Below are 115,343 nucleotides of genomic sequence, written 5' to 3'. Positions count from 1 at the left end.
GGGCATCCGGACCGCCAGCTCGTCGCCCAGGCGCCACATCTGGTTGCCCCAGCCGCCGATGACTTCCCGCAACTCCAGATCGGCCAAGTCGGGGTACTGGTCGCGGAGCAGGTTTCGGACGAGGGCTTCGGTGATGTCCATGTGGCGTCAGACGCGTCACACCCGGAATGGGTTCGGACGCGCACCGGTTGTGCTAAACATGCGTATTGATGTCTGGTCCGATGTCGTCTGTCCGTGGTGCTACATCGGGAAGCGCCGCCTCGAAGAAGCACTGGCCGCCGAGGGTGGCGAACCCGCCGAGATCGTCTGGCACAGCTTCCAGCTGGACCCGTCGTCCACGAACGACGACCCGCGGGACCTGCCGACGCGGCTCGGCGAGAAGTACGGCCGCGACCGAGCCTGGGGTGTGCAGGCGAACCAGCACGTGACCGAGGTGGCCGCGGAGCTCGGCCTGGAGTACCACCTGGACCAGGCCAAGGCGGTCAACACGGTGGACGCCCACCGGTTGCTGCACCTGGCGCTGGAGTCCGGCACGGAGACGCAGGGCCGGCTCAAGGAACGGTTGCTGAAGGCATACTTCACCGACGGTCTCCCGGTCGGCGACCACGCCACACTGGCCGCGCTGGCCGCTGAGGTAGGTCTCCCGGCGGACCGAGTGGCCGCGGTGCTGGCTGGAACCGAGTACGCCGACGAGGTGGCCGCCGACCAGGCACAGGCCCTCGCGTACGGCGCGAACGGCGTACCGTTCTTTGTCATCGACGAGAAGTACGGCGTGAGTGGCGCCCAGCCGGCGGAGGTGTTCAGCGAGGCGCTGCGCCGCGCGAACGCCGACCGCAAGCCGGTGACGCTGATCAGCTCGCCGAGCGCGACCGACGCCACCTGCGGTCCGGACGGGTGCCCCATCTGACGGTTGGGCCTGGGTACCGGGAACGCCTCAACACGTGGTGTATGAAGGAGGCATGACTGTCGTGCGTGCACTGGCCAGGCCGTTGCTGTCCGTCATTTTCGTCGCCCAGGGCGTGAGCTCCCTTCGCAACCCCGAGCCGTTGGTGCCGAAGGCGCAGCCCGTGACCGACCGGTTGGTCCCGCTGGTGAAGAAGGCTGTCCCGGCACAGGTCGGTGACCGCATTCCTGAATCGACAGCCAACCTGATCCGGCTGAACGGTGCGGCCCAGGTGCTCGGCGGGCTCGCACTCGCCAGCGGCAAGGGCCGTCGGCTCGGTGCGACCGTGCTGGCGGCTTCGCTGGTGCCGACCACGCTGGCCGCGCACGCGTTCTGGCAGGAGGACGACAAAGAGGCCAAGGCTCTGCAGCGGTACCAGTTCATGAAGAACCTGGGTCTGCTGGGCGGTCTGCTGCTCGCGGCCGTCGACACCGAGGGCAAGCCCGGTGTGGTCTGGCGGGCGAGCCATGGCGCGAAGGCGGCCAAGCGGGAGACGAAGCGCGGCGCCAAGGCAGCCAAGCGCGAGGCTCGGCAGCTGGCTCACGAGGCGAAGGCCGCGGCCCGACTCGCGAAGGCCGAGTTGCACCTCGGCTGACCTGGCGCTGCCCTAATCTGTAGGTCGTGCCTACTTACAGTGACGACGGGCAGTGGTGGTGGGACGGCCGCGCATGGCAACCCGTCCCCCAGCAACAGCAGCAGCCGTACGGCGGTCAGCAGCAGCCGGCGCAGCAGCAGTACGCCGCTCCCCCGCAGCAGTACCCGGGTCAGCAGCAGCCGTACCCGCCCCAGCAGCCGCAGCAACCGCAGTACGGCGGCGGACAACCGCCGTACCCGCAGCAGGGGTTCTACCAACCGCAGCAGCCGCCGCCGAAGAAGAGCCGCACACTCCCGCTGATCGTTGCCGGGGCCGTCGCACTGGTCCTGGTGCTCAGCGTCGGCGGTGTCGTGCTGTGGAAGAAGACGTCGTCCGACGGCGGTGGTGGCACCTCGGCCGGTGCGCCGCCCAAGGACGCCAAGATCATCGAGCCCGGCCAGCCGGTCACCGAGCAGGCTCTGAGCGAGGTGAACCCGCAGGCGTTCCACGAGAGCGTCATGAAGCGTCAGATGGCCACTCCGATCGCCCGGCTGAAGACCACGGTCCTGGACCCGCAGAAGTTCGCCACCGGGCAGCCGATCTGGTCGATCACGGACATGGCTGTCGACCGCCAGTCCAACAAGTACTACTACGCCCAGAGCATCCTGCAGGGCCGTGTGGACAAGGACCCGACGAACCAGGTCTGCACCGACGGCGATCCGAAGCCGATGCTCTGGTCGGACTACAGCAAGCGTTGGGAGCGCAGCAGGTTCGACGACATGGCCTGCCAGAAGATGCCGTACCAGGGCGGCAGCGACTCCATCGTCTCCACCGGGCTGAACGCTGAGCAGGCGGACAAGGTGATCGCCTACTTCCGCACCAACAAGGGCTTCGTGAACCCGGCCCAGCCGACGCTGCTGACTGCCGGTGGGAAGACGTACGTCAAGCAGGTGGTCGACTTCAAGCCGATCACGCTGTCCGACAACAACTACTGGGGCTCCGCGATCCTGATGTGGGGACTGCGCGAGATCGGTATCGACCCGTCCGAGTGGAAGTGGTCGAACCCGTTCAACCTCACCGAGGGCATCCACATGGTCTACTACCTCGACACGAAGACCCTGCTGCCGGTGGCCGCGTTCCAGAGCGGTATCGACACCCCCGCCCAGAACGGCGAGCCGGCGGTCAAGCGGGACACCATCCAGGTGGTCAACTACACCTACCCCGCAGCGCTCCCGGTGCCGAAGTTCGGCAACTCCCCGAACACGCTGACCATCACGCTGCCGGAAGGCTGGAAGGTCCCGTAGCGGCATGCCCTAGGCTCAAGGCAAGGCAGGAACCAGCTGAGGGAGTGGGATGAGTCAGGAGCAGGGCTGGGCGGCACCGCGGGCCGAGGGGCCGGTCAGCGGCCGGATCACGGTGCCCGGGTCGAAGTCGATCAGCAACCGTGCACTCATCCTCGCGGCGATCGCAGACGGCCCGTCACACCTGACGGGTCTGCTCGCCGCTCGTGACACCACGCTGATGCGACAGGCGCTGACCTCACTCGGCGTCGGCATCACCGACAACGGCTCCACCGTCACAGTCACCCCGGGCTCACTCAAGGGCCCGGCGAGTGTGGACTGCGGCCTGGCCGGCACGGTGATGCGGTTCGTACCGCCCGTGGCCGCGCTCGCTGACGGAGTGGTCGAGTTCGACGGCGACGAGTACGCCCGGGAGCGCCCGATGGGTGTGATCCTGGATGCGCTGCGGACACTCGGCGTACAGATCGAGGACGGTGGCACCGGACGGATGCCGTACTCGGTGTCCGGCACCGGAGCGGTGCGTGGCGGCACGGTCACGCTGGACGCGTCCGGGTCGAGCCAGTTCGTCTCCGCACTATTGCTGGCCGGCGCCCGGTACGACGAGGGTGTGGACATCCGCCATGACGGCAAGCCGGTGCCGTCGCAGCCGCACCTGGACATGTCGGTGGCGATGCTGCGCGAGCGCGGCGTCCAGGTCGACGACTCCGAGCCGAACCGCTGGGTGGTTGCCCCTGGCCCCATTCGGGCCCTGGACAGCGCCATCGAGCCCGATCTGTCCAATGCTGCCCCCTTCCTGGCCGCAGCGGTGCTGACGGGTGGCGAGGTGACGGTGACCGGCTGGCCGGAGCACACCACGCAGCCCGGTGGTCAGCTGCCCGAGATCTTCACCCGCCTCGGCGCCGAGGCCAGTTGGTCAGCGGACGGCCTGACTGTGCGCGGTACCGGCCGAGTCACCGGCGCAGACCTCGACCTGAGCCAGGTCGGCGAGCTCAGCCCGGTGATCGCGGCAGTGGCTGCCTTCGCGGACGGACCGTCGTACCTGCGCGGTATCGCGCACCTGCGCAACCACGAGACGGACCGGCTGGCCGCACTGGAGCGTGAGTTCAACGCACTGGGCGGTGACGTGACGCAGACGGCGGACGGGCTGGAGATTCGCCCGAAGCCCTTGCAGGGTGGACTGTTCGCGACGTACCACGACCACCGGATGGCTCACGCGGCCGCCGTAGTCGGGCTGCTCGTCGACGGGCTGCTGATCGAGAACATCGGGACCACGGCGAAGACACTGCCCGAGTTCCCCGAGCTCTGGTCGGGGCTCGCCGGCTGATGTCGCGGTACGACGAGGAGGCCAAGTACGACCGGCCCAAGCGCCGGACCCGGCCGCGGACCAAGGACCGCCCGTCGTACGACGACGCCGTCATCGGCTTCGTGACCACCCGGGACCGCGGTCGCTACACCTGCTGGGTCGGCGACCGTCAGGTGACCGCCATGAAGGCCCGGCAGCTCGGCCGCACCGGAGTGATCGTCGGCGACCAGGTGAAGCTCGACGGCAACGCCACCGGCGACGAAGGCACCCTGGCTCGCATTGTCGAGGTAGTCCCCCGTACGACGCTCCTGCGCCGCTCTGCCGACGACGACGACCCGGTGGAGCGCCCGCTGGTCGCCAATGCGGACCAGCTGGTCATCGTGGTCGCCGTAGCGAACCCGGAACCGCGCACCGGCCTCATCGACCGCTTCTTGGTCGCCGCATACGACGCAGGTATGCGGCCACTCCTGTGTCTCACCAAAACCGACCTGGCCGACCCGACACCGCTCCTGGACATCTACCGCCCCCTAGGCGTGGAGTCCGTCGCTACCCAGCAGGGCGGTGACCTGGATGCGCTCCGCGAGCAACTGGACGACCGCACCAGCGTTCTGGTCGGTCACTCCGGTGTCGGCAAGTCCACTCTGGTCAACGGGCTCATCGAGGGCGCGAACCGGGCGATCGGTGTCGTCAACGACGTCACCGGCCGCGGTCGGCACACCTCCACGAACACCGTCGTACTGCGGCTGCCCGAAGGTGGCTGGATCATCGACACCCCGGGCATCCGCTCGTTCGGTCTGGCGCATGTCGAGCCGGACAAGCTGATCAACGCCTTCCCCGACCTGGCCGATATCACCGTGGACTGCCCGCGTGGCTGCACGCACACCGAGCTGGCGCCCGACTGCGCGCTCGATGAAGCAGTAGCGGCAGGCCGGGCCGACGCCGATCGGGTGACGTCCTTCCGCCGCCTCCTCGCCAGTCGCGAGGGCCGCGAGCAGAAGGACGCCGAACCGACTACTTAGGCAGCTGCCCGTCCCACACCGCCTTCGCCCCGGCGTCACCGGTGCGAATCGTCTGGTAGATCACCAGTACGCCGATCACGACCACGGCAGCGCTGGTGAGCAGCTCGAGCGGCCGACCGCGGCCTTCCTTGGCCCCCTTACCGCTGGCCAGGGCCGACGGCCCGCCGAGCAGCAGGAACGCAGCCACGGCGAGCACAGCGAAGATGAGGCAGAACCAGAAGAGCAGGTCGCCACGCTCCTGGTGTACCTGGACCGCCTTCTGCAGCGTCGGCACCGCTGCGACAAACGCCTCGCCACTCTCTTTGGCGACGTACGCGAGCACCAGTGAGCCCACACCGAGCAGCAGCACCGGCCAGCGCAGCAGCCACCGCCAGCGCGGTACGAGCGCGAAAACGATCGCGGTCAGCGCGGACACCGGCAGTACCAGCACAGCGGCGTGGATCACCAGCACGTGCATGGGCAGATCCCCGATGCGCTCGAGCATTGACGCCTCCCAGGCAGTCTTGTGGTTCCCGTACAGTGCACACGATCTGAACCGCTATTCGGTTCAACCCGGCCGCAAGCTAGCCTTCGGCCATGCCCTCGCACACGGATGACCTGCGGCTCGCCCACATCCTGGCCGACGATGCGGACTCGACCACGATGGACCGCTTCAAGGCGCTCGACCTGCACGTGGCGACCAAGCCGGATCTGACCCCCGTGAGCGAGTCGGACAAGAAGGTCGAAGACGTGATGCGCAAAACGCTCTCCCGGGCCCGCCCGCGGGACGCGTTCGTCGGTGAGGAAGAAGGCACGACCGGCTGGGGTGCCCGGCGCTGGGTCGTCGACCCGATCGACGGCACCAAGAACTACATCCGCGGCGTCCCCGTCTGGGCCACGCTGATCAGCCTGATGATCGAGGACCAGGTCGTCGTCGGCGTGGTCTCGGCTCCCGCGATCGGCCGGCGCTGGTGGGCGTCGTACGGCGATGGCGCCTGGACCGGTCGTTCGCTGCACTCCTCGCAGCCGTGCCGGGTCAGCGATGTGAGCCGGGTCGAGGACGCCTCGCTGTCGTACTCCTCCCTCAAGGGCTGGGACAAACTCGACAAGTCCACGCAGTGGAGCAGTCTGATGGACGACTGCTGGCGGACGCGGGCGTACGGCGACTTCTGGTCCTACATGCTGGTTGCCGAGGGGGCAGTCGACATCGCCGCCGAGCCCGAGCTCAACCTCTGGGATATGGCCGCGCTGTCGATCATCGTCGAGGAGGCCGGCGGCACGTTCACCTCGGTCGACGGGACCCCCGGTCCGAACGGTCCGAACGCGCTGGCCACCAACGGCCGGCTGCACGACGAGGTTCTCAAGCGCCTAGCGTGACCACGTAGGGTGGCCGCATGCCCTTGAACTACCCCCTTGCGGAGCAGACGCTCGACAACGGCCTGCGGGTCGTCGTGAGTTCGGACCGCGCCGTACCCATCGTCGCCGTCAACCTCTGGTACGACGTGGGTTCGCGTCACGAGCCGCCCGGTCTGACCGGTTTCGCGCACCTGTTCGAGCACCTGATGTTCCAGGGGTCGCGCAACGTGCAGTCCGGTCAGCACTTCAGCCTGCTGGAGACCGTGGGCGCCAGTCTGAACGCGAGCACGTTCTTCGACCGCACCAACTACTTCGAGTCGCTGCCGAGCGGCGGTCTGGACCTGGCCCTGTGGCTGGAGGCCGACCGGATGGGCTATCTGCTCGACGCGCTCAACCAGGAGAACCTGGACAACCAGCGCGACGTGGTGAAGGAGGAGAAGCGGCAGAGCTACGACAACCGGCCGTACGGCGACTCGTACGAGCGGCTGGTCCGGCTGCTGTTCCCCGAGAACCACCCCTACGCGCACATGACGATCGGCTCGATGGCCGACCTGGACGCGGCCTCGCTGGAGGACGTGCACGCGTTCTTCCGCACTTACTACGGCCCGAACAACGCCGTCCTGACGATCGTCGGTGACGTGTCGGTCGAGGACGCCTTCGACGCGGCCAAGCGGTACTTCGGCCACCTCCCGGCGATCCCGACGCCGCCGCCCGCTCCGGACGGCACGATCGGGCCGCTCACCGAGGTGCTGCGCGACGACGTGACGGACGACGTACCGTCCGATCTGATCACCATGATGTTCCGGCTGCCGCCGGACGGGACGCCGGAGCTGGATGCGGCCGGGCTGGCGCTCGACGTACTGGCTGCCGGTCAGAGCGGCCGGCTGAACCGCCGTCTGGTCCGCGACGAGCAGATCGCCCAGTCCGTCTCCGGTGGGGCGCTCCCGCTGATCGGTGGGGTCTCCTTCGGCACCCTGACCGGGATCGCCTCGGACGGTATCGACCTGCAAAAGGTCGAAGACGCACTGCTCGAAGAGGTCGAGAAGCTGGCCGAGAGCGGTATCACGGCCGACGAACTGGCCACTGTCCAGGCACAGGCCGAGCGGGACTGGCTGGAGCAGCTGTCGACCTGTGCAGGCCGCGCTGACGAGATTTCCCACCACGCGCTCCTGTTCGGCGACCCGAACCGGATCAACACCCGGATCGACCAGGTCCGCGCCGTCACGGCCGAGCAGGTCCAGGCCGCAGCCCGGGAGTGGATCCGCGCATCCGGTCGCGCCCAGGTGACGTACCGCCGTACCGAAGACGATGGAGCGGAAGCATGAGCCAGAGCCTGACCACTCCGCCGCCGGTCAGCCCGTCGGGCCCGTGGAAGTTCCCGGAGTCGACCACCACGACCACCAGCGCCGGTACGCCGGTGCACATCTTCGACCGCCCGGGCCAGTACGTCGCCACTGTCCGGGTGACCGTGGCGATGCCGCTGTTCGCGGAGCCGCGGGAGCTCGAAGGGGTCGCGACGATCATGTCCCGCACCCTCGACGAGGGCACCGAGCTGCACTCGGCGAACGACTTCGCAGCGGCCCTCGAGCGACACGGGGCGGCGTACGGCGTCGATGTCAGCTCGGACGCGTTGCACGTGGAGATCTCGGTCCCGGTGTCGCACCTGGCCCCGGCCGTGAAGCTGCTGGCCGAGGCGGTCACCCGGCCGGCGTTCAACGTCGCCGATGTCGGGCGGCACGTGACGATCCGGCTCGGTGAGATCAACCAGGAGAAGGCGAACGCCGGCTATCGGGCCCGCGAGGCCTTCGCCGCCTACCTGTTCGACGCGTCGACCCGGCGCTCCCGGCCGACCGCAGGGACGCCGGACACGATCCGCCCGCTCACCAACGTGCAGGTGGCCGAGTTCTACCGGAACAACATCGGTCCGGCGCGCGCTCAGATCCTGTTCGCGGGTGACGCGACCGGTGTGGACGTGGCCGCGATCCTCGATGACGCATTCGGCGACTGGCGTGCCGAGGTCGGGCCGGCGCTGGAGACTCCCGAGCCGCTGTACCTGTCTGGTGACCGCGTGGTGCTGGTGGACCGGCCGGGCTCAGTGCAGAGCCAACTGGTGATCGGCTGCGCCGGTCCGGACCGTCGTAGCGCTGCCTGGGGCCCGGCCGCCGTGGCGAACCATGTGGTCGGTGGAACCATCACCTCCCGCGTGGACACCGTGCTGCGCGAGGAGAAGGGCTACACGTACGGCACGCGCAGCAGCTTCGCAGCGCCTCGCAAGGGCGGCACGTTCACGCTGGGCGGCGCAGTCCGCACTGAGGTGACCGGTGCGGCGATCGGTGACGCCCTGCGGATTCTCCGCGACGCCCGGGACGGGCTGACCGAGCAGGAGGTCCAGGAGGCCAAGGACAGCCTCACACTGACCGCACCGCTGCGCTACGAGCAGGCGGACTCGATCATCCAGCAGGTGGCCAGCAACATCGCGAACGGCGTACCGATCGACTTCGCCGACACCTACATGCAGCGGATCGCCGCCACTACCGCCGAGCAGGCCACCGCGGCGTACCGGGAGTACGTGGGAACCAACGGGCTACTCGTTGTCGTCGTAGGGGAAGCAAAGGACGTCAGGCCGCAGCTCACCGAGCTCGGACTGGGGGACCTGATCGAACTGACCTGAGGAGCACAGGATGTCGTACACCGACGCCACCGACCGGACGCACACGTTCTACCCGGTCCAGCCCGGTTCGCCGCACCAGCCGGCGTACGGCATCCTCCAGGACAACTCCCACGCGACCGTCGCGGTCGTCCTGGGAGTGATCGCCCTCTGCACCGGTCTGATCTTCCTGTCACCGGTCGCCTGGTGGCTCGGCAGCCAGTCGCTGGCCGAGATCGACGCGGCGCCTGGCGTCTACAACAACCGCGGGATGGCGCAGGCCGGCCGCATCCTCGGCATCATCGGTACGGCGCTGATGGCCGCCGGCCTGCTCTTCTTCGTCCTCATGCTGACCACCTTCGTGGCCATCTGAGTTACTTGCTCGGTACGACCAGACAGGTAGTCCCGCGGTCACCGAGCCGCCAGCCGCTCTCGATCGGGTGCAGGTAGAAGATGTCCGACGGCTTGGTCTCGTTCCGCTTCAGGGCGTCCCACCGGCTGCTGCAGCCCGTCTCGGCGGCGGTCTGCACGGCAGTCAGCCCCGGCCACTTCCCGGCCGGCAGCTGGAAGATCGCGTAGACCTCGCCGCCGTTCGGACCGCTGCACGGCACCAGCTTCAGGCCCCGGACCTCCGTGCTCTCCTGGAGGCTCTCGACGCAGTCGCCCACCTTCAGCTTGGTCGGCTGCACGTTCGTCGTCGTGGTCACCTGCCCCGAGGCATCCCGGTCCGGCTCGTTGTCGGTCGTCAGCGCGACCGCGATCCCGATGCCGAACAGCAGCACCCAGGCGCCCGAGATCGCGATACCGGCGATCGCGAGGCCGCGGCCGTTCTGGTTGCGCTCCTTGATCTGGCGCAGCGCGATGATGCCCAGGATGACGCTGAACAGCACCATGCTGACGATGCCGAGGATCAGCGACGCGATCGCCAGCCCATTGGTGCCCTGCGGCGGCCCCTGCTGATACGGGTTGCCCTGGATCGGCGGCATGCCGTACGGCGGCGGCTGCTGCCCGTACGGCGCTTGCTGCCCGTACGGCGGTTGGCCCCCGTACTGCGGTGGTCCCGGCTGCTGCGGACCGGGGTAGGGCGGCTGGCCGCCGGGAGGCCCGGCCGGGGGTGGTGTCTGACTCATGATCGGACTGTAAGCCCCACGGACCGAACCTGTCCGGAATAACGGCCTGACCGGTATTAACTGGAGATGTAGTTGGACAGCTGTTCCTTCTCGAACTCCAGCTCACCGATCCGCGACTTGACCACGTCACCGATGCTGACCAGCCCGGTCAGCGCCCCGTCCACGACGACCGGGACGTGCCGGATCCGGCGGTCGGTCATCAGGCGCATCAGGTTGTCGATCAGGTCGTCCGGCGTACAGGTGTGGACCTCGGCGGTCATGATCGCGCTGACCCGGACCTCGCCGGCCTCCGGCGTCCCGTTCAGCAGGCGGACCACATCGCGCTCGGAGACGATGCCGGCCACCGATGACCCGTCAGCACTCACCACCACCGCACCGATGTTGTGTTCGGCCAGCAGGGCAAGGAGTTCGGTGACGGTGGCTTGCGGCGGGATGGTGACAACCTTGTGCCCCTTGCCGCGCAGTACGTCGTTGATCTTCACGGAGCCTCCTGCAGATCGAGGGGGGACCAATACCCCAAGGTAGCGAAAAGACCACTGACGCGGCAGGTCTCATCTCAGAAACACGGGGTGACGACGATGTCACCCCGTGTTGTGAAGATCTTCACAAGGTGCCGACGGCAACGGATTCCTTCTGCGCGGTCTCCTGGGTCGCCCCGAGCGCGACCCAGAGCAGACCGATCAGCGCGAGGATCGCAGCGCCGACAACGAAGGGCACCAGCGGTCCGGGCGCAATCAGCATCGACCGCCACCGCCGGTGGTCCTAGCCGTCCTCAACCCCTGAAGGCGGACCGCCCCCACCCACCAACCTCGCCCGACCCACCCACCTCACGCTCAGCGCCTCCGCCCCAACCCGCCGCCTGACCAGTTGGACGGTGCTGGCGGTCCGCCCCCACTCACAACCTCGTCCGCCCCCTTCATCCTCAGCACCGCCTCCCCGCCCCACCTCCCACCACGCGATGGGTTCACCCACCAGGTTGTGGGTTCCCCACCCGCATGCGCCTCAGGAACCCACAACCTCGTGGGGTAACCCACGAGATGCGCCAGGCCCGGGACGGGGTTCGCGGCCCGGGATGCGCCAGGCCCGGGACGGGGTTAGCGGTCCGCTAAATGCGTCGGCCGATCAGCCGATCCGCCCGTAGGATCGCCGGGGTCCGGGACGAGCGAGGGAGATACATGAGCTGGCGGCAGGATCTCGCCGTACTGCGGCACCGGGATGTCCGTCTGTTCGTCACATCCCGGTTCGTGTCGATCCTCGGGTCGACGATCGCGCCGGTCGCCCTGGTGTTCGCCGTACTGGACGTGTCGCCGTCACCGAGCTCGGTCGGCCTCGTGCTCGCGGCTCGGAGCATCCCGAACATCGTGTTCCTGCTGGTCGGCGGCGTGATCTCGGACCGGCTGTCACGCCGGCTCGTCATCTTGGTGGCCAACACGGTCAGCGGGCTCACCCAGGCGCTAGCCGCCGTCCTGGTGCTGTCCGGTCATGCGACGATCTGGCAGCTGGCCGCGATCGAGGCTGTCAACGGCGCCGCGTCCGCGTTCGTGATGCCGGCGATGACCGGCATACTCCCGTCGATCGTCAGCAAGGCCGACCTTCCGCAGGCGACCGCGATCTCGGGCTTCGCCCGGTCGTCGGCGATGATCGGCGGCGGCGCGGTGGCCGGTGTCATCGTCGGACTGACCGGTCCGGGAATCGGACTGGCGGTCGATGCCGTGACCTTCCTCCTCGCCGCGGCCCTGATCTCCCGGCTGAAACTGCCACCCGTCGTACGGCGAGCCTCCTCGATGATCACCGACCTCCGCGAAGGCTGGAGCGAATTCGCCTCCCGGCAATGGGTGTGGGTCGTCGTACTCGCCTTCGGTCTGCTCAACGTCCTGTTCACCGCCTGCTACCAAACCCTCGGCCCGGTCATCGCCGACCGCACCTTCGGCCGCGCCGGTTGGGGCGCGGTGAGCGCCTGTTTCGGCGCCGGCCTGGTGATCGGCGGCCTGCTGATGCTCCGCCTCAAACCGCGCTACCCGCTCCGGGCCGGGATGGCGGGAATGTTGCTCGCGGTGCCGATCATGCTCTGCCTCGCCCTGTACCCGAACGCGATCGCGGTCGCAGTGGCCGCGTTCGTGATGGGCCTCGGGTTCGAGATCTTCGGGATCGGCTGGGAGACCGCGCTCGGTCAGCACGTCCCCCTCGACAAGCTGTCGCGGGTGTCGTCGTACGACATGCTCGGCTCGTTCATCGCGAACCCGGTCGGACAACTGACCGTCGGCTACGTCGCCGCCGCCATCTCGATCAAGGCCGTCGAGCTGTACGGCGTGACGCTGTACCTCCTGATCACCATCGCCACCCTCGTCGTACCGTCGATCTGGAACCTGCGGCGACTCGAGCAGGACACTAAGCTGACCGCGTGAGTTCAATCGTGCCGGGTCCGCAGAAGAAGCTCGAACAAGAGATCGACGCCGCCCGTTCCGGCGCCAAGCCGTTGTCGGCGGGCGATCTGAACCCGTCCGCGCCTCAGCACGTCGGCCTGAGCGGTCTCGACGAGTGGCCGGACGCGCTGCGCGCAACAGTCGAAGCCGACTACGAACGCACCACGGCGCTCACCACCAACCGCCGCAAGACGGCCGACAACTTCGTCCCCGACCTGCTCAAGGGACTCACCGAGCTCGTCGACCAGATCGACACGCACCTGCAGTCGATCAAGCCAGGCCTGTTCGGCAAGAGCACCCCGACCGAACCGCCGTCCACCGACCTGGCCGAACTGCTGGGCCTCCCCACCGACGCCGTCTCCGCGACGCCCGGCCGCTCCGAGCACAAGGAAGCCGCCCGCACCCTCAAGGCGATCCGCGACCAGCTCAAGTCCCAGGAACGCCACCCCGACCCGCTGGCCCGCGAAATCCCCATCGACCACGCGAAACTCACCCGCCTGGTCACCTTCACCGTCCGCCTGGCCGTCATCCTCACCCAGGCCCCCGAGGCGGCTCCCCTCATCCCCACCGCCCTCGAAGCCTTCGCCGAAGGCACCCCCGACCCCCAGGTCGACGAAACCTTCGCCGAAAAACTCGAGTTCTGGCAAGAAACCTACGAAGACCTCGCCTAACCGCCGTACCGCCGTTCGGTGGCGATTTTCGTGGCTTGCCACCAGGGTTGGTGGTCGCGGTACCAGGTGATGGTTTGGGCTAGGCCTGCTTCGAAGTCTTGGTACTGCGGGGTCCAGTCGAGCTCGGTGCGGAGCTTGCTGGAGTCGGTGGCGTAGCGGAGGTCGTGGCCGGGGCGGTCGGGGACGAGGTCGTACGCGTCGGCGGGTTGGCCGAGGAGTCGGAGGATCGTCTCGGTGACCTGTTTGTTGGAGCGCTCCTGGCCGGAGCCGATCAGGTAGGTGTCGCCGAGCCGGCCGTTGGCCAGGATCTTCTGTACGGCGGCATTGTGATCGTCGACGTGGGTCCATTCGCGGACATTCGCGCCGGCGCCGTAGACCTTCGGACGGATTCCCGTGAGCACGCTGGTGATGTGGCGCGGGATGAGCTTCTCGACATGCTGGTACGGGCCGTAGTTGTTGGCGCAGTTGGAGATCGTGGCGGCGATCCCGTACGAGCGGGTCCACGCCCGGACCAGGTGATCGGAGCTCGCCTTCGTGGCCGAGTACGGCGACGACGGGTCGTACCGCGTTTCCTCGGTGAACCGCGTGCCGGTGTCGAGCGGCAGCGCGCCGAACACCTCGTCGGTCGAGATGTGGTGCAGGCGGACGTCGTACCGGCGTACTGCCTCGAGGAGGTTGAACGTGCCGACCACGTTCGTCCGGACGAACGGCGCCGGATCACCGAGCGAGTTGTCGACATGCGACTCGGCCGCGAAGTGGACGACCACATCCGCCTGCCCCACCAGCCGATCCACGACCGACGCGTCGGCGATATCGCCTTCGACGAACTCGATGTGATCGGCCACCGGCGCCAGGTTGCGGACATCCCCGGCGTACGTGAGGGCGTCCAGCACAGTGATCTTGCCGTACGTCGCGATGGCGCCCTGCACGAAGTTGGCGCCGATGAACCCGGCTCCCCCGGTCACCAGCATCCGGTCCATCTATCGCACCAGGTTGTTCTGCGGCTGTTTCAGCAACGCCAGCAGGTATTCGCCGTACCCGGAATTGCGCAGTGGTTCGGCGAGCAACCGAAGGTCGTCGTCACTGATGAACCCCTGCCGCCAAGCGGCCTCCTCGACACAACCGACCTTCAGCCCGGTGCGATTCTCCAGCACCCGCACGAAGTCGGAAGCATCCGCCAAGGATTCGATCGTCCCGGTATCCAGCCACACCGACCCGCGATCCAGCTGATGCACCTGCAGTTTGCCGCGCCGCAGGTACTCCCGATTCACATCGGTGATCTCAAGCTCGCCCCGAGCACTCGGCTGCAACGACCGCGCGATCTCCACCACGTCGTTGTCGTAGAAGTACAACCCGACCACCGCAAAGTTCGACCGCGGCTCACTCGGCTTCTCCTCGATTCCGACCGCCCGCTGATCCGCATCGAACTCCACCACCCCGTACCGCCGCGGATCCGCCACCGTATAAGCGAAAACCACCCCGCCATCGGGATCCGCGCCAGCCGTTAACCGGTCGCCGTAGAACAGATTGTCGCCAAGAATCAGCGCCACCCCATCGTCCCCGATGAACTCCTCCCCCACCAGAAACGCCTCGGCAATCCCGTTAGGCCGCCCCTGCACCGCATAACTGAACGAACACCCGAACTGCGCCCCATCCCCCAGCAGACGAACAAAACTCGCCTCGTCCTCCGGGGTGGTGATGATGAGGATCTCGCTGATCCCCGCACTCATCAACGTCGAGAGCGGGTAATAGATCATCGGCTTGTCATAGATCGGCATCAGGTGCTTCGAGATCCCCCGGGCCATCGGATACAACCGCGTCCCCGACCCACCAGCAAGCACAATCCCCTTCATCAAGCCTCCTCCCCCGCACCCTAGGACGACTACTTGCCCCCCGCAATCACCCCGGCGAGTCGCCCAGCGACAGGACGTATACGCCGCTCCAGCCCCAAATCCACCCCAGCTGAGCCTGGCGACCCCACCCAGCAGACGTATACGTCCTGTCCGTCGGAGGATCGCCGGCCGCCGCGCACTGCCGGAGCCGACTGCGCCCCCCACGGGGAAGAACCCCTTGCGCCGCCACTCCCCACCACTCATCCCATGCTCGGCGCGAATCGCCTTCCATCCCACCACGCTTCGCACTCCGCCGAAGGCGGCAAAGGAAGAGCCGCCGCGCAGCGGTGTCCGTGCGCGGCGGCTGATGTGCCACTCAGCCCTTGATGGCGCCGCCGAGGGCGAAGGCGCCGCCTAGTTTCTTGCTGAGGAGGAGGTACAGCAGGAGGACGGGCATGGTGTAGATGAGGGAGTAGGCCGCCAGCTGGCCGTAGTTGGGTTCACCGTATTGGCCGAAGAAGGTGAAGATGCTGACTGAGGCGGGGAGGCGTTCGGGCGAGAGCAGCAGCATGAAGGGGACGAAGAAGTTTCCCCACATGCCGATGAAGGTGAAGATCAGGACCACGGCGATTCCGGGCCACATCAGTGGGAGCACGATGCTTTTCAGGGCTCGCATGTTGCTCGCGCCGTCAACCCACGCCGCCTCTTCCAGCGAGATCGGTACGCCGTCCATGAAGGTCTTCGTCAGCCAGATCGCGAACGGCAACGAACTCGTCGCCATGAACATGATCGTCCCACCCAGCGTGTCCACCAGGTTCAACTGAACGAACAGTCCATACACCGGCACCATCACCGCGGTGATCGGCAACCCCGTACAGAACAACACCGTCAACAAAAACGGCCGGTTGAAGCGCGACTTGAACCGCGAGAGCGGGTACGCCGCCAGCACCGCACACACCATGGTGAGCAACGCCGACCCGCCGCACAGCACAATGCCGTTGAGCACCGGCCGGTACGTCGTGTCGGTGTTCAGCACCGCTTTGAAGTTCCCGAGCGTCGGGCTCGTCGGGAACTCGACCCGCAGTCCCGCCGTCCGGTTGATCGAGGCGAACAGCACCCACAGCAAGGGGAGCACGAACAAGATGCCGATGGCCAGCAGCACCAAGTTCGAGGTCAGCTTGCTGAGCCGGTCCCGCGCGATCATGGGGCCTCCTGACCTGGACTGAGGAGCGTAGGGAGCGAAGCGACTGGAGCGACGAGGGAAGGGAGGGAGTTCCAGCCCCATGATCCGCCGCGCCGGAGGCGTGGCCATGACACTGTCACGCTGCCTCCGAGTTGAGTCCACGTAGGTAGATCAGCGAGAAGACTGCGCCGATCGCCAGCATCACCAGAGCGATCGCGGTCCCGTAGCCGATCTGGGAGAAGCTGAACGCCTGCTCGTACATGTACAGCGGCAGCGTCTGGGACTTGGTCCCAGGACCACCGCGGGTCATCGCATAGATCAGACCGAACACACTCAAGGTCTGCAGCGTGATCAGCATCAGGTTGGTGAGGATCGCCCGGCTGATCATCGGCAGCGTCACGAAGATGAGTCGCCGCCAGCCGCCGGCGCCGTCCATCTCGGCCGACTCCTCGATCTCCTTGGGGATCTCGCTGAGCGCCGCGGAATACACCAGCATCGAGAACGCCGTACCGCGCCAGATGTTGGCCAGCGAGACCGCGATGATCGGTGCCGCGTACAACCAGTCCTGGCCGGGCAGGCCGACCGCGTGCAGCATCACGTTCAGCGTACCCTCGTCGTTGAAGAACGCCGACAGCAGGTACGCCGCCACCACCTCGGGCAGCACCCACGCACCGATGACCGCCGTACCGACGAAGTTCCGGACCACCTTGTTGCCCTTGCGCATCAGCAACGACAGGCCGAGTCCGAGGGTGTTCTGCCCGATGATCGCGGAGATCAACGTGAACACCAGCGTCAGCCAGATCGCGTTGCTGAACGCACCGCTGCCGAAGGCCTTGCGGAAGTTGTCCAATCCGACGAACGTCACGTTCGCCGCACCGGTACCGGTGAGCGCCATGTTCGTGAACGCGGCGTAGATGCAGTACAGGATCGGGCCGGCCAGGAAGACCAGCATCAGTCCGATGGCCGGCGAGAGCGGCAGCATCTTGATCAGGTTCGCGGCCCGCGGTTTCCCGCTGCGCCCGGGCTTGGGCGCAGCGGGAGTCGGGGCGACAGTCGTCGTCACAGGGGAGATTCCTTCGCCGAGGGGCTACTGACCGGAGGTCGTCTTGTCCTTACCGACAATGCCTTCGACCGCTTCGTCGTAGTTCTTCGCGGCTTCGTCCACCGAGGACTGCCCGGTCATCACCGCCTCCATCGCGGTGATGATCTCGTTCGAGACCTTCGGGTACTCCGCGTACGCCGGCCGGTAGACCGTCACCGACACCAGGTCGGTGAAGAACTGCGTGCTCTTCGACGAACTCTTGTAGCCCTCGTCCGCGGCGACATCCTTCCGTACGGCGATCTGTGCGCCGTCGGTCGCGTACTTGGCCGCGTTCTTCTGCGTCTGCAGGGTCTTGATCAGGTTCCAGGCCGCGTCGGGGTTCTTCGACTTGGCCGGGATCGCCCAGGTCCAGCCACCGGAGAGGCTGACCTTGCCCTTACCGCCACCGTCCTGGGTCGGCATCGCGGTCTGGCCCATCACCTCGGTCCACTGCGGCCACGGCTTGGCGCCGGTCTTCTGCCAGTTGCCGTAGATCCAGGAGCCGTCGAGCGCGATCCCGAGCTTGCCCTCGGGGAGCAGCTCGGTACCGACCTTGCTGCCCATGTTCGGGTCCAGCGCCTGCTTCGGCGACGGGCCGATGCCCTCGGTGAAGACGGTCTTGATGAAGTTCAGCGAGTCCTTGAAGCCCTTGCTGCCAACGACCCACTTCTGCTGGTCATTGTTGTAGAGCGTGTCCTTCGTGCCGTACAGGAGCATCTCGAAGCCCTGCATGGCCGAGGCCTCACCCATCGGCTTGCCGGAGTAGACGTTCAGCGGGGTGACACCGGGCACCTTGGCCTTGATCGTCCGGGCCGCACTCAGTACGTCGTCCCACGTCTTCGGCTGCCAGTCGGCCGGCAACCCGGCCTTGGCGAAGATCTGCTTGTTGTACCAGAGCGCACGCGTGTCGGTGCCGTCCGGTACGCCGTACGTCTTGCCGTCCAGCGCCTTGGCCGCGCCCTTGGCGGTGTCCTCGAACTGGCTCCACTGGTCCCACTTCGAGATGTACTCGTCGAGCGGCCGCAGGTAGCCCGCCGTGATGTCGGAGTTGATCAGGAAGGTGTCTTCGTAGACGACATCCGGTGCGGTGTTCGGCGACCGCATCATCAGCTGCAGCTTGGTGTAGTAGTCGTTCTCACTCGCCACGATGGGGAGGATCTCGACCGTCGAACCGGGGTTGGCCGCCTCGTACTCGGTCTTCACTCCGGCCAGGAAGGTCTTCATGGTCGTGCCCGGGCCCCATTGCTGGTAGGCGATCTTGATGTTCGCCGGGCCACTGCTCTGACCACCGGATTCCGGCTGCTTCGTGGTCGACCCCTGACTACAGGCCGACACCGCCAGCAGCAGCGCGGATGCGACCAGTGCACCGGCCGCCTTGAAACGCTTTCTTGTCACCATCAGGTCCACCTTCGGGCAATCGTTGTCATCCCGGTACCACGACCCAAACAGAGGGGGCTTTTGGCGAACTTAGGAGGCTGACGGCCGTGAAGTCAATGGGTGACAGACAACGTTGTCCGAGCTGCCAAGCGGTAACGCGGTGACCTTGTCATAACAATCAGGTCACCGCGCCGAAACATCGTTCAGACGGTAACGGGCGAAGCCTCGTGACGACCATGGACGAAACGTTGCGACCGCATCGCGCCCAGACCACAGAGGGCCAGGCCGAGGGCGAGCCACGCGCCCAGTACGACGAACGCCGTACCGGACCCTGCGCCGTCGAAGAAGCTCACGGAGCGCAACGCCGTACCGGCGGCTCCCGGCGGTAGCAACTGACCGAGCGCACCCCACCCACCGGGCAGCATCTCCGGTGCGCTTGACAGTCCGGACAGCGGATTGCCGAGCAGCATCATCACCGCGGCCCCGACACCGAGCCCGGCAAATCCGAACAGCCACTCCAGCCCGAGCAGCGTCAGACTGATCGCGGCGATCGACAGCGCGATCACCCCGGAGTTCGCGAGGTAGTTGCCCTCAAAGGAGCCGAGCCAGAATTGCAGTACGGCGGTCAGTGCGAGCCCACCCGTGATGGCCAGGCCGACTGCCCCGATCATCCGGCGACTGCCGCCCGAGACCCGCATGGTCAGCACGGCCGCGGTCATGATGCCGCCGATCACCAGCGGGAGCGCACCGGCAGCCAGACCAGCGCCTCGCGGGTCATCGGTGGGGAGCGGTACGACGTCGGTCACCTTGGCCGGGTGTTCCGGCGACAACCGAGTGGCCAGCTGAGCGAGTAGCTGGGCGACCACCGGCCCACTGGCCGAGGCGGTCAGCACCTCGGGTTGCGCCGGGTCGAGGACGATCGCGCCGTACACCTCGCGGTCCTCGATCTTCTGCGTGGCGGCCGCCCGGTCGGTCACCTGGGTGATCTCGAACCCGCCTGGCATCGCCTGCTCCAGCCCGGCCTGGACCTGACCGATGGCCTGACTCGGACCGGCCACAGCGATCGGTACGTCGCGGGGCGCGGACCGGGCAGCCGGCCACGCGAACGCGATCAGCAGCACGGTGAGCACGGCGGTGAGCAGCAGAACGAGGACAACCACAGGCGGCTCGCGGTGCTCGGCCGGCGCCTCAGCAGTCATGACGGGGACTCCTTCTCGAACTAAAACCGAATGACCGTTCTTTATCAACTCCGAGCCTGCCGCAGAGTGACCGAGCTTGTCAAGAACGGACATTCGTTTTAAGTTTCGCGGTATGCCGAAGGTGACCGAGGAACATCGCATCGCCCGCCGCGCCCAGATCGTGGCGGCCGCGCGGTCCTGCGTTCTCGAGCAGGGTTTCCACAAGACGACGATGGCCGACGTGATCGCGGCCTCCGAGCTGTCCGCCGGCGCCGTCTACGGCTACTTCAAGAGCAAGGAAGAGATCGTCGCGGCGATCGCCGAGGAGGCGCTCAGCTCCGTCGAGGAGCTGTTCGACACGGTCCTGGTCACCGACGAGCCGGTGCGTCCGGCGATGGTGCTGGAGCGCGTCCTGCGCCACGTCGTCTCGATCGCCGAGCGGCCCGGCGGCGATATCACCCGGATCGGCGTCCAGGCCTGGGCCGAGGCCCTGCGCAACCCGGTCGTGATGGAGATTGCCGGCGGCAAGTACCGGATGGTGCGCGACCGCTTCACCGACGTCGCCCGGCGCGCCCAGGCCGACGGCACCATCGACGCGGACGCCGACCCCGAGCACGTCGCCCAGGCCCTGTTCGGTTTCGTGCCCGGTTTCATCCTGCAGCGCCTGCTGCTCAGCGATACGACACCCGAGTCGTACACCGCCGGACTGCACGCGATTCTGCGCTAGCTGAGTCGAGTCTGCTCAAGTCATCAGACCTCCCAAAACTGAGAGTCCGTCCCACTTGCCCCGCGCAGCGACGAATTCATGAAGGAGGTCTTGAGTCGCGCGACCTACCCGGTTAAGTTGTCCGAGCACTTCATTCAGGACTTGAAGAAAGGCTCGTGACAGCCAACCGACCGCTGGGGAGTCGACGGGTGCGCGGACGAACGATCACACGAACACGGCCGGATGCTGATCTGGCGTGGTACTGGAGCAGCCAGAGCGCGAGCTTCGTCGGTGACCGGCTGACCGGTTTCGCCGTTCCCAGCATCGCGATCCTGACGCTGAACGCGTCCAGTGCCGAGGTCGGCGTACTGTCCGCGCTGGGCTGGTTCGCCTACCCCGCCTTCGGGCTGGTGGCCGGAGCCGCGCTCCCCCACGTGCCGCGCCGCCGCGTGATGATCACCGGCGAGGTCATCCGGTTCGCCGCGTTCGCGACGATCCCGTTGGCCGCAGCGCTCGGTGGGGCTGGGATGGGCCAGCTCTTCGTGGTGGTCGCGGTCGCGGGCATTGCGATGGTGTTCGTCGACGTCGCCAGTCAGTCCTACCTGCCCGCACTCGTCTCGGCGGACCAGTTAGTCGGAGTCAACGCCAAGCTGCAGAGCTCGGACAGCGCCTCCAAGCTCGTCGGTCCCGCACTGGCCGGCCTGCTCCTCCGCACCACCGGTACGACGGTTGCTCTGTTCCTGACCGCGTTGTCGTTTCTAGCCTCGGCGTACGGCCGGACCCGGATCACTGCGGTCGAGCGGCCGGCCGAACCCGCCACGGAGCCTTTCCTGCAACGGATCCACACCGGCTTCGCGTTCGTCCGACACCACCCCGTACTGCGTCGACAAGTCGGCGCAGCCGCGGTTCGGAGCTTCGGCTCGGGCATGGTCGACGCCGTACTGCTCCTGTTCGCGTACCGCGTTCTCGGGCTCTCCAGCCTCGCCGGCGGCCTGCTGATCGCCGCTGGCTCGGTCGGCGGCCTACTCGGCGCTTTCGTGGCCAACCGCCTCGCCGGCAAGCTCGGTACCCGCAGAGTGCTGTTGCTGACGAGTGTGGAAGCCCTGTGCTGGTTGGCGATTCCACTCTGCCTCGTCACGACACCTGCGATCACCCTGGTGCTGATCCGCGTACTCGCGGGCGGCTGGCTGCCGGTGTGGAACGTCGTGACCACCAGCGTCCGTCAGCAGGTCACTCCGGCCGCACTGCAGAGCACAGTGCACGCAACCGCCCGCACGCTCACCTCATCGACCGTTCCGCTCGGGGCGCTCACTGGCGGCTTCGCCGGCGGCGTACTGAGCTCTCACCTCGGGGCCGCGACCGGTCTCGTCCTCGTCCTGGCGACGGGAGGTGTGATCGCCGGAAGCAGTGCCCTACTCGTTGCCACCGAACCACGGGAGGTCTGATGCGCCCCACCACGACCCGCACCCTGAACACCAAAGAGTTCGCCGACATCCTGCACACCGTCTCGATCCGGTCCAAGGCCCGCAAGAACCTGCTGACCGACCCCGAGTACGCCGCTCCGCTGCCGCAGGAGGTCAGTCTGCAACTGACCTACCGCTGCAACCTGCGCTGCACGCACTGCTACCAGTGGAACGAGCAGGGGTTCTTCCGCGACTTCAGCTCCGAGCGTCAGCGCACCGAGCTGGACCTGTCCGTCATCGAGGACGTGCTCCGTACGACGGCCGACGTACGGTCCAAGCTGTTCCTGTGGGGCGGCGAACCGCTAATGCACACGAAGTTCGACGAGGTGGCGAAGCTGCTGGAGCAGTACCCGCGCACCGTCAACATGTGCACCAACGGACTGCTGTTCAAGCGCAAGGTCGACGACCTGCTCCGGATCGGTGAGCACCTCAACCTCCTGGTCAGCCTGGACGGTCTGGGCGAGGACCACGAGGCACTGCGTGGCCGCGGCACGTTCAAGCGGACCATGGAGAACATCCAGATGATGCTGGACCTCAAACGCGAGGGGAAGTGGGACGGCGAGCTTTCGCTGTCCTGCATGGTCTCCCACGTCACCGTGCACAAGATGTACGAGTTCATGGAGTGGGCCGAGGAGCTGGGCGTCAACACGGTCTACTTCCAGTTCCCGTGGTACATCAGCCCGTCTGTGGCTGAGGCGATGGACCGGCTCTACGAGCAGTCGTTCGCCTGGCTGCAGCCGAACACCGGCACCAAGAAGCCCACCTGGCACTCGTACACGTACCAGCTGCCGGAAGAAGAGCTGCCCGCGCTACGCGAGTCGATGGCCCGGCTGGCGTCCCGCGCCTGGAACGTGCGGCTGCGCTACCAACCGCAGCTAGAGGACGACGAGGTGACCGACTTCATCCTCGGTACCTCGCGCCCGGCGCAGCACCGCAGCAAGTGCCTCGCGGTCTCGAACCGGATGGAGGTGCACGCCGACGGCGCGGTGAGCTCCTGCAAGTTCTTCCCGGAGTTCGTGGTCGGCAACCTGTACGACCAGTCGGTCAACGACCTCTGGCAGAGCCAGTCGTTCCGTGAGGTCCGCCGGATCATGTCCGAGAACGGAATGATGCCGGTCTGCTCGAAGTGCATCCTCCTTTACCTGAACGGAGTCTGAGGTGACGATCGAAGACCGCGTGAAGCTGGTGCTGGCCAAGGTGCTCGACAACGGCACGACCGCCGAGGAGATCGGCTCCGGCGCCGACCTGGTCGAGGAGTACGGTCTGGACTCGCTGCAGACGATCACGTTCCTGCTGGCGATCGAGGACGAGTTCGACCTCGAACTCGACTACCCCAACCTGCAGCTTGACGATCTGCGATCGGTGCGGCAGTTCAGCACCTTCGTGGAGCGGCTGGCGACTCCCGTGCAATGACAGTCCGCTTCGGGACCTTCGACGCCGAGACCTGGTGGCGGCCGCCTGACCTGGCCGAGCTGCCGTCGGTCGGCGGTGGCGATCCGGCCGTCGGCGCGATGGACGAGCTGCTGCTGGGATTCTGCGCGCCGGACGACCTGCTGATCACCCGGTATCCGATCCACCCGGACGTCCTGGCCGGTCATTCGGTGCGGCATCTGTCGGTGACCGACCCGGGTCCCGGTCCGGTCGAGCGGTTCATCGATCCGGGGCTGGTGCACGGCGCCGACGTTGCGCCGTACGCCGTCCTGCCGGACACCTCCCGGTTGGTCGGAGCGAGCCTGCCGTCGAGTGAGGTCGTTGCCCTGGTCAACTCCAAGACCTGGTCCAACGACCTGGTGATCGAGCTCGGCCTCCCCGGCGCAGGCCGCGTCGTCCGCTCGCCGGAGGAACTCGTCACCGCCGTCACCGAGCTCGACTTCCGAGCTCTCGTGAAGGACCCGTACGGCGTCTCCGGTCGCGCTCTGCTCGAGATTTCCACGCCCGGCGTGCTGCGCGCGGTCGAGCGCGTGCTGCGCAAGCAGGACCGCCGGGTCGAGCTGCTCGTCCAGGAGAAGCTGCCCAAACTGCACGATTTCTCGGGCCACTTGCAACTGCACCGCGACGGTACGGCGGAGTTCCTCGGCCTGCAGCAGATGACCAACAAGGGCTTCCGTCATCTCGGATCGCACCGACCGCCGCCGGCCCTGGTGGACGAGGGCTGGTACGCCGAATCGCTGGCCGGTGTCATCGATGCACTCGCGAAGGCCGGGTACTGGGGACCGGTCGGCGTCGACGCGATGCTGCTCGCCGACGGAACCGTCGTACCGGTCCTCGAGATCAATGCCCGGCAATCCCTCGGTCTGCTCACCCTGCACCTGGATCAGCGGACCGAACTGACTGCCCACCTGTGGCAGCTCGAACTGAATGTTGCTCCAGGCAAGGGAATTATCGACGTGCTGACCGCCTTCGACGGTTTGCTCACGACCGGCGACCGGCCCGGCGTACTGGTGCTGAACGGCAGCACCCTCGCCGCGCCCGGTGGCCGTGTCTACTTTGCGATTTTCTGCCACACCGAGGAGCTCGGTTCCTGGCAACGCCGCCTGACGGCTGCGGTCGACGCCGCCGGCCTGACACCACGAGGGATGACCGATGCCGCTTGAGATCGGGCTGATCGGAGCCACCGGGATCGCTGCCCGCACCATGCTGGCACCGGCCACCACCGCGAACGCCCACGTCCGGGCCGTCGCCGCCAGTGACGCCGTACGGGCCAAGGAGTTCGCCAACCAGCACGGGATCGAGGTCGTGCACGAGAACTATGCGGCCCTGCTCGCCGACCCGGCGGTCGAGGCCGTCTACATCTCGCTGCACAACTCGGCGCACCACCGCTGGGCAGTCCGCGCGGCCGTCGCCGGCAAACACGTGATCGTCGAGAAACCGCTGTGCCTCACCGCCGACCAAGTCGCGGAACTGGAGTTCGCCGCCAACGGCACCGTCCAGGTGACCGAGGCCGTCGCGACCGCCAACCACGAGTGGCAGCAGGTGGTTCGCTCATTCATCGACGACAGCCGGTACGGCGTACTGCGTTCCGTTCGCACGCGGATGACGTTCGCCGAACCGGTGCCCGGCGGCTACCGCGATCAGCCCGAGCTCGGCGGCGGCATCTTCTACGACTGCGCCAGCTATTGGCTCCAAGCGATCCAAGCAACAGTCGGCCTCGACTCCGAAACCGACGCCGTCGAGGTGACCGGCGAGTCCGCGTTCGACGGCCCGAACGGAGTCGACCGATCCTTCGTGGCCACGCTGCACTGGCCCGACGGCGCAACCGCAACTCTGCATTGCGAAACCGGCCCCAACCACCTCAGCGAACACCTCTTCGAGTTCGAGGAAGCCACGGTCAAACTCCGCAACTTCCTTCGCCCGGTCCTAGGCGCCGTCCCCCTCAACCTGGTCATCACCCCCACCAACGGCAACCGCGAAGTCATCAGCTTCGCCCCCGTCGCCTACTACGAACGCCAACTCACCAACTTCGTCAACGGCACCTCAGACCTGGCCGAAGCCATCCCCCGCATAGAACTGATGGACGCCATCTACCACGACGCCCGCCGAAGGGCCACCTCATGAGCCGCCGCCCCTCGCCCCGCCCTCTCGACCCCGCCTATGTCACCACCTTGCTTACCAGCGCAGGCCGCAATCCTGCGGCCCTCACCACGGTCACGGAGCTCGCCGACGGCACCTACAACAGCGTCTACCTGCTCAACCACGCCGACGGTGACCTGGTGCTGAAGATCGCACCAACCGGCCCCGGCCTCACGCACGAGCAGGACCTCATCCAGACCGAGGCGATCTTCTACCGAGCAGCACAGGGCAAAGCACCAGTCCCCGAGGTCGTGCACTCCGGAACCGACTTCCTGCTGATGACCGCCCTCCCTGGCGTCACCCTCAACAGCGTCTCCGCCGACCGAGCGCAGTACCGGCGTGAACTCGGCGGCATCGTCTCGAGCCTCCACGAAGTCACCGGCACCGCCGGATTCGGCTATCCGCAACGCGGTCTCAAAGACTCGTGGAGCAAAGCGTTCCTAGGCATGTTCGACGACCTCCTGGCCGACGCCGCCCGGTACGACGTCGCGCTCCCACCCAAGGTGTCCCGCCAACTCGTCACCGACCGCATCGCCCTACTCGACTCCGTAAGAGTCCCCCGCCTGATCCACTTCGACCTGTGGGACGGCAACATCCTGGTCGAGGACGGCCGCGTCACCGGCCTCATCGACGGCGAGCGCGCGTTCTGGGGCGACCCGGTAGCGGAGTTCGTCTCGCTGACCCTCTTCAGCGACGTGGACACCGACCTCATCACCGGGTACGGCGCCGACATCAACCGCGAACGCCTGTCGCTCTACCGCGTCTACCTCTACCTGATCATGCTCATTGAAGGCACCCCGCGCGGTTACACCGGCCCCGACCACGAAGGCCTGGTCAAACTGGTAGAGCGGCACCTCGCCAAAGAACTGGCAGCGCTGTGATCGAGATCCTCACCTCCGGCGTAGCGCTAGGCGTCCACGTCCCCGGTCTGCTGCTGGCCGACCGCATCCGCGAGCAGGGCGGCCAAGTCTCCGTCTCAGTCCTAGAACGCCTCATGCCGGCCAAGACCCTCGAAACCACCGCCCAGTCCAAGCTAGCGTTCCACCGCGACTTCCGAGTCGCCATGGCGGGCCAGAAGCTCGCCGGCAACGCCTCCCGCGCCGCAGACCCTGCAGCCGTCGAGAAACTCTTCAAAGACTGGCAGTCCCGCGGAGTGAGCCGGTTCATCGTCTTCTCCGGCTTCTGGCTCACCCTGCTCACCGAGTACCTCGAACACCACGGTCCGGTCGACGTAGACATCTGCCACGTGGACTCCGTCATCTCCCCCTCATTCCAGAAGGTGGGCACGCCGCCGTACCCAGTCCGGCACGTCAAGCTCGCCGATGCGGACGCGGGCACGATCCCCTGCAGCATCCCGGTCAGTCGCGACGCACCGCTCGCCTGGACCGACCGCGACCACCGCCTGCTGGTACACGGCGGCGGCTGGGGCATGGGCACCTACCGCGAGTACGCCGCCGAGCTAGGCACCGTGGGTTTCGCCCTGGACGTGGTCGCCTACGAGAAGCAGGACCTGACCTCAGACGGCGTTCGCTACTTCATGATCGACCCGGACTGGCATCCCTGGCTGGATGACGGCTACCCGCCGTTCGGACTCGCCGGTGAGGCGTTCGAGCAGCGCACTGGTCACCATGGCTCGTTCGACCTGTGTCGGCAGGCCCTGGCCACTGTCAGCAAGCCCGGCGGCGGCACTCTGCTGGACTCGCTATGGTCGGCAACCCCACTCGTCCTACTGGAACCATTCGGCGCCCACGAGCAGCGCAATGCCGACCTGTGGATCTCACTCGGCTACGGCATCTCCTTCGAGGACTGGGCGCGCAAGGACTTCGCAGTCGACGTACTGCAAGAACTCCACGAGACCCTGCTCAAAGCGGAGGTGCCTGACTACTCGGAGGAGCTCCGGTGAAGACCTCGCTGTGGCAGACGTTCGCACTGCATCTCGACGACAAGCGGCCGGGGTTCGCCCGAGGACCGTGGTTCACCATGAACGCCGTACTCGAGCTGGACGGCGCACTGGACCACAGCGCCCTCGCAGCAGCCTTCGACGAACTTCAGCGCCGGCACGACGTACTGCGCACCGAGATCGTCGACCACGCCCAACTGATCCACTCTGCGCCAACTGCCGAGCTGGAGCTGGTCGATGCGGTCGAGACCCACGCCGAGGTACCGCTCGCAGCACCAGTCCGGCTGCGGTTGGCCGGAAACCGGCTAGCACTCCACCTGCACCACATGGTCGCCGACCCGGTGACACTCTGGACCACACTCGACGAGCTGGCGACTCTCTACTCCGCCCAGCGGACAGGTGCCGCCGTACCGCCGCCTGCCGCGCAGTACGCCGACTACACGCTCAACGAGGCCGCACTGGTCGAACGCCAACGCGGTTCGGCGACTGACTGGTGGCAGACCCGAATCACCGACGCCAAACCCTGCCCCCAACCACCACTCCAGCCAGCCAAGCCATTCGCCTACCGCGAGCAGCTACTCACCAACACCGAGCTAGCCGCCGTCGACCAGCGCACCTTGCAACAACGCAGTACGCCGCTCGTCACCCTGCTCGCCGCACTGGCCGCCGGAATGACGCCGTACGTCGGAGCTGGTGAAACCCTGGTCTTCGCCACCCTGTTCAGCAAACGCGACCGACCGCAGTGGCAGCGCGTTCTCGGCCCCTGCATCGTGCCCTCGGTCCTCGCAATCCCCCGCGACGGCGACATCGCCGCCGTACGCGAGGCTGTCGTCGGCTGCAGCCGCTACGCCCGCTTCCCCATCCTCGAAGCCGACGTGCCGCCCCGGTCCCCCTTCTTCGAATACGTGCCCCAGAACTGGCCGTCCGGCTACGACTTCGGCCCCATCCACGCCTCGGTCGCCGCCGTGGCCGGCCCCAAGGACACCGGCCTGGCCGACATCCTCGGCATTCGCCTCCGCCCCACCACCGACAACACCCTCACCGGCCACTTCAGCGGCGACGGCACCGACTGGACCGAGTCCCTGGTGTCCCAGGTCTGCGCCGGTCTGCGCGACCACTTGCTGTCCTGAGGTGGGGTTTGCACCACCATCGACCACGGCTCAGCACCCTGGGGCGGGGCGCGGCGGATCCGTAGCGTCCTGAGCATGACGAAGAAGCGGCAGGATGCCGTGCTCCCGAGCGAGCACTCTGTGGTTCTCCAGGACGTACGACGGGTCTACGGCCGCGGTGGCAATACCGTCACCGCGCTCGACGGGGTCAGCATCGGATTCGGTCGCGGCACGTTCACCGCGGTGATGGGGCCGTCGGGATCCGGTAAGAGCACGTTCCTGCACTGTGCCGCCGGTCTGGACCGGCCGACGTCGGGTTCGGTGCTGATCGATGGACTGCCGTTGGCTGGGATGAAGGAGTACCAGCTGACCGAGCTGCGCCGCGAGCGGATCGGGTTCGTGTTCCAGTCGTTCAACCTGCTGCCGGCGCTGACGGTCTGGCAGAACGTCGTCCTCCCGCAGGAGCTGGACGGTCGTCGTCCGAACAAGGCCGCGGTGCGCGAGGTGCTCGAGCGGGTCGGCCTCAGCGACAAGCAGCGGAACCGGCCCGGCGAACTGTCCGGCGGTCAACAGCAGCGGGTCGCGATCGCCCGCGCCCTGGTCGCCCGCCCGGCGGTGATCTTCGCCGATGAGCCGACCGGCGCCCTCGACACGCAGACCGCTGCCGACGTCCTCGAACTGCTCCGCGAACCGGTCCGCACCCAGGGCCAGACCGTCGTGATGGTCACCCACGATCCAGTCGCCGCGTCGTACGCCGACCAGGTCGTCTTCCTCGCCGACGGCCGCCTGGCCGGCAGCCTGATCGCCCCGACCGCCGAGCAGGTCGCCGACCGGATGACGCACCTCGGTGCGCGCGGGAACCTGGCGGTGGCCTGATGATGCGGCTCGCCATCCGCACCCTGCATTTCCGCAAGGGCGGGTTCATCGCCACCTTCATCGCGGTCGTCTTCGGTACGGCGATCGTGATGGCCTGCGGCGGTCTGATGGAGACCGGGATCCGCTCGAACGTCGAACCCCAGCGCCTGGCCGCGGCCCCGATCGTGGTCACCGGCCAGCAGTCGCACAAACCGCCGGGCGCCGACGAAGACACCGACGCGTTCGTACTGACCGAGCTGGTCGGTGTACCGGTTGAACTGCTGACCAAGCTGCGCGCGGTCGAAGGGATCACGGGAGTGATCGGCGACCGCAGCTTCACGGCACCGCTGGTCACGCCATCCGGGCCAGTCGTTGCCGAAGGCCACAACTGGGCGAGCGCTGCGTTGGCGCCGTACAAGCTGGTCAGCGGCCACGCGCCTCGCGTCGGCGAGGTCGTCAGCACGTCCGGCCGTCTGGGTTCTCGAGTGAGCGTGCTGGTGAACGGCACGGCGGAGCGCTTCACGGTCGGTGGGATCGCCGCGGCGCCGGCCGGGCACACGTTCTTCAGCGAGACCGACGCCGCCCGGCTCAGCCGGATGCCCGACCGGTACGCCGACGTCGGCGTACTGGTTGCCCCCGGCACCGACCTGGGCGCGGTCAAGGAACGGATCGAGGCGCTCGGGAATCTGACCGCATCCTCCGGAGTCGACCGGGGTCTCGCCGAGCACCCGGGAACCACCGGCCAGCGGGAGGCGCTGATCGCGATCGCCGGTTCGTTCGGCGGGATCGCGGTGATGACGATGATGTTCGTCGTCGCGTCCACGCTGGCGCTGTCCGCCCAGCACCGCGAGCGCGAGTTCGCCCTGCTGCGCGGGATCGGTACGACGCCGGGTCAGGTACGGCGGATGATCCTCGGCGAAGGTCTGCTCGTCGCCCTCCCGGCCGTTGTCGTCGGCGTCCTGCCCGGGATGGCACTCGGCCGATTCCTGTTCGAGCAACTCGCTGAGCATGGTGTCGCCTCGTCGGTGATCTCCTTCTACCAAGGACTGATTCCGTTCGCGGCCGGTGCCGGTGGAGCGATCCTGGCGGTCATCGGTGCCGCACTGATCGCGGCCCGCAAGTCGGCCAAGATCAAGCCTGTTCAGGCGCTGATGGAGTCTTCGCTGCAGCGCAAGTGGTTCAGCTGGGTGCGATTGATCGCCGGACTGCTGTTCCTCGGCGGCGGTCTCGCCCTGCTGATCGTGACCGCGACGGTGATGGTCGGACCGCTCGCGGGTGCCACCGCTGGACCTTCCATCCTGTGCTGGTCGATCGGTGTTGCCCTGCTCGGCCCGTTCTGGACCAAGGCCGCTCTGCTGCTGTGGCGCTGGCCGGTGCAGCTGTTCAGCCGGGTCAACGGCCGGCTGGCGATCCGCAACGTGTCGGTCCGCTCGGTGGCAGTGTCGGCTGCTGTGATGCCGGTGATGCTTGCCGTCAGCATCTCGACCGCCAACCTCTACATGCAGACCACCCAGGTCGACGCCGCCTCCAAAGCCTTCACCCGCGACCTCAACGCCGACGTCGTCCTCACCTCAGCGACCGGCATGTCGCCACAACTCGTGCAGCAGGTCCGCGCCGTACCAGGTGTGTCCGGTGCATCGGCGTACGTCCGCAGTACCGGCGTCATCGACGAACCCCGCAATGCCCCCTTCGACGACGACGGCGCCCCACTCGTCGGCGTCGACGCCCAAGATGCGAACGGCCCGGCACCGGTCCGCGTCACCGCCGGATCGCTCAGCGGCCTGACCGGCTCGACCGTCGCGCTCCCCGAATACGTCGCGCAGAAGATCGGTCGCGCCGTCGGATCGACCATCACCGTGACCATGGGCGACGGCACCTCCGTGAAGCTCCGAGTGGTCGCGACCTTCGCCGCCGAACGCGGCTACGAAAGCATCGTCCTCCCCGCGGCCCTAGTCACCGCCCACACCACCGACGGCCTCGTCCGCCAGATCCTCGTCCGCGCCGACCCCGGCGCCCGCCCGGCCCTGACAAAGCTCGCGGCCGCGCATCCCGGCGTACAGGTCGCTGATCGTGAGGCCCTGGTCAGCGCCAACGCCGAGGACCAGAAAACCCAAGCCTGGGTGAACTACATGCTCGTCGGCATGCTCATCGCCTACACCGCAGTCTCGGTGGTCAACACCCTCGTCTCCACCACTCTGCGCCGCCGCCGAGAGTTCGCCCTCCAACGCCTCACCGGCTCCACCCGCTCGCAGGTCCTCCGCATGCTGACGGCCGAAGGCACCCTCATCACCCTCTCCGGCATCACGCTGGGCACCCTCGTAGCCCTGGCCTGCCTACTCCCCTTCTCAGCCAAGGTCGCCAACGACCTCCCCACCGGCCCTCTCTGGATCTACCTACTGATCATCGGCACCGCAGCCCTCCTCACCTTCACCTCCACCCTCGTCCCCGCCCTCACCTCCCTCCGCCACTCCCCCACCCAACCCACCCACGCCGACTAGTTATCCACAGCCCCTCCTGCAGCAACACGCCGCTTACCTCATGCTGAGTCGAATGGAATGGTGGTGGCACCGGCACCTAGCCGACAAGGGAATCCAGGAACTCATCCGGAGCCAGCACCTGGTCGTGTCGCGCGTCCAACTGCTCTCGGCAGGATGGACGAGCGACCGCATCCGGCAGCGGATCCGCAGCCGCCGCTGGCAAACCGTCCACCCCGGTGTCTACTCCACCCACAACGGCCCCATCGGGTACGACGAACGCCTGATCGCCGCCCTCCTGCACGCCGGCCCAGACGCCGCCTGGAGCCACTACACCGCAGCCGAACAACTCGGCCTCCTCAAACCGTCCCCTGATCGCCCCGTCCACGTGGCCATCCCCGACCACCGCACCATCGTCCGACGCCCCGGCCTCGTCATCCACCGCGACAGCCATTGGGCCGACCGACTCGCGCGCGCCACCCCACCCCGCCGGACCGCGGCCCACGCAGTCCTCGACATCGTCGGAATCGCCCAAACCCTCGACGAAGCAGCCGCGGTCATCGCCGACGCCTGCCAATCCGGCCGAGTACACCCCACCGCCATCGCCGCGGCCCTGACCACCCGAGGCCGACTCCGCCACGGCCGTTCACTCCGACCGATCCTCGCCGATGTCGCAGCCGGCTCACACTCACTCCTCGAACTCCGCTACCACCGCGACGTCGAACGCCGCCACGGCCTTCCCACCGGCCACCGCCAACGCGCCATCGACCGAGAGTTCACCGACGTCCACTACGACCCCTTCGGCCTGAACGTCGAACTCGACGGTCGCCTGCACCTCATCCCGCAGCAGCGGTGGCGAGACCTCGACCGCGACAACCGAGCCACCCTCCGCGCGGAGACCACCCTCCGCTACGGCTGGCTCGATATCACCACCCGCCCTTGCACAGCCGCCGTGCAAGTCCTCAAAATCCTCCGCCGCACCATCCCCGACCTCCCCGCCCACCCCTGCAGTTCCACCTGCCCAGTCCGCTAACCGATGGATTTTGGGGGCTGGGTGACGAAAATGCATCGGATAACGCAAACGCCAGCCTGGGCACAGGCCGAAAGGACTCGGCCGGGGACGTGCGCTGTGGCTGATCACCGCGTCCGGCCGACTTGAAAGACAGGGGGCTGGTCGCCGCGGTGGCTGAGGTGGATGGCGAGTCCGGCGACCGCGGCTCCACGTTGCCTGTGGCTGACTGGCATTGGTTCCGTTAGCCGATGGATTTTCGTCACCCAGCCCCCAAAATCCATCGGATAACGCAAGTCCCCCAGCATCACCCACCCCAGCCACAGCCCGGAAGCTCAGACGACGGGGAGTTGGGCGCGGGCTCGCCATCCGGCTCAGCCACAGACCTGCCCGCCATCTTGGTTTGTCGGCCGCTTTAGCGGTCGAGTGGCGCGGCAGGTCAGCAGCAGGGGGATGGGGTCGCCGGGGAGGCGCCAGAGGCCGTCGGGGGTGGGGACCATGGTGGGGCGGCGTTGGCGGAGGTCTACTGGGTGTTCGTCGAGGCGGTTGATGTGGAGGCCTGCATCGATGAGCGCGTTAAGCAGACCGCTGATGGTCCAGGGCCAGGTGGTTTGGGTGTGGGTGGGGAGCTCTTGGCCGGTGTAGCTGGCGCTCACCTGGACTTCTCGGGGTTGGGTGCGGAAGTACGACGACGTGATGCGGAGGTCGTCGTCGATCTGACCCTGTTGCGGGTGGAACTCACCGACGAACAGCACACCGCCTGGTCGCAGCAACCGCGCCACGACGCGCGCCCACTCGGCCAAGTCCGGCAACCACATCAGTACGCCGTACGTCGCGATCACGATGTCGTACTGCTCCTCCAGTACGTCGGCCGCGTCGTACACGTCGGCCTGCACGAACCGCGCCGCCAACCCGACCTCATCCGCCAACTGCCGAGCCGCCGCGATCGCGGCGGCCGAGAAGTCCAACCCGGTCACGGCAGCGCCGAGCCGAGCCCACGACAACGTGTCGAGGCCGAAGTGGCACATCAGGTGCAGTAGACGCTTACCGCGGACGTCGCCGAGCGCTTCCAACTCGAACGGGCGCAGCGAACTCCCGCCGGCGCGGAAACCGTCCACGTCGTACAGGCTGGCGCCACCAGCATGCGCAAGAGCCCGCAGGTCCCAGCCGGCCCGGTTCCCCTCCACGCGCTCATCCATACCGGCCACGCTAGGTCCCGCCGGCACCGCGCGCGACGGGAATTGCCCCAAGGGGTCAGCGCAGCGGGGTTGGCTCGGCGACGGGTTGGAGGGCGATGGTGGTGGCTTGGATGATGCCGGCGTTGGTGCGGAGCCAGCTGGCGAGGACGACCTGGAGGTCTTCGAGGTCGCGCTCCTCCAGGATCACGCCGGGCACCGGCACACTCGCGCCGAGCTCGGCCAATACCGGGCGCAGATGCTGATCGGCGAGCAGCTTGTGACTGGGCGCGGCTGAGACAGTCACCGGTACGACGACCGCTCCGGCGAGCGCCTGCGGTGGGAGCACGTCCAGGAAGCTCTTCAGCAGACCGGTGTAGCTGCCCTTATAAACGGGCGTCGCGATCACGAGCACCGACGCCGAGGCGGCCAGCTCGATTGCGCTGTCGAGGGCGGTTCGATCCGCCTCGCTCGCGGTCTCGCCCTGGAAGATCGCCGGGGCGATCGTGACCAGGTCGACCAGCTCGTCGATCCGGTACGGCGTTCCTAGCTCGGAGGCGAGCAGTTCGGCGACCGAGGCCGCGGCGGCCGCCGTACGGGAGCCGGCCTTGGGGTTGCCGACGACGGTGACCACCGACTGCGGCCAGACCGGTGGATCCGGGACGATCTTCGGTTCGAACGCGGTTGAGGGCATCTGACCCAGCTCCTGACCATCGGCAGTGATGGATCGAGCGTAATCAAAGTCCAGCCCGCTACTTGACTTTCTCAGATACTGAGCTTCGGGCCCGCAGCTTGACAATCACGAACCAGGTGACTGCGGCGATCGCGCCGCCCAGCACGACCCACTGGAAGACCCCGATCGACGACTCCACCACGTGCCAGCGCTCGCCGAGCTGGTACCCGGCGACGATCAGCAAGGTGTTCCAGATCCCGCTCCCGATCGTGGTCAGCAGCACGAACAGCGGCACCGACAACCGCTCCACCCCGGCCGGTACCGAGATCAGGCTTCGCACGACCGGGACCAGTCGCCCGATCAGCACCGCCTTCGCGCCATGCCGGTTGAACCACTCCTCGGCCTTGTCGACGTCATCCACCTTCACCAGCGGCAGTTTCGCGGCCAGCGTGCGGGTCCGATGACGACCGAGGCCCGCGCCCACGCCGTACAGGGCGAGGGCGCCGATCACCGAACCGAGCGTGGTGAAGATGATCGCGGCAACCAATCCGAGGTCGCCCCGGCTGGCCGCGAACCCGGCCAGCGGCAGGATCACTTCACTGGGCAGTGGTGGAAAGAGGTTCTCCGCGGCGACCGCCAAACCAGCACCGGGCGCACCCAGCTTCTCCATCAGATCGATGGCCCAGCCTGCGATGCCCGTCGGTTCCTCGGCCGCTTGGAGAGCAGTCATGCGGCCAAAGTACCCATCAGGGACAACCCTGAGTGACCTACCGTGACCGCGGTGCGGCTGTCGAGTGCCGGCGTACCACTGTGGCTTGAACACCAACGGATTCCGGCCCCGAGGCGTCTAGCAGCCGCGAGATCGCCAGCTCACCGACCTGGGCGCTCTGCCCGGTGACAGTGGTGAGCCCGGGATGCACGAGCTCGGAGAGGATGTCGTCGTGCCCGGTCACGCTGACATCCTCGGGCACGGACTTACCACGCCGCCGCAGCCCCTCGACCAAACCAGCAGCCAGTACGTCGTCGAACGCCATCACCGCGGTGATCCCCAGCTCGATCACCTGATCCGCAGCCAGTACGCCGTCCGCGTGCGTACCGTCGGTCGGATCAAGTCGCACCAGCTCGATCTCGAGCGCCCGAGCCCGGTCGGCCACCGTACGCGCACGCTGCTTGTTCGACCACGACCCAGCCGGTCCCGGCAGGTACCCGACGCGGCGATGCCCTTGCTCGACCAGCTCGTCCAGCAGCTCGCGCAGCGCCGACCGGGAGTCGGTGTAGACGCTCGGGATGCCTTCGACGATCCGGTTCACCAGAACCAGCGGAACGATCCCACTGATCTCACGGATGTGTACGGCGCTCATCCGCGGCGCGCACAGGATCACCCCGCGGCTCTGCTGGGCGAACTGCTCGCACACCTCCCGCTCGATCTCCGCGTTATCGTCGGTGTCCGCGACGAAGATGCCGGTCTGGTGGCCGCGCGACACCTTCTGCGCGGCCTTCAGCAAGGTGGTCATGTACGGGTTCGAGATGTCCGGGACGACCAGCCCGATATTGGGCGACGTACCGGTGATCAGCGAACGCGCCATCACATTCGGCGTGAACCGCAGCTCTCGCGCGACCTCACGAACCCGATCCGACGTCTCCACCGAGATCCGGCCGGGACTGGAGAACACCCGGGAGACCGTGGAGATCGAGACTCCGGCGACCTTGGCAACATCTTTGAGAGTTGCGGGCTTGGTTCTTGGTGTCATGTCGGCGGAGAGGTTACCAGTGCAAACCTTTGACACACTGGACTACATGACCCTCGGCATCGACCACGCCCCGCAGATCAGCACCCACCCGACCCGAGCCGCCCTCGGGCAGGCAGCGGCGGCCTGGGCCGCGGAGCGGATCCGGCAGGCGATCGAGCGGACGTCCAACGCACGCGTCATGCTGGCCGCCGCCCCCAGCCAGGCCGCGACCCTGACCGCCCTCGCAGGAGAGCCAGACCTCGACTGGAGCCGTGTCGAGTTCTTCCACATGGACGAGTACGTCGGCCTCGCGCCGGAAGCACCCCAGGCGTTCGGCACCTGGTTGCACCAGAACTTCCTCAACAAGGTGCCCCAGGCAACCTTCCACCGGATCGACCCCGAATCCGCCGTCGCGCACTACGAGCAGGTGATGGGTGATGAGCCGTTCGACATCGTCCTGCTCGGTCTCGGCGTCAACGGCCACCTCGCCTTCAACGACCCACCCGCCGACCTCGACGACCCGCGTTCCGCCAAGGTCGTCGCCCTCGACGAAACCAGCCGCCGCCAGCAGGTCGACGAAGGCCACTTCGCCCGACTGTCCGACGTACCGACGCACGCCGTCACCGTCACCATCCCCCGCCTCCTGAACGCCCGCGACGTGATCGCCTCCGTCCCCGGCGCTCCCAAACGCCAAGCCGTCCAAGACACCCTCACCCGCCCGATCGGCCCCGACCACCCCGGTACGGCGCTCCGCACGCACCCGCGAGTCCGTCTCTTCCTGGACGTGGAATCGGATCCCCGTTGATCGCGCTCACCGGAGCAACCCTGGTCGTCGACGACGCCCTCGTCGACGACCAAGCGCTGATCATCCGCGAGGGGCGGATCGAAGCGGTCGTCGCGGCGAACGACGTACCGGCCACTGCCGACGTACACGACCTGTCCGGGTGCACGATCATTCCCGGCCTCATCGACCTGCATGTCCACGGCGGCGGCGGACACTCCTTCGACGACCCCGACCCGGCTGCTCACCAACAGGTGCTCGACTTCCACGCCCGACATGGCGTCACCACGATGCAGGCCTCGCTCGTCTCCGCGCACCCCGCCGACCTGGCCCGCCAACTCGACGCACTCGCCGAGACGACAACCACCAACAGCATGCTGTACGGCGTCCATCTCGAGGGCCCGTATCTCGCCACCTCCCAATGCGGTGCTCACGACCCAACCGCCCTCCGCCCGCCCACCGCCGACGAGGCCGACCGCCTCCTCGCCCGCTATGGCCTCATCACGATGGTCACCGTCGCCCCGGAACTGCCCGGCGTACCGGAGTTCATCCGCCGCCTCACGGCAGCCGGCGTAGTCGTTGCCGCAGGCCACAGCGAAGCCCGCGCACCCGGGCTCGCAGCAGCAGTCGACAACGGTCTAACCCACCTGACTCACCTGTGGAGCTGCCAATCCACCCTGATCCGCCAAGGCCCCTGGCGACTCCCCGGCCTACTCGAAGAGTCCCTGGCCTCGAACCACCTGATCGGCGAAATCATTGCCGACGGCCACCATCTCCCGCCCACCCTGATCGAGATCGCCCGACGCTGCCTGAGCGACCGCCTCATCGCCGTCTCCGACGCCACCGCCGGCGCCGGCATGCCCGAGGGCTACCGCTACCGCCTCGGCATCATCGACTGCGAGGTGGCCTCCGGCGTCGGCATGGTCGTCGGCGCCGACGCCTTCGGTGGCAGCACCACCCCACTGGACGGCATGCTCGCCCACTTACACCGCACCCTGGGCTGGCCCCTCCCCGAAGCCGTAGCCGCCACCAGCACCCGCCCCGCGCGAGTCCTCGACCTCGCCCACCGCAAAGGCCGCCTGACCCCGTCGTACGACGCCGACCTGGCCGTCCTGGCCCCCGATCTGACGGTCGGCGCCACCATGCGAGCTGGCGCCTGGACCCACCGTGGCTAAGGCGCGGGTGGCGTGTCGACCAGGTGATCGAAGGCCAGGCCGCTGGATCCCTCGCCGCGGCCGCTGGTGCGTTTCGCGCTGAGCCACGTCACGGCCCGGCCATTTCGCCAGCGCGTCCGGTTGTAGGCGACGGTGAGTCTGGTACCGGACGCTGGAACCTCCTCTTCGGCGATGAAGTAGGTCTTCGGTCCGGCGCCGTCCAGGTTCTCCCGCAGCAGGTCGGTGCGGGGCTTGACCGGTGAGCCGTCGACGACACTCGGCATGCTCGCTCGTTGCAGGCGGATCCGCCGTTCGGACCCCGGCTCCCGGACCGCGATGAACGGGATCCAGTTCTCCGGGACGCTCGACATCACCTCGTAGTACTCCGGTGCCTTCCGGACTACGCCAGGCGGAGTGGTCGCAGGCAGGCTCTGCCGGAACGCGAGCTCTTCCGCGACCACCTCGGCACCACGGCGACTCTTGCCGGTGACCAGCGGGATCGTCTGCTCGATTCCCCAGACCATGTTGGCCATTTCGTCGCGGATCAGCAGGACATCCTCGAGCGGCGGGCCTTCGGCGATCTTCGGAACGCTGGCCGGTAGGAACAGACTGGTGTCGGCGGCAACGTCTGCCGTGCCGATCGTGTCCATGCCGTACATCGACCAGCGCTGCCAGTTCTCCTCGCGGCCGGTGCCGGCGGCACTGATCCACTGGCGAGTACCGAAGACATCGGTCACCACCAGCCCTTCGACGTCGGCGATGGTCCCGACCGGCAACTCGCACGGCACCTGGAACCAGTCGTTGCTGTAGACCAGCGCGTACTCCAGGAAGATCAGCCGGGCCAGATCGGTGCTGTCCGGCTTGACTGCGGCGAAGTTCGTCTTGCCGTCCTCGACCGCCCACCAGCGCGGCAGCGGCATACCGGAGAACCGCACCGGCGCCGGGAACGTGGTCCGGATCCGGCGGCCGGCCTTGTCCACCGTCCCGCCGAGTGGCGCGCGGGTGTCGACCGAGAAGGCGTGCCAGTCCAGGGTCCCGCCCGGATACTCCTGTGCCGTCAGCACCTTCTCGCCGGTCCCGCCGGCCCGGGCCGCGATCGAGAAGTTGTGCTCCAGCCGCCCCGCATCCCAAGCACTGTTGCCGTTCGGATGGGCCGCATCGACCCCGACCGGTTGCTCCAGGAGCTCGTCGAACCACGCCATCAGTGCGTTCCCAAGGGTCTCCAACGCCGGTTTGGTCAAGAAGGTGACGCCGTCGATGTTCTGCCACGCCTTACCGCCACCCTTGAGGAAGCGATACAGCTTGTAGCCGTCGACCGCGCGTCCGGCGACCGCCTGCATCTGCGCCCACACCTCGGGGTGCGCCACCCGCGCCGCATCCGCGGCCTTGCCAGGATCCGGCAACGCGATCGGGTACTTCTTGATGTACTCGTTCCGGAACCCACGCACCAGCAGGTTCGGGTGGTTGCGCAGGTACTTGAGCCACCGCCGCCCCATCGCCAGCCGCAGATCGAACGACACCGGATCACTGCCGAAGTCGAACGGCAGCACCCGCCGCTCGGCCACCGCTTCCAGCGGCGCGGTTCCCGAGATCGGCTCCACCCCGCCACCGCCCGGCCGGTACCGCGTCGGTGTCGTCGTCGCAACACTGAACTGCGCCGTCACCGGCGTCCCCGCATCACTCCCGAGGAACTCCCCTAGCTGCCACTGGCGAGTCAGCATCCACAGCGGATCCCGCACCTCGGCCCGCAGCGCCGCCCCGAACTCGGTCGTCCGCGGCCGGCCCTCGACCCGGTTCCAGACACCGATCGCCGGGACAGCGCGCGTGTCCAGGCTCGCTGCGAACTCCTCGACTGGCTCAACCATCGGTCCTCCACCGCACGTTGTTCGTCCCCAGGTCGGTGCCGATCGTCGCCGCCGGATCGGCCGCGGACAGGACGGTTGCCGGCAGCAAGTGCGCGTACGCCGTACCGTCCAGATGGACCGGCTCGACTGCCCGGGACTTCGCGAGATCGTAGGTATCGTTGATCGCGGCCACCAGATCCGCGACGCTCAGAGCTTCCTGCGCAGGCGGTACGACGAGCAGCATCGCCTGCGGTGGTTCGGAATCCGGCCGGTCGTAGTGGAACGCCAGCCCGGTCGTCTCCTCGGTGGCCGGCAGGACCTCGGTCCATTCGTCCAGCAGCAGCCCGCACTGCGAGGCCCGTCCGAGCAGCGGATCGTCGTCGTAGTGCGCGGTGAACAGCAGCCGGTCCTCGTTGATCTCGAAGGCCGGTGGGAACTCCAGCGCCAGCCACGGATCCTCCCGCCGGTAAGGGAACTGCACCGGGATCAGCGGCCGTTCCTCCGGCAGGATCAGATCGAGCAGCTTCGGCTTCCGCAGTACGTCGCTCAAGGTGATGACCTGTTCCCACAGCCGCGGCTTCTCCCGCACCCGGGCCATCCCGTGCAGCCAGTCCTCGACCGGGTAGTCCCGGGCCAGATGCGACACCAGCCGGCTGCTGTCGTTGCGGGCCTTCCGCCATTCGTCGGCGAGCGCCGACGGCGGCGTGAACTCCGGCACCACGAGCACGTCCTCGCCGAGCAACGCCTTCAGCGCGTCGATCCCGGCCTCGACCCGATCCGGCGCGAGCACCGCATCGTCGTAGGCCTTGAGGATCGGGACCACGTTCGCAAGCCGCAACTCGAGGTCAGTCTTCAACTTCTTCGTTCGCTCGAACAGGTCGGCCACGAAGGCGACCACCCGATCCCCGTACGGCGTCAGGTCCAGCCCGACCGGATCGACGTCGGCCAGCTCGATCGCCGCGATGTCGGCGTACAGGCCGCTGACCGTCGTCTCGCGGCTGGCGGCGATCCCGGCCAGCTCCTCGACCTTGTCGTTGAACTCGTCGCGCTTGATGGTGAGCTGGAGCCGGTAGAGCCGCGGTGTCCGGGGTCGCTCCTTCATCGGCACGGTGACCAGCAGGTTCTCGATCTGCTGAAGCAACCGGAACCGGTCCTCGTCCGGGGTGCCGCTCGGCAGTTGGTCGTAGTCGTGCAGCAACTGGTCTGCGACGCCGAGGGTGGCACCCAGCCGATCCGCGGCGACGTCGGCGGCCACGAGCAGATCGGTGAAGAGCCCACGCCGCCAGGCCGTCAGCTCACCCCAGCCGCTGCGAACCATCCCGAAACTGCCCGCCGTGACGATCAGGTCCGCGTGCTTGGCGAGTAACGCGTCGACCTCCTCCAGGATCTCGGCCCGCAATGGTTCGGCCGGGTCCGCGGGGAACAGCGAGCCGAGATCGCCGACCAGGTCCTTCACCTGGTCGAGAAACTCCGTCATCGCATCGCGGACGGCGAGCGGCCGGTCCTTGTCCAGGGAGACGACCAGGTCCGCCGTACGGTCGATCGTCGACGATCCCGCGCCCGGCACCAGGTCGGTGGTGCGCAACGGGCGGGCCGTGGTCAGAAGGGTCCGCAACGCGTCGACGAGTGGCGAGAGCTCGAAGAACGTCACCTTGTCCTCGACCCGGGTGGTGTACTCGATCTTCAGCTCGGAGTCGGGTCGCGGCCGGTACAGCTTGGCCACCACGCCGGCGATCCGGTCGTCGAGATCGGTCATCGCTGCCTCGTCCTCGGGACGCAGTGCCCAGAACAGGTCGATCGGTTGCAGCTCCAGGTCGTACTGCGTGATGGTGCGCTTGACCGGCTCGGGCCGACCGTGTTCCCTCCAGCTCACCACGACCACCACGTCTTGCTGGCTCGGCAGCATCTTCGCGACCCACGCGTTCACCGCTGGCTCGGCCTTGGCCCGCGGACCGTTGCCGCGGAACAGCGTCGAACCGTGATTCGGGCTGAGCCCCGAAGTCAGCCGGACCGCCAGTCGATGCGTCAACGACACTCCACTGCGCGGCGACTGGACGACGGCCGGCTCCGGCGGGAACCCCTCCTTCGAGACCGCATCGAGTGTCGCGGCAGCCCGTTCGGTGTTCCCCAGCAGGGTCTGATGCGTGCCCTCGGCAACGATCAGGTCCCCGATCGCGTCGTGGACGTCGAACAGGTCGTCGACCGCGTCAGCGATCGCCTTCGTCTCGTCCGGACCCGCGGGCGGCAGGCCGGGCAGACCGAACGGATACTGCAGCGGATCCCGCCCGGGTCGGGCCACGTGCTGGATCAGCTTGAGCCCGTCGATGACATTGCGGGCCTCGACCACCTCGACCGCGGTGCCGGGCACCGGGCTGGTCTCGTCGATCTTGCCGGACCGCAGTGGGAACCAGCTCCGCAACGGGTCGATGTACTTGTCCAGCTCCACCCGTGGCACCCCGTCGTACCGGTCGTGCAAGGCGCGCTCGAACCGATACCCCAGCAACGCCCCCGGGGACTGTCCTTGCCGCAGTCCGTCGAGCAAACTCAAGGCAACCCGGACGCGTTCGGAGCTCAGGTTCACTGCGAAAACGGTTGGTGTCTCTTCCGCGGCGTTGGCCAGGTAGCCTGCGCGCAACACGGCGGCCGTGGTGGCATGACTCGGCGACGGCGCGTGGATGTAGCCGCCGTTCCCCTTCTCCAGCAGCAACGGTGTCGAACCCGCCGGCTGGAAGATCTCCTTCAGCTTGCCGGTCAGGTCGGTCTTCTCCGTCGGCGCGTCCTTGCGTGGCCGAACCTCGTCCAACCACCCATAGGCACCAAGATGTACGCCGCGCGCGCCGGTCGCCCGCACCTCCTCCAGCCGCTCGTTCACCAGCCCGAGCCGCCAGGCGTCCAGCCGGTACGTCGCTGTGTCCAGGTGCTCGGCCAGCAGCCGCTCGAGTCTCGCGGTCGGCAGGTCGGCCAGTACGTCGAGCGCGGCCGCCTGCTCGGCCAGTCGAGCCGTCGCCGGTTTGCCGTCCGTCAGCGCAGTCGGGATGTAGTCGACCACGTACCGGTTCGGGTCCGACGTGATCGCGGAGTCCTTCGAGTAGAGCAGCCGAAAGCGGCTCGCGCTGGCCAGATTCGCGTCGACGTGGACGAACGCAGGGTCTGCCGTCGGCAACGGCTCGCGACCGGTCGCGGCGTACAGGAGTCGTGCGGCCTCCTCCCAGCCGAGCAGCACCGCGTGGCGGAGCAGCAGGTAGAGCAAGGCGGCCGGCTTCTTGACCAGTCCGTCCTCACGACGGATGCGATCCAGATCGGTTCGCACGTTGGCCGCGAGCCAGGCCAGGTAGTTCTCCGGTCCGATCGGGTCCTTCTCCGACAGCGGTCCCTCGGTCACGAGCGGCCCGAGCAACGGGAATTGCTCGCCGACGAACAGGCGTCGCAGGATGTCCGGGTTCAGCCCGGCGTGGCCAAGCCGCTCGAACAGCGCCCGGATCGGCGGCTCGAGCAGAACCGTGTCCCGCAGCCTGTCGACCACGAGCTGACCTTGGTTGCCGAGGTTCCGCCGGTTGAACAGGTCGTCCACGCTGTTCGCGTAGCGCTGGTGGAACTCGGCAGAGGCCGGGTGCAACGCCAGGATGTCCAGCAGCACCTGGTGACGGTCACCCGGCGAGTTGACGGTCTTCACGTTGGCCGTGGCGGCGGCTGTCCAGTCACCGGCCATCGTCTGCAGCATGGCGTGCAGACCGGTGCGGTGCGGGTTCGCGGCCCAGGCCAGCTTGCTGAACACGGTCGTCGGCAGGACGCCGTACGGCTGCCGCCCGACCTTGAAGGCCGGGATCGCGCCGCGCCCACTGACGTAGCGGGTGAAGAAGGTCCGGGTCTCCTCGACAACAGTCGCCGGTACGGCGTCGGCCAGCGTCGTCTGCAGGTAGGAACCCCAGGTGGCCGGCCAGAGCGCGAGGTTCGCAGCGCGCGCCTCGGCCTGGTCCCTGCCGTCGAAATTCGGTACGCCGGTCAGCCCGGCCGGATCGATCCCGAGCAGCTCGGTGAACCACTCGCCATCGGTCTTCGTCTTCCAGTCGCCCACCGCCTCCGGCAGTCCGAACGCGGTCCGCAGACTCGTCTCAGCAGCCTCGCGCTTGGCCTGGCCGGCCGGTGCCTGCTCGGTGTTGTTGGTCGGCGTGCCTTGCGGAAGCAGCACGAAGCCGTCCGTACTGCGATGTTGCCGGCTGATCAGATCCGCCAGCTCCTGCGCGGATCCCGCCGGCCCGTTCTTCGTCCGCAGCCCGATCACGATCAGCCGGCTGACGCCCTTGGTCACCTTCGGCGTCCGGTCGATCTTTACGCCCATGCCCTTGCGGACCGCAACCTCGAAATTGGTCAGCCACTGCAGGTCCTCCGGCACTCGCAGCGCGCCGGACGTCTTGTCGATCTCGAGCTGCTCCGCCCTCGGCAGCTCCGGGTCCGGGCTGACCGCGAGGTCGCCGGTGATCGGCTCACCAACCTTGTTGATGACCTCCTCGCCGTTCTCCCAGCCGAGTACCAGGAACTTGTCCGGGAGCAGCCGGGCCTGGGCCTTCTTCGTCCACGACGCCTTCGCCAGCTCGGCCGGACGCACCGGGAAGACCAGGAACGCGACCAGTACGGCGGTGTCGTCGGTGATGCTGTCGAGGCCGAGCGGCCGGCGTTTGCGGATCGCGTCCGCACGACCGCCGACGGCTGTGAACAACGCGAGGTCGGCCGCGAGGATCTTCTGCCGATCGCCCTTGGCCTGCCAGATCGCCGTCCAGTAGTTGACGGTGGGCTGCCGGTCGGCGGCCGGGAGCGCGGCCGCACTCGTCACCACCAGCACCGCCGTATCGGCCGGTGCGGTTGGCCGGTCGCCCGGATTGGCTGGCGGGTGCTCCGAGATCAGCCAGCCGGCCCGGCCGATCGCGATCCGGCTGGTCAGCTCGTGCCACGCCGTCTGCTCGGCGGCCGCGTTGCCGGCGGCCCGCCAGATCGCGGTCCAGTAGGCGTCGACCGCGGACAGCTCGGCCTCGGCCGGCTTGTCCTCGAACTTGTCGATCGACCACTCGTCCGGGAAGAACCGGACCAGCAGGTGGTCCTTGGTCCACTTCGTCTCGATCCGGATCGGACCGAGCAGCACGGGATAGATCGGCGCGTCAGTCATGGTTTCGGCAACATCTCCTGTGCGTGCACGGCCATCAGGACCGGCGCCTGGAACAACATGTACGCGATCTCGGCCGAACTCAGCTTCGGTCTCCAGTTCCCCAGCTGCTGATCCTCAGCCCGCTGGTCCAGCTTCTCCTGGTCCGGTCCGACGCCGGTCGGATCGACCTCCAGCGGATCGAGCGGGATCGTCGGTGTCAGTTCACCGGCCGGGACGAAGCCGGTGTGGTCGGGATCGACGGAGTTCCAGGTCAAGTCGTTCCACACCTCGACCTCGACCGGTACGTCCACCGGGTCGTCGTCGATCCCGAAGCGCGGATCACCAGGACGTTCCTTGATCACGAAGAACCAGCCGGCATCACCGGGGTACTTCGCACCCTTCACGTCCTCCTCGGTCAGGTCGAACCCGAGCAGGTAGACGTCCGGCGCCACCAGCGCCTCGTAGATCGGCATCTGGACCTCCGTGGGCCCGGGGTGCGCCGGGTCCACGAAGTCGACCAGATCCCTTTCCTGTTGTGGCATGTCCTGGTTCGTCTTCGGATCGCGGTACCACTTGGCCTTGTGGGCGTAGACGACCGCGTTCGGGTACTTGCGGAGCAGTTCACCCCGGATCACCAGGACGACCTCGTCCTCCTGCTTGGTGGTGCGATCGCGGTTGTCGTGCTTGCCGAGTTCACTGTCCGCCGTCCAGCGGTGCAGCGGTTCGATGTCGTAGAGCCGCTCCCGGCGCTGGGCCGCGGTCTCACCAGGCAACGGCAGCTGCGACTTCACGTCCCAGAACTGACGGAACGGCGTACCGCGCTGGTCGGTCGGGAACTCCCGCCAGAGCAACTCGCGGGCCATCTCGTGGTTGAGCCCGACCAGGTAGGACTCGATGAAGGGCTGGTTGACCTTGAGCAGGGTCACGCTGTTCGGCGGCACCTTGTTGATGCCCGGCACGAAGTGTTCGTCGCCCTGCTGGAGCAGCGCCTCGTACATCGGGGTGTCGAAGGTCGGATAGGCCATCGCCTCGACCAGCTCACCGGCCTCGGTGCGGAACCGGTCCGGCCGGTCCACCACCTTGTCGAGAGCCTTCGGGATCGTCTTCTCGGGACTCAGTTCGGCCAGCAGCGCCGTACCGGTCGAATCGGCGCCGAGCGGCTCGCGGGCCTTCACCTCGCCCGCCACGCGTGCATCGTCCCGGTTCGCCTTGAACTGGCCGATCGCGCGTTTGAAGCGATCGGCCTGGTCGCTGTCGGTCAGCTCGTCGCCGCGGTCGAAGACCTTTCCGGCGCCGGGGATCGAGATCTCGAAGAACTGGCTGAACGGCAACTCGCCGTCGAATCCGCCGTCGTCGGCGAGGCTCGGCCAGGCCGGCAGGGCGTCCTCGAGCTTCTTCGGGGTGACGACCGCGGGCGGAGTTTGCTTCGCTTCGGCCGCCACCGGACTGTCCGGCTCAGCCTTGTCCATCAACGGCACCAGCGCCGTCGGCGGAGCCTCCTCGGAGAACTTCAGACTCCGGACCAGCCGCGAGCCCGGCCGCATGATCCGGCGCATCTCGGCCGACAGCGGCGCGGTCGCGACCACGCTCTCGGCCACCCGGAACCCGACCGCGAGCCGCTCACCCACGGCATCAAGGGAGGGCGAGCTGGTCGTCACCCGAGAGTTGGCGGGTGCCGTCAACGCCAGCGTCTGCCCGGTCCGCAGTGGCGCCGATCGCAGCCCAGGCGTGACCGGCTTGGGCTCGAGATGCTTTTCCTGCAAGGCAAGTCCGACCCGTACGGCGAGCTGCGCGGCCCGGATCCGTTCGTTCGCCGCGACGACGTCGCCGACCTGTTCCCAGGCCTTCGCCATCAGCTCTTCCTGCTGCTCCTGGATCACCTGGGTGCCGAAGTTGGCCGCCACCCGGTAGCGCGGATCGAGATTCAGCTTGTGGATCCAGTTCCACGGGCGGTCGGCCGGACGCTCGGTGCTCAGACGACTGGCCAATGCCGGCCAGCGCCCATAGAGCGGCGGGGTGATGACCGGGTCCTCGTCGGCGGCCAGGCCGGTCGGCGTACCGGGTGCCGGCACGTAGTCGTCCGCCAGGTTGACGAACTTCGCGAGCGCCACCTGGAACGGATGCGGCACCGGCTCGTCCGGCCACTCGTCCCACTTCTCGTAGACATCGTCGTCGGGCTGTGCCGGCGACTTGAGCGCGCCGCCCAGTTTCAGTACGCCGTCCAGGTCGGTCGGCGTGGTGATTCCGGGTACCAGCGGGTGCTTCGGGTCCTGCACGTCCATGTCGCGCCGGCCGACATCGGCGCCGAGCCGGACCGGCTTGAGCAGCCGCACCAGCGCCTCGAAGTCGCCGGTGTTGCCGGTGCTGAAGTACCAGCGGTGGTAGTACGGCAGCCGGGTGCCCTCGGGATACGCAACTCCACCACCCCAGGCGTACGTCGTGAGCGCCTCCGCCGGATTGCCGCCGAGACCGGCCAGCCGGCCCGCCTCGAACGCCGGCACCAGAAACGCGTGGTACGACGTGTTCGGCAGCAGGTGCCGTGGGCAGATCAGCCGGGAGCTGGCGTTGTCCGCATTCGCCGCGAGCACCCGCTGCAAGGCGGCCAGCCCATTGCCGGGTTTGTCGGCCAGGACCGCCGGGTCGAGCGCGCCGTTGACGTGGACGTGCGCCCACGCACCGAGTTCCTCCGGCTTCGGGAGCACCTTGGGGTCGACCACGTCGATGAACGGCAGCGGGCGATCCGGCCGGACGCCTTCCTTGAATTCACCGGTCGCCGGGCCGTGGTCGTCGACCGACTGCGGATCCTTGCCTCCGGCAAGCACCACGAGGGCCAGCCAGGGTGCCAGCCGGCCGGACTCGGCGTCGGACGACGCCGGGCTGTACCGCCAGCAGAAGTCCTCGTCGTAGAACTCGATGTGGGCCAGGTAGTTCGGCTCGACGTTGGTGATCCACGGCCGCGGTTCGGTCCGGACGATCGCGCGCGGGTCCACCCCGACCACGTCGCCGGGTCCGTAGATCTCGACGTGTTCGGTGACCGGCTTGGTGATCCGTTCGCCGTTCAGGCCCTCGCCGACGATCTCCAGCTCGATCGGGATCTTGGCCCGGATCGGCGCCGGCTGCCCGAGCTGCGGTGGCTTCAGCTCCTCGAGCTTGGTCGCGATCCCGGTCCGCAGCCAGGGCAGGAACGTGTAGACCGAGTCCTTGACCGCGTCGTAGGTGGCGTTCGGGTCGGTGATGATCTCGTTCGTCACGGCGCCACCGCGGCGTTCAGGCTGTAGATCTCGGCGTTCTTGGTCAGCACGTTGACTCCTGGCTGCGCGGTGGCCGCACCGGACTTCAGCACGCCGCCCACGACCAGGACGCGATCGTTCGACAACGCGACGGCACCGAATCCCCAGCGGCCTTCGACTGGCGCGGGTGTGGCGGCCCAGTCGCTCGTCAGCAGGAACGAGTTCTGATAGCCGGCGTCACCACCCGTGCCGCCGATCGTCAGGACCTGATTGGCCTTGACCTCGATAGCGCGCTGCGCGGCCCGCCCGTACGGGAGAGACTTGGCCGCTGACCAGGTGCCACCGGCGTACCGCTCGACCGTGGCCTGGCTGAACGGATCGAAGGTCGCTCCGGTCGGGCTCCCCGGTGCGGCGCCGCCGATCGCGAGGACGCCGCCATCGGCAAGCTTGACGACCGAGTGCAGGCGACGGCCGGCCGCGAGACTCCCGGTCGGCTCCCACGTGGTGCCGTTGAACAACTCGCAGTACGCCAGACCGACTTCGCGATCCGGTCCGACCGAGGTGGCGCCACCGACGACCAGGACCTTGCCGCCGACCTCGACCGCACCGTGCCCGGTCCGCGCGGACAACATCGGCGGCGCGTCGGTCCACTTGCCCGTTGCCACGTCGAGGATCTCGGCGGTGGCCAGCGTTCGCACTCCCTGACCAGAGCGTCCGGTGCTGCCGCCGGTGACCAGCACCTTGTCGCCGGCCAGCAGGGTGGCGGTATGTCCCCAGCGGCCATCCTTCATGTTGTTGGCGACCGCCGTCCACTTGCCGGTCGAGACCTCGTACAGCTCGGCGGTCGCGAGACCGGGTGCATCCGGGCTGAACGCACCGGTCGCGCCGCCGATGACGAGCACCTTCTTCCCGCTGTCGACAACAGTGACGGTGTGCAGCCTTCGGGCCGTCGCCAGCTTCTCGGTGGCGGGCGTCCACACGGCTGCTGCCGGATCGACCAGGAGCACCTCGTCCACCGCGGCGCCGTTCGTGTCCGAGCCGCCAACGATCAGGACCAGTTCCTTGCCGTCCTTGGTGACCTTCACCGGGCCGTCGTACTGGCCGAGCCAACCACGCGGGGCGGGCAAGGTCGCGGTGGTTGCAGTCCACTTGCCAGTGGCCGCCAGAGTCGAGCTCGTCATGCGTCCGGACCTCCGTCGTTCGTTACTCGTCTGGTCATGGCAGGTACGTCTCCGCCGTCGTGCTCTGTACGTCGGTGCCTGGCTCAGGTGTCGCCGTACCGGCCAGGGCGGTGCCGCCGGCAACGAGGACGCGACCGTCGGCCAGCGTGATCGCCGTGTGTCCCCAGCGACCGGTGACCAGGGCTCCAGTTGTCGTCCAGGTGTCCGCAGCCGGGTCGTAGCGCAGCGCCCCGGCGAAGCCGGTGTCGAAGCTCGGACCGGAGGTTCCACCGACGACCAGTACGCCGCCCGTCCGCAGCGCGACCGCCTGGTGACGGCTGCGGCCGACCGGAAGGTCTGCTGCCGTCTTCCACGATTTGTCGTCGAGCTGGAAGACCTCCGCGCTGGTCCGGCTCCGCGGATCGAACTCGCCCTTGATGAGGAAGGCCGGAGCATCGCCACCGGTGACCAGGACCGCGGTGCCGTCCTTGATGGCTGTTGCCTGGTGGCCGACCCTCGGCACGTTCATTCCGGCGACCGGCATCCACTTCTTCGCGGCGACGTCGTACAGCTCGCAGTAGCTGATCGCCGCCCGGGCACCGGGGCCGGTCGCGGTCGCGCCGCCGGTGACGAGGACCAGATCACCGGCCAGCGCAACTGCCTGGTGGTCTTCCCTCGCCTCGTTCATCGAGTCGATCGCTGTCCACTTGTTGCTCGCGACATCGAAGATCGCGGCGGTCGCCGTGGTTCGGCCGTCGTTGCCACCGGCCACCAGAACATTGCCTCCGGCAAGAACTGTCGCGGAGTGACCGAACCTGCCGGTGGTGGTGATCTCGGTCCACTTGCCACTCAGGGGGTCGAACAATTCACTGGTCCCGACGAGTTCGTCGGTGTCCGACAGACCGCCGACAACGAGGACCTTGCCGCCGGTCAGCCCGGTGACCGTGTGCCGGCGGCGAGCCTTCGTCAACGCCGGGCCCGGCAACCAGTTGTTCGCGACCGGGTCGTAGATCGCGGTGTCCTTGACAGCCTTGCCCTCGGCATCGGTGCCGCCGGCAATCATCACCCGGCCACCCGTGAGCCGCACTGCCGTCGTACCGGACACCGCAGGCGTCGTACCGGCTGGAGCCCAGCTCTGCGGTACGGCGAGCGGTCCCGCTGCTTCGTCCTCACCGATGACGTGCAGGGTGCCGGCCAGACTCGGCTCGTCCTCGATCCAGCGGTCCAGGGCCTCGGTCGCGCCCGACTGGCTGCGGAACGTTCCGTCGGCGTCCGGGTTGGTCGGAGGGAAGGCCTGCAGATTGTTCCGGACATAGGCGACCACGAATCGCTTGCCAGTCACCCGCACGGTCTCGCTGGCGGCGTACGGCTGCTGGTTGCGCGCCGTCCGCTGCGACAAGGGCGACCGGGCAACGCTACTGCCGTTGGTGAACTGGCCGAACAGCACCGGATTGACGTTGTGGAACCGCTTCCGCGTCCCGGGCCGCGATGTCACGGTCGCGGCCCGCATCGCCGTCGTACCACCCTCCAGCGGAGTGTTGTCGGTGATGATCAGCTCGTACCGGGCACTTCGCCGTACGACGTGAGTTGTGGCCAGCGCGCCCGTCGAGGCCGCGAGCTCGATCCCGGCGTTCTGCTGCTCGTACGCCGGACGCGAGAGCTTGGCCGCATCGTCCATGGTCTGGAACTGGGCCATCGCGAACTTCTCGCCGGTCGACGTCACGCGCTGCAGGCCGCTGCGATCGGCCGGCTTGATGCTGAACCGGCGGCCGTCGCTGGGCTCCTGTGCGCCAAGCCGGTCCATCCGGATCTCCAGTGGAATGGCCCGCTGCCGGACGAACAACGTGCCGAGCGGATGCAGGACGAGCTCATCGCTGTCCGGCAGATTCCGCAACGTCACCAGCGGGACGACACCGCCGGTCGGCAGCCGGGTCTCCCAGCCTTCGAGCTTGGCGAACTCGGCGGCCAGGATCGGCAGCACCGCGACCGGCGGCAACGTGGTGTCGTTGCTCTCGCCCCAGCTGATGTCGAAGTCCGCGGAGATCTCGAAGAAGAGCAGCGAGATCGAACCCCGCCCATGCGCCCGCCACGGCGACGGACCGGACAGTTCGAAGTACAGGTCGATCCCGAACAGCCCGACCCCGAACGCCTTCAGCGACACCGAGGCCGAGATGGCGATCACGAAGGAGAACGGCGAGAACCGGAACAGCGCGTCGAAGGCCAGGTGCCCGTGGATGCCGAAGTCGTCGAAGCCCAGCACCAGCTCGGCCGCCGCGCCGAACTGCACGGTGTTACTGGTGAGCGCGAAGTAGCCCTCGACCCGGATCCGCCGGCCGGGCTGGTTGAGGATGTCGACGGCCAGCCGGGGTGGGACGTCGAACGGCAGGTTCGGCGGTTTGTACGACGGATGGAACCCGCCGACCGACAGCACCAGGTCGGCGTCGTCGCCCCAGCCGACCAGCAGCCCCATCCCGCCTTCGATGGTCATCATCAGGATCCGCGACTCGAACAGCACCGCATTGAACCAGAGCCGCTGTTTGTCGAACTCGATCGCACCGATGAAGTTGACCTGGATCACCAGCAGCGGCAGTTCCTTGGCCGGCAGGATGCAGCGCAGCACACCGACGATCGCGATGTTGCCGGGGATCTCGATGATCACGCCGATCGAGATGCTCAGCAGGGTCGGCGTCCCCCAGCCGATCTTCGCCATCGGGCCGATCAGGAACTTGCCCTTCTCGGCCGGGAAGAAGCTGCGCAGGTCGCTGATGATCCGGGGCGCGTTGGCGACCACGTCCTTGGGGAACATCACCGACTCGATCGCGTTCGAGCGCACGCCCTTGGCCAGCGCGTCGAGGTTCATCCGGCGGTTGATGCCGACCAGACCGCCGACGGCGAGCAGCGTGAAGCCGAAGCCGAGCTGCAGCCCGCCGGGGAACTCGGCGGTGATGATGATCAATAGCGAGAAGCCGTCGGTGCCGTCGGGCATCCGGGTGCTGATCAGGCCGATCGCCTTGAGCTCCAGGAAGCCGGCGAACTTCAGTTCCAGGGCACCGGCGTACTCGCCCTTGTCCGGATCGGCGTACAGGTAACCACCGCCGGTGATCACGCCGACATCGACCTTGAGTCCGACCCCCGACGGCGGCTTGAAGCCGAAGGTCAGCTCGGCGGGTCCGAGGTTGCCACCGCCGGCCGGGAAGGAGAGTTCGGCGGTCAGGCCCATCCGGTCGACGCTCGCCTGGATGGGACCGAGAGCGGCCTTGAAACCGGCGGAGAGTTCGAGCGGGATCGAGCCGCCCTGGACGCCGACGCCGACGTACAGAGTGGTGAGCTCGACCGGGCCGGCCTTGAGGTGCAGCGGGATCTGGATCTCCAGGCCGCCGTTGCCCCGGAAGCTGAGGCCGTTGCTGTCGATGGTGATGCCGAGGTCGAAGTCGGCTTCGAGTTTGGCGCCGGCGCCTTTGAGGACGGTCGAGAGGAAGCCGTCGGCCTTCGAGAAGTCGACGAGCAGTTTGCCGCCGACGAGATCCGCCTCGGCCACGACACCGGCCGCCTCGCCGCCGAACGCCGTACCCAGGGAGAACTTGATCTCCTTGACGCTCAGGCCGGAGCCTTCCGGCGTGCCGATCAGCTGGATCGGGCCCTTGCCCAGCTCCAGCGCGAGCTTGCCGTTCAGACCGGCACCGGGAGCTTCGGGGACCAGCTCGCCAGGGGGTTCGAGGCGGAGGGTCGGGCCGACGTTGAGCGAGCCGGATCCCTTGAGCTTCGTCTTCCAGCCAGGGAAGAGAGCGAGGTCCAGGTCGAAGCCGCTGAAGTCGAAGACGTCGAGCAGGATCCGCAGCGCATCGGGCGCCGAATCGGGGACCGGGCGGACCCGGAAGAGGAAGGACGCGAGCTCGACACCGTCGTCGTGCTTGATGAACACGGCCGGAAGGTCCCAGCCCAGCAGAGCTTCGGTGATCGCCTCGAGGAACTTCTCGGCGTCGAGGTCGTCGCGTCCCCAGCCGTACTGCTCCTTGAGCGAATCGGCCGGGCTGCGCAGGAACGTGCCGAGCCGATCGAACCGCAACCGCCGCCGCCTGAACGGCGGCCGATCGCCGTCGCGGGCGATGTCGTCGTTCTCGATCAACCCGAACAGCACCGCGGTCTTCGCGAACCCGGGATGTGCGGACAGCAGGTAGGTCGTCGCGGTGTAGTTGATCAGCGCGTCGGGCAGATCGACCAGGACAGCCTTGATCGGATCGCTCAACGGCCCGGACGCGTTCACCGTGAACTTCACCGTCTCGGACATCACCTTGCAGGCCCAGAAGGCCGGCGGGATCACCCTGAGCAGATCAGCCAGCGCGTCCGCACTACCGGTCTGCTGCAGGGCTTCGACCTTGGGCGGTACGGCGGTCAGCGCGCTGAGCGCCGTCTTGGCCGACGCGACGACCGCGGGATCGTTCGCGACCGCGGGCGAGACCGGCAGCCCCAGTTCGCCGTACAGGGCGGCGATCTGATTGTCCTTGAGATAGCTGGTGATCGGTTCCAGGAACCGCCCGACCTCGACCGCCAGCTTCTCGACCGACCCGGCCATCAGGACTGCACTCCGAAGGTGGCCGCGCTCTGCAGCAGCGCGATCAGAGCGGACTGGATCTCCCGGTTCTGCTTCTGGAACTGGGGATTGTGGGCGGCGTAGACGGGATGGAAGAGTCCTTCCTCGTCGTCCCCGGCCTCGAACACGCACGCGTAGGTGGGCGGCCGATCGGGCCTGATGAACTGCAGCGCGGTCGCATAGTTCTGACTGGTCGAGGTCAACGGGCCCCCGAAAGCCAGCCACGGTTTGGCGTCCTGCTGGGCCAGATGCACGGTGTGGTACTCGGCGAAGCCGCCCGAGGCCGGCAGCTCGCCGCGATTCGCCGAGCGCAGGATCGCACTGGCCATCAACCGGCTGATGAACTCGTTCCGCTCGGCGATCCGCGGTGGCAGGTACTCCTTGTAGTCCACCCGGCCGACCGGGAACTTCGGGTCGTCGGCCATCAGGCCGTCGCGGGTTCCGTCGTACACCGGGTTGCGGTAGGTCATCGCCGGGTTGGTCCCGTTCTCCTCCATCCCCCAGGACCACATGATCGCGCGGCCGGCGGTGTGGACATCGACGAAGTAGCTGATCGGATAGGTCTCCATCAGCGTCGCGACGTTCCTGGTCTCGATCTCGGACAGCGGCGCGGAACCGCGGTACAACTCCCCCACGGCACCGTCCCCGGGCGTCTTGTCGGACGGTGGGCGGCCGTAGCGCGCCCGGTACAGACCCATCTGGTAGTACCTGTCGAAATCCCAGCCGATCGGGAAGTTCCGGTTGATGTCGACGCCGTGCGCCGGGTTACCCTTCGGATCCGGTCCGACCGATCGCCTGCTCTTACGCCAGCCGTACTTGTGGATCTTCGGGTGGTCCAGGTCGAACTCCCGCCCGTCCGGATTGGCCAGCGGGAAGATCAGCAGGTCGACCTTCCGGAGGATCGGGACGATGGTCTCGGCCTTGATGACGTACTCCGGGAAGTACTGCGGCCGGTCACTCGGCAGTGGCTTGTTCTTGTCCCCGCGGAAGCTGATGGTGGTCGCCGGGAAATAGAGATCGGCGCCGTCGTGGTAGGCGGCGAGCAGGTTCTCCGCGAGCGACAGCAGGGCGTCCGGCGGCACCCACTCCCGGCCGTGCAGACCGCCGGTGAACAACACGACCGGGCGCTTCGGCCCGGACGGTCCGACACCGATCTTGAGATAACTGCACTTGTTCCCACCGCTCGTCGTTTCGAGCATGATGCGCTTGCAGTAGTCCTTGTACTTACTGGCCAGGGCGTCCAGGCCCGCCTCGATCTCGGACGCCCGCCGAGGCTTCAGCAGCGGGCCGGGAGTGACACCTCCGGAGAACGCGATGGTCTCGGTCGGCGGCGGGCTGCCGATCTCGTCGTAGTACGCGAGAAGGTCGGCATCGGACATCAGCTCGTAGACATCACAGCCGCGCTGCTCCAGAACCGGGATCACCGTCGGCGGCGCCATCGCGGCGATCCGCCACTTCACGCCGTCGGTCCACAGCCTGGCGCTGTCGGGGTCAAGGTCGAGCTCTTCGATGTCGCGGAGTCCTTCGAGCACCTCAGCAGTACCCACCACGCGCAGCAGACTCACCCTCGGCCTCCCCAGTCCCAGCTCGCCACGTTCCTCGCTGGTCAGCCTGACCGTTCAAGATGCGACCATCAACGCGAAGTCACCGACTGTGCCTGTTCAGGCACCCATCCGACCCGATCAGGTGACCGAAGCTGCAAAGGAGAACCATGAGGCACCTCTACCTCGTCACCCATGCCGAGGCGCAGCATCATGTCGACGGTCTGGTCGGCGGCTGGTACGACTCAGAGCTGACCACCCGCGGCCACTCCCAAGCCGAACGCATCGCCGAGGTCCTGGCGAACCGGATCAGCTCCGCAGCAGTCGAGGTCTGGTCCTCGGATCTCCACAGAGCCGTCCAAACCGCCGAGCCGATCGCTCAACGCTTCGCGGTCAAGGTCCAAACCGATCCCCGCCTCCGCGAACGAACCAACGGCGAAGCCGACGGCCGCCCCCAATCCTGGCTCGCCGAACGCCGCATCCCCCTCCCCGAGCACGGCGACCGCCTAACCCACCACGACGGCCCCACCGGCGCCGAAACCCGTCTGGCCCTCGTCGACCGCCTCTACCCAGCCCTGGAAGACATCCTCAGCAACCCCATCGAAACCCAGATCATCGTCTCCCACGGCTCCGCCACCAGCTACCTGATCCTCGCCTGGCTGGGCATGCCCAAATCCACCACCGACCGAGCCTTCTTCCCCCTGACCCCCGGCAGCATCACCACCCTCCGCCGAAACGACACCCACCACAGCAACCAGGTCCTAACCCTCAACGAAACCCACCACCTCCGAGAGGAAACGTGAGGGGCGGTAATTTTTGGGCGATATATGAGAAATAGTTACCGCCCAGAGCACCAGGCACCGGTTTGTGACGATGGCAAGGGTCAGCTGCTCGGCGGCCTCTTTCCCGGACGGCAACCAAAGCCCGTCAGCCCCAAGCAACGCGAGCCGCGGTAGCCGTCCTCGCCATCCCGCCCAGCCACCGCCTCGCCCAGCCACACTTCTTTTTAGTCGGCCGACGCGTCGAGCAACCACCCACAAACGTCTCCGGCCGAGCCCGGCACGGACCCCAGCCACTCACCAACTCCGTGCGGGGTGCTCGCCGCACGCTCAGCCGAGCGACCGTCAGGCCGGGTTTTGGAGGTTGGTGAGTGGGGGCGGTCCGCCTCGGTCAGTCCTTGTGTTCGGCGAGGTCGAAGACGTTGCCTTCGGGGTCGGCGAGGGTGATCCAGTGGGTGCCGTATTCGTTGTGCTCGTCGAGGCGTTGGGCGCCTAGGGCCAGGAGGCGGTCGAGTTCGGTGGACCAGTCGGCGGTGGCGAGGTCGAGGTGGAGGCGGTTCTTGGCGGTGCGGGGTTCGGGGACCTGGAGGAACATCAGGGTGGGTGCGTCGGCAGCTCGGTTGATGGTGGCGAAGAATTCGTTGGCTTCGGCATCTACTTCGACTGACAGGACGCCGGCCCAGAAGGTGGCCAGGGTGGCTGCGTTGGTGCAGTCGAAGGCAATGTTCTCGAGAGTGATGGACACGGTTCAGCCTTTCGATACAGGGGAATCAGATGGGAGCTGCTGGATCGGCCAGCAGACCTCTGTGCGGTAGGAACTCTCGTCGGGGGTGTCCCCGGGCGAGACGACGTACAGCTCGCGGATGGGCCCCGGTGCGACCTCGCAGTGCTCGGCTACGTGTGAGCCGAGGGCGCCGTACGTGCGGTCGAAGTCGGCCATGGCGCCGGCGTGTACGGCGATGGCGAAGAACCCGCCGGGCAGGTCGACCAGCTCGAAACCGTCGGCCGGCTCCTGGGTCGGCGCGACCGGCAGGAACGCGATCACCTCACCTTCGTCCTCGGTGAAGAAGTCATCGCTGTACGTCGCTCCCGCCGTCGCCCGGATGTCGTGTACGGCGGCCAACTCGTTCAGCCGGCCAAACGAGTCGACGCACCACGGCCCGATCTGCGGACGCTCGACTCGCCCACGGACGCCGTACGCGCGAAACGGCGGGATGTACCGGTAGTCGACGTGCAGCGGCTCCGGCGCGGCCGTCAGGAGACCGCGCAACGAGGTGACCACGTCTCGCGTCACCTGAAGCTCGCGCTCCATCCGGTCGAGGTGCACGCGCAGTGTCTCCTCACGCGCAGACTCATCGGTCGACGAGACGAGAGCCCGTACGTCGGGGATCGGCATCCGCAAGTCGCGAAGCCGCCGGATGAGCAGCGCGACGCCGACCTGGTCGGTGCCGTACCGCCGGTACCCGGATGACGAGTCCACGGAGACCGGCGCGAGCAGGCCGATCTCGTGGTAGTGGTGCAGGGTCTTCACACTCAAATGAGTTAGCCGCGAGAACTCGCCGACCGTCACTGTCGCCGTCATGCGCCAAGCTTGGACCCTCCGGTAGCTGGAGGGTCAAATGCCTGCAAATGCCAAGGCCCGCCCGGGGGCGGCCGGGCGGGCAACTGGCAGGAAAGACTTAGGAGACGGTCCACTTCTGGTTGGCGCCGCCACTACACGTCCAGATCTGTAGTGGTGTCGCATTGGCCGAGTTGTTCCCGGTCACGTCCAGGCACTTCCCAGCCTGTGGATTCACCAGATCGTTGTTCGAGTAGGTCCACTGTTGATTAGGACTTCCAGCAACACATGTCCACAGCTGGACGCGCGTCCCGTCGGCCGTGCCACCACCACTGACGTCGAGGCACTTACCCAGCGCCTGCAGCGTGTTGCCGGAGCGAGTCCACTGCTGCGCCGCCGACCCATTGCAGTCGTACAGCTGCACCGCCGTACCGTCCGCAGAGTTCGCACCGGCGACATCAACACACTTCCCAGCCAGCCCAGTGATCTGACCACCGCCACCGCCACTCTGCGAACCGTTCCACACAAAGGTGGCCGAGGTCTTCGTGGGCAGCGTGTAGACGAAGGACTGCGAGCCCCAGTTCACCCGCACCGACTGCGAACCGCCGGTGGTGTTGAACGCGATCAGCGCCTTCGAGCCGTCCGGGTTCTTCCATGCCACGTTCTTGACCGAGTTGTTGGCACTCGAGTCGATCCGCAGCGCACCCGGCCGGACGAACTTCGTCAGGTGACCCATCGTGTAGTACTCGACCGTCTTGTCCACCTGGCCCGCCCGACTGCCACCCCGCTGCACCGTCACCAAGCCGGTACACACGTTGCACCCCGCACCGACGTACGGGAGGTGGTCCTGGTCGAGCGCGAGACCCCACTTCACCCACGACTTGTCCCAGTTGCGGGTGTAGTCGATCAGGTTGTTCATGTCCTCGACCTGCTGGTTCGGGATCCACGTTCCACCCGAGTGCTCGGTCATGTACGCGTTGACCGCCGGATACTGGTTGTGGATCTGCGTCTGCAGGTTCACATCGCCGCCGTACCCGTGCCAGGCGATGCCGCCGAACAGCGGGTCGTTGCGCAGCCCGGCATCAGCAAGTGGGACCGAACCGAGGTCGTTGTAGTTGCCCCAGTTGTAGTCCAGCACCATCACCTTGGTGGTGATCCCGGCCGCCCGGAACGCCGGGAACAGGTGGTTCTTGGTGAAGTTCAGCAGGCCGGCACCGTTCCAGTTCATCGACGCATAGCCGGTGTTGTCGGTGCCGCAACAGGTCGGCTCGTTCTGCACTGTCACGTAGTCGATGCGGTTGCCCTGGGCAGCGTTCTGCTGCACGTACTTGACGAAGTACTGCGCGTACATCGGGTAGTACTCGGCCTTCAGCCACCCGCGGTTGGTGAACTTGTTGTTGTCCTTCATCCACGCCGGCGCCGACCACGGCGACCCCATCACCTTCAGCGACGGGTTGAGCTGACGCGCCTGCTTGGTCAGCGGTACGACGTCGGCCAGGTCATGGTTGATCGTGAAGTCGTTCAGATCGCAACAGGTGTCGTCGTACGAATAGTTGAACCGCGCGAGGTCGGACGCGCCCATCGGGTTCCGGACGAAGGACAATCCGATCCCGTTGACCGGGTCGAACAGGTCCTTCATCACCTGGTTGCGGGTCGCGGCGGTGATCGTGTTGCTGCTGTTCAGCAGCCACGCGGAGCTGTCGGCGAAGGACGCGCCGCCGCCCTCCCAGGACTGGTACGTCGTGTTCTCGTTGACCGTGACCGTCTGGTTCGCGGAACCGCCGGCCGGGCCGAAGTTGATCGGGGTCTGCTGTTGCAGACCGCGGGTCACGTTCTGGCCGGCCGAGTCGTTCGTGGTGGTCAGGTAGACGTTGACCTGTTCACCGGCGGCTTGGGCGGCCGGTGCGGTCGCCGTACCGAAACCGAGGCCGGCGGCGACGGCGCACAGCGTGGCCACTGCGACCGGTAGGACGCGGGCAGGACGGGATAACCCGTTCGCGGGCATGGGCGGTCTCCCTTGTGAGCAAGGACTACAGACAGGGGGCGATGTTGTGGCGTCTGCCCGCGCCGCAACGGTGTGTCAGCACGAGCGAACCATCGGTGGTGACCGGTGTCAACGTCACAGCACGGACTTTTTTCAGGTCTTTTATTTAGTCCCGGCCTTGACCTGAGAGCGTTCTCACAGCAAGCTGCGGGACCAAATCCCTGTCTCGTCCCGACCGCCCCCGTGGAGATTTGAGGCACGCATGAAACTGCAGCGTTCCCGCATCGCGGCCCTGTTCGCAACCGGTGCCGCACTCGTCGGCGCCGCCCTTCTGCAAGCACCAGCCCAAGCCCTGCCGCAGGCCCCTCAAGCCGAGCAAGCCGTACTGGCGACGACCTTCGAGGACAACTTCGACGGTCCGGCCGGGCAGGCGCCGGACGCCAACAAGTGGCGTTACGACATCGGCGGCTCCGGCTGGGGCAACAACGAACGCCAGTACTACACCAACAGCACCCGCAACTCCGCCAAGGACGGCAACGGCAACCTGGTGATCACCGCCCGCCGCGAGAGCGGTGGGTTCCAGTGCCACTACGGCACCTGTGAGTACACCTCGGCGCGGCTGCTCACCGCGCAGACCTTCACCCAGACGTACGGCCGCTGGGAGGCCCGGATCAAGATCCCCGGCACCCAGGGTGTCTGGCCGGCGTTCTGGATGCTCGGCTCCCAAGGTGGCGGCTGGCCGAACAATGGCGAGATCGACATCATGGAGAACATCGGCCGCGAGCCGAACACCGTGCACGGCACCATCCACGGCCCGGGCTACTCCGGCGCCGAGGGGATCGGCGCGGCCTACAACTCACCGAACGGTCAGCCGTTCCGCAACGACTTCCACACCTACCGCGTCGACTGGGCGCCGAACGTCATCACCTGGTACGTCGACGGTGTCCAGTACCAGCGCCGTACGCCGGCCGACCTCGGCGGCGACCAGTGGGTCTTCAACCACCCGTTCTTCATGATCATGAACGTCGCGGTCGGCGGCTACTGGCCGGGCTACCCGGACGGCTCCACCGTGATGCCGCAGACGATGACGATCGACTACGTCCGGGTTTCCACCCTCGACGGCACGGGCACCAACGGCCAGATCACCGGCCTGGCCGGCAAGTGCCTGGACGTCGCCGGCGCCAACCCCGCCGACGGTACGACGGTCCAGCTCTACGACTGCAACGGTACGGCGGCCCAGTCGTGGAGCCGTCCTGGCGACGGCACGATCCGTGCCCTGGGCAAGTGTCTCGACGTCGCGAACGCGGGAACCGCGGACGGCACCCGGGTGCAAATCGCCACCTGTAACGGCAATACGGCTCAACGGTGGTCGTACGGCAACAACGACATCGTGAACCGAGGCAAGTGTCTCGATGTCACCGGCAACAATTCGGCGAACGCCACCCCGACCCAGATCTGGACCTGCGGTGGCGGCGCCAACCAGAAGTGGAACATCACCTAACCGGCAGGAACCCGGGACGGCGGCAGTACGCCGCCGTCCTGCAGCAACCGCAGTATCGGAAGGGTCGCGGCGCCGAGAGCAACGGCGTCGCGGCCCAGTTCGCACGGCACGATCGAGACCTGGGAGTAGGGCTGGCGGAGCGCATGCTTGCCGACCTCCTCGCGCAGGCGCGGCAGGTACCGCTCCCCCAGCAAGAGCCCGGCCCAACCGCCGAGAACGATCCGTTCCGGGTTGACCAGGTTGACCAGATTCGCGAAGCCCGCCGCGAGATAGCCGATCGTGTCGTCCATGATCGTTGCCGCGAGCTCCGACTTCTCCGCCGCCGCGAGCAGTTCGGCGAACGCCGCCTCCTCGTCGGTCGTCGACAACTCACCGCCGGCCTCGCGATAGCGGTCGAGGACATCCTCGGCACCGACATACGCCTCCAGGCACCCGGACGCTCCACAGCGGCACCCGCGGCCGCCGTACATGATCGTGGTGTGTCCCCACTCGCCCGCGCTGCTGCGCGTCCCGCGATAGCTGGACCCGCCGGTGACCAGCGCGGCGCCGACACCTGAACCGACCAGCGCGACCACCGCGTCCGTCGCACCGCGGCCGGCGCCGAACCACATCTCAGCCTGGCCGAGCGTGTTCGCGCCGTTGTCCACCAGGATCGGAATATCGGTGCCCTCGGCAAGCATCTGACCGAACGGTACGGCGTCCCACCCGAGCGTCTGAGCGTGTACGACGGCATCCGCGTCGACGATTCCGAACACCGCGACGCCGAGTCCCAGCACCTGCGCGGACTGTACGCCGGATGTGCTGATCACGCTCGCAAGCCCTTCCAGCACGTGCTTTACGACGACTTCCGGCTTCGGCTCGTCGATCGGATGATCGACAGTGGTCACCGCATTCAGGGCGAGATCGAACAGTTCGACCCGAACCATCGTCTCGCCGACCTCGGCACCGACGACGTACCGGAAATCCCGGGCGACCCGCAGCAGCACGCGCGGCCGACCGCCTTCGGACTCGACCGAGCCCGCCTCCTCGACGACACCTTCGGCGATCAACTCGGTGACGAGGTTGCTCACGCTGGCCGCGCTGAGCGACGTACGGACACTCAGCTCCTGCCGGCTCAGCGGTCCGTCGCGGTAGATGCCGGTCAGGATCACCGATCGGTTGGACCGGCGCATGTCCCGCACCGTCGTCCGCCGATACTCCATCGTTCCAGCCCCCTGCTTGCCCCGGCCCCTGCCGGGCCGCTGGACCCGAGTCCATCACGGCCGGCGCCCGACCCGGAAGGGGCGACTTTCTCCAGACTGTGAATTAAGGGGTGATTCGTTACCGCACCGTGATTGACGAGACCTGGGTCACTCGGCTTCACTCTACGGAACCGCTTCCGAAACCGGTTCCGAACACCAGCGCAACATCACAGCAACATCCCGCCACCCCACCGCCCGAGGGGAGATTCAGCGTGTCCATCACCATCGCCGACGTCGCCGCACGAGCCGGCGTGAGCAAGACGACCGTGTCACGCGTCCTGAACGGCAAGGGTGAGCTCGATCTGCGCACCGCCGAGCGGGTCCGCGCCGTGATCGCCGAGCTCGGCTACGTGCCGAGTGCCCGGGCGGTCGGTCTGGCCCGCGGCCGGACCCGGGTCGTCGGCATGCTGGTCCCGTCGCTGACCTGGCCCTGGATGGGCGAGGTGCTGCAGGGTGCGGTCGACGTGGTCGAGAGCGAGGGCTACGGCCTGCTGCTGTTCACCTTCAACCGCGGTGCGGAGTCCATGCACCAGTTCGCCTCGCAGGTGTCGGCGCAGTCGTTCGACGGCCTGCTGGTGATCGAGCCCGAGGGCACGCTCACCTACATCGAGCAGTTGCACGCGCGGGGTCTGCCGGTCGTCCTGATCGACGACCGCGACAAGCGCCCCCAGTTCCCGTCCGTCGCCACCACCAACTACGCCGGCGGGCAGTCCGCGGCCCGGCACCTGATCGAGCTCGGCCGGCACCGGCCGCTGGTGATCACCGGTGTCGAGCGGTTCGGCTGCACGCACGAACGCCTGGACGGCTTCCGCGACACCTACGCCGAAGCCGGCATCGAGCTCGACCCGAGACTCGTGTTCGAAGGCGATTTCACCCACGAGAGCGGACGCCACGGCGTCCAGCAGGCGCTCGACCAGCGTCTGGACTTCGACGCGGTGTTCGCACACAACGACCTGTCCGCCGGCGGTGCCATCCAGGCCGTCCGGGAGACCGGGCGGAACGTGCCGAACGACGTGTCGGTCGTCGGTTTCGACGACATCCCGTACGCCCAGCACACCGAACCGCCGTTGACCACGGTGCATCAGCCGATGCGCCAGATGGGTCAGGCGGCGGCCCGGATGCTGATGGGCTACTTCGGCGGGACCCCGCTGCCCGAGGAACCCCAAGTGCTGCCGACGACGCTGATCGTCCGCAGCTCAACCGCTCCCAAATCCGCCCCGAGGATCGGTCCGTCCGCCCCGTCCGCCCGGTCCCACACCTGAGGCTCCGGCGGCGGGGCAGCTGCCCCTGCTCCGCCGCCGGTGAAGTCCTCGATACCGATCTGTTAAGGCGTCCGCTCTTCCAATGAGAGCGCTTTCACGCCACCATGCACTGGCCCACCCAGGCTCAGGGGTGGACCATCCGCCATCACGAAATGCACAGGAGGAACCGAGATGCGAGCACGACGGAGCGTCGCGCTGGCCCTGACGGGCTTGCTCGCGGCAGCCACGCTGGCTGCCTGCAGTAGCGGGGACGGGAAGACCAGCGGAAGCGGTTCCGGCACCGCCGCGACCGTACTGAACGTCGGTATGCCGAACGGTCCGCAGACCGAGAACCACAACCCGTTCCTCGGCTCCTCCTCGGGCGCCTCGCTCGGGTACCGATGGATGATCTTCGAGCCGCTGGTGATGATCAACGGCATCAAGCCCACCGAGCCCGGCAAGCCGTGGCTGGCCACCGAGTGGAAGTGGGACGCCAACTTCACCAAGCTGTCGTTCACCATCCGCGACGGCGTGAAGTGGTCCGACGGTACGCCGATGACCGCCGAGGACGTGGCCTACACCTTCCAGCTCCGACAGAAGAACGAAGGCCTGAACTCCGACGCCATCCCGTACAAGACGATCACCCAGACCGGGAACAAGGTCGACCTGGTCTTCGAGCGGTCGCAGTTCGTCAACCAGAACAAGATCCTGACCGTCTTCGTGGTCCAGAAGGCCCAGTGGTCGGCGATCAAGGACCCGAGCCAGGACACGCTGAAGACCCCGGTCGGCACCGGCCCGTACAAGATCAAGTCGTTCACCCCGCAGACCACCACGCTGGAACTGCGCGACTCGTACTGGCAGGACCTGCCGAAGGTCAAGGAGCTGCGGTACACGTCGTACAACGACAACAACGCGCAGACCACCGCGCTGGCCAACGGCTCCTCGGAGTGGAGCTTCGTCTTCGTCCCGAACGTGAAGGCCGTCTACCAGGACAAGGACCCGAAGAACCACAAGCTGTACTTCCCGGCGAACCTGGGTATCCACGGCCTGTGGATCAACACCACCAAGAAGCCGTTCGACGACCCGGCGCTGCGCCGCGCGATGGACAAGGTCATCAACCGCGACGACATCTTCATGCAGGGTGAGGCCGGGTACTTCTACCCGAAGGTCGAGTCCATCACCGGGATCCCGACCCCGGCCGGTGAGTCGTTCATCGCGCCGGAGTACAAGGACAAGAAGCACGCCGTCGACGTCGAGGGCGCCAAGGCCGACCTGGCCGCGGCCGGCTACAAGCTCGAGGGCAACGTGCTGAAGGACAAGGGCGGGCAGCCGGTCAAGATCACGCTGACCAACCCGGCCGGCTGGTCCGACTACATCACCGACCTGGAGATCATCAAGGACAACCTGTCCACGATCGGTATCGCGGCGACCGTCGACAAGGCCAACCAGGACGCCTGGTTCAAGGCCTTCGACGAAGGCAACTTCGAGGCCGGCATGCACTGGACCAACGGCGGCTCCACGCCGTTCGACATCTACCAGAACATCATGGACGGCAAGATCCTGAAGCCGGTCGGCAAGGGCGGGATCAGCGGCAACTACGGGCGCTTCAACTCGCCCGAGGCGACCAAGCTGCTCGACACCTACGCCAACGCCACCGACGACGCGACCCGGCAGACGGCGCTGAACGGCCTGCAGAAGATCATGGTCGAGCAGATGCCGGTGATCCCGACCTCGGCGTCGAACGTCGGCGGTCTCTACAGCACCAAGAACTGGACCGGGTGGCCGGACGAGCAGAACTCGTACGCGCCGGGTCAGCCGACCCAGCAGAACGCTCTGCAGATCGTCCTGAACCTGAAGCCCGCCGGCTCTCAGTGAGGCCGGACCGCGGCGCCGGGAGCCAGTGCTCCCGGCGCCGCGGTGCCACGATGCGAGGAGTCTTGTAATCATGACGGTGACCGACCCAGCGGTGGCCCCAGCGGTGGTCCCTGAAGTAGTTCTGGAGGCCGACGGCCTCACCAAGCACTTCCCGGTACGGCGTGGTCTCCGGGACCTGTTGACCCGCGATCGCAAGGTCGTGCACGCGGTCGACGACCTGAACCTGACGTTGCGCCGCGGCCGCGTGACCGCCCTGGTCGGTGAGTCCGGTTCGGGCAAGTCGACGGTGGCTCGCCTGTTGGCCCAGCTCCATCACCGCACCGACGGCGACATCCGCCTGCACGGCCAGTCCGTGACAGTGCGCGGCGGCCGGAAGTTCCGGGCGTACTGCCGCCAGGTCCAGATGATCTTCCAGGACCCCTTCGCGTCGCTGAACCCGACCCACACCGTGCGATACCACCTGACCCGCGCGCTCAAGATCCACGGCCGGGCCGGCAACAACAAGGCCGAGCTCGAGTCGAACCTGCGCGACCTGCTGCTGCGCGTCCAGCTGACTCCCCCGGAGCGCTATCTGGACAAGTTCCCGCACGAGCTGTCCGGCGGTCAGCGCCAGCGCGTCTCGATCGCCCGCGCCCTCGGCGCCGATCCCGAGGCCCTGCTCGCCGACGAGCCGGTCTCGATGCTCGACGTCTCGATCCGCCTCGGCGTCCTGAACCTGCTGCGTGATCTGAAGGAGCGGCTGAACCTGGCCATCCTCTACATCACCCACGACATCGCCTCGGCCCGCTACTTCGCTGACGAAACCATGGTCATGTACGCCGGCCGAATGGTGGAAGGCGGTGACTCCGAGACCGTCACCCAGCACCCCGCACACCCGTACACCCGACTGCTCATCGAGAGCGCACCGGATCCCGACCGGCTCGACCGAGTCGGCGATCTGCGCGCGCCGGAGGACCAGGGCAGCGGTGAGCCGCCGAGCCTGATCGCTCCGCCGACCGGCTGCCGGTTCCACCCGCGCTGCGTGCACGCGATGCCGAAGTGCTCGACCGAACTGCCGCCTCGCTTCGAACTGCCGATCGTCGACAACGGCCAAAGCCACTGGGCCGCGTGCTGGCTCTACGAGGAAGGAGCAGCCAAGTGAAGTTCCTTCTGCAACGCATCGCGTTCTACCTGTTCACCGCGTGGGCAGCGCTGACGATCAACTTCTTCATCCCCCGCCTGATCCCCGGTGACCCGGTCACCTCGCTGATCAACAAGTACCAGGGCCAGATCAGCACCGAGGCCATCCAGTCGCTCTACGTCCTGTTCGGCCTGGACAAGAACGCCAGCATGTGGAGCCAGTACGTCGACTACTGGGGCCAGGTGTTCCGCGGCGACCTCGGGTTGTCGTTCACCTTCTTTCCGACTCCGGTCATCGACATCCTGCAGCAGAGCCTGCCGTGGACGATCGCCCTGGTCGGCCTGACCACGCTGGCCAGCTTCGCGATCGGCACCGGTCTCGGCGTACTCGCCGGCTGGCGCCGTGGTTCCTGGCTCGACGGTTTGTTGCCAGTGACGACGTTCCTGTCGTCGATCCCGTACTTCTGGCTCGGTCTGCTGGCGATCACCCTGCTGGCCGGTCCGGACAGCATCTTCCCGTCGTCGGGCGGTTACGAGCCCGGCCTGGTGCCGGGTTGGACCCCTGAGTTCATGGGCAGCGCGATCCAGCACAGCTTGCTGCCGGCAATCACCATCCTGATCTCGTCGGTCAGCGGCTGGATCCTCAGCATGCGCAACATGATGGTGACGGTCGCTTCCGAGGACTACATCACCGTCGCGCACGCCAAGGGCCTGCCCGAGAAGCGCGTGATGATGAGCTACGCCGCACGCAACGCGCTGCTGCCGAACGTCTCCGGCTTCGCACTGTCGCTCGGTTTCATCGTCGGCGGCACGCTGCTGGTCGAGATCGTCTTCTCCTACCCCGGTATCGGCTACAACCTGTTCCAGGCCGTCGGTTCCAAGGACTACCCGCTGATGCAGGGCGTCTTCCTGGTCATCACGCTGTCGGTCCTGGTCGCGAACCTGATCGCCGACGTCGCCTATCTGCTCCTCGATCCCCGCACCCGGAAGGAGGGCTGAGATGTCCGCACCCACCAGCACCGTCACCGCGGTGAGCCCGGAAGGACCCGCGGTCGAGGTCAAGCCGGCCAGGCGCCGCCGGTTGCGGTTCGTTGCCAACGGCAAGGCCGCGACCGGGCTGATCGTGCTCGGCTTCTTCTGCCTGATCGCGATCATCGGTCCCTGGATCGCGCCGTACGACCCGTCGGCCCGCAGCAGTGACCTGATCCAGGCGCCGTCGTCCAAGCACTGGTTCGGTACGACGCACCTCGGCCAGGACATCTTCAGTCAGATGCTCGTCGGCACCCGGGGCGTGATGTTCGTCGGCCTGCTGGCTGGTCTCGTCGCGACCGCGCTGTCGATCCTGATCGGTGTCAGCTCGGGCTTCCTCGGCGGCGCGGCCGACGAGGGTCTGTCCGCACTGTCGAACGTCTTCCTGGTCATCCCGGCCCTGCCGCTGATCATCATCGTCGCCTCGACCATCCCGGGCGCGGGTGACCTGATGGTTGCCCTCGTCATCGGTTTCACCTCGTGGGCCTGGGGTGCCCGGGTCCTGCGGGCACAGACCCTGTCGTTGCGCCGGCGGGACTACGTCGAGGCCGCCCGCGCGACCGGTGAGAGCACCTGGCGGATCATCACCGCCGAGATCATGCCGAACCTGACCGCGATCATCGCCTCCAGCTTCGTCGGTACGGTGATCTTCGCGATCATGTCCGAGATCACCCTGGCCTTCATCGGTATCTCGACCATCTCCGAGTGGAACTGGGGAACCATCCTGTTCTGGGCGCAGAGCCAGCAGGCCCTTGCCCAGGGCGCCTGGTGGTGGTTCGTCCCGGCCGGTCTCGCGATCGCGATCCTCGGTACGGCGCTCTCCCTGATCAACTTCGGCATCGACGAGTTCGTCAGCCCGCGACTGCGCAGCAGCGGTCACACCCGGGTCAAGACCAAGGACGGTCACTCGGTCCGGATGCGCGTCGGCTTCACCCCGGTACTCGGCAACAAGGCGGTCCCGCCGACTCCCGTCGTACGGAAGAAGGAGGCAGCCGCGTGACGGCCAAGGAACCTGTCCTGGAGATCAAGGACTTCAGCGTCGACTACGGTCTGGGCGATCAGGGTGTGCGCGCGGTGCGCGATGTCACGCTGACGCTGCATCGTGGTGAGGTGCTCGGGCTCGCCGGTGAGAGCGGGAGTGGCAAGTCCACGCTCGCGTACGGCGTCACTCGGCTGCTGCCGCCGCCCGGTGTGATCAGCAGTGGTTCGGTCACCTACCACCCGCCGGGCGGTGACCCGTACGACGTGATGGCGTTGACCGACCCCGAGTTGCGGGCGTTCCGGTGGGCGGAGACGTCGATCGTGTTCCAGGGCGCGATGAACTCGCTCAACCCGGTGCACAAGGTCTCCACCCAGATGCTCGACGTGATCAAGGCCCACGAGCCCGACCTCTCGCCGGAAGCGCGGGTCGCCCGGGCGAAGGACATGCTCAAGCTGGTCGGCATCTCCGCGGACCGGATGGACGCCTACCCGCACCAACTGTCCGGCGGTATGCGGCAGCGCGTGATGATCGGGATGGCGCTCGTACTGGAACCGCAGATCGTGATCATGGACGAGCCGACGACCGCGCTCGACGTGGTGATGCAGCGGCAGATCCTGGCCCAGCTGGTCGAGCTGCGTGAGCGGCTCGGGTTCTCGGTGCTGTTCATCACCCACGACCTGTCGCTGCTGGTCGAGTTCTCCGACCGGATCGCGATCATGTACGGCGGGCGGATCGTCGAGGAAGCCAAGTCCGCCGACCTGTACAAGGACTCGCTGCACCCGTACAGCGAAGGACTGCTGAAGTCCTTCCCGGCGTTGCGTGGCCCGCGCCGGGAGCTGTCCGGGATCCCCGGCTCACCGCCCGACCTGCGCGGGATGCCGTCCGGATGCTCGTTCCACCCGCGCTGCCCGCACGCGTTCGACCGTTGCTCCGACGAGATCCCGCTGCTCGGGATCCCCTCGGCCCGCAACGACCCCAGCCGGTCCGTGGCCTGCTGGCTCCCCGGCCGCGTCCCGGTCGGCTGAGTCCCTTCTACTGCTTGTGAAAGGCGTGTATATGAGCACCACATCCGTCTCGGGGGCGGCAGACCTGATCGCGGGTCTGCCGGCCGACTTCCGCTGGGGTGTCGCCACCTCGTCGTACCAGATCGAGGGCGCGATCGCCGAGGACGGCCGGACGCCGTCGATCTGGGACACCTTCTGCCAGGTACCCGGCGCGATCGACAACGGCGACGTCGGCGACATCGCCTGCGACCACTACCACCGGATGCCCGAAGACGTTGCCCTGATCAAGAATCTCGGCTTCGACACCTACCGGTTCTCGGTCGCGTGGCCGCGGGTCCAGCCGCGCGGCAAGGGCCCGGTGAACCCAGCCGGTCTGGGCTTCTACGACAAGCTGGTCGACGAGCTGCTTGCCCAGGGCATCGACCCGTGGGTGACGCTCTACCACTGGGACCTGCCGCAGGAGCTCGAGGACGCCGGCGGCTGGCCGAACCGCGACACGGCGTACCGGTTCGCGGAGTACTCGATGCTGGTGTTCGACGCACTGAAGGACCGCGTCAACACCTGGACCACGCTGAACGAGCCGTGGTGTTCCGCGATGCTCGGTTACGCGTACGGTCTGCACGCACCGGGCCGCAAGGAGTACCCGGCCGCGATCGCCGCCGTCCACCACCTACTGCTCGGCCACGGGCTTGCCACGACCGCCATGCGCGAGGCCTCACCGCGCAAGTTGGACATCGGCATCACCCTCAACGTGGCTACGGCGTACCCCGCCAGTGACGCCGAGCCGGACATCGAGGCCGCCCGCCGCGCCGACGGCATGGGCCGCCGGATCTACCTCGACCCGCTGGTGCACGGCCGCTACCCGGCCGACATCGTCGCGGACCTGGCCCTGGAAGGCGCCGAGATCCCCGTCCAGGACGGTGACCTCGAGCTGATCTCGGCACCGATCGACGTACTGGGCGTGAACTACTACTTCAGCCAGAAGTTCAGCGGGTACGCCGAGGACGGCAGCACGGCGGACGAGAAGGGCCTGCCGATCAGCCGGACCATCCCGCTCGGCCGGCCTCGCACCGCGATGGATTGGGAGATCGTTCCCGAAGGCTTCACCGACCTGCTGCTCAGCATCGCCCGGGACTACCCGAACCTGCCGATGGTGATCACCGAGAACGGCTCCGCCTTCGAGGACACCCCCGACGAGAACGGGTACGTCGCCGACGACGGCCGCACCGAGTACTTCACCACCCACCTGGCCGCCGTCGCCGAGGCAATCAACCAAGGAGCCGACATCCGCGGCTACCTGGCCTGGTCCCTGCTGGACAACTTCGAATGGGCCTACGGCTACGTCAAGCGCTTCGGCATCGTCCGCGTCGACTACGACACCCAAGCCCGCATCCCCAAGCAAAGCGCTTTGTACTTGAAGGAACTGGCCGAAGCTCACCGCGCCAGGTAGTCGTTGACCGTCGTGCTCATGAACTCGTACACCCCATGAGCACGACGGTCGACTGTCTTGAGGGTGGAGTTCGGCAACTTCGCATGCAGCGCCTGCGCCCACCCGAGCGGAATGTTGTCCCGCTCCGCCTGCACGATCAACATCGGCACGTCATTGCCGATGACAAGCTCCGCCTCACTCGTGTGATACCTCCAGAACGCACACGGCAGGAATGTGGTGTGAAAGAGCGGCTCGCTCTCTCGAGTCCGCACCACATCACGCCAGTAGGCGGACAGACCACCCGGCGCGTCTGCTCGGGGCCATCCATTGTCGTTACAGGTGAACGCGATGGACGCGGCGGCGAAGCGGCTGAGGATCGGTGTCGTAGTGAAGTACTGCTGCAGCCATCCGTCCAGCTCATCCGTTGACTTCCCATCGAGTAGTGCACGCACATTGCGCGCCATCACCTCGTGGTCCTTCTCGTCTCCCAAGGCCGACTGCAGCGCCCACGGCAACGTCGCGCTGTCCAAACTCTTGATGCGCTTGATGGTTGCGCGGACCTGCATCCCGGTTCGGCCTAGGTGGTACTTGTCGTCTCGCCATGCCACCCACGCGGCCCACTCGTCGAAAGCTGCCTCGGCGCGTTCACCGGTCGCGAGATGGTGGTACTCCGACCCTTCGACATCCGTCACGCTGTCGACCACCATCCGATCGACCCGCCGCGGGAACAACTGGCTGTAGACCACCCCGAGATCCGCACCCCACGACACTCCGTAGTACGAGATCTTCTGCTCCCCCAACGCGCCCCGGATCACATCCATGTCCCGGGCAACATTCCGGATACTTGCATACGGCAACCGATCGTCCTTGCATCCGGCCACCGCCTTCGCCGCCAATTTGCTTGCCTTGTTGAAGTCCGCCCGCGTCAACGACGATCGGAAGACATCGCGCAACCTGATCGGACCGCAGTCGACCGGATCACTCGCCCCCATGAACCGCGGGTCGATCCCGATCACGTCGTACTGCTGCGCCACCTCACCCAGCAACGGCTTCAGATCGAGCGGGTACGTCGTTCCTGGTCCGCCCGGTCCACCGGGATTCGTCAGCAGGACCCCGCGCCGCTTGGCCGGATCCGCCTTCAGTCGCGAGACCGCGAGCCGCACCACTCGACCATCCGGCTGGAGATGATCGAGCGGCACCACAACCGTCGTACAGTCCGCTCCCGCGGCCCGCAAACTCTCATCAGCACACTCGCCCCACCGAAGGCCACCGGCTGTGCTCGCGCCGGCTGTCACTCCGCCGGCCGCCAGGGCGATGGCTACCAGGACCGCAGTTCGTCTCCACATACCTCGACGGTAGGAATCCCGACTGCCGCTGTCGGCCGTCTGCACGCCCGTCGTGGGGTAGCGGCTGCGCTACCGATCCAGCCCAGGATCCGACACGAGAGCCAGAATCTGCTCCTTGGTGATCGCCCCGGCCGTCCGCTTGGTCCCGTCGTACAGGACCCGAACCGATACGAGGTCGCCGTCGGGCTGTTGGTAGGTCGCACCCATCACGTAGCGCGGTCCACCCTGATAGGTCCGCGCACCTTCGTGGTACTCCCCCTTCGCGCCGTTCGGCAGCGTCACCGGAACGCAGGACGGTACCGACAGCTGCGATGGGCAATCGCTGGCCAACGGCGCCACATCCAAGCCGATCTCCACCTCGGCCCGGACCGGACCGCGCATCCAGGTCGCCAGGACGAGCAGTTCCCCGGGCTGCTGATCAACCCGGCCGAACAGTAGCTGGCCCGGCAGATGCCGACCTGCGATTCGCCTGATCTGATCGTTGGCCGGCGCAAAGCCCTCCAGGGTGTTCTCGAGGTTCTGCTGGTCCGTGGTCAGCGGCGGCAGATTGAGCTCGGGGTCGGTGGCGAACGCGAACAGCTGCGCGTCGGTGACCGCCATGTCCTTGCTGGCGATCGTGGTGTTGTTGCGGAAGACCGGGTCGACCGCGACGTTCAGGTACTCCCCGTCCGGCTGCACGTAGCTGAACTCGATCATCCGGCCGCGCCTGCCCAGCATCGCGGTGCGGCCGTTCGGTAGCGTCACCTCCTGGCAGCTCACCGGCCGGCTCTCGAATTCGAAGTACGAACCGCATTTGGTGCCCAGGCCCTTGCCCGAGCGATTGAGCTCGATCAGGAACATGCCCTGGCCCTGGTCCCCCGCGCTGTTCCAGCCGACCTTGCGCTGGGTCCCGTGGTGGCCGAGATCGTTGTCGATCTCGAACGGCCCGGTGGTGAAGTTCAAGTGCTTCTTGGTCGGGTCGAAGTGCCTGTACATCAGGCTCTTCATCAACCCGTCGAAACTCTGGGCCTTGGTGACCGCGGCGGTCGGCGGCTTCTGGGTGGCGATCGGAACCTCGAGCTGCGCCGTGTCCCGCAGCGCGCCGCTCATCCCGATGGTCGCGACCGCGACCGCGCCGGCCGCGATCAACGCCGTACCACCGGCCAGACACCGGCGTCGGCGGAGGCGGCGACGCCCAGCCGCGAGATCGTCGGCGACTGCGCGCGGCAACAGGTCGTCCTGCGCGGCCGCGGCATCGGTCAGTCGCTCCATGAGCAGCTGCTCGTCCATCATCGGTGTCCTCCTACAGCCCGAAACTGGGCACTCAGCAAGTCGTTCAGTCGGGCGAGGGCACGCGCGCTCTGGCTCTTCACGGTTCCGGTTCCGCAGTTGAGGTCGGTGGCGGTCTCGTCGACCGACAGGCCGACGAAGTACCGCAGGATCACCACCCGGCGCTGACCGAGCGGCAAACTCGCCAGCGCCTCGATCAGCACCCGCCGATCCTCGACCGCGAGCCCCTCCTCGGCTGCTGGGTCCAACCCGTCCAGCCCGGACTCCTCCCGGCGCCACGGCCGGCGGCTCTCGTCGATCCCCGAGTTCACCAGGATCCGCCGTACATAGGCGTCAATGTTGCGCTCGCGCTGCACCCGGTGCCAGGCGACGTACAGCTTCATCAATGCCGTCTGGACCAGGTCCTCCGCCTTGTGCACATCACCGCAGAGCAGGTAGGCGATGCGACGCAGCTGAGTACGCCGCTGAGCGACGTACTCGCTGAACTCCTCGTCCCGTGTTCCTCGCGCCATCCGTGTCCCCTCACTCATTCCGTCACCGATGAGTACGGAGTGGTCGGGGCAACGGTTGTCAGCCCCTTTGCGTGACCCGATCGAGCGGCGCCGGGGTGATCGTCTTGTGCGCCCGGAGGTAGGACGCGAAGGTCTCGTGATCAGTGTCGGTGCGGACAGGGTCGGTGTAGTAACTCTTGAACGCTGTGTAACCGTCGGCGCCGATCACCGTGTAGGCGAGCGCGGCGACGCGGTAGGTCTTGGCCGGATCCAGTGACACTCCGTCGATCAGGACATCTTTGGGGTCTACTCGGTCGCCGACCGGACGGCTCGCGTCGAAGCTGTACCTGACGTTCTTCGAAGCCGCGAGCGGCGCGAACTTCACCGTGCCGTTCGGCTGCGTCTGCCACTGCTGCTCGAGTACGGAATCCAGCTCAGCCCCGGTCAGGCTGACCGTGAGCACCGGGTTGCCGTAGCCGTAGGCCTCCCACGATTCGCCGAGCAGTACCCGCCCGTCCGCATCACCCGGCTTGTTGCTGTTGGCAACCAGGAGGTCGCCGCGCAGCGCGGTGGAACCGGTGGCCGGCTTGGCTGCGATCAACCCAAGGTCAGCCTTCCCGAAGCGGCGGGCGGTCCAGAGGTGTACGTCGGCTGCCAGATCGGCCATCGTGCTCTCGCCGACCGCGTTCGCCGTGCGGGTGAAGTCACCGGTCACGGTCGCGACAGGTTCGGCGTACTTGCGCTCTCCCGCGGCCGACCAGTAGTCGACGATCTTCTGGAGCTTCGGGTCCGGGGTGACATCACGCGTGACCGGGTGGTTGGTCGAGGTGGTCTGGTCGCGCAGAACCTCACCGGTCCGGCGGTCGAGCTGCAGGTTGATCTCGCTGATCAGCCGGCCGTGGTTCGCCGCCTCGACGACCGGGCGCGGGTTGCCGGCCGGGTCGGGGATGCTGCAGTTGAACGCCGAGTGCCAGTGGCCGGTGACGATCGCGTCGATCTGCGGAGTCACCTTGCGAGCCAGGTCGATCGCCGGACCGGTCGGGTTGACGCAGTTGTCATACGTCGGCGACGCGTCGGTGCCGCCCTCGTGCATGTTCAGCACGATCGCCTTCACCCCACGACGGGTGAGTTCGGCGGCTGCCCGGTTCGCGGACTCGGTCGGGTCAAGTGCCTTCAGATCCGGCTGGTACGACGTACTGCCGACGGGCGCATCCGGCACGGTCAGCCCGATGAAGCCGACCGGGAAGCTGCGACCGTGGTCGCTCACCCAGCGGATCGTGTACGGCGCGACGATCGGGCGGCCCTTCTTGTCGACGATGTTCGCAGTCTGGAAGTCGAAGTCGGCACCGTGGAAGCGGCGGCCGGTCGAGTCCTTGAAGCAGCTGTCCACGCCAGGCGTACCGAAGCACTTGCCCTTGGTCATGTGGTCGACCAGGAAGCTCTTCGACACGTCCAGCTCGTGGTTGCCGACGCTGGAGAACTCGACGCCGAGCGCATTCAGCGTCTCGATCGTCGGCTCGTCCCCGTGCGCGTCCACCTCGAACGGCCAGCCGGCAAAGCTGTCGCCGTCGGCGAACATGATCGAGTTCCGGTGCCCGGCGCGGATGGTCTTCAGATGCGTCGCCAGGTACGCCGCCCCGCCGACCACCTGCGGTTTCCCGTCCGGACCCGCGATCGTCCCGCCGTCCGCGGGTGACGGCGGCTTCAGATACCCGTGGAAGTCCGTGATCGAAACCAGCTGGACCGGCACCGGGGCCTGCCCACCACCTCCGGCGGCCGCGTGCCCTCCACCCAACCCCACGCCGATCAACACCAGAGTCGACACCAACCGTGGCGTTCTGCGCATTTCTGCCTCCAATACGGCCCAAGCAAGCGGTTTCCGACAAAGAGGAGACTGCCTCATGATGAACCGGATGTCACTACCAAACGACTGATCGGCAAACCTGGAAAGAATCCACCGATGACAGCGCTCTCCCCAGTGGCACTCCTGATCTGGTCCAATAACTGCGTGGTGGCCGGTGGTCCCGCGAAGCCTCCGGCCATCACCCCGCCCGCGCACCACCAACCTGGGGACAGGTGAGCCATGCGCCGATTTCTCGTCGTACTCGCCCTGCTGGTCTTTCCGCTCACTCCCGCTTCCGCTGCTCCCGCTGCTGCCCCGTTGGTGAGCGGCTGGACTGCACCTCTGAGCACCAAGGGGCGCTGGATCGTCGATGCCGACGGGAATCGTTTCCGGCTGAAGTCCGGCAACTGGCACGGCGCCTCCGGAACCTGGAACGGTTCCGGCGATCAGGCCGACAACGCCAACCACCACGCCGGCGAGAACAGCAACCGGATCCCGCTCGGTCTCGACCGCGCACCGATGGCCTCGATCATCTCCGGCTTCGCCGAACTCGGCCTGAACAGCATCCGGCTCCAGTTCTCCAACCAGATGATCCACGACATTGTCGCGGTCCCGGATGCTGCTGTCGCGGCGAACCCGGGGTTGCGGGGGAAGACACCACTCCAGGTGTACGACGTCGTCGTACAGGAACTGACTGCCGCCGGGTTCGCGGTCATCCTGAACAACCACACGGCGACCACCCGGTGGTGTTGCGGGGTCGACGGGAACGAGCGCTGGAACACCAGCCAGTCCACAGCTGTGTGGGAGAGCGACTGGCTGTTCATGGTCAACCGCTACAAGACGAATCCGCGAGTGGTCGGCGCGGACCTCTACAACGAGGTACGGCGCAATGTCTTCGACGACCCGAACTGGGGCTGGGGCAACGACCACGACTGGTTCGCCGCCTCCCAGCATCTCGGCGACCGCATCCTCACCGAGGCCAACCCGAACCTCCTGATCGTTGTCGAAGGCATCAACTGGACCGGCATCCCGGTCGACGGCTTCCCCCACGACCGCCCGACCCTGACCCCGGCCCGCGGTCTGTCGCACACATTGGTTGCCTCGAACAAGCTCGTGTACGCCGCCCATTTCTACGGCTACACCGGTCCCCGGCACAGCGGCGCGACCGGAACCGGCGAGACGACCGATCCGCGGTACCAGGATCTGTCGCCGTCCGAACTGGTCAGCGAGCTGAACCGCCAGGCGTTCTTCGTGTCCGGCGAGGAGGGTCACTTCACCGCGCCGGTGTGGATCAGCGAGTTCGGTGTCGGCGGGCGCGAGGAGACCGGGGCGTTGCCGCGTGCTTGGTACGAGCGCTTCGTCGACGAACTGATCCGCACCGACGCCGACTTCGCGTACTGGCCCCTGGTCGGCTGGCACACCAATCGGACCGGCAACGGCTGGGCCCTACTGCACTGGGACTCCGCCGGCCACCGCATGGGCCTCTACGACGGCGACGACTGGCGAGCCCCCGCCTGGACCCGTCTCATGAACGCCCCCAGCCGCACCGGCCCGGTGCCTGCTGCCACTGTCTGGAAAATGCTCAGCCCCGACCACGGCGACTTCGTCCAATCCCTCCGCATGCGAGCCGCCGGCGACTGGGACAACGGCGCCCGCAAAGCCGCCTGCCCCGACGGCCTCCGCCTCATCGGCCTAGCCCACACCAGCAACCGAGCCCTCTGCACCTCCGGCCTCGCTACCTCGTCCACTCCCTACGAGGTAGTCAAAGACGAACGCCACGTCACCACCGACTGGGCCTCCGGCTACACCAAGTTCCAATGCGCCCCCGGCTTTGACGTGACCGGCTACGCCGTCCGAGGCGCCCGCCTCTCCTCCCTCCTCTGCACCGCCTCCCAAGCCCCAGCAACCACCGGCCGCACGGTCTGGTTCGACCGCTCCGACAACCGCCCCGCCCAAGGCGGCGACTTCGCCCAAGGCCACTACAAAGGCCAATGCACCACCACCGAATACGTCGCCGGCATAGCCTTCACCACCCGCGTAGGCGCCTCCGGCACCCCCGACGCCCTCCTCTGCCGCCCGCTCGCCTAACCCTCCGGGCGGACCGCCACCACCGTCCAACCTCACCCAGCTCACCCAATTCACGGTCAGCACCGGCCACCCGAGCCCTCTACCGGAGGCTTGGTGGGTGGTGCAGGTCCGCCCCACCCCATGCCCGCCGAGTGCCGGTGATCACCCGAACGACAGGACGTATACCCCGCTGGGTCGCCGGATCACCGGCGGTGAGCGGGGCGGTGACGGCTGGTAGGTCTATACGTCCTGTCGTTCGGAGGGCGCACCCGCGTCGTGCGAACCTGGTCCACGGCACCACCGTCCGCCTCGACACGGCTCCACCCCGACCCCACCTTGCACGGCTCCACCCCGACCCCACCTTGTACGGCTGGCATCAGCTGGCTCGCGCCGTCGACCACCACCTCAACCCGCCGGAGCACGAGATGATCCCCAGCCCCACCTCCGCCATCCCGGGCGAGGGCACCTTCAGCCTCGCCCCCGACGACCCCATCACCACCGGCTCACCTCAGCGGACGGCCATCACCATCGGCTCGCCCGAGTTAACCGCCGTCGCTACCCAGTTCCTGGGAGATACCCGGCTGGATTCCCCACACCTACAGCTGTTCTCAGCCGGTGCGAGCTCAGCCGACGCGGCCTCAGCGGTTCGGCTGACACTCAGCTCGGCGGGGCTGGACGTCGTACCGGCGGCGGCTGGAGTTCGGGCTGATGGGGTGGAGGTGGATGAGCGGTATGGGCTGGAGGTGAGCCCCGAGGGGATCCACGTCTGGGGTGCAACGGAGGAAGCGGTGTTCCGGGGGCTAACCACGCTCCGCCAATTGATCGCCGTACACGGCACCGACATCCCATGCCAGCGCATCATCGACGGACCGCGGTTCGCCTGGCGCGGCCTCTCGTTCGATGTGGTGCGGACGTTCCACCCACCCGAGACGGTACGGCGGGTGATCGACATGTGCGCGCTGTACAAACTCAACGTCCTGCACCTACACCTCACCGACGACCAAGGCTGGCGGTTCGAAGTCGCCGCACGCCCCGAGCTGATCAAGTTCGGCTCTCTCGGCGCCATGGCCGACCGACCAGGCGGTTACTACACCCCACTCGAACTAGCCGAGCTCAACCGGTACGCCGAAGAACGCTTCGTCACCCTCGTCCCGGAGATCGACTTCCCCGGCCACACCGGCGCGGTATCCCGCGCCTACCCCGACCTCACCACCGAGCTCCCCGGCATCCCGCTACCGAACGGCGGCCACCTCGAGTTCCACTCCCTCGACCCGGCCGACCCTGAAGTCTGGACCTTCGTCGAGGACGTAGTGGACGCGCTCATCCCACAATTCCCCCGCTCGGCGTACCTGCACATCGGCGGCGACGAAGCCTGGGGCATGTCCGACGAGGCACACGCAGCCTTCGTACGACGCGCCGCCGACCTCGTCCGCGCGAAAGGCAAACAAGTCATCGGCTGGCAGGAAACCGCCCGCGCCAACACGGCGCCATCCGACCTCACGCAGTACTGGCTCGACATCCAGGACATCGACGCGATCTCCGCGCGCCCCGACATCCCCGAGTTCCTGATCGAACACCTCGCCAAGGCCAGACACGACGTACCGAAGGCACTCGAACGCGGCAGCAAACTGCTCGTCTCCGCCACCACCTACCTGTACTTCGACCGCCCCCACGCCGCAACATCCAAGGATCCGGCGCAAGAGGAAACCCGAGCCCGCGTAGGACTCCGCGCCTACCAGCCGGCCACCATCCAGGACGGCATCGCCTGGGATCCGGTCGACAACACCCCCGGTGTCACCTCCGACGACCAACTCGCCGGTGTCGAAGCCGCCGTCTGGTGCGAGACCGTCACCAGTCGCGACGACCTCGAGTTCCTGCTCCTCCCTCGCCTCCCCGGCGCCGCCGAGAAGGCCTGGTCCCACACCACCCCCACCGACTGGCCCACCTACGCAAACCACCTAGCCGCCCAGTCCCCCACCTGGCGCCATCGCGGCTGGACCTACTTCCAGTGCTCCGAGATCGACTGGCACTGACACGGCACGATGAAGGGGCGGACCCCAGCAGGTCCGCCCCCTCCGTCACGCGTCAGCAGGTAGCGGTGGGAGCTGCCCAGTCGGCGCGGTCGTTGTAGCCGCCGTCGCCGGCGTCGCCGACCACGAGGTCGAGGACGCGGACGTTGGTGAGGTCGACATCGAACGGCTTCGGCGTGAACCGATCAACCACTCCACTGTCGAACAGCACCTTCCCGTCACCGACGACCTGGAATGTCGACGTACCGCCATCCGGCCCGACATTCCCCACGACATCGTCGATCCCGACCGTCCCGCTCAGTCGCGTACACGCCTTACCCAAGTAGTACCGAACCAGCGAAGGCGAAGCGACCCCGATGCCAGTCGAGTACGTCGTCCCGGTCAGCTTGATCGGGTTCCCACCACCGACACTCTCGTCGATGGTCGGCGACATCCAGCCGCTGGTCGCGGTGATCCACTGATGATGCGACAGCGGCACGGTCCCATCCGGCGGTACCGGCGCAACCACGACCGGCGACAACGAGGTCGTGAGCCGCTGCACGCCGTACCCAACAGCCTCGTACGACGTAGTTGCCGTCAAGCTCGCGGTACCAGGCGCAGCATTCGCCGGCAGCTTCACCGTGAACCCGAACGTCGCTTGCTTGCCACTAGCAATCAACACTGGCGCCGTCGTCAACGACTTCACCGTCCACCCGGTGCCACCGGCAAGAGTCACGGCCGGCTTCAGCACCGGCAGCAGCCCATCGTTGCGAACAGCAACCTGCACGGTCAGTTCGTCGCCACCGGCAACCACTGGCGCCGCACCTTCAGGCTGGGCATCCGTCCCGACCTTCGTCACCTGCGGAATCCCGGCCGTCACGTGCGATGCACCCGGCACACCAACCGCCGGCGAGACCCGGAAGAGCGCCGTACCGTGTGCCGGGACTGCCGCGCTGATCGTGCCCGCGCTCTCGGTGACCTTGTTCGTCCAAGCGTTCTTCAACGTGAACCGCGTCCCGCTCAAACCAACCGCCTGGGCGGTCGTGGTCAACGTGCGAGCGCTGTCCCCGCGGTTCAGCAGTACCACCGCGCGCGAGCCGTCGGCCAACCGCTTCACCCACGTCTCCGTCGTACCAGCGGCCCCAACCCGAACCGCTTGCACAGCAGCCTTGTCCTGGTTGATCGCCAGTACGTCGGGATCGGTCAGCATCGAGATCGTGGTCGCGCTCAGCTTCCGCACGTCGCTTCCGACCACCAGCGGCGCAGCGGCGACCGCCCACAGCGTGAGCTGGGAACGGAACTCCTCATCCGACATCCCGAGCTCCGGCGCCAGGTAGTCCGGATCGCTGAATGCGCCCGGCTTCACGACCTCCGGGTGCCGCGCGTTCGCGTCGTAGTTCCGCAGCACGTCCTTGAACTTGATGTCGCCCTGGAAGCCGACATCGGTGTAGGTCCGCCAGGACTGCGCGATCCCCGGTGCGTACGACCACGAGTTGATCGACTGCTGCGACTCGGGATAGTTGCCCCAGTCCGGCGAGGTCACCGGGTTGCACAGGTTGAAGATCATCGGCCGGTGGCTCGCGTTGTTCCGCAGCGCCTGGGCGAACTCAGTGAAGACCGTCTTCGGGTCCAGGTCCGCCGCGATCCCGCACAGGTAGTCGACTTTGACTGCGTCGAAGCCCCACGCGGCGAACTGGTCGGCGTCACGCTGGTAGTAGCCGCCGCTGCCAAGACCACACTTGCCCGGGATGTACGGACCGGCATCGGTGTAGATGCCGGCCTTGAGTCCCTTGCTGTGGATGTAGTCGACCAGCGGCTTCAGCCCGTTCGGGAACTTCGCCGGGTTCGCGACCAGGTCACCGGCCGCGCTCCGCGACTGATCGGCCTGCCAGCCGCCGTCCAGCCAAACGATGTCGTAGCCGGCCTTGGCGAGCCCGCGGCTCACCAGCGAGTCGGCGACCGACTTGATGGTGTCCTCGGTGAAGTCGCCACCGAGACCGTAGTAGGTGTTCCAGCCCTGGTACGGCGTCGGGCTGAGGACCGGTGCTGTTGCCTGAGCCGCAACAGCCGTGGTCGTCGCAGTGGTCGCGAATGCGCCGGCCACCAGGGCCGCCGCGATCACTCCAGCTGAGAAACGAGCACAGAGTCGTTTCATTTCCTTCTTCCTTTGCTGCCGTTGAGCGGAACGGTCAGTCGAGTGCCTCGACGACCAGGCAGTGCGAGTCGGCGCCGTCATCGAAGGCGACGCCGACCTGCAGCAGGTAGCTGCCCGGGAGGATCTCGGATCCGACCCGGTAGTTCTTCGCCGGGTCGAGCCCGGCCAGTGGGACCCGCCGTACCCGGGTCGGCAGCGTGCCGCGCACGGTGCCGTCACCGGTTTCCCACCGAAACACCACGGACCTGTTGGCGCCGACGTACTGGACGCCGTCCGTCAATCCGTAGACCTTGCCTTCGACGACCAGGTCGCGGATGTCCTTGTACTGCTCGATATGCCGGGCCGCGGTCTTCAACTGGTCGTCGGTCCAGCGGGACAGATCCGCACCGATCCCCAGTACGCCGGCCATCGCGACATGGAAGCGGAAGTCGAGCGAACGCTCCCGGCCGTCGTGAGTACCTTCGGCATCGGTCACCCACGAACTCATCAGATGCGGCGCGAACCCGGTCCGGAAACCCTGCTGGATCCTGAGCCGATCCAGCGGGGCCGTGTTGTCACTCGGCCACAACGTGTCGACGCGTGCAGCCATGCCGAGATCGACGCGTGCACCACCACCGGCGCATCCTTCGACGAGCACGTCCGGGTGCTCGACGCGCAGCCGATCGAGGATCGCGTACAGGTTGGTCACCACTTGACCGTCCAGGTCGCGACGTTGATCACCACTGTCCAGACGTGGCCGGTTCGCATCCCACTTCAGGTAAGCGATGTCATACGTTGACAACAGTTGATCAAGTGTTGACCACACAAATGCAGTCACGTCATCACGGCTCAAGTCCAGCAACAGCTGATTGCGGATCAGCACCGGCTCCCGATCGGGAGTCCGCAGAATCCACTCCGGGTGCTCGGCGGCCAGCCGCGACCGTGGGTTGACCGACTCAGGTTCGACCCACAATCCGAAGTCGAGCCCGAGCTCCTTCAGCTCGGCAATGAACATGTCGAGACCTTGCGGGAACTTGACCGGATCGACCTCCCAGTCACCCAGCCCGCCTGCATCGTCGTTCCGGCCGATGAACCACCCGTCGTCGACCACGAAGGTCTCGACGCCGATCCCAGCCGCCCGCCGGGCGAGTTCGAGCTGATGCTCGGCCCGGATGTCGAACTCGGTCGCGAACCACGAGTTGTACAACACCTTCGGCGTACGCCGCCGCGACCGCGCCCGCTCGTACTCGTGGAACACCCGAGCCAGCCCGTCCGCACCCTCAGCGCTACAAGCCCCGACCGCCTTGGGCGAAGTCCACGTCTCCCCCGGCCGCAACTGCAACCCTTGACTCGACGAGACCCGACCAGCCTGAATCCTGATGGTTCCAGTCGTGTCCGCATCCGCGGTCAGCTCCCAAGAACCACTCCACGCCAGCTGCACGCCGTACGCCACATCCCCGTCGACCGACAGGAACGGCGAGTACGAATGCCCAGTAATCCCTTGAGCACTGTTGACGGTAAACCGCCCCCGCTCCAGCGTGATCGCGCCCTGCTGAAACTCGCTGTTCCACTCACCCCACAAGTACCTGACCGTGTTCCCACCAGGCACGACAAACCCCGCAGAGTCATGCCGATGGAGTGTGAGTACGTCGTCGTCGTCGTTGCTGACAGCTACCCAACGCTCAACCGCATCACCCTCGACCCTGTAGTTCAGCGTGAGCCGAACACGACGAACCGGGTCGGCGAAGTTCAGTTCCAGGCTGTCTTCTCCGTCAACCCCATTCACGAACACCGGGCGGAGCTCGTCGACCCCATCGGGGCCGCTCACCACGAGATCCACAGGGGCGGCGTACCTGACGCCGCGGGCGGCGTACTCGAGTGGTTCTACGTCTGCTCGTGGGAGGAAGTGTTCGGTTCCCACCGGCGCGACCGTCGACGGGCCGTCGGCTACTGCGTGTGGGCCCCAGGCAACTAGTTGGGCCCACTCGCCGTGCGCGGGGACACCGACGACGTACGAGGTGGTTGCTCCGCGCAACGTCCAGGTTTTCACTTGACGGCTCCGATCGCCAATCCACCGACGAAGTGCTTCTGGAACCGCAGGAACACCGCCACAGTCGGTACGGCGGCAATCACGGTGCCGGCAGCAATGACGTTCCACGATGACACGAACAGTCCCTGCAGACCCAGCAACGCGGGCGTCACCGGCATCTTCTCGCCGGAGCGGATGACCGTGATCGACCACAACAGATCATTGAAGATCCACGTGAACGACAGTGCACCGAGCGCTGCCATCGCCGGTCGGGTCAACGGCAGAATCACGCTCGCGTAGATCTTCCCCGGACCGGCCCCGTCGATCGTCGCCGCCTCCTGGATCTCCCGCGGCAGGTCCCGCATGAACCCGTGCAGTACGAACGTGTAGAACCCGAGACCGAACCCGACATGGACAGCGATCAATGCGATCAATGTGTCGTAGTACCCGATCAACTCCACGAACCGCGAGATCGGGATCAACAGGATCTGCGGCGGCAGCAGGTTGCCCATCAACATCAGCAGCAACACCGTCCGCCGGAACGGGATGTTGTACCGCGCCAACCCGTACGCCGCGATCGACGCCAGCCCGAGACTCAGCAGCACCGCCGGAATCGTCACCAGTAAACTGTTGATCAATGCCCGGAACTCGTCGGCGTCCTCCCAAGCCTGCTGATAAGTCGACAAGGTGAACGAGTGCGGCAACGAGCCGAGCCCGTTCGCCGCGACATCGTCGAAACTGCGGAACGAGATCACGATCACCCACAGGATCGGCGCGATCCACAGGAACGACACCAGCCCCATCGACAGGTGATAGCCGACCGTCTTCAGGCGGTTCACGCTTCCTCCTTGAAGGCACGGATCAGGTAGCCGAGGATCACGGCCAGGGCGAGGATGAAGATCACCACGGCGATTGCCGACGCATAGCCGAGCTGCGTTGACTGGAATGCAGTCGAGTACATGTATGTACTGAGTAGCTCGGACGAGTGGTACGGACCGCCCTTGGTCATCGACCACACGATGTCGAAGGAGCGCAGTGAGTCGATCACGATCACCGACAGCACGACCGAGTTGACGCCCTTCAACTGCGGGATCGTCACGTACCGAGTCCGCTGCCAAGCCGACGCGCCATCGACCTTCGCAGCCTCATACAGCGCCGGATCAACAGCCTTCAGACCGGCCAGATACAGCACCATGACATAGCCGATCTGACGCCACAGCGCCGGCAGGATCACGGCGTACAAGGCAGTGTCGGGATCAGCCAGCCACGGCCGGATGAAGTCACCGAGACCGACCCCGCGCAGGATCGAGTCGACCAACCCGTCCGGCTGGTAGAAGACCCGCCAGATCAGCGCGGTCACCACCAGCGAGAACACGACCGGAGTGAACAGAGCGGCCCGGTAGATCCCCACCCCACGGCGTTCCCGCTGCAACAGCAACGCCATCCCGAATCCACCGGCCACGCTCAGTCCACCGAACAGCACCAGCCAGATGGCTGTGTTCTTCAATGCCGTCCGGAAGATCGGATCCGACACCATGTCCCGGAAGTTGCCGAGCCCAACAAACGTCGGCGCCGACAACCCGTCCCACCGAGTCAACGCCAACCAGAACCCCTGCAAGGCCGGCCAGAACACCCACACCGCCTCAACCACGAACGGCACAAAGACGAACACCAGGATGAGCGGCGAGACCTTCCACGGCTTCCTCGTACGACGATCGCCACCCCTGCCCGTCCCGGAGCCGGCGTGCGTCTCAGGCACCGCAGTCTCGATCACTGTCGACATCAGATAAGTCGTCGCAGAATGCCCTGGCCCACTGGGACAAGGGTGTGCTGCGACTGCCTCCCTTCGGAAACTGAGAATTGTCGGTGCCGTCTGCTGGGATGACAGATGTGTCCCGCTTCCGGCTGTACCCGACGTCTACGCAGCGAGCTGCGCTGCTTGAGCAGTGCGCGCATGCTCGGTTTGTCTGGAACCTGGCCCTTGAGCAGTGGTCGATGTGGACCCGCGACAAAGGACCCGTGCCGGGCTTCGCAGGGCAGTGTCGGCAGCTGACCGAGGCTCGCGCTGAGTTCGCGTGGCTGCGGGCCGGGTCGCAGACGGTCCAACAGCAGGCGTTGCGAGACTTTGACCAGGCCGTCAAGAACTTCTTCGGAGGTACTCATCGGCGGCCGACGTGGCGAAAGGCCGGGCGTCGCCTGGGCTTCCGCATCGTTGGTCGGCAAGCAACTCAGATCAGAAAGCTCAGCAGGAAGTGGGCTGCAGCAAACATCCCTAAGGTCGGCTGGGTCCGGCTCCGCCTGTCCCGCGCCGTGCCAGCTGCCAAGTCGTATCGGGTCACCTGTGACAGCGCGGGTCATTGGCACATAGCCTTCGCCGTCGTCCCACCGCCGATTCCCGGGCCGGGAACAGACGACACGGTTGGAGTTGACCGAGGGGTGACCGTGGCGGCGGCGCTGTCCACCGGCGAGCTGCTGGTGTGTCCTGCGTCGTCGAAGGCCTCGCTGGCACGGCGGAAGAACCTGCAGCGCAGACTGTCTCGGAGCCGGCGCGGCTCCAGGCGTAGTCAGAAGGTGAAAGCCACAATCGCAAAGATCGACGGACACGACAGGAACCGCCGCAAGGACTGGGTCGAGAAGACCAGCACCAACCTTGCCCGCCGCTTCGATCTCATCCGCGTCGAAGACCTGCGCGTCGGTCAGATGCTTCGACGTCCCAGACCCAAAGAGGCCCCCGATCAGCCAGGCAGCTTCCTGCCGAATGGTCGGCGCGCCAAGGCTGGGCTTCATCGCGGCATCCTTGCCAACGGCTGGGCGCTGCTTGTGCAACGCCTTGAGGACAAGGCTCCGGGACGAGTCCAGAAGGTGCCCGCCGCTTACACATCCCAGACCTGCAGTGCCTGTGGGTACTGCGCACGGGAGAACCGCAAGAGCCAAGCGGTCTTCCAGTGCGCGGCGTGCTGGCATCAGGCGAACGCGGACGTGAACGCAGCTATCAACATCGCGGCCGGACGGGCCGTCAGTGCACGCAGAGAGACGCCAGTACGGGTCTCGCTGAAGCGTGAACCTCAACTCACTACCTCCGCGTAGTTGTTGAAATCCTCGTCCTCTTCGGACGGGGAGGACGTCAAGCTTTGAAGACCTTTTCGGCCGCGGCTTGCCAGTCCTTGAGGATCTTGTCGATCTGGTCCGGCTTGTCGAGGAACTTGGTCAGCGCGGCGTCGGCCGTGGGCTGCAGCGCGTCGCTCGAGTCGCGGTTGAAGAACTGGGTGAGTTCGGCGGCGCTCTCGATCATCGCCTTGCCCTTCTTCACCAGCGGGGTGTCGGCGGACTTGCCGTCCGGGTTCGCCGGGATCGCCGTACCGGAAGAGCTCTGGACGTAGATCTCCTGCGCCTCGGCCGTGGCCAGCCAGGTCATGAACTTCTTCACGCCCTCGGGGTCCTTGGCCTTCTTCGAGGCGAAGTAGCCGTCGGTCGGCGCTTCTTCGGCGACCGGGACGGCCGGGTCGATGATCGGGAACTGGAAGAAGTCGATGTCGTCCAGGGCGTCCTTCGGTGCGGAGTCCGCGAAGAAGGTGCCGATCAGGAACATGCCGGTCTTGCCGCCGAGCAGCGCGGAAGTCGCCTCCTGGAAGGGGAACGACTTGCCCTTCGGGTCGAAGTACGGCAGCGCCTCCTGCCACTTGGTGAAGACGGCCTTCACCTTCGGGTCGTCGAAGCGGCCGCGGCCGGCCAGCAGGTCGCGGTGGAACGGCGCTCCGTTGATCCGGATGTTCAGGTAGTCGAACCAGGCCGAGGCCACCCACGGGGTGTCGCCGAGACCGATACCGATCGGCGGAACACCCTTGCTCTGAATGGTTTTGCAGACCGCCAGGAACTCGTCCCAGGTCTTCGGTGGGGTGACACCCCACTTCTCGAAGTTCGACTTGCGGTAGAACATGCCCCACCAGTAGTAGCTGGTCGGCACGAAGATCTTCTCGCCGGAACTGCTCGTCGACAGCGTCTGCATCGCCTTCGGATAGTTGCCGAGGCCCTCCCACACACTCGACACGTCGAGCAGCAGGCCCTTCTTCGCATACGAGTCGGCGACCGATCCGGCGTACCAGGTGTAGACGTCCGGCGGGTTGGCCGAGGTCAGGTACGTCGGGAGCTGGGTCCGGTAGATCTCGGACGCGACCGTGTTGAGCTTCACCTGCGCCCCACCGGTCTTGTTGTACGCGGCAACGAGTTTCTCCATCGCCCCTTTGGCCTGCTCGGCCGACAGGTTCGACTGCAGCGAGAGCTCACCAGTTGCCCCGCTGCTCGCCCCGCTGCCCGGGCTCGATGCCGTGGTCGCACATCCGGGGACCAGCGTGGCCGCGCCGAGGAGCCCGAGTCCCTTGAGGAAAGTACGCCGATCTGCTGCCAGACCCGTCATGCCTGAACTCCTGAGATCTGCTCGACCAGCGTGCCAGTCGAGGGAGTGGTGTGTTGCCGACGATCTTGCGGCGAGCGATCCCAGGTGTCAATATTAATTCGTAAATTACGAGGAAATAGCTTGACGTGATCGGGTGATCACGATCAACTGATGCCTCGTTCATCGTTGGAGGAGTCCCACCCACGTGCTTGGGTAGAGCTGACTTCGGAGGAGGCACGCGTGCGGCTGGCTGGGCGGGTGATCGTGGTGACCGGGGCCGCGTCGGGGATCGGCGCGGCCTGTGCCGAGCGTGCCCTGACCGAGGGCGCGTCGGTGGTGCAGGTCGACATCCACCCCTCGAAGGAGGTGCCCGGAAGAGCGCTGAGCATCGTCGGTGACGTGACGTCGCCCGACACCTGGGCCGAGGTGGTGTCCCGCGGGCGCGACGAGCTCGGGCCGATCGACGGGTTCGTCAGCAACGCTTACGTGTCCGACGTGCGGCCTGCTCACGAGATGACGCCGGCCTCGTGGCAACGACAGATCGATGTGAACCTCAGCGCCGCCTTCCTCGGATTCCGCGCCCTGTACGACGACCTCGCGGCGCGCGACGGCTCCGTCGTACTGGTGTCGTCTGTGCACGCATTGGCCGGGATCCCGGGGCACGCGGCATACGCGGCGAGCAAGGGCGCGTTGGTGGCGCTCGCTCGCCAACTGGGTGTCGAGTGTGGCGGATCGATCAGGGTGAACTCGGTGTTGCCGGGTCCGATCCAGACCGCGGCGTGGGATCGGTACGGGCCTGAGGATCTCGCTCGTAGCGCGAAAGCGACCGCGGCCGGGCGACTGGGGCGGCCCGACGAAGTGGCTCAGGTGATTGCGTTCCTGCTGTCGGCGGAGGCGTCGTACGTCACCGCCGCGAGCATTGTGGTCGACGGCGGTTGGTCCGCTGTCAAGGACTCGGCATGAGGGAGAGCAGTGTGGCGGGAATTCAGCGGGGACTGCACGGGCAGATCGTGGAGGTGATGGCGCAGCGCATCCTGTCCGGGACGATCCCGGAGGGCGCGACCATCAACGTGCCCGATCTGCAGGCCGACCTCGGGGTCAGCCTGACGGCGGTCCGCGAGGCGCTGAAGGTGCTGACCGCCAAGGGACTGGTCGACGCGCGGCAGAAGCGCGGCACGTTCGTGCGGCCGCGGTCGGACTGGAACCTGCTCGACCCGGACATGATCCGCTGGCACTTCAGCGACTCGGACGTGCGGCCGGAACTCCTCGAGGAGTTGCACGAGGTGCGCGGGATCGTCGAACCGGCGGCCGCGCGACTGGCCGCCGTACGGGCTCAGGACTCGCATCTTGAGGCACTGGATGCCGCGATGGCGGCGATGGAATCGGCCGCCGACGACCACGCCGCCGTGGCCGCGGACCTCGCGTTCCACCGAGCATTGCTGGCGGCAACCGGTAACGAGCTGCTGACCAAGATGGAAGTGATCATGGAGACCGGCTTGGCGGACCGAGACCGCCTTGTCCACAAGGTGAAACCGTCGGATGATCCGGTGCCGAGCCACCGCCGCGTCCTGGAGGCGATCCGCGCCCACGACCCGGTCGCGGCCGAGCAGGCGATGCGCGAACTGCTGGCCAAGGCCGCCGAGGACCTGCATGAGGTGCGTGGGTCATGAAGATCGAACGCATCGAGACCTTCCTCGTCCCACCGCGCTGGCTGTTCTGCCGGATCGAGACCAGCGACGGCGTCGTCGGCTGGGGCGAGCCGGTGGTCGAGGGCCGCGCCGAAGTCGTGCGTACGGCGATCGAGGTGCTCTCCGAATACCTGATCGGCCAGGACCCGCTGCAGATCGAGCGCCACTGGCAGATCCTCACCAAGGGCGGTTTCTACCGCGGCGGTCCAGTCCTGTCGAGCGCAGTCGCCGGGCTCGATCATGCGCTGTGGGACATCGCCGGCAAGGTGTACGGCGCTCCTGTGTCGTCCCTGCTCGGCGGTCGGGTCCGCGACCGGGCGCGCGTCTACGCCTGGGTCGGTGGTGATGAGCCAGCCGCCGTAGCCGACCAAGTTGCCGAACAGGTCGCGGCCGGCATGACCGCCGTCAAGATGAACGGCAGCGGCCGCATCTCCCCGTCCCCATCAGTTGCCGAGATCAACGACATCGTCGCGCGGCTGTCCGCAGCCCGGTCCGCACTGGGCGACACCCGAGACGTTGCCATCGACCTCCACGGCCGAGTCGGGGTGGCCGGCGCCCGCCGCATCCTGCACGCAGTCGAAGACCTCCAACCGATGTTCGTCGAGGAACCAGTCCTCCCCGAACACATGCTCCACCTAGCCGACGTAGTCAGCAGCTCAACCGTCCCAGTAGCCCTGGGCGAACGCCTCTACCACCGCACCGACTTCGCAGGCCCTTTGAACGCCGGCATCGCAGTAGTCCAACCAGACGTCTCCCACGCCGGCGGCATCTCCGAACTCCGCCGCATAGCCTCCCTGGCCGACACCCACGGCGCCATGCTCGCCCCCCACTGTCCCCTAGGCCCCATCTCGTTGGCCGCCAGCCTCCAAGTCTCCTTCGCCACCCCCAACTTCCTCATCCAGGAACAAAGCCGAGGCATCCACTACAACGTCACCAACGACCTGACGTCGTACGTAGTCGACCCCACCCCCTTCACCTGGATCAACGGTCACGCCGAATACAACCCCCTCCCCGGTCTAGGCATCACCGTCGACGAAGCAGCCGTCCGAGCCGCCGACAAAACCGGCCACACCTGGCGCAACCCCCTCTGGACCCAAGAAGACGGCACCTTCGCCGAATGGTGACCGTCGATGCTGCTGATGGCGGCAGGTGGACTTCACTTTGGTTAGCCGGCCGCGAATGGTTGTGGGCTGGTCCTGGTCTGCTCGACGGGCCGCGCACGGGGCACACCACGTTCACCGACGCAGGCGGCCTCGACGAATGCTTTCCAACCGTCCGCGGCACTCCTGACCACGGTGGGTTGTGGAACCAGCCGTGGTCGGACTCGGTTGCCCACGACAACACCGTCCTCACCCGCGCATTCACCACAAGCGCCGACAGTGTCACGGCCGACTACCACCTGACGGCACCACCCGGTTATGAGTTCGTGTGGGCGGCTCATGCGTTGCTGGATTGTGCAGTGGGTGCCACGATCTCCGCCGAGGCGAGTGAGTGCCGCCTGCACCCCGAGGCTGCTCCGCTGCTCGGCGGTTGGCCGGCTGACAAGCCTTGGGTGTCCGCCGAATGGCCGGCTCTTGGGCTTGATACCTACGGACCATCAGACGGTACGGCGGTCGGCGCGGTGCTGGTTGATTGTGCGACTGCGACCGTTCGCGACCGGGGTACCGCGCTCACCACGCATCTCAGTTGCCCCGGGCAACCAGTTTCGACCGCGCTCTGGCGGAACCTGGCCGGCTTTCCGGAGGGAGCGCCGTACCGGAGTCTTGGCGTTGAGCCGATGCTCGGACGCGTATTCGACCTGGCCGAAGCGGGCCTCGGCGACGCGGCCGTCGTACCGGCTAGTGGTGAGCTGGCCTGGCGGTTGACCTTCTCCGCCAGGCCAACCTGATGTCAGCCGAGCGGCAGATCCAGTACGACGTTCGGTACCGTCGTGCTGTTGCTCGTGCGGATGCTGCCGATCTCGGCCGCGGTCAGCGCCCGCTTGTAGATCCGGACCTCATCCAACGAACCGTTGAAGTGATGAGCACCGTCGATCCGCTGTCCGACGAACATCTTGAACGGCCGGCCCGGACTCACCGAACCAGCAGGCGAGGCAACCGACGCGACCGACGCCCCATCAACCCAGATCGCCAACGTCCCGGCCTTCCGCTGCAATGCAACGTGATGCCAAGCATTGTCGTTGTACGCCTTGGTAGTCGCCACGACCGCAGTCTTCCCACCGGTGGTGATCAACCCACGGATCCGACTGTCCCCCGGCTCAGCCCGCAGCCAGAACTGCGAGTACTCGTTGATGTTGTAGCCCCAGAAGATCGCGTGATTCCCGGTCGTCGCGTTGTACTTGATCCACGTCATTGCCGTGAAATCACCCGCCCCGACAGCGAGCGACTCAGTGAATGGCAGCTGGATCGCATCGTCGGTCCCATCAAGATCCCGCGCCTGACCGAACTTGCCCGCGACCGACGTCGTACCGCCGCGCAGGTAGCTGTGGTTACCCAGCCCGGACACATCCGGCGTCGTCGTCCCGAGCGGCGCGTCCGGGTGGCCGATGTCATTCTCGGTGAACCGCGCGAACCGGATCTGATCCCGCGCGTCGACCGCGCCAGCCTCGTACAGCAGACCGATCTCGCCGGTGTCGAGGATCGCCATATCCGAGTACCCGGACCAGTCGCTGGTGATTCGGGTGCCCTCGGCAACAGACTGCCAAGTGTTCCCCTCGTCGAAACTCGACCGGATCGTCATGTACCGCCGCCGATCCGGATCAGCCGGCCCGGCGAACAGGATCCGGTTGTACTTGGCCCCCTCATCAACCGCCCGCAACCGCTGCACCGAAGTCTGCACAGTCGGCGTCACCAGCCCATCGACAGTCTTGTACGGCGCCGTGTAGGTGACGCCGCCATCGTTGCTGACCGCGGTCATCCGGTTGGCGCCAGCCGCACCAGCGTTGTTCCGGGCCATCGCGAGCACACCGCCATCAACCTTCTCGACGACGCTGATCTCCTGCGGCACCTGACCGTCGGTCCGCAGATCCGTCGCACCCTTGTGCCACGTGTCGCCCTTGTCGTCGCTGTAGACGAGCTGGGCCACGCTCTGATTGTCGCCGGCCTGGTTCTTGAGGTCGTAGTTGGTCCCCGCGACCATCCGGCCGGCGTGCGCACCACGCGTCAACTGGATGCCGTGCATCGGCCCGGTCGCGTACCAACCCCACTCCGGGTCGTCGATCTGTGCACCGATATTGACGGCCTTGCTCCACGTGTACCCGTCGTCAACGCTGCTCTGCACGTACGGCGTCCGCGGGCGACTCGTCGTACCGGGATCCATCGTGGTCAGCAGCACGATCTTGCCGGTCTCCTGGTCGACGATCGGGACCGGGTTGCCGCGGGTGGCGACCGCGTTCGGATCCGCATCGGTCCCGGACAGGACGGTCTTGGCCTCCGACCACGTCCGGCCGTCGTCGTCCGAGCGCTTCACGACCAGGTCGATCTCCTGCGAGTCACCGCACCAGGCGCGCCGAGCCTCGGCGAAGGCGAGCAGCGCACCCGTCTTGGTCTTCACAATGGCGGGGATGCGGTAGCAGCCGTAGCCGGCATCCCCCTTGTTGAACAGCACGGTCTGCGTGATCGCAGCGGGCTGATTGTCGGCCTCGGCGTACATCGGCACAGTCGGCAGCAGCAGACTGAGTGCGATGAGCAGTGGAAGGCGTTTGGGCATGGGCGGATGCCTCCAAATGAACGGAAAGTAAACAACCTCACAGGTTGTTCTCGCAGTAATTTAGCTTCTTTCAGCGTTCCGAACCAGAGTACATCAGACGTCCTATGTCTTCAGGAGTCACCATGGATCTGCTAGCCGAACTGCGCGACCGCACCATCCTCGCGATCATCCGCGCCGACTCCCCCGAGCGTGCCGTCGCCTGCGTCGACACCCTCGTCGAAGCCGGCATCACCGCGCTCGAGATCTCCCTCACCACCCCCGGCGCGGTTCAGGCTATCCGGCAGACCCGAGCCGCCCACAACCCGACCATCCTGATCGGCGCCGGTACCGTCCTCACCCCCGCCCAGGCCGACGAGGTAGCCGCCGCCGGCGCCACCTTCGTCGTCACCCCCGGCATCACCCAAGGCGCCCGCCGCGCCGTCGACCTCGGCCTTCCCCTGCTCTGCGGCGCCCTCACTCCCACCGAGGTGATCGCGGCCCTCGACCTGGGCGCCACCGCCGTCAAGATCTTCCCCGCCAAGGCCCACGGCCCCTCCTACCTCCGCGAACTCGCCGCTCCCCTTCCCCACGCCCCACTCATCGCAGTTGGCGGGGTCGACGCGAAGTCCGCGCCCGAATACCTCGCCGCCGGAGCGCTCGCTGTCGGCGTCGGTTCCCCCTTGCTGGGCGATGCTGGGACCGGCGGCTCCCTCGTGGACCTCGCCGACCGCGCCAAGACCTTCCTCAACATCTCGGAGTAAATCGATGACCGACCTGCTCACCATCGGCGAGACGATGGTCTCCCTGCGCACTCCCCGCGCCATGCGGCTCGGCGGCGACGCGCACCTGTCCATCGCCGGTTCCGAAACGAACGTCGCGATCGGCCTCGCCCGCCTCGGTCACACCGCGACCTGGTTAGGTGCTGTCGGCAACGACGAACCGGGTCGGCTGATCCAGCGCACGCTGCGCGCGGAAGCCGTCGACACGGACTGGATCCGCTTCTCCGACACGGATTTCACCGGTTTCATCGCGTTCGATCAGCCGTCGCACGACATCACCCGCGTCAGCTACCACCGCCGCGGTTCCGCCGGTTCCACCCTCACCGCCTCGGAATGCATCGCCGCGCTGGAAGGGGTCCAGCCGCGACTCCTCCATGTCACCGGCATCACCCCTGCGCTCTCCGAGACAACGCGCGCCGCGACATTGGCCGTCGTACAGGCTGCTGCGGCGGCCGGCGTACAGGTCTCGCTGGATGTGAACTACCGGGCCCGCCTCTGGTCGCGCGCAGAAGCCACCGCCCTCCGTGAGCTCCTCCCCCACATCCACACGGTCTTCGCATCCGACGACGAACTCGACATCCTCACCAGCGCCGAGGACCCCATCGCCGACCTCCTCACCACCGCCACCGAGGTCGTAGTCACCGCCGGCGGCAAAGGCGCCTGGTCCCACACCGCATCCGGCACCCTCCACAGCCCAGCACTCCCCGTCACCGTCGTCGACAGCATCGGCGCCGGCGACGCCTTCGTCTCCGGCTACCTCTCCGCCACCCTCGACAACCTGCCCCCCGAAGACCGCCTGACCCGAGCCACCACCTCAGGCGCCTTCTGCGTCACCGCCCTCGGCGACTGGGAATCCCTCCCCACCCGCCAAGACCTAACCCTCCTAACCCACACCCAAGGCACCGCCCTCCGCTAACCCCGGACCGCCCCCACTCACCAACCCCCAAGCCAGCCCAACGCCCCCGCCCACGCACGCTCACCACAACCCCGTCCAGACCACTTAGTGAGTGGCTGGAGCCCGCCCCGGACCGCCACCACCGTCCAACCCGCACTCCAGCGCGACTCCCCCGCCAACCCACGCTCACCACCAGTCCACTCACAACAGTTGGTGGGTGATGGGAGTCCAGACCTGAACACCATCACAATCGATCACTCCACCACGGCCCAGGCTCAGCCCAGCCCCGATCCCCCATTTGTGATGGCGTAGCGGTCCAGGCGTACCGCCCTCCACCCGCGGCAACCGCCCCCAGCTCGCCCAGCTCGCTCATGGGTCCACCCACGAGATTGTGGGTTCTGCACTCGCATGCGATGGGGGAACCCGCCATCCGGTGGGTGAACCCCAAGGCCGGTTAGTTAAAGCAGCCCGGGCAGCACCAACCGAACCAGCCGCGACCCCACTCCCCCAACCGGCTCGCGGAGCGCCAGCACACCGCCTGTAGCGGTCCGGGGAGAATCCACCCCCCGAACACGACCGATATCCACCCCACACCAGATCGACACCCTCCCCAAACCGGTTCGGGCAGGACTCACCACCCTTTCCACACGACCGGGGAGCCCCACCCACCGATTCGGTGGGGTAGCACTCCCCAGCGGCGCCGTACAGCACCGCTCTTGACACCACCCCGAACCGCCTAACTAACCGGCCTTGGGGTGAACCCAGCAGATGGCGGCGCAGGGGACGGGCGCTCACCGTCGGTCCGGCGGCGCTGGCGGGACGCGGACCTCAGCGCGCCGCCCCAACCCCCACGCGTGGTCTACGACGTCCAGGTCTCTGTCGTGTCGACGAAGGCGGCGACCGTTGCGGGCGATGGCGGGAGCACCTGGGTCATCAGTACGGCGCCGATGCCGGCCGCGGGGTACGAGTACCAGAGGGTGCCCAGACCACCGCCCCATCCGTACCGCGGTCCGACGACCTGTACGCCGTAGCCCCATCCACCGCCGTCGAGGAAGGTCTGCGCCGACGCCCCGGCGCGCTGTTCCGCAGTCAGCTGATCGGAGACCATCGCAGAGGCAAGATCCGGCCGCAGTAGCTCGCCGTTCAACAGCGCAGCCACGAAGCGAAGGTAGTCACCAGCAGTCGAGACCAGCCCACCAGCAGCATCCGGGAACGCCGGCGGCGTCAACCAATCACTAGTCGCCGCATCATCAAACAGCTCGGTCCCCGCGAACCCACTCACAAGCCGACGACGCGCATGCGACGGCACCACGAACCCCGAGTCATGCATCCCCAGCGGCTCGAACAACCGCTGCCGAAACAGCTCCGGCAATGCGACCCCACTCGCCCGAGCAAGCAGCACCCCAAGTACGCCGTACGCCAGCTCGTACCGCCAATGCCGCCCCGGCTGTTCCATCAGCGGCAACTCGCCGAACCGCGCGATCCACCGATCCGGATCAAGCGTCACCGAAGAAGGCTTAGGCGGTCCGAACCCCAACTCACCAGCCGCCTCAAGCACCGGACACGACTCCACCTCAAAGGCGAAACCGAGCCCCAGCCGCATCGTCAACAAGTCCTCGACAGTCGGCGACTGCTCCGCCGGTACCGTGTCTTGGAGAGGACCGTCGAGCCGCCGTACGACGCGCTGTCCGGCAAGCTCCGGCAACCACCGCTCGATCGGATCCTGCAGCCCCAACACCCCAGTCTCAACCAGCTGCAACGTCAGCACCGCAGCCAACGGCTTGGTCATCGAGCTGATCCGAAACACCGCATCGGACGCCAACTCAGCTCCGCCCGGACCGTCCGTCCCAGCCGCAACCACCCACTGCGAGCGACCATCCGTGAGCCCGACGACCGCCCCCGGCACCTCACCGGACGCAACCACCCGATCCGCCAACCCCTGCAGGTCGGCCACTAGATCTGCTCCGACAACAGCACGTTCCCCGCCCGGTCGTAGTACGCGATCGTCAACGCCCCAGTGTCGAAGATCCACTTCTCCACGCCAGCCTCGGCCAGCCCGCGCGACATCTCGACGTACGACGTCACCCCCGTCTCGTGCAAACGCAGCTGCTCAGCCATCGCGGCCTTGTCAGCCTCAGTCGCCACCGAGAACACCTCATGCGTCGGCTCAGTCGCCACCTCGTGCCCGTCCGCACCCCGGTGCACCGTGTGCCCATCAGTCAGATACGAGTCACTCGCCAGCACCCCGAGAGCCCGAAGCGCCAACAGATAGTCCTTCAGCGTCGACGCGCTGCCCAGCCGATCATGAACCTCGTTGGTCTGCTCCAAGGTGAACATGCCCCAGTCTCACATCGCGACACGCCGGGTGGCGAGGACCGGCGTACCGGATCGACCGCAGAGTAGGTGGATGCGCAGCTCACGGCGGGGCTTTCTGGGGATGGCTGTAGTCGCAGCCGCGGGTTCACGAATGCTGACGGCATCGGCGGTCGCGGACAGATATCCGTCCAACACCGCCCTGTACGCCGACCCCGAACTGGCCGAGGGCGTCGACTACGCACGGCGGTTCCGGCGGAATGAGTGGTTCGACAACGACCTCACCCAGCGGTACGGCGTACAGCGGACGGTGATCCTGGCTCCGCACGGCGGCGGCATCGAGACCGGTACGTCGGAACTGTGCCTCGCGATCGCCGGTTACCACCCCGCCGACCTGGCGACCAGCGGACCGGTGCACGACTACTGGATGTTCGAAGGTCTGCGCGGCTCCGGCAACGGCGATCTGCATGTCACGTCGGCGCACTGCGACGACCACGTCGCGCGTTCGCTGGCCGCCGGTTCGCTGAACGCCGTCGGCCTGCACGGCTGCAAGGAATCCCAGGCCGGACTCCCCGACGGTACGCAGGCCGTCCTCGTCGGCGGCCGCAACACCACGCTCAAGTCGCGGCTCATCACGAGATTCACCGCGGCCGGCGTACGGGCAATCGATGCGGCCAACATCCCCGATCTGAACGGCGACGACCCGGACAACATCGCCAATCGCACTCTGCTGAGCAAAGGCGCGCAGCTCGAAATCACCACGTCCTTGCGGCTGGCCATGTTCGGCACCAACACCCGCGCCGACCGCAAGAACACCACGCTGCCGATCTTCTGGTCCTTCACCAACGCCACCCGAGCCGCCATCGCCGACGTCGAGGCGGCGCAACCGATCACTTGACCGGCAGCTCGAAGAGCAACTCCAGCCCGTCTTCGTCGTCCCACTGATCGCCGACCTGCACGAACCCGAACTTCGCCACCGTCGCCAGCGACGCGACGTTGCCCGGACTGATCGACGCCCTCACCACCCGAACGGCGGGCTCGTGCGCAGCGCGATCGAGCAGCGCCTGGAGCATCGCGGTCGCGTACCCCTGTCGCTGGTACGCCGGATCGACCGTGTACCCGACCTCCACCATGCCGACCTCATCCGGCGGCCCGTGGTAACCGGTGTACCCGACCACCACGCCCTCTGGCTCATTGACGACTATCCGCGCGATCCAGTCCGCAGCCTCCGGCTCGGTCTCGAGCTGCTTCAACCGGTAGCCCCACAGCCACTTCGCCCGGTCCTCGACGAACAACTCCCCGAGCTCAACCCCGGTCAAGGCCCCGGCAGTTTCCAGATCACCTTCGAGCAAGGCCGCCATCGCCGGCGGCGGCAACTCCACCAGCCGAATCTTCTGAGTCACCATGCGCCGATCATCCGGCCCGCCTTCGGCCGCTGTCCACGGGATTTCCGGGGGTCAGGAGATGAGGTCACCCTGGGCCTGGATCTCGGCTTCGGGATCGACCGGGAGGACGATCTTGAACCAGGTCTCGCCGGGCTTGGAGTCGACCCGGAGATCACCGTGGTGCTTCTTCACGACGATGCGCCAGGAGATGTCCAGCCCAAGTCCGGTGCCCTCGCCGATCGGCTTGGTGGTGAAGAACGGCTCGAAGATGCGGGTGCGGATATCGGCCGGGATGCCCGGACCCGTGTCGCCGATCTCGACGACGACGTACTGACCGTCCCGACGGGTCCGCAGGGTCAGCGTGCCGGACCCGTTCATCGCCTGCACCGCGTTGTCGATGATGTTCGTCCACACCTGGTTCAGCTCCGCGGCGTACGCCGGGATCTGCGGCAGCTCGGGGTCGAACTCCTTCACCACCGTCAGGCCCTCGAGCTTGCCCGACATCATCACCAGCGTCGACTTCAGCAGCTCCCGCAGATCAACGATCTGGTACGGCGCTCTGTCGATCTGCGAGTACTGTTTCGCCGCCCCGACCAGCGTGGAGATCCGCGTGACCGAGTCGTCGATCTCGTTCATCAGGGACTCGGTGTCGATCGTGTACATGAGCCACCGGACCGCACCTTCGAGGTACTCGTCGCCGACCGCGGCGCGCACCCCCTCCATCCAGTCGGCGTCCAGACCGACGGCAGCGAGCACCGGGGCGACGTCCCAGCTGTCGCGGACGCCGTGGTCGTCGAGCCAGTCCGACAGCTCGTCCTCGGCGTCGCTCTGCTCCATCGCGGACATGTCCCGCGCCTTGGCGACGCGCTCGACCGCGTCTTCCTGGATCGCGACGATCTTGTGCAGCTTGGTCGCGTCGAGGGTGCCATCGGCAAGCATCGCCAGCTTGTGCCGCATGCCGGCCACGCGCTGCCGCAGAGTCGCCGCAGCCCGGACCGCAGCCGCGGCCGGGTTGTTCAGCTCGTGCGTCAGGCCGGCCGACAGCGAGCCGAGCGCCAGCAACCGCTCACGCTGGCCGATGGTCTCGTTGCTGCGGCGGGTGCCCATCACGAAGCCCTCGATCAGGTGCACCGCCATCGGGAACCAGGTGCTGATCATCGTGGCCATCGTGGCGGCGTCGATGACGAAGAACTCCGACGGCTGCAGCACGTACATCGACGACTTGTAGGTATTGCCCTCGTCGTCACCGAAGAACGCATTGAAGGCACCGGAGTAGACGCCGCGCTGGGAGCTCCGATTCGTCTCGACCTCTTCACCCTGCAGCAGCTTGCACATCCGGAGCTCGCCGGACAGCAGGATGTAGCAGCAGGTGGCCGCCTGCCCCTCCTGGTAGACGCGGCCCTCGGCCACGCTGATCACATAGCCCTCGCGGACGAGCCAGTCGAGCTGCTCGTCGTTGAGCGCCTCGAACAGGAACAGCGTGCGCAGCTCGTCGCGCGTCATCCGGCGGAGCTCACCAGTGTCAGCAGCCACAGTCATCAGAGCATCTCCAGGTATCGGTGCACCAAGGTCACGGCCATCGCGCCGTCACCGACTGCCGAGGCGACCCGCTTGACGGACTCGGCCCGCACGTCCCCGGCCGCGAAGACGCCGGGCATGCTCGTCTCCAGGTGGTAGGGGTCGCGGTCCAGCGCCCAGCCCGGCGGCCGTCCTCGCAGGTCCGGTCCGGTCAGCACGAAGCCGCGCTCGTCGCGCAGCAGGTCGCCGGGCAGCCAGTCCGTCCGCGGGGCCGCTCCGATGAACACGAACATCCACTCCGTGTCCACCTCCCGGCTCTCCCCGGTCGCGCTGTTGATCAGCGTCACGCGCTCCAAGTGTTCCGAACCCTTGCAGGAGACCACCTGCGTGCAGGTGTGCACCTCGATGTTGTCGATGCCGGCGATCTGATCGATCAGGTACGACGACATGGTCGCCTCGAGTGAGGGACCTCTTACCAGCATATGCACGCGCGAAGCGTGTTTCGAGAAATAGACCGCAGCCTGACCGGCGGAGTTCGCGCCGCCGATGATGTAGACCTCCTGGCCGGCACAGCTCGGCCCTTCAGTCGTGGCGGCGCCGTAGTAGATGCCCCGGCCGCACAGGTCGTCCATACCGGGCGCATCGAGCTGCCGGTAGGCCACACCGGTGGCCAGGATGACGGAGTGCGCGGAGATCTCGCTGCCGTCGGAGAACTTGAGCCGCCGGGCCGAACCGATCGTCTCCAGCCCCACCACCTGCCGGGCGGTCAGCAGCTCGGCACCGAACCGGACTGCCTGCCGTCGAGCCCGGTCTGTCAGCTGAGCCCCGGAAACTCCGTCCGGGAAGCCCAGGTAGTTCTCGATGCGGCTGGACTGACCAGCCTGACCACCCGTGGCGACCTGCTCGACCAGAACGGTCCGCAGGCCCTCACTGGCGCCGTACACGGCCGCACCGAGGCCAGCGGGACCACCGCCGACCACTACGAGGTCGTAGAACTCCTTGGCCGGGTTGGTGGCCAGACCGACCTTGTCGGCCAGCTCCGCCTCGGTCGGCGCGACCAGCACCGACCCGTCCGGCGTAATGACCACCGGCAGGGTGGAGCCGTCGACACCAGCGGCCTCGAGCAGCCGCTGGCTCTCGTCGTCGTCCACACCGAGCCACTGGTACGGCACGGCGTTCCGGGCCAGGAAGTCCCGAGCGGCAAAGGAGGGAGCCGACCAGCGGTGACCGATGACCCGGGTCTCGTCGGACGACACCGCCGGTGTCGACTTCCAGAGCTCCAGCATCGAGTCGACCACCGGGTAGAGCTTCTCCTCCGGCGGGTTCCACGGTTTGAGCAGGTAGTGGTCGAGGTCGACCACGTTGATCGCCTGGATCGCGGCATCCGTGTCGGCGTACGCCGTCAGCAGGACCCGGCGGGCGAGCGGGTAAAGATCCATCGCGGCTTCGAGGAACTCGATGCCGGACATCTGGGGCATCCGGTAATCGGCCAGCAGGAGCGCCACCGGCTCGCCGCGGAGCTTGAGCTCCTTCAGGGCGTCCAGGGCCTGGGCCGGGGTCTCTGCCCGGACGATGCGGTTTTCCTCGGCATACCGCCGGCGGAGGTCACGGGCGATGGACCGGGAAACGCCCGGGTCGTCGTCCACGGTGAGAATCACCGGGCGGGAAGTCGACGCTGTCATGCCTCATTGATACCAGCGAAAACCCACAAACAGGGATCGATTGTCCACAGGCCCCGGTTCGGTCCGCGGGGGCGGGGCACGAACCGAACCGGGGCATGGACCTCCAACCGCCGCTAAGGCAGGGCGGCGAGGAACGGGGCGTGGCTGTTCCGGAACTCCCAGTTGTAGTACTTGTCCCAGTTGATCGACCAGGTCATCAGCCCGCGGAACGCCGGTGAGGTCCCGCCACGCAGGGTGTAGCCACCGCAGCTCTGTCCCTTGACCAGGCAGTTGACCGCCGTCTGCACGTCCGCGGGAGAGGTGTAGCCGTTGCCGGCACTGGTCGCGGCCGGTACGCCGAAGGCGATCTGGTCCTCCCGCAGCCCCGGGAAGGTCTGTCCGGTGGTCCCGACCGGGAAACCGGCCTTCATCATGTCGGTCATCGCGATGTGGAAGTCTGCGCCGCCCATGGTGTGGTACTGGTTGTCCAGCCCCATCACCGGACCCGAGTTGTAGTCCTGGACGTGCAGGACCGTCAGCGCGTCCCGCATCGCGTGGATCACCGGCAGGTAGGAGCCCCTGCGGTTGTCACCGCCGTTGGTGCCACTGCCGTAGAACTGGTAGCCGATCTGCACGAAGAACGTCTCCGGCGCCATCGTCAGCACGAACTTCGCGCCGTACTTGGCCTTGAGTGACTTGAGCGCCGAAATCAGGTTCACCACGACCGGTGTGGTCGGGTTACGGAAGTCGGTGTCGTTGGCGTCCAGATAGAGCGAGTGGCCCTCGAAATCGACATCCAGCCCGTCCAGACCCCAGCGGTCGATGATTGCGCTCACCGAGTTGACGAACGTGTCCCGGGCACCTGCGCTGGTCAGCTGGACCTGTCCGTTCTGTCCGCCGATCGAGAGCAGCACCTTCTTCCCTGCGGCCTGTTTGGCCTTGATCGCGGCCAGGAAGTCCGCATCGCTCTCGACACTCGGGCACTCGCTCGCCGGGCAGCGGTTGAACCGGATGTCTCCGGACGTCACCGAGGTCGGCTCCCCGAACGACAGGTTGATGATGTTCCACTCACTCGGCACGTCGGCCATCCGCACGTACCCGGAGCCGTTGGCGAAACTCGCATGCAGGTAGCCGATCAGCGCATGTTTCGGCAGCCCGGTGTTGGTACATCCAGTGGTCGTCGCCGATGCACCGGCCGACTTCGCCGACTCCCCGACACTGTTGTACGCGGCAACGGTGTACGTGTGGCTGGTACATGCACCGAGCCCGCTGACGGTGGCCGACGTACCGGTGACTGTCTGCACCACGGTCGAGCCCTCGTAGACCCGGTAGCCCGTGACGGTGCCGGTCGCTGCACCCCAACTCAGTCCGATCGCACTGTTCGTCGTACTGGTGACTGACGGCGTCCCGGGGACACCTGGCCCACCAGGCTGCGGGTTGCCGCCCGGTCCGTCCAGGTTGATGTCATCGGCCTGGTACGCCGGTTGGCCGTACCAGCCGTGCACGTAGATCTGAGCGGACGTCTGACTCGCGCCGGTGGTGAACGAGAGACTCAGTTGCGTGTAGCTCGCGGCCGACGGCGTCCAGGTCGAGGAGCCCCCGGTGACTCCCAGATAGACGTAGGACCCGCGCACCCACCCCGACAGCGAGTACGTCGTACTGGGGAGGACCGTGACTGTCTGGCTGCACTGGGCATAGTCGGAACTGGACACCGCACCGTTGAGCGCGAAGCCCCCGCTGCGCACCGGACTGCTGATGACCGACCCACCCGAACAAGTCCAGCCGCTCAGTGAGCCGCTCTCGAAACCCGGGTTGGTCAAGATGTTCGCCGCCTGCGCGGTCTGGGCGCTGCCGACGAGTACTAGGAGCAATCCGACGACGACAGCGAGGAGCCGTGAACGCCACGAACGCATGGTGGACCTCCCGGGGGCGGTTGGGGTGCATTTAGTAGAGAGGCTTAATAACTCCGGGGTCAATGCCCGACGCTGTCGGATTGCCGTCCCTGTCCGATCTCCGCCAGGGCCGGGTCGGTGGACTACGGCCCGCAGCTGAGGCACGGCCACACCCGACCGCAGCGCGCACACAGTCCGTCGAGGCCAGGCGCCGGCAACCACACCGCGACCGGCGGCTGGTCACCTCGGCGCGCCGGGCTTCGGGGCTCAGGCTCCTCCTTCGGAGGCTCCGCGCCGGATGACCAGTGCAGCAGAGTCCGACCGTCGGCGGCGTGCACGGCGAGGAGCGCTTCCATCCGGTCCCAGCTGGAGGTGCTCGCCCAGGGACCATGCCACCGCAGCGCGACGGAGCCGTCGGACCACTCGACACCCTCGGCCAGCGTGCCCGTCCCCCGGATCCCGGACGCGTCGGCGTGCCGCACCAGCCGAAAGAGCCGAGCCTGCCGCCGCATCGTGTCCATGCCCAAAGAATTGCCCACCTGCGACCTGCCCCACCAGGTGTGAGCAGTGGGCTCCCCGAACAGCCCACACCCCAACAAAACAAGCAGAAGCGGCCTGCCACCGCTTTTGTCGGAGGGGCCTTGTAAGTTGCACGACACGCACCGCAACCACCAGGCGTACCAGTGAGCGGGCCGGAGGGCCCGCACCACGAACGGGGGCGATCCTGTGACCGAGACCCGAACCGAAACCGAAGCCCGAGTACTAGTTGCGTTCGGCCCGCAGTTGCGGCAGTGCAGGCAGGCGGCCGGCTTGAGCCTGCGCCAACTCGCCGGCCGCGTCGGGTTCGACCACAGCTACCTGTCCCAGGTGGAGCGCGGCCAACGCCCGGGATCGGCCGATCTGGCGCGCCGCTGCGACAGCGAGCTCGGCACCGACGGCCGGCTGGCCGAAACCTATCGCCGGACACCCACCAAGGCCCGCGCCTCCACGCTCCAGCTGAATCCTCTGGAGGCAGCCTGGCAGCAACTGACATCCACCTTGACGACTGCACTTCCGGCTGGATTGCCGGAAGGGCCCAGCGACCTCCAAGGCCTCCCCGCGACGCGGCGGCTGCCGATCCTGGTGAGTGAGCTGAGCGCACCACCGACCGGCGACCGCGCTGCTCACGACGCCCGGCAAGTGGAGCTCAGCCTGTTGATCGCGGAGACCCTCACCGCTTGCGGGCGAGCCAGGGAGGCCAGGCGCTGGTGGTGGGCCGCCCGCCAACTGGCAGACGCACACGGCAAGCCCAGGCTGCGCAGTTTCGCCCGCAGCCGTGAAGCCACCAGCGGGCTTGGGGAGGGACGCGCACCCGCACAGCTTCTCGAGCTGGCCGACGAAGCCCTGGCGCTTGCCCTGCGAGCACCACTCCACCCCGGGCAGGTGTTCAGGGCCCGGGCGGCACGCGCACGCATCCTCGCCGAGCTCGGTCGGGTCGTCGAGGCACACGAGCTGCTGCCGGAGGTGCTCGGTCGCACCGATGAGTTGCCCTGGGCAAGCACCGGTGGCGGCCCGACGCCGTACGAGGTGCAGGTCGTGGAGGGGAATGTCAGCGCGAGCCTCGGCTACTGGACGGCGGGCTGTCTGATGTTCGCGCGGGCGCTGGAGCTCTGCCCTGACGAGAGCTTGGAGGAGCGCGCTCTGCTCGAGCTGGCCCTGGCCGAGTGCTTCGCCGGAGGCGGCCAAGGCGCAGCGGCACTGGCGACCGCATTGCGCGTGCTGATCGAGCTGCCGGACGAGTGGCACACCACCTATCTGTATGTCGCCGCGGACCGAGTTCTGACCAGCGTTCGCCGGTGTGCACCGACACTGACCGGACTGCGCGACCTCGAGCTGCTGGTGGCTCGGCGTACCGAGGTCAGCCGCACTGTGGGCAGCGAGTCGTCGTGGGGCCGCGGTCGGGAGTAGCGTGCCGGGGGTGACTGCACAAACGACGGCGAGTGACGTGTGGGACTTCGCAGTGGAGCTGCGGAGTGATCCGGCGAGTGCTGAAGCGCGGGAGGCCATCTTGGCCTCCCCGACCTTCGGCCTGACGTTCACCGACCACATGGTGACGGCGAACTGGACGGTCGACGGCGGTTGGCACGACCAGAAGGTGACGGCGTACGCGCCACTGCGCGTGAGCCCGGCCGCCGCCGTACTGCACTATTCACAGGAGATCTTCGAAGGCCTGAAGGCGTACCGGCATGCCGACGGATCGGTGTGGGCGTTCCGGCCGGAGCGCAACGCCGCCCGGTTCACTGCGAGCGCTCAGCGACTGGCGCTGCCGCAGGTGCCCGAGGACGCGTTCGTTGCAGCACTCCGCGCGCTGGTCACTGTGGACGAGGTTTGGGTGCCGTCGGCCAGCGATGGTGAAACCAGCCTGTACCTGCGGCCGTACATGATCGCCACCGAGGCAGCGCTGAGCGTGCGACCTGCCCACGAGGTGCTGTTCGGTGTCATCGCGTCCCCGGCCGGTCCGTACTTCGACACCGGCCCCCGGCCCGTCTCGATCTGGCTGACCACCTCCACTGTCCGTGCGACGCCTGGCGGGACGGGCGCGGCCAAGTGCGGCAGCAACTACGCCGCCAGCCTCGTCGGCCTGGCCGAGGCCAACGCCAACGGGTGCGAGCAGGTCGCCTTCGTCGAGGCCATCGAGCGCAAGTGGCTCGAGGAGATCGGCAGCATGAACATGTTCTTCGTGTACGGCGACGGCCGGATCGTCACCCCGGAGTTGTCCGGCTCGATCCTGGCCGGCGTCACCCGCGCGTCCGTGCTCGAGCTGGCTGCTGACCTCGGGTACCAGGTCGAGGAGCGCCGCATCTCCGCCGACGAGTGGAAGGACGGCGTCCGGTCCGGCGAGATCACCGAGGTGTTCGCCTCCGGCACGGCGGCCGTCATCACTCCGATCGGCCGCTTGGCCTGGCCGGATGGCGATCTGACCATCAGCGCGGAGACCGGTCCGGTCACCGCTGCGATCCGCGCTGCGCTACTGGACGTGCAGTACGGGCGGGTGCCCGACACGCGCGGTTGGTTGACGCGACTGGCGTAGTACCTGCCGATTGTCCGTGGGTGCGGTTAGGTTGATCGCATGGCCAAGGAGAAGTCTCCGGCGATCGAGCTGGAGGTCGGCGAGCGGACGGTCCGGGTCTCGAACCCGGACCGGGTGTACTTCCCGGCGCGCGGCGAGACGAAGCTCGACCTGGTCAAGTACTACCTGTCCGTGGGCGACGGCATCGTCCGGGCGCTGCGGGAGCGGCCGTGCATGCTGCACCGGTTCCCGTCTGGGGTCTCCGGCGAGAAGGTGCATCAGAAGCGGCTGCCGCATGGTGCGCCGCCGTGGATGGAGACCGTGCAGGTCAAGTTCCCGCGGTACAACCGGACCGCCGACGAGCTGTGCGTCACCGAGATCGCGCACGTCGCGTGGGCCGTGCAGATGTCGACCGTCGAGTTCCACCCGTGGAACTCACGCCGTGCCGACACCGAGAAGCCCGACGAGTGGCGGATCGACCTCGACCCGATGCCGGACTGCCCGTTCGACCGCGTCCGCAGTGTCGCCCACGTGGTCCACGAAGTGCTGGACGAGCTCGACATGGAGGGCTACCCGAAGACGTCCGGCGGTTCCGGGATCCACATCTACGTTCGAGTCGAGCCGGCGTACGGGTTCTCCGACGTACGGCGGGCTGCGCTTGCCTTTGCGCGCGAGGTTGAGCGGCGGGTCCCCGACGACGTGACCACCACCTGGTGGCGTAAGGACCGCGACCCGAAGAAGCTGTTCGTCGACTACAACCAGAACGCCCGCGACCACACCATCGCCAGCGCTTACTCGGTCCGCGGCAATCCCGAAGGCACCGTGTCCACTCCCATCCACTGGGACGAGATCGACACCGTGGAACCCAAGGCCTTCACTATCGCTACCGTGCCCGATCGCTTCGCCGAGCTGGGTGACCTCCACGCCACCATCGACGACAAGTCGCACTCCCTCGCCCCGCTCCTGGAGTGGGCCGAGCGCGACGAACGCGAAGGCGCAGAGGAGCCACCTCCGCCGGAAGAGTGACAGGTCGGCCGCCTCCGCCGGTGGAGTGACGGCCGGGCGCCTCAGCGCGGGTGTCACAGAGCGGGCGCCCCGGCGCGGGTGCCTCTGGGCGGACCGCCCCCACTCACCAACCTCCGCAACCACCCACCCCGCCACCACGAGCAGGCGGGAACTCCTCGCCGTACCAGGAGTTGGTGAGTGTCAGCGGTCCGCTGCCCCCGCCAACCCGTGGTGCAGGAGGTCGGTGAGCAGGTCGATGGCCGCTTCGGGGTCGATGGTTTGGCCGTTGGCGGGGTTGACGACCAGCCAGGTGTAGGCGAAGCCCTCCATCAGGGCGTTCATGGCGGTGATCACGGCGGCGGGGTCGGCCGGCGGATTGGGGAGCCGGTCCAGGTGGCCGACCATGTGGGCGTCGTCGTCGGCCATGATCGCCTGCAGGCGGCGGCCTAGCTCCGGGTCGAGCATGGCGGCCTGTTTGACCGCGATCATCTCCGGCAGGTGGTCCTGGTAGAACTGCCAGTACATCGCGACATGCCAGCGGATCGCCGACCGCTTGCTGAAGTCGTCGTCGTGCCCGGAGATGTCCAGCACCCGCTGATCCGCGGCCGCGAGCATGTCCTTCAGGAGCGCCTCGAGCAGCTCTTCCTTGCCGGTGAAGTGGTTGTAGAACGACCCCGTCGCGCGCCCGGCGGCCGCGGTGATGTCGGTGATCTTCGTGTTCAGGTATCCGCGCGCGGCGAACACCTCCCGGGCCGCCTGCTTCAGCGCAGCCTCGGTCCCCGCCGCCCGTTCCCGGCGGCTCGCGGTCTCCGTCACGAGCACCTCCCTTGACACCGCACCTTAGCCAGGTTCATAGTGAATCCAGATTCAGTGAATCACAATTCACCCAAGGAGACCATCATGACCGTCCTCATCGCCGGCGCCGGACCGACCGGCCTGACCCTCGCGATCGACCTCGCCCGCCGCGGCCTCGCCGTACGCATCGTCGACAAGGCGACCGAGTTCTTCAACGGATCCCGCGGCGACGGCCTGCAGCCGCGCACGCTCGAGGTGTTCGACGACCTCGGTGTCGTCGACGAAGTCATCCGCCAGGGAATCGACATGCCGACGCTCCACATCCACCTCGACGGCATCGAGGTCGATCAGCGCCGCATGCGCGAGCCCGTCGACCCCACGCCGGATATCCCCTACCCGAACGGGCGCATGCTCGCGCAGTCCCGCACCGAGGAGATCCTGCGCGCCAAACTCGCCTCGTACGGCGTGCAGGTCGAACTCGACACGGCGATCGTCGGGTTCACGCAGGACGCGAGCGGGGTCGTCGCCGAACTCTCCACCGGCGAGACGGTCGAGGCGACGTACCTGGTCGGCGCGGATGGCGGTGGCAGCTTCGTCCGCAAGCAGCTTGGGATCGCGTTCGAGGGGACGACGGACGATTCGATCAAGGTACTGATCGGCGATGTGGCGGCCGACGGGCTCGACCACGACAAGGGGTACTGGTTTGCCGGCCGGGAGAACCCGATGCAGGGCATCGTGCTGACGCCGTTGTCGGGCGGCGACCAGTTCCAGCTCGCGTCACCGATCGTCGACGAGGACCGCGAACCGACCCTCGAGGTCCTCCAAGACCTGATGGACACTTACGCCGGCCCCGGTTTCGCCAAGCTGCGCGACCTGACCTGGGTCACCGTCTGGCGCCCGAACGTCCGGCTCGCCGAACACTTCCGCGTCGGCCGCGTCTTCATCGCCGGCGATGCCGCCCACGTGCACCCGCCAACCGGCGGCCAAGGCCTGAACACCGGCGTCCAGGACGCCTACAACCTCGGCTGGAAACTCGCCGACGGCCGTGAGGAGGTCCTCGCGACGTACGAGACCGAACGTCGGACGAACGCGGCCCGCGTCCTCGGCATCAGCGAGGACCTGATGCAGAAGCACCTCGACGGCGACGAGTCCGCCCTGGAACGCGGCGAGAACACCCGCCAACTAGACATCTCGTACCGCAACCCCGCCGACCCCCGCCCCCTCACCTCCGGCGACCGCGCCCCCGACGCTCACCTAGTCGATGCCAACGGCAACAACCTCCGCCTCTTCGACCTCTTCCGCGGCCCCCACGAAACCCTCCTCCGCTTCACCCCCACCACCCCATCCACCCACCCCCACACCGTCGACCTCACCCACCCCGCCACCGCCAGCGGGGCGAGCTACGTCTCCCCCACCGCCTTCGCCGCCTACCACGCGTCCGACGGCGACGAAATCCTCATCCGCCCCGACGGCTACCTCGCCTAGCAACTGCGGATCAACAGGAGGTAGTTATGTGCGCATACGGCATGGCAGGCGGGGGGGCGCCGCCCGGGGGTCATCGCACACGTATACGTCCTGTCCGTGTGCAGATCGGCCGCGGCCGCAGCATCCCGTGCCAGGCGGTGGGCCTAGCCCGTGTGGGCGATTTGGTCCTGGATGGTGAATTGGAGGCCGTCGGCTGCGGCTAGGTAGACGTCCTGGTCGAGCAGGTTGCCGTCCAGGCGCATCAGCCCGCGTGGGCTGTCATAGAAGTGGCCGCTGGGCAGCGCGGCGACCGAGCTGATGTCGATCGACCCCGCGACCTCCCCGAGGCGGGCCAGGAACCGGATCGCCTCGTAGCAGGACTCGCCCACTGCATTCAGCGCCGGCGCGAACGGACCGAACCGGGCGTAGTAGGTCCGCGCGAACTCACCACTCTCGACAGTGTGTGTCCCGTCGAAGTACGCCGCCGCTGCGAACAAACCGTCATTGGCTCCAGCACCGGCGCCGAGGAGCGTGTTCTCCTCGATCGCCGGGCTGAGCCGCAACATCCGATCACTCAACCCAGCCCGCGCGAACTGCCGGTTGAAGTGCACCGCATCCTGCCCCATCAGCAGCATGATCACCCCGTCGGCCGGCGTCCTCCGCAGCTCATCCAGTACGCCGCGGAAGTCCGACGTACCGAGTGGGACGTACGCCGAATGGATGATCTCGGAACCCTTGTCCCGCAAGGTTTCCTGAGCCACCGCGCCGGTCACGCGCGGATAGACATAGTCGTTGCCCACGACAACCCACCGCCGCGCACCGTGGTGCTCGCGCAACCAGGCCGCGGCCGGCAGCAACTGGTTCACCGGGCGCTCCCCGAGCAGGAAGACCCCGGGCGTATCGTCACCGCCTTCGTGCATCGCCGCGAACGCGTACACGACCCGGCCACCGATCCGCCGCGCCAGCGCGACCCGGACCGCCGAGATATGCCAGCCCGCGACCGCGTCGACCCGACCGCTGTCCACGAGCTGGCCGACCTCGTCCGCGACCACCTCGGCGGGGCGACCGGCATCGACGTACACGAGCTCGATCTGTCGCCCGGCGATGCCGTTGCGGGCGTTGAGTTGCTCGACGGCGAGCTGGCCGCAGGCCAGGCAGGAGGGTCCGTACAGACCGGTCGGGCCTTGCTGCGGCACGACGAAAGCGATCGAGACCACGTCGGTACGTCGCACCTGCCCAGTGTGACCGAATCGGAGGCGGATGTTCGAGCGAACGGCTATATTTCCCACCACGTAGACCGAGGGGGTGCCGTGCCGACCAGTCTGTTACTGCTGCTCAAGCGTGCCGAGCGCCGGATCGAGCTCGGTCTGCAGGAGCTCCTCGACGAGTTCGAACTGACGATCGAGCAGTGGCGGATCATGGCCGCGCTGCACGAGGAAGCGGGCCAGCCGATGTCCGTGCTGGCGGAGGCCGCCGTACTGCCTGCGGCCAGTCTGACGCGGCACGTGGACAAGCTCGTCGAGCGCGGTCTGATCGTGCGCCGGGTCCACGCGGCCGACAAGCGCCGGATCGTCGCCGCGCTGTCGCCGGTCGGATCCACGGTCGCGATCCGGGTGAGCGCCGTACAGCGGGAGCTCGAAGCCGAGCTGGCGGATTACTTCCAGATGGAAATACACGAACGTAGCGGATCGGCAACACAGCGGTAACACGCGCTTCCTAGGTTCCTTCCATTCGGGTGCATCGCCCGCCGGCAGCGTCGCCGGCCCGCCGGAGCACCACTCGCCCGAAGGTGCCGCCAGGAGTTCCGCCATGTCTGTTGAACCCTCGCTCGACCATCGCACCACCGCCGAGCCGACCCAGTCCGCCGCGACCCGCGAGACGCTCGAGGACTACACCCTGCGGTTCGCGCCGCGCAGTTACCGCCGCTGGTCGACCGGCGTCGTCGCCGTCTCGGCGCTCGGCGGTATCGCCTACCTGGCCGACTTCGCGATCGGCGCGAACATCGGCATCGCGTACGGGACCACCAACGCGCTGTGGGGGATCGGCATCTTCGCGGTGGTGATCTTCGCGACCGGGCTGCCGCTCGCGTACTACGCCGCCCGGTACAACATCGATCTCGACCTGATCACCCGCGGCAGCGGCTTCGGGTACTACGGCTCGGTCGTCACGAACGTGATCTTCGCGTCGTTCACGTTCATCTTCTTCGCGCTCGAAGGCTCGATCATGGCGCAGGGGCTGGAACTCGGGCTCGGTGTGCCGTTGTGGCTCGGGTACGCCGTGTCCACCCTGGTGATCTTCCCGTTGGTGATCTACGGGATGAAGGTGCTGTCCACGCTGCAGGTCTGGACCACGCCGCTCTGGCTGATCCTGATGGTGCTGCCCTTCGTGTACCTCGTCGTCTCGCATCCGGAGTCGGTCTCGACCTTCCTCGACTACGGCCCCGATGCGAACTTCGGCTCGATGCTGCTCGCGGCCGGTGTCTGTCTGTCGCTGATCGCCCAGATCGCCGAGCAGATCGACTACCTGCGCTTCATGCCGCCGAAGACCCCGGAGAACTCGCGCCGCTGGTGGACCGCCATGCTGCTCGCCGGTCCGGGCTGGGTGATCTTCGGTGCGCTGAAGCAGGCGATCGGTCTGTTCCTCGCGGTCTACGTCATCGCGCAGGTCGACAACGGCGCGGCGATCGCGAACCAGCCCGTGCACCAGTTCCTGGAGATCTACCGCGGGTTCCTGCCGGCCTGGCTCGCGATGACACTGGCCGTCGTACTGGTCGTGATCAGTCAAGTAAAGATCAACGTGACGAATGCGTACTCAGGTTCACTCGCATGGACGAACTCGTACACAAGGTTGACTCGTCATTACCCAGGTCGACTCGTCTTCTTGGCAATCAACCTGTTGATCGCGCTCGTGCTGATGGAAGCGAACATGTTCGACTTCCTCAACACGATCCTCGGGTTCTACGCGAACTGCGGCATGGCGTGGATCGTGGTCGTTGCCTCCGACATCGTCTTCAACAAGTACCTGCTGAAGCTGTCGCCGCTGCACCCCGAATTCCGCCGCGGCATGCTGTACGCCGTCAACCCGGTCGGCTTCGTGTCGATGGGTGTCGCTGCCGGAGTCTCGATCCTGGTCTTCTTCGGCGGACTCGGCGACGGCATCAAGCCGTACTCCCCGCTGGTCGCAATCGGGCTCGCGCTGGTCCTGCCGCCGGTGTTGGCCGTGATCACGCGTGGCAAGTACTACCTGCGCCGTACCGACGACGGCCTCGACCTGCCCATGTACGACGACCACGGCAACCCGTCAGGCGACGTACTGACGTGTCACGTCTGTCGGCAGGATTACGAGCGCCCCGACATGGCCGCCTGCCTGACCCACGACGCCGCAGTCTGCTCGCTGTGTCTCAGCACCGACAAGGTCGCCGACCACGTCCTACCATCGCACTCATGAACTTCACCCCGTCCGACGTGGAGAAGCTGCTCCTCTCCGTGGCCGGCATGGTCGCCCGCGACCGGCTGGCCCGGGGAGTCCTCCTCAACCACCCCGAAGCCGTCGCACTGCTGAGTACCTGGGTCATCGAACGAGCCCGCGAAGGCGCCACCGTCGCCGACCTCATGCACACCGGCCGCGAAGTCCTCACCCGCGACCAGGTCATGCCCGGCGTCGCCGACCTCCTCCACGACGTCCAGATCGAAGCCACCTTCCCGGACGGCCGCAAACTCGTGACTATCCACAACCCCATCATTTAAGGCGGCCGCGATGACAGAGCCGAGTAGACTTAGTCAGGAAG

The 115,343-nt window shown here is 67.1% G+C and carries 96 protein-coding genes (2 of these 96 only partly in view); 52 read left to right on the top strand and 44 right to left on the bottom strand.

The window, feature by feature from the left end:
- On the bottom strand, nucleotides 1–141 hold the beginning of the coding sequence (locus ABD231_RS01030) for an aminoglycoside phosphotransferase family protein (protein ID WP_344144097.1). Its footprint begins 723 nt before the window's first position; the window shows 141 of its 864 coding nt (coding positions 1–141); its start codon is at nucleotides 139–141; its stop codon lies off the left edge, out of view.
- Between the two features lie 58 nt (nucleotides 142–199).
- Between ABD231_RS01030 and ABD231_RS01025 the strand changes: the two genes are divergently transcribed.
- From ABD231_RS01025 to rsgA, 5 genes are read left to right on the top strand one after another with little or no spacing between them, the layout of a single operon-like run.
- Nucleotides 200–907 (top strand): DsbA family oxidoreductase, encoded by a 708-nt coding sequence (locus tag ABD231_RS01025; RefSeq protein WP_344144094.1) that lies wholly within the window; start codon nucleotides 200–202, stop codon nucleotides 905–907.
- Nucleotides 908–959: 52 nt separating this feature from the next.
- Nucleotides 960–1,538, top strand: a complete 579-nt coding sequence (locus tag ABD231_RS01020; protein WP_344144091.1) for a DoxX family protein — start codon at nucleotides 960–962, stop codon at nucleotides 1,536–1,538.
- A 26-nt stretch (nucleotides 1,539–1,564) separates the two neighbouring features.
- On the top strand, nucleotides 1,565–2,821 hold the full coding sequence (locus ABD231_RS01015; protein WP_344144088.1) for a hypothetical protein: 1,257 nt from the start codon (nucleotides 1,565–1,567) through the stop codon (nucleotides 2,819–2,821).
- A 49-nt stretch (nucleotides 2,822–2,870) separates the two neighbouring features.
- Nucleotides 2,871–4,142: a 3-phosphoshikimate 1-carboxyvinyltransferase gene (gene aroA / locus ABD231_RS01010; protein WP_344144086.1), complete on the top strand. Its 1,272-nt coding sequence runs from the start codon at nucleotides 2,871–2,873 to the stop codon at nucleotides 4,140–4,142.
- A complete protein-coding gene (gene rsgA, locus ABD231_RS01005; protein WP_344144084.1) occupies nucleotides 4,142–5,140 on the top strand; it encodes a ribosome small subunit-dependent GTPase A in 999 nt (332 codons plus the stop codon). The genes aroA and rsgA overlap by 1 nt, the downstream gene beginning before the upstream one ends.
- Here rsgA and ABD231_RS01000 read toward each other — a convergent pair.
- Nucleotides 5,133–5,624, bottom strand: coding sequence for a DUF2231 domain-containing protein (locus ABD231_RS01000; protein ID WP_344144082.1), 492 nt, complete (start codon nucleotides 5,622–5,624; stop codon nucleotides 5,133–5,135). The two genes, rsgA and ABD231_RS01000, sit on opposite strands and share 8 nt — an antisense overlap.
- 92 nt (nucleotides 5,625–5,716) lie before the next feature.
- On the opposite strand from ABD231_RS01000, the gene hisN reads away from it, so the two are divergent.
- The 4 genes from hisN to ABD231_RS00980 are packed head-to-tail and all read left to right on the top strand — an operon-like array spanning nucleotide 5,717 to nucleotide 9,495.
- On the top strand, nucleotides 5,717–6,496 hold the full coding sequence (gene hisN, locus ABD231_RS00995; protein WP_344144080.1) for a histidinol-phosphatase: 780 nt from the start codon (nucleotides 5,717–5,719) through the stop codon (nucleotides 6,494–6,496).
- Between the two features lie 17 nt (nucleotides 6,497–6,513).
- Nucleotides 6,514–7,800, top strand: a complete 1,287-nt coding sequence (locus ABD231_RS00990; RefSeq protein WP_344144078.1) for a M16 family metallopeptidase — start codon at nucleotides 6,514–6,516, stop codon at nucleotides 7,798–7,800.
- A complete protein-coding gene (locus ABD231_RS00985) occupies nucleotides 7,797–9,146 on the top strand; it encodes a M16 family metallopeptidase (RefSeq protein ID WP_344144076.1) in 1,350 nt (449 codons plus the stop codon). Before ABD231_RS00990 ends, ABD231_RS00985 begins: the two co-directional genes overlap by 4 nt.
- A gap of 10 nt (nucleotides 9,147–9,156) precedes the next feature.
- The gene (locus ABD231_RS00980; RefSeq protein WP_344144074.1) at nucleotides 9,157–9,495 is read left to right on the top strand and encodes a DUF4190 domain-containing protein; all 339 of its coding nucleotides are present in this window, start codon (nucleotides 9,157–9,159) and stop codon (nucleotides 9,493–9,495) included.
- A gap of 1 nt (nucleotide 9,496) precedes the next feature.
- On the opposite strand, the gene ABD231_RS00975 is transcribed toward ABD231_RS00980, so the two are convergent.
- The 3 genes from ABD231_RS00975 to ABD231_RS00965 all read right to left on the bottom strand — a co-directional run bounded on the left by ABD231_RS00975 (nucleotide 9,497) and on the right by ABD231_RS00965 (nucleotide 10,993).
- Nucleotides 9,497–10,252, bottom strand: a complete 756-nt coding sequence (locus ABD231_RS00975; protein WP_344144072.1) for a DUF4190 domain-containing protein — start codon at nucleotides 10,250–10,252, stop codon at nucleotides 9,497–9,499.
- A 56-nt stretch (nucleotides 10,253–10,308) separates the two neighbouring features.
- On the bottom strand, nucleotides 10,309–10,734 hold the full coding sequence (locus ABD231_RS00970; protein WP_344144070.1) for a CBS domain-containing protein: 426 nt from the start codon (nucleotides 10,732–10,734) through the stop codon (nucleotides 10,309–10,311).
- Between the two features lie 121 nt (nucleotides 10,735–10,855).
- On the bottom strand, nucleotides 10,856–10,993 hold the full coding sequence (locus ABD231_RS00965; RefSeq protein WP_344144068.1) for a hypothetical protein: 138 nt from the start codon (nucleotides 10,991–10,993) through the stop codon (nucleotides 10,856–10,858).
- A 434-nt stretch (nucleotides 10,994–11,427) separates the two neighbouring features.
- Between ABD231_RS00965 and ABD231_RS00960 the strand changes: the two genes are divergently transcribed.
- Both ABD231_RS00960 and ABD231_RS00955 read left to right on the top strand, forming a co-directional pair.
- Complete coding sequence (locus ABD231_RS00960; RefSeq protein WP_344144066.1) at nucleotides 11,428–12,657, top strand: MFS transporter; 1,230 nt, start codon at nucleotides 11,428–11,430, stop codon at nucleotides 12,655–12,657.
- Complete coding sequence (locus ABD231_RS00955) at nucleotides 12,654–13,346, top strand: hypothetical protein (protein WP_344144064.1); 693 nt, start codon at nucleotides 12,654–12,656, stop codon at nucleotides 13,344–13,346. Before ABD231_RS00960 ends, ABD231_RS00955 begins: the two co-directional genes overlap by 4 nt.
- Here the strand turns inward: ABD231_RS00955 and rfbB are convergent.
- From rfbB to ABD231_RS00925, 6 genes are all read right to left on the bottom strand, one after another.
- Nucleotides 13,343–14,326 (bottom strand): dTDP-glucose 4,6-dehydratase, encoded by a 984-nt coding sequence (gene rfbB / locus ABD231_RS00950; protein WP_344144062.1) that lies wholly within the window; start codon nucleotides 14,324–14,326, stop codon nucleotides 13,343–13,345. The genes ABD231_RS00955 and rfbB overlap by 4 nt on opposite strands.
- On the bottom strand, nucleotides 14,327–15,199 hold the full coding sequence (rfbA, locus tag ABD231_RS00945; protein ID WP_344144060.1) for a glucose-1-phosphate thymidylyltransferase RfbA: 873 nt from the start codon (nucleotides 15,197–15,199) through the stop codon (nucleotides 14,327–14,329). It lies immediately after the preceding gene.
- 355 nt (nucleotides 15,200–15,554) lie between these two features.
- Nucleotides 15,555–16,382 carry a carbohydrate ABC transporter permease gene (locus ABD231_RS00940; protein WP_344144058.1) on the bottom strand — a complete coding sequence of 276 codons (828 nt, stop codon included), beginning with the start codon at nucleotides 16,380–16,382 and terminating at the stop codon, nucleotides 15,555–15,557.
- A gap of 115 nt (nucleotides 16,383–16,497) precedes the next feature.
- Nucleotides 16,498–17,424 carry a carbohydrate ABC transporter permease gene (locus tag ABD231_RS00935; protein WP_344144057.1) on the bottom strand — a complete coding sequence of 309 codons (927 nt, stop codon included), beginning with the start codon at nucleotides 17,422–17,424 and terminating at the stop codon, nucleotides 16,498–16,500.
- A 24-nt stretch (nucleotides 17,425–17,448) separates the two neighbouring features.
- On the bottom strand, nucleotides 17,449–18,840 hold the full coding sequence (locus tag ABD231_RS00930; RefSeq protein ID WP_344144055.1) for an extracellular solute-binding protein: 1,392 nt from the start codon (nucleotides 18,838–18,840) through the stop codon (nucleotides 17,449–17,451).
- Between the two features lie 182 nt (nucleotides 18,841–19,022).
- The gene (locus tag ABD231_RS00925) at nucleotides 19,023–20,018 is read right to left on the bottom strand and encodes a hypothetical protein (protein ID WP_344144052.1); all 996 of its coding nucleotides are present in this window, start codon (nucleotides 20,016–20,018) and stop codon (nucleotides 19,023–19,025) included.
- A 112-nt stretch (nucleotides 20,019–20,130) separates the two neighbouring features.
- Between ABD231_RS00925 and ABD231_RS00920 the strand changes: the two genes are divergently transcribed.
- The 12 genes from ABD231_RS00920 (at nucleotide 20,131) to ABD231_RS00865 (ending at nucleotide 33,107) form a co-directional block, all read left to right on the top strand.
- Nucleotides 20,131–20,724, top strand: coding sequence for a TetR/AcrR family transcriptional regulator (locus ABD231_RS00920; protein ID WP_344144049.1), 594 nt, complete (start codon nucleotides 20,131–20,133; stop codon nucleotides 20,722–20,724).
- A 188-nt stretch (nucleotides 20,725–20,912) separates the two neighbouring features.
- Nucleotides 20,913–22,148: an MFS transporter gene (locus tag ABD231_RS00915; RefSeq protein ID WP_344144047.1), complete on the top strand. Its 1,236-nt coding sequence runs from the start codon at nucleotides 20,913–20,915 to the stop codon at nucleotides 22,146–22,148.
- Nucleotides 22,148–23,323: a radical SAM protein gene (locus ABD231_RS00910; RefSeq protein ID WP_344144045.1), complete on the top strand. Its 1,176-nt coding sequence runs from the start codon at nucleotides 22,148–22,150 to the stop codon at nucleotides 23,321–23,323. The genes ABD231_RS00915 and ABD231_RS00910 overlap by 1 nt, the downstream gene beginning before the upstream one ends.
- A 1-nt stretch (nucleotide 23,324) precedes the next feature.
- A complete protein-coding gene (locus ABD231_RS00905) occupies nucleotides 23,325–23,579 on the top strand; it encodes an acyl carrier protein (RefSeq protein WP_344144043.1) in 255 nt (84 codons plus the stop codon).
- Nucleotides 23,576–24,760: a hypothetical protein gene (locus tag ABD231_RS00900; protein WP_344144041.1), complete on the top strand. Its 1,185-nt coding sequence runs from the start codon at nucleotides 23,576–23,578 to the stop codon at nucleotides 24,758–24,760. Before ABD231_RS00905 ends, ABD231_RS00900 begins: the two co-directional genes overlap by 4 nt.
- On the top strand, nucleotides 24,750–25,721 hold the full coding sequence (locus tag ABD231_RS00895) for a Gfo/Idh/MocA family protein (protein WP_344144038.1): 972 nt from the start codon (nucleotides 24,750–24,752) through the stop codon (nucleotides 25,719–25,721). The genes ABD231_RS00900 and ABD231_RS00895 overlap by 11 nt, the downstream gene beginning before the upstream one ends.
- The gene (locus tag ABD231_RS00890) at nucleotides 25,718–26,617 is read left to right on the top strand and encodes a phosphotransferase family protein (protein ID WP_344144036.1); all 900 of its coding nucleotides are present in this window, start codon (nucleotides 25,718–25,720) and stop codon (nucleotides 26,615–26,617) included. Before ABD231_RS00895 ends, ABD231_RS00890 begins: the two co-directional genes overlap by 4 nt.
- Nucleotides 26,614–27,639 (top strand): glycosyltransferase family protein, encoded by a 1,026-nt coding sequence (locus ABD231_RS00885; protein ID WP_344144033.1) that lies wholly within the window; start codon nucleotides 26,614–26,616, stop codon nucleotides 27,637–27,639. Before ABD231_RS00890 ends, ABD231_RS00885 begins: the two co-directional genes overlap by 4 nt.
- Entirely contained in the window at nucleotides 27,636–28,766 is a 1,131-nt protein-coding gene (locus tag ABD231_RS00880; protein ID WP_344144030.1) for a condensation domain-containing protein, read from the top strand. Before ABD231_RS00885 ends, ABD231_RS00880 begins: the two co-directional genes overlap by 4 nt.
- Nucleotides 28,767–28,841: 75 nt before the next feature.
- Nucleotides 28,842–29,621 carry an ABC transporter ATP-binding protein gene (locus tag ABD231_RS00875; RefSeq protein WP_344144028.1) on the top strand — a complete coding sequence of 260 codons (780 nt, stop codon included), beginning with the start codon at nucleotides 28,842–28,844 and terminating at the stop codon, nucleotides 29,619–29,621.
- A complete protein-coding gene (locus tag ABD231_RS00870) occupies nucleotides 29,621–32,098 on the top strand; it encodes an ABC transporter permease (protein WP_344144025.1) in 2,478 nt (825 codons plus the stop codon). The genes ABD231_RS00875 and ABD231_RS00870 overlap by 1 nt, the downstream gene beginning before the upstream one ends.
- Nucleotides 32,099–32,150: 52 nt before the next feature.
- Nucleotides 32,151–33,107: a hypothetical protein gene (locus ABD231_RS00865; RefSeq protein WP_344144023.1), complete on the top strand. Its 957-nt coding sequence runs from the start codon at nucleotides 32,151–32,153 to the stop codon at nucleotides 33,105–33,107.
- Between the two features lie 350 nt (nucleotides 33,108–33,457).
- Here ABD231_RS00865 and ABD231_RS00860 read toward each other — a convergent pair whose 3' ends face one another.
- Genes ABD231_RS00860 through ABD231_RS00845 form a run of 4 tightly spaced genes read right to left on the bottom strand, consistent with a single transcriptional unit; the run spans nucleotide 33,458 to nucleotide 36,682 of the window.
- Nucleotides 33,458–34,282 (bottom strand): class I SAM-dependent methyltransferase, encoded by an 825-nt coding sequence (locus tag ABD231_RS00860; protein WP_344144021.1) that lies wholly within the window; start codon nucleotides 34,280–34,282, stop codon nucleotides 33,458–33,460.
- Nucleotides 34,283–34,337: 55 nt separating this feature from the next.
- Nucleotides 34,338–34,952 (bottom strand): NADPH-dependent FMN reductase, encoded by a 615-nt coding sequence (locus ABD231_RS00855; RefSeq protein ID WP_344144019.1) that lies wholly within the window; start codon nucleotides 34,950–34,952, stop codon nucleotides 34,338–34,340.
- 58 nt (nucleotides 34,953–35,010) lie between these two features.
- Nucleotides 35,011–35,661, bottom strand: a complete 651-nt coding sequence (locus ABD231_RS00850) for a DedA family protein (RefSeq protein WP_344144017.1) — start codon at nucleotides 35,659–35,661, stop codon at nucleotides 35,011–35,013.
- A gap of 37 nt (nucleotides 35,662–35,698) precedes the next feature.
- Nucleotides 35,699–36,682: a LacI family DNA-binding transcriptional regulator gene (locus tag ABD231_RS00845; protein ID WP_344144015.1), complete on the bottom strand. Its 984-nt coding sequence runs from the start codon at nucleotides 36,680–36,682 to the stop codon at nucleotides 35,699–35,701.
- Nucleotides 36,683–36,728: 46 nt separating this feature from the next.
- Between ABD231_RS00845 and ABD231_RS00840 the strand changes: the two genes are divergently transcribed.
- Together ABD231_RS00840 and ABD231_RS00835 are read left to right on the top strand one after the other, a co-directional pair.
- Nucleotides 36,729–37,466, top strand: a complete 738-nt coding sequence (locus tag ABD231_RS00840; protein WP_344144013.1) for a 6-phosphogluconolactonase — start codon at nucleotides 36,729–36,731, stop codon at nucleotides 37,464–37,466.
- Nucleotides 37,463–38,617 carry an N-acetylglucosamine-6-phosphate deacetylase gene (locus ABD231_RS00835; RefSeq protein ID WP_344144011.1) on the top strand — a complete coding sequence of 385 codons (1,155 nt, stop codon included), beginning with the start codon at nucleotides 37,463–37,465 and terminating at the stop codon, nucleotides 38,615–38,617. Before ABD231_RS00840 ends, ABD231_RS00835 begins: the two co-directional genes overlap by 4 nt.
- Here the strand turns inward: ABD231_RS00835 and ABD231_RS00830 are convergent.
- The 6 genes from ABD231_RS00830 to ABD231_RS00805 are packed head-to-tail and all read right to left on the bottom strand — an operon-like array spanning nucleotide 38,614 to nucleotide 56,126.
- Entirely contained in the window at nucleotides 38,614–40,461 is a 1,848-nt protein-coding gene (locus tag ABD231_RS00830) for a hypothetical protein (RefSeq protein WP_344144009.1), read from the bottom strand. The two genes, ABD231_RS00835 and ABD231_RS00830, sit on opposite strands and share 4 nt — an antisense overlap.
- The gene (locus tag ABD231_RS00825) at nucleotides 40,454–45,601 is read right to left on the bottom strand and encodes a hypothetical protein (protein ID WP_344144007.1); all 5,148 of its coding nucleotides are present in this window, start codon (nucleotides 45,599–45,601) and stop codon (nucleotides 40,454–40,456) included. Before ABD231_RS00825 ends, ABD231_RS00830 begins: the two co-directional genes overlap by 8 nt.
- A complete protein-coding gene (locus tag ABD231_RS00820; protein ID WP_344144005.1) occupies nucleotides 45,598–48,831 on the bottom strand; it encodes a hypothetical protein in 3,234 nt (1,077 codons plus the stop codon). Before ABD231_RS00820 ends, ABD231_RS00825 begins: the two co-directional genes overlap by 4 nt.
- Nucleotides 48,828–49,991: a Kelch repeat-containing protein gene (locus ABD231_RS00815; protein ID WP_344144003.1), complete on the bottom strand. Its 1,164-nt coding sequence runs from the start codon at nucleotides 49,989–49,991 to the stop codon at nucleotides 48,828–48,830. The genes ABD231_RS00820 and ABD231_RS00815 overlap by 4 nt, the downstream gene beginning before the upstream one ends.
- 34 nt (nucleotides 49,992–50,025) lie before the next feature.
- Nucleotides 50,026–54,543, bottom strand: a complete 4,518-nt coding sequence (locus ABD231_RS00810; protein WP_344144001.1) for a DUF6603 domain-containing protein — start codon at nucleotides 54,541–54,543, stop codon at nucleotides 50,026–50,028.
- Nucleotides 54,543–56,126 (bottom strand): M14 family zinc carboxypeptidase, encoded by a 1,584-nt coding sequence (locus tag ABD231_RS00805; protein ID WP_344143999.1) that lies wholly within the window; start codon nucleotides 56,124–56,126, stop codon nucleotides 54,543–54,545. Before ABD231_RS00805 ends, ABD231_RS00810 begins: the two co-directional genes overlap by 1 nt.
- 146 nt (nucleotides 56,127–56,272) lie before the next feature.
- On the opposite strand from ABD231_RS00805, the gene ABD231_RS00800 reads away from it, so the two are divergent.
- Nucleotides 56,273–56,905, top strand: coding sequence for a histidine phosphatase family protein (locus tag ABD231_RS00800; protein WP_344143998.1), 633 nt, complete (start codon nucleotides 56,273–56,275; stop codon nucleotides 56,903–56,905).
- Nucleotides 56,906–57,272: 367 nt separating this feature from the next.
- Here ABD231_RS00800 and ABD231_RS00795 read toward each other — a convergent pair whose 3' ends face one another.
- The 3 genes from ABD231_RS00795 to ABD231_RS00785 form a co-directional block, all read right to left on the bottom strand.
- On the bottom strand, nucleotides 57,273–57,626 hold the full coding sequence (locus ABD231_RS00795; RefSeq protein WP_344143995.1) for a VOC family protein: 354 nt from the start codon (nucleotides 57,624–57,626) through the stop codon (nucleotides 57,273–57,275).
- Nucleotides 57,627–57,629: 3 nt separating this feature from the next.
- Entirely contained in the window at nucleotides 57,630–58,463 is an 834-nt protein-coding gene (locus tag ABD231_RS00790) for a MerR family transcriptional regulator (protein ID WP_344143992.1), read from the bottom strand.
- A gap of 97 nt (nucleotides 58,464–58,560) precedes the next feature.
- Nucleotides 58,561–60,444, bottom strand: coding sequence for a ricin-type beta-trefoil lectin domain protein (locus ABD231_RS00785; protein WP_344143989.1), 1,884 nt, complete (start codon nucleotides 60,442–60,444; stop codon nucleotides 58,561–58,563).
- A 241-nt stretch (nucleotides 60,445–60,685) separates the two neighbouring features.
- On the opposite strand from ABD231_RS00785, the gene ABD231_RS00780 reads away from it, so the two are divergent.
- On the top strand, nucleotides 60,686–61,924 hold the full coding sequence (locus tag ABD231_RS00780) for a family 16 glycosylhydrolase (RefSeq protein ID WP_344143987.1): 1,239 nt from the start codon (nucleotides 60,686–60,688) through the stop codon (nucleotides 61,922–61,924).
- On the opposite strand, the gene ABD231_RS00775 is transcribed toward ABD231_RS00780, so the two are convergent.
- Nucleotides 61,921–63,096, bottom strand: coding sequence for an ROK family transcriptional regulator (locus tag ABD231_RS00775; RefSeq protein WP_344143985.1), 1,176 nt, complete (start codon nucleotides 63,094–63,096; stop codon nucleotides 61,921–61,923). The genes ABD231_RS00780 and ABD231_RS00775 overlap by 4 nt on opposite strands.
- Before the next feature lie 281 nt (nucleotides 63,097–63,377).
- Here ABD231_RS00775 and ABD231_RS00770 point away from each other — a divergent pair, with 281 nt between their 5' ends.
- The 7 genes from ABD231_RS00770 (at nucleotide 63,378) to ABD231_RS00740 (ending at nucleotide 71,865) form a co-directional block, all read left to right on the top strand.
- Entirely contained in the window at nucleotides 63,378–64,427 is a 1,050-nt protein-coding gene (locus ABD231_RS00770) for a LacI family DNA-binding transcriptional regulator (protein ID WP_344143982.1), read from the top strand.
- 171 nt (nucleotides 64,428–64,598) lie between these two features.
- Nucleotides 64,599–66,281 (top strand): ABC transporter substrate-binding protein, encoded by a 1,683-nt coding sequence (locus tag ABD231_RS00765; protein WP_344143979.1) that lies wholly within the window; start codon nucleotides 64,599–64,601, stop codon nucleotides 66,279–66,281.
- A gap of 70 nt (nucleotides 66,282–66,351) precedes the next feature.
- Entirely contained in the window at nucleotides 66,352–67,422 is a 1,071-nt protein-coding gene (locus tag ABD231_RS00760; protein ID WP_344143977.1) for an ABC transporter ATP-binding protein, read from the top strand.
- Entirely contained in the window at nucleotides 67,419–68,399 is a 981-nt protein-coding gene (locus ABD231_RS00755; protein WP_344143976.1) for an ABC transporter permease, read from the top strand. The genes ABD231_RS00760 and ABD231_RS00755 overlap by 4 nt, the downstream gene beginning before the upstream one ends.
- Nucleotide 68,400: 1 nt before the next feature.
- Entirely contained in the window at nucleotides 68,401–69,429 is a 1,029-nt protein-coding gene (locus ABD231_RS00750) for an ABC transporter permease (RefSeq protein WP_344143973.1), read from the top strand.
- The gene (locus ABD231_RS00745) at nucleotides 69,426–70,436 is read left to right on the top strand and encodes an ABC transporter ATP-binding protein (protein WP_344143972.1); all 1,011 of its coding nucleotides are present in this window, start codon (nucleotides 69,426–69,428) and stop codon (nucleotides 70,434–70,436) included. The genes ABD231_RS00750 and ABD231_RS00745 overlap by 4 nt, the downstream gene beginning before the upstream one ends.
- A 31-nt stretch (nucleotides 70,437–70,467) precedes the next feature.
- Nucleotides 70,468–71,865, top strand: a complete 1,398-nt coding sequence (locus ABD231_RS00740; RefSeq protein ID WP_344143971.1) for a GH1 family beta-glucosidase — start codon at nucleotides 70,468–70,470, stop codon at nucleotides 71,863–71,865.
- Here the strand turns inward: ABD231_RS00740 and ABD231_RS00735 are convergent.
- The 4 genes from ABD231_RS00735 to ABD231_RS00720 all read right to left on the bottom strand — a co-directional run bounded on the left by ABD231_RS00735 (nucleotide 71,850) and on the right by ABD231_RS00720 (nucleotide 76,796).
- A complete protein-coding gene (locus ABD231_RS00735; RefSeq protein WP_344143968.1) occupies nucleotides 71,850–73,190 on the bottom strand; it encodes an alpha/beta fold hydrolase in 1,341 nt (446 codons plus the stop codon). The genes ABD231_RS00740 and ABD231_RS00735 overlap by 16 nt on opposite strands.
- A gap of 69 nt (nucleotides 73,191–73,259) precedes the next feature.
- Complete coding sequence (locus ABD231_RS00730) at nucleotides 73,260–74,462, bottom strand: hypothetical protein (RefSeq protein ID WP_344143966.1); 1,203 nt, start codon at nucleotides 74,460–74,462, stop codon at nucleotides 73,260–73,262.
- Nucleotides 74,459–74,971: a SigE family RNA polymerase sigma factor gene (locus tag ABD231_RS00725; RefSeq protein WP_344143964.1), complete on the bottom strand. Its 513-nt coding sequence runs from the start codon at nucleotides 74,969–74,971 to the stop codon at nucleotides 74,459–74,461. The genes ABD231_RS00730 and ABD231_RS00725 overlap by 4 nt, the downstream gene beginning before the upstream one ends.
- A 58-nt stretch (nucleotides 74,972–75,029) precedes the next feature.
- Nucleotides 75,030–76,796: a bifunctional metallophosphatase/5'-nucleotidase gene (locus tag ABD231_RS00720; protein ID WP_344143962.1), complete on the bottom strand. Its 1,767-nt coding sequence runs from the start codon at nucleotides 76,794–76,796 to the stop codon at nucleotides 75,030–75,032.
- A 237-nt stretch (nucleotides 76,797–77,033) separates the two neighbouring features.
- Between ABD231_RS00720 and ABD231_RS00715 the strand changes: the two genes are divergently transcribed.
- Entirely contained in the window at nucleotides 77,034–78,881 is a 1,848-nt protein-coding gene (locus tag ABD231_RS00715; protein ID WP_344143961.1) for a glycoside hydrolase family 5 protein, read from the top strand.
- 404 nt (nucleotides 78,882–79,285) lie between these two features.
- Entirely contained in the window at nucleotides 79,286–80,893 is a 1,608-nt protein-coding gene (locus tag ABD231_RS00710) for a family 20 glycosylhydrolase (RefSeq protein ID WP_344143959.1), read from the top strand.
- Between the two features lie 52 nt (nucleotides 80,894–80,945).
- On the opposite strand, the gene ABD231_RS00705 is transcribed toward ABD231_RS00710, so the two are convergent.
- Genes ABD231_RS00705 through ABD231_RS00690 form a run of 4 tightly spaced genes read right to left on the bottom strand, consistent with a single transcriptional unit; the run spans nucleotide 80,946 to nucleotide 86,815 of the window.
- A complete protein-coding gene (locus ABD231_RS00705) occupies nucleotides 80,946–83,024 on the bottom strand; it encodes an NPCBM/NEW2 domain-containing protein (RefSeq protein ID WP_344143956.1) in 2,079 nt (692 codons plus the stop codon).
- Between the two features lie 34 nt (nucleotides 83,025–83,058).
- Nucleotides 83,059–85,053 (bottom strand): alpha-galactosidase, encoded by a 1,995-nt coding sequence (locus ABD231_RS00700; RefSeq protein ID WP_344143954.1) that lies wholly within the window; start codon nucleotides 85,051–85,053, stop codon nucleotides 83,059–83,061.
- Nucleotides 85,050–85,871 carry a carbohydrate ABC transporter permease gene (locus ABD231_RS00695; protein WP_344143951.1) on the bottom strand — a complete coding sequence of 274 codons (822 nt, stop codon included), beginning with the start codon at nucleotides 85,869–85,871 and terminating at the stop codon, nucleotides 85,050–85,052. Before ABD231_RS00695 ends, ABD231_RS00700 begins: the two co-directional genes overlap by 4 nt.
- Nucleotides 85,868–86,815 (bottom strand): carbohydrate ABC transporter permease, encoded by a 948-nt coding sequence (locus tag ABD231_RS00690; protein WP_344143949.1) that lies wholly within the window; start codon nucleotides 86,813–86,815, stop codon nucleotides 85,868–85,870. Before ABD231_RS00690 ends, ABD231_RS00695 begins: the two co-directional genes overlap by 4 nt.
- 107 nt (nucleotides 86,816–86,922) lie before the next feature.
- Here ABD231_RS00690 and ABD231_RS00685 point away from each other — a divergent pair, with 107 nt between their 5' ends.
- Nucleotides 86,923–88,119, top strand: coding sequence for an RNA-guided endonuclease InsQ/TnpB family protein (locus ABD231_RS00685; RefSeq protein ID WP_344143947.1), 1,197 nt, complete (start codon nucleotides 86,923–86,925; stop codon nucleotides 88,117–88,119).
- 37 nt (nucleotides 88,120–88,156) lie between these two features.
- On the opposite strand, the gene ABD231_RS00680 is transcribed toward ABD231_RS00685, so the two are convergent.
- A complete protein-coding gene (locus tag ABD231_RS00680) occupies nucleotides 88,157–89,446 on the bottom strand; it encodes an ABC transporter substrate-binding protein (protein ID WP_344143945.1) in 1,290 nt (429 codons plus the stop codon).
- Nucleotides 89,447–89,665: 219 nt separating this feature from the next.
- Here ABD231_RS00680 and ABD231_RS00675 point away from each other — a divergent pair, with 219 nt between their 5' ends.
- Genes ABD231_RS00675 through ABD231_RS00660 form a run of 4 tightly spaced genes read left to right on the top strand, consistent with a single transcriptional unit; the run spans nucleotide 89,666 to nucleotide 93,001 of the window.
- Nucleotides 89,666–90,388, top strand: coding sequence for an SDR family NAD(P)-dependent oxidoreductase (locus ABD231_RS00675; protein ID WP_344143942.1), 723 nt, complete (start codon nucleotides 89,666–89,668; stop codon nucleotides 90,386–90,388).
- Nucleotides 90,385–91,095 carry a FadR/GntR family transcriptional regulator gene (locus ABD231_RS00670; protein WP_344143940.1) on the top strand — a complete coding sequence of 237 codons (711 nt, stop codon included), beginning with the start codon at nucleotides 90,385–90,387 and terminating at the stop codon, nucleotides 91,093–91,095. The genes ABD231_RS00675 and ABD231_RS00670 overlap by 4 nt, the downstream gene beginning before the upstream one ends.
- Nucleotides 91,092–92,237, top strand: a complete 1,146-nt coding sequence (dgoD, locus tag ABD231_RS00665) for a galactonate dehydratase (RefSeq protein WP_344143937.1) — start codon at nucleotides 91,092–91,094, stop codon at nucleotides 92,235–92,237. Before ABD231_RS00670 ends, dgoD begins: the two co-directional genes overlap by 4 nt.
- Entirely contained in the window at nucleotides 92,231–93,001 is a 771-nt protein-coding gene (locus ABD231_RS00660) for a hypothetical protein (RefSeq protein WP_344143934.1), read from the top strand. Before dgoD ends, ABD231_RS00660 begins: the two co-directional genes overlap by 7 nt.
- A gap of 2 nt (nucleotides 93,002–93,003) precedes the next feature.
- On the opposite strand, the gene ABD231_RS00655 is transcribed toward ABD231_RS00660, so the two are convergent.
- The gene (locus tag ABD231_RS00655; RefSeq protein WP_344143931.1) at nucleotides 93,004–94,821 is read right to left on the bottom strand and encodes an exo-alpha-sialidase; all 1,818 of its coding nucleotides are present in this window, start codon (nucleotides 94,819–94,821) and stop codon (nucleotides 93,004–93,006) included.
- 122 nt (nucleotides 94,822–94,943) lie between these two features.
- Between ABD231_RS00655 and ABD231_RS00650 the strand changes: the two genes are divergently transcribed.
- Together ABD231_RS00650 and ABD231_RS00645 are read left to right on the top strand one after the other, a co-directional pair.
- Nucleotides 94,944–95,561, top strand: coding sequence for a bifunctional 4-hydroxy-2-oxoglutarate aldolase/2-dehydro-3-deoxy-phosphogluconate aldolase (locus ABD231_RS00650; RefSeq protein ID WP_344143929.1), 618 nt, complete (start codon nucleotides 94,944–94,946; stop codon nucleotides 95,559–95,561).
- Between the two features lie 4 nt (nucleotides 95,562–95,565).
- On the top strand, nucleotides 95,566–96,495 hold the full coding sequence (locus tag ABD231_RS00645; protein WP_344143926.1) for a sugar kinase: 930 nt from the start codon (nucleotides 95,566–95,568) through the stop codon (nucleotides 96,493–96,495).
- Nucleotides 96,496–97,333: 838 nt separating this feature from the next.
- Here the strand turns inward: ABD231_RS00645 and ABD231_RS00640 are convergent.
- On the bottom strand, nucleotides 97,334–98,428 hold the full coding sequence (locus tag ABD231_RS00640) for a serine hydrolase domain-containing protein (RefSeq protein WP_344143924.1): 1,095 nt from the start codon (nucleotides 98,426–98,428) through the stop codon (nucleotides 97,334–97,336).
- Nucleotides 98,428–98,811, bottom strand: a complete 384-nt coding sequence (locus tag ABD231_RS00635) for a DUF1398 family protein (protein ID WP_344143922.1) — start codon at nucleotides 98,809–98,811, stop codon at nucleotides 98,428–98,430. Before ABD231_RS00635 ends, ABD231_RS00640 begins: the two co-directional genes overlap by 1 nt.
- 130 nt (nucleotides 98,812–98,941) lie before the next feature.
- Here ABD231_RS00635 and ABD231_RS00630 point away from each other — a divergent pair, with 130 nt between their 5' ends.
- Nucleotides 98,942–99,685 (top strand): poly-gamma-glutamate hydrolase family protein, encoded by a 744-nt coding sequence (locus tag ABD231_RS00630; protein WP_344143920.1) that lies wholly within the window; start codon nucleotides 98,942–98,944, stop codon nucleotides 99,683–99,685.
- Here ABD231_RS00630 and ABD231_RS00625 read toward each other — a convergent pair.
- The 5 genes from ABD231_RS00625 to ABD231_RS00605 form a co-directional block, all read right to left on the bottom strand.
- Nucleotides 99,678–100,193, bottom strand: a complete 516-nt coding sequence (locus tag ABD231_RS00625) for a GNAT family N-acetyltransferase (protein WP_344143917.1) — start codon at nucleotides 100,191–100,193, stop codon at nucleotides 99,678–99,680. The genes ABD231_RS00630 and ABD231_RS00625 overlap by 8 nt on opposite strands.
- 51 nt (nucleotides 100,194–100,244) lie before the next feature.
- Nucleotides 100,245–101,711, bottom strand: coding sequence for an ATP-binding protein (locus ABD231_RS00620; protein WP_344143915.1), 1,467 nt, complete (start codon nucleotides 101,709–101,711; stop codon nucleotides 100,245–100,247).
- Nucleotides 101,711–103,372, bottom strand: a complete 1,662-nt coding sequence (locus ABD231_RS00615) for an NAD(P)/FAD-dependent oxidoreductase (protein ID WP_344143913.1) — start codon at nucleotides 103,370–103,372, stop codon at nucleotides 101,711–101,713. The genes ABD231_RS00620 and ABD231_RS00615 overlap by 1 nt, the downstream gene beginning before the upstream one ends.
- Nucleotides 103,373–103,485: 113 nt before the next feature.
- Nucleotides 103,486–105,264, bottom strand: a complete 1,779-nt coding sequence (locus tag ABD231_RS00610) for a chitinase (protein WP_344143911.1) — start codon at nucleotides 105,262–105,264, stop codon at nucleotides 103,486–103,488.
- Between the two features lie 122 nt (nucleotides 105,265–105,386).
- Nucleotides 105,387–105,764 (bottom strand): hypothetical protein, encoded by a 378-nt coding sequence (locus tag ABD231_RS00605; protein WP_344143909.1) that lies wholly within the window; start codon nucleotides 105,762–105,764, stop codon nucleotides 105,387–105,389.
- A gap of 205 nt (nucleotides 105,765–105,969) precedes the next feature.
- Here ABD231_RS00605 and ABD231_RS00600 point away from each other — a divergent pair, with 205 nt between their 5' ends.
- The 3 genes from ABD231_RS00600 to ligD are packed head-to-tail and all read left to right on the top strand — an operon-like array spanning nucleotide 105,970 to nucleotide 109,318.
- Nucleotides 105,970–107,190: a helix-turn-helix domain-containing protein gene (locus ABD231_RS00600; RefSeq protein ID WP_344143906.1), complete on the top strand. Its 1,221-nt coding sequence runs from the start codon at nucleotides 105,970–105,972 to the stop codon at nucleotides 107,188–107,190.
- A gap of 1 nt (nucleotide 107,191) precedes the next feature.
- On the top strand, nucleotides 107,192–108,313 hold the full coding sequence (locus tag ABD231_RS00595; protein ID WP_425554133.1) for a branched-chain amino acid aminotransferase: 1,122 nt from the start codon (nucleotides 107,192–107,194) through the stop codon (nucleotides 108,311–108,313).
- A gap of 39 nt (nucleotides 108,314–108,352) precedes the next feature.
- Nucleotides 108,353–109,318: a non-homologous end-joining DNA ligase gene (gene ligD, locus ABD231_RS00590; protein WP_344143901.1), complete on the top strand. Its 966-nt coding sequence runs from the start codon at nucleotides 108,353–108,355 to the stop codon at nucleotides 109,316–109,318.
- A 180-nt stretch (nucleotides 109,319–109,498) separates the two neighbouring features.
- Here ligD and ABD231_RS00585 read toward each other — a convergent pair whose 3' ends face one another.
- Nucleotides 109,499–110,113 carry a TetR/AcrR family transcriptional regulator gene (locus ABD231_RS00585; RefSeq protein WP_344143899.1) on the bottom strand — a complete coding sequence of 205 codons (615 nt, stop codon included), beginning with the start codon at nucleotides 110,111–110,113 and terminating at the stop codon, nucleotides 109,499–109,501.
- A gap of 84 nt (nucleotides 110,114–110,197) precedes the next feature.
- Between ABD231_RS00585 and ABD231_RS00580 the strand changes: the two genes are divergently transcribed.
- On the top strand, nucleotides 110,198–111,577 hold the full coding sequence (locus ABD231_RS00580) for an FAD-dependent monooxygenase (RefSeq protein WP_344143897.1): 1,380 nt from the start codon (nucleotides 110,198–110,200) through the stop codon (nucleotides 111,575–111,577).
- A gap of 143 nt (nucleotides 111,578–111,720) precedes the next feature.
- Here ABD231_RS00580 and ABD231_RS00575 read toward each other — a convergent pair whose 3' ends face one another.
- Nucleotides 111,721–112,788: a substrate-binding domain-containing protein gene (locus ABD231_RS00575; RefSeq protein WP_344143895.1), complete on the bottom strand. Its 1,068-nt coding sequence runs from the start codon at nucleotides 112,786–112,788 to the stop codon at nucleotides 111,721–111,723.
- 78 nt (nucleotides 112,789–112,866) lie between these two features.
- On the opposite strand from ABD231_RS00575, the gene ABD231_RS00570 reads away from it, so the two are divergent.
- From ABD231_RS00570 to ureB, 4 genes are all read left to right on the top strand, one after another.
- Nucleotides 112,867–113,262: a MarR family winged helix-turn-helix transcriptional regulator gene (locus ABD231_RS00570; RefSeq protein ID WP_344143893.1), complete on the top strand. Its 396-nt coding sequence runs from the start codon at nucleotides 112,867–112,869 to the stop codon at nucleotides 113,260–113,262.
- 103 nt (nucleotides 113,263–113,365) lie between these two features.
- Nucleotides 113,366–115,003 carry a purine-cytosine permease family protein gene (locus tag ABD231_RS00565; protein ID WP_344143890.1) on the top strand — a complete coding sequence of 546 codons (1,638 nt, stop codon included), beginning with the start codon at nucleotides 113,366–113,368 and terminating at the stop codon, nucleotides 115,001–115,003.
- On the top strand, nucleotides 115,000–115,302 hold the full coding sequence (locus ABD231_RS00560; protein ID WP_344143888.1) for an urease subunit gamma: 303 nt from the start codon (nucleotides 115,000–115,002) through the stop codon (nucleotides 115,300–115,302). Before ABD231_RS00565 ends, ABD231_RS00560 begins: the two co-directional genes overlap by 4 nt.
- Before the next feature lie 10 nt (nucleotides 115,303–115,312).
- Nucleotides 115,313–115,343, top strand: the 5' end (the start) of a protein-coding gene (ureB, locus tag ABD231_RS00555) for an urease subunit beta (protein ID WP_344143885.1). 344 nt of this gene lie beyond the right edge of the window; only the first 31 of its 375 coding nucleotides appear in the window; its start codon is at nucleotides 115,313–115,315; its stop codon lies off the right edge, out of view.

Origin of the sequence: Kribbella yunnanensis (assembly GCF_039529655.1) — a bacterium.
GTDB classification, from domain to species: Bacteria; Actinomycetota; Actinomycetes; order Propionibacteriales; family Kribbellaceae; genus Kribbella; species Kribbella yunnanensis.
This window is presented reverse-complemented; position numbering and strand designations above follow the sequence as displayed.

Coding starts and splice junctions, on each gene's coding strand:
- ABD231_RS01025 (WP_344144094.1), top strand. CDS start 200: ATGCGTATTGATGTCTGGTCCGATGTCGTCTGTCCGTGGTGCTACATC.
- ABD231_RS01020 (WP_344144091.1), top strand. CDS start 960: ATGACTGTCGTGCGTGCACTGGCCAGGCCGTTGCTGTCCGTCATTTTC.
- aroA (WP_344144086.1), top strand. CDS start 2,871: ATGAGTCAGGAGCAGGGCTGGGCGGCACCGCGGGCCGAGGGGCCGGTC.
- rsgA (WP_344144084.1), top strand. CDS start 4,142: ATGTCGCGGTACGACGAGGAGGCCAAGTACGACCGGCCCAAGCGCCGG.
- ABD231_RS01000 (WP_344144082.1), bottom strand. CDS start 5,624: ATGCTCGAGCGCATCGGGGATCTGCCCATGCACGTGCTGGTGATCCAC.
- hisN (WP_344144080.1), top strand. CDS start 5,717: ATGCCCTCGCACACGGATGACCTGCGGCTCGCCCACATCCTGGCCGAC.
- ABD231_RS00990 (WP_344144078.1), top strand. CDS start 6,514: ATGCCCTTGAACTACCCCCTTGCGGAGCAGACGCTCGACAACGGCCTG.
- ABD231_RS00985 (WP_344144076.1), top strand. CDS start 7,797: ATGAGCCAGAGCCTGACCACTCCGCCGCCGGTCAGCCCGTCGGGCCCG.
- ABD231_RS00980 (WP_344144074.1), top strand. CDS start 9,157: ATGTCGTACACCGACGCCACCGACCGGACGCACACGTTCTACCCGGTC.
- ABD231_RS00975 (WP_344144072.1), bottom strand. CDS start 10,252: ATGAGTCAGACACCACCCCCGGCCGGGCCTCCCGGCGGCCAGCCGCCC.
- ABD231_RS00965 (WP_344144068.1), bottom strand. CDS start 10,993: ATGCTGATTGCGCCCGGACCGCTGGTGCCCTTCGTTGTCGGCGCTGCG.
- ABD231_RS00960 (WP_344144066.1), top strand. CDS start 11,428: ATGAGCTGGCGGCAGGATCTCGCCGTACTGCGGCACCGGGATGTCCGT.
- rfbB (WP_344144062.1), bottom strand. CDS start 14,326: ATGGACCGGATGCTGGTGACCGGGGGAGCCGGGTTCATCGGCGCCAAC.
- rfbA (WP_344144060.1), bottom strand. CDS start 15,199: ATGAAGGGGATTGTGCTTGCTGGTGGGTCGGGGACGCGGTTGTATCCG.
- ABD231_RS00940 (WP_344144058.1), bottom strand. CDS start 16,382: ATGATCGCGCGGGACCGGCTCAGCAAGCTGACCTCGAACTTGGTGCTG.
- ABD231_RS00930 (WP_344144055.1), bottom strand. CDS start 18,840: ATGGTGACAAGAAAGCGTTTCAAGGCGGCCGGTGCACTGGTCGCATCC.
- ABD231_RS00925 (WP_344144052.1), bottom strand. CDS start 20,018: ATGACTGCTGAGGCGCCGGCCGAGCACCGCGAGCCGCCTGTGGTTGTC.
- ABD231_RS00920 (WP_344144049.1), top strand. CDS start 20,131: ATGCCGAAGGTGACCGAGGAACATCGCATCGCCCGCCGCGCCCAGATC.
- ABD231_RS00910 (WP_344144045.1), top strand. CDS start 22,148: ATGCGCCCCACCACGACCCGCACCCTGAACACCAAAGAGTTCGCCGAC.
- ABD231_RS00900 (WP_344144041.1), top strand. CDS start 23,576: ATGACAGTCCGCTTCGGGACCTTCGACGCCGAGACCTGGTGGCGGCCG.
- ABD231_RS00895 (WP_344144038.1), top strand. CDS start 24,750: ATGCCGCTTGAGATCGGGCTGATCGGAGCCACCGGGATCGCTGCCCGC.
- ABD231_RS00890 (WP_344144036.1), top strand. CDS start 25,718: ATGAGCCGCCGCCCCTCGCCCCGCCCTCTCGACCCCGCCTATGTCACC.
- ABD231_RS00875 (WP_344144028.1), top strand. CDS start 28,842: ATGACGAAGAAGCGGCAGGATGCCGTGCTCCCGAGCGAGCACTCTGTG.
- ABD231_RS00870 (WP_344144025.1), top strand. CDS start 29,621: ATGATGCGGCTCGCCATCCGCACCCTGCATTTCCGCAAGGGCGGGTTC.
- ABD231_RS00865 (WP_344144023.1), top strand. CDS start 32,151: ATGGAATGGTGGTGGCACCGGCACCTAGCCGACAAGGGAATCCAGGAA.
- ABD231_RS00860 (WP_344144021.1), bottom strand. CDS start 34,282: ATGGATGAGCGCGTGGAGGGGAACCGGGCCGGCTGGGACCTGCGGGCT.
- ABD231_RS00855 (WP_344144019.1), bottom strand. CDS start 34,952: ATGCCCTCAACCGCGTTCGAACCGAAGATCGTCCCGGATCCACCGGTC.
- ABD231_RS00850 (WP_344144017.1), bottom strand. CDS start 35,661: ATGACTGCTCTCCAAGCGGCCGAGGAACCGACGGGCATCGCAGGCTGG.
- ABD231_RS00845 (WP_344144015.1), bottom strand. CDS start 36,682: ATGACACCAAGAACCAAGCCCGCAACTCTCAAAGATGTTGCCAAGGTC.
- ABD231_RS00840 (WP_344144013.1), top strand. CDS start 36,729: ATGACCCTCGGCATCGACCACGCCCCGCAGATCAGCACCCACCCGACC.
- ABD231_RS00830 (WP_344144009.1), bottom strand. CDS start 40,461: ATGGTTGAGCCAGTCGAGGAGTTCGCAGCGAGCCTGGACACGCGCGCT.
- ABD231_RS00825 (WP_344144007.1), bottom strand. CDS start 45,601: ATGACTGACGCGCCGATCTATCCCGTGCTGCTCGGTCCGATCCGGATC.
- ABD231_RS00815 (WP_344144003.1), bottom strand. CDS start 49,991: ATGACGAGCTCGACTCTGGCGGCCACTGGCAAGTGGACTGCAACCACC.
- ABD231_RS00810 (WP_344144001.1), bottom strand. CDS start 54,543: ATGGCCGGGTCGGTCGAGAAGCTGGCGGTCGAGGTCGGGCGGTTCCTG.
- ABD231_RS00800 (WP_344143998.1), top strand. CDS start 56,273: ATGAGGCACCTCTACCTCGTCACCCATGCCGAGGCGCAGCATCATGTC.
- ABD231_RS00790 (WP_344143992.1), bottom strand. CDS start 58,463: ATGACGGCGACAGTGACGGTCGGCGAGTTCTCGCGGCTAACTCATTTG.
- ABD231_RS00785 (WP_344143989.1), bottom strand. CDS start 60,444: ATGCCCGCGAACGGGTTATCCCGTCCTGCCCGCGTCCTACCGGTCGCA.
- ABD231_RS00780 (WP_344143987.1), top strand. CDS start 60,686: ATGAAACTGCAGCGTTCCCGCATCGCGGCCCTGTTCGCAACCGGTGCC.
- ABD231_RS00775 (WP_344143985.1), bottom strand. CDS start 63,096: ATGCGCCGGTCCAACCGATCGGTGATCCTGACCGGCATCTACCGCGAC.
- ABD231_RS00765 (WP_344143979.1), top strand. CDS start 64,599: ATGCGAGCACGACGGAGCGTCGCGCTGGCCCTGACGGGCTTGCTCGCG.
- ABD231_RS00760 (WP_344143977.1), top strand. CDS start 66,352: ATGACGGTGACCGACCCAGCGGTGGCCCCAGCGGTGGTCCCTGAAGTA.
- ABD231_RS00750 (WP_344143973.1), top strand. CDS start 68,401: ATGTCCGCACCCACCAGCACCGTCACCGCGGTGAGCCCGGAAGGACCC.
- ABD231_RS00740 (WP_344143971.1), top strand. CDS start 70,468: ATGAGCACCACATCCGTCTCGGGGGCGGCAGACCTGATCGCGGGTCTG.
- ABD231_RS00735 (WP_344143968.1), bottom strand. CDS start 73,190: ATGTGGAGACGAACTGCGGTCCTGGTAGCCATCGCCCTGGCGGCCGGC.
- ABD231_RS00730 (WP_344143966.1), bottom strand. CDS start 74,462: ATGATGGACGAGCAGCTGCTCATGGAGCGACTGACCGATGCCGCGGCC.
- ABD231_RS00725 (WP_344143964.1), bottom strand. CDS start 74,971: ATGGCGCGAGGAACACGGGACGAGGAGTTCAGCGAGTACGTCGCTCAG.
- ABD231_RS00720 (WP_344143962.1), bottom strand. CDS start 76,796: ATGCGCAGAACGCCACGGTTGGTGTCGACTCTGGTGTTGATCGGCGTG.
- ABD231_RS00715 (WP_344143961.1), top strand. CDS start 77,034: ATGCGCCGATTTCTCGTCGTACTCGCCCTGCTGGTCTTTCCGCTCACT.
- ABD231_RS00710 (WP_344143959.1), top strand. CDS start 79,286: ATGATCCCCAGCCCCACCTCCGCCATCCCGGGCGAGGGCACCTTCAGC.
- ABD231_RS00705 (WP_344143956.1), bottom strand. CDS start 83,024: ATGAAACGACTCTGTGCTCGTTTCTCAGCTGGAGTGATCGCGGCGGCC.
- ABD231_RS00690 (WP_344143949.1), bottom strand. CDS start 86,815: ATGTCGACAGTGATCGAGACTGCGGTGCCTGAGACGCACGCCGGCTCC.
- ABD231_RS00680 (WP_344143945.1), bottom strand. CDS start 89,446: ATGACGGGTCTGGCAGCAGATCGGCGTACTTTCCTCAAGGGACTCGGG.
- ABD231_RS00670 (WP_344143940.1), top strand. CDS start 90,385: ATGAGGGAGAGCAGTGTGGCGGGAATTCAGCGGGGACTGCACGGGCAG.
- dgoD (WP_344143937.1), top strand. CDS start 91,092: ATGAAGATCGAACGCATCGAGACCTTCCTCGTCCCACCGCGCTGGCTG.
- ABD231_RS00660 (WP_344143934.1), top strand. CDS start 92,231: ATGGTGACCGTCGATGCTGCTGATGGCGGCAGGTGGACTTCACTTTGG.
- ABD231_RS00655 (WP_344143931.1), bottom strand. CDS start 94,821: ATGCCCAAACGCCTTCCACTGCTCATCGCACTCAGTCTGCTGCTGCCG.
- ABD231_RS00650 (WP_344143929.1), top strand. CDS start 94,944: ATGGATCTGCTAGCCGAACTGCGCGACCGCACCATCCTCGCGATCATC.
- ABD231_RS00645 (WP_344143926.1), top strand. CDS start 95,566: ATGACCGACCTGCTCACCATCGGCGAGACGATGGTCTCCCTGCGCACT.
- ABD231_RS00635 (WP_344143922.1), bottom strand. CDS start 98,811: ATGTTCACCTTGGAGCAGACCAACGAGGTTCATGATCGGCTGGGCAGC.
- ABD231_RS00630 (WP_344143920.1), top strand. CDS start 98,942: ATGCTGACGGCATCGGCGGTCGCGGACAGATATCCGTCCAACACCGCC.
- ABD231_RS00625 (WP_344143917.1), bottom strand. CDS start 100,193: ATGGTGACTCAGAAGATTCGGCTGGTGGAGTTGCCGCCGCCGGCGATG.
- ABD231_RS00620 (WP_344143915.1), bottom strand. CDS start 101,711: ATGACTGTGGCTGCTGACACTGGTGAGCTCCGCCGGATGACGCGCGAC.
- ABD231_RS00615 (WP_344143913.1), bottom strand. CDS start 103,372: ATGACAGCGTCGACTTCCCGCCCGGTGATTCTCACCGTGGACGACGAC.
- ABD231_RS00610 (WP_344143911.1), bottom strand. CDS start 105,264: ATGCGTTCGTGGCGTTCACGGCTCCTCGCTGTCGTCGTCGGATTGCTC.
- ABD231_RS00605 (WP_344143909.1), bottom strand. CDS start 105,764: ATGGACACGATGCGGCGGCAGGCTCGGCTCTTTCGGCTGGTGCGGCAC.
- ligD (WP_344143901.1), top strand. CDS start 108,353: ATGGCCAAGGAGAAGTCTCCGGCGATCGAGCTGGAGGTCGGCGAGCGG.
- ABD231_RS00580 (WP_344143897.1), top strand. CDS start 110,198: ATGACCGTCCTCATCGCCGGCGCCGGACCGACCGGCCTGACCCTCGCG.
- ABD231_RS00565 (WP_344143890.1), top strand. CDS start 113,366: ATGTCTGTTGAACCCTCGCTCGACCATCGCACCACCGCCGAGCCGACC.
- ABD231_RS00560 (WP_344143888.1), top strand. CDS start 115,000: ATGAACTTCACCCCGTCCGACGTGGAGAAGCTGCTCCTCTCCGTGGCC.